Below are 112,907 nucleotides of genomic sequence, written 5' to 3'. Positions count from 1 at the left end.
CACCGCCACGTCATTGGCCGACTTGACCACGATCGCCCGGATCGCCGAATCGACATCGATGCCCTCGCCGCGCTTGAAGCGCAATTTGGTCGGCGGCTGCCGGGCGGCATTGTCGGAGACCGGGATCTGCGTTTCCTTCGAGACGCGGCCGGACTCCAGCGCCTCGAACAGCAGGTACAGCGTCATCATCTTGGTCAGCGACGCCGGATAGCGTTGCGCCCTCGAACTGACTTCGAACAGCGTCTTGCCACTGCCGGCATCGATTACGATGGCGGCATATTTCTCCTGCGGCGCCGGCACCGCCAGCACGCTGTCGGGCGGTGCGGTGGTGCTGCAGCCGGCCACGAAGACGAGCAGCAGGAGGGCTGCGAGAAATTTTTGGACGAGGGAGCGGAAATGGAAGTTTGGCAAGGCAAGTCCGGCGTTGCTGAGAGGGCCGGAACCTAGCCTAACCCATTGTGTTCGTCCATTTGGTTAACGGCGGAGCTGCCGATGACGCTGCCAATCTCCCCCGCAAGGGGGGAGATCAGATGTCGCTTCGGCTTCGCCAATCATCGGCGCTGAAACGGCAACCTCGACATCCGCCCACCCGCCCGAAATCGCCTGCTTCCTGTCCTGTTTTGCCTGCGGGGTCGCGGTGCTGCTATAGAGGCGGCAATTGCTTGGGGGATTTGACAATGACCGGTGACATCGGCGCGGCTGCGCCATCTCTTATCAGGGCTTCGCTCAGCCGCACCGGCAAATGGGCCGGCAGCGTCGCTTTCATCGGCGGCGCGGCTTCCGACATCCTCAATCCGCTGGCGCCGTTCGCCGCCTATATCGCGCTGGTCGCTTCGGTTGCCGCCGCCATCATCGCCATTGCCATCGTTCTGCGGCTGGTGCTGGCCGCCAAAGCGCTGCCGGCGCTGATCTTTGCCACCAGCGCTGCCGCCGTCGCCGGCGGCGTCTATGGCCTGCAGCAGCAGACCAATTCGCAGAACGGTGTGATCGCCGGCCTGGTGCCGGCCATCGCCCAGTTGCAGCAGCAGATGGGCATCGTCTCGGCCAGGGTGGCCAGGATCGAGCAAACGGTAACCGAGACGAAGCTGGCGGTCGACCAGGTCAAGCAATCGACCGACGCGGTGGCGAAGAAGACCGAGGAAATTGCGTCGACCCAGCAGCAGCAGGCTGAGCAGGGCGCGCAGACGCAAAAGTCGGTAGAGGCGGTCAAGCAGACGACCGAAACGCTCGCTGCCGGCCAGCAGAAACAGGCCGAGCAGGCGGATAAGCTTCAGGCGACCACCGAGCAGATCGCCGCCTCGATCGACACCATCGCCAAGGGCTTTGCCGCATTGGCCGCGCAGGGCGGGACGATCGCCGAGCCGAAGCGGCCGGACGAATTCTATCACAATGCCCGCGTCTACGAGCTTTCCGGCGACATGCTGAATGCGCGGCGCTCCTATCTCGCTTTCGCCGGTTTCGACGTCGACGCCGTCGATCCCTACACACGCTTCGCCACCCTGCTGCGCGTGCAGGACGGCAAGGCCGGCGCCCGCGAAGTGTTCGGCGCCCTGGCCGACAAGGCCAAGGCGCTGTCGATCAAGCTGGTCCATATCCTGCAGTTCGATGATGCCCAACGTCTCGACAAGCTCAACGCCTTCATCGCGGCCAATCCGGATTTCGCACCGGCCTATTACCTGCTCGCGCAGGAGTTTTCCGAGGATCGCCTCGGCGTCCAGTCGCTGTCCGACAAGCGCAGCGAGGCCGAGGCGCTGACCAAGTTCGTCTCCTATGAAAAGGAAGGCGGGCTGCTCAAATATTTCGTCGACCAGACGCAGCTCGCCGACTGGCTCGATCGCAGCCGTACCCGCCTGACGGCGCTTGGCGACGTGCTCGACCCGCAGCGCTTTGCCCCGACGCTGACGCCGATGCGCTCCAATGCCGGCTGGACGATCTCCATCTCGCTGCCCGAGGCTGCGACCGGCATTTCCTGGCGCATGGGTGTGTCAGGTCCGTTCACCGACACCGGATTGATGGCGATGAACGACCAGCGCACCGGCAAGCCGATGCCCAATCCGAGCTTCGAATTGCCCGAAAGCACCACGGCCACCACCATCGGGGTCAAGTATCTCGATCTCAGGGGCCGCGAGACCGGGCCGTTCAACATAAGTTTCGATCCGGACGCAGCGCTGCAACAGGGCAACAAACAGATCCTCGACCAGTTCTGGACGTCGTGGATCGCCTTCGACGCCAGCGGCAATCATGGCCTGGTCTATTTCTCCCAGATGCTGTCATTCCGCTGCGGCATCAAGGAGGTGCGCTACAGCCTGAACGGCACGGCGCTCGACAAGGAGATCAAGCTGCCGCCTTGCGACAAGAAGGACCCCTACGCCATTCCTTATGACTACCAGCCTTACTTCAAGGTCGCCGACAACGTGACATCGATGGCGGTGCAGGTCACCTACACCGACGGCACCAAGTCGCCGGTGCGCGAGTATAAGCGGCAGTAGGCGCCCACCCTCCCCCATGTGGGGAGGGTCGATCCGCGTAGCGGATCGGGGTGGGGGTCCTCGTAGGGCGCTACCCCCACCCGGTCGATCGATCTCCGCTTCGCTCCGAGCGCTCGCCGACCCTCCCCACAAGGGGGAGGGTAAAAATCGCCCTGATGCAAAATGCCGGTCGCTGTGCTTGCGCATCCCTCGCGGAGCGGGTTTGTTCGCTGCCATCAGAATCAGCAGGTGCGCGGATGGATACGGTCACGATCAAGGCAAAGGGCATTTCGGTCACGCTCGATCTCACTGTCGGCCATATCGCCGACATGACGGTCGACAGCGATGGCCGCCAGCTGAAGCCGCTGCACCGCGCGCCCTGGATCGATGCCGGCGAGACGCTGCCGCCGGATCTGCCTCAAGGCACGGTGCGGCTGTCTGGCGATTTCCTATGCGCACCGTTTTCGGCCAGCGACATCGAGGCCGCACCGCTGCATGGCTGGCCGGCCAACAGCCCCTGGGATGTCACCGCCAGCGAAGCGACATCCGACGGCTGGCGGGCCGTCTTCCGGTTGCGCCGCACGGTGATGGGCGCGACGGTCGACAAGATCTTCACGCTCCGCAACAGTCATCCCTTTCTCTATCAGGAGCATGTCTTTTCCGGCGGTTCCGGCGCGGTCTCCGCCGCCCACCATCCGATGGCGGCGATGCGCGATGGCGGCCGGCTGGCCTTTTCGCCGAAGCGCTTTGCCGGGACACTGGACGCACCGCTGGAGCCCGATCCGGCCCGCGGCCGCTTCAAGCTTTCCTATCCCGCCCGCTCGACCGATCTGACGCGCTTTCCAGCCACTGGCGGCGGCACGCTCGATCTCACCGACTACCGCATGGAGGATGAGCGCGAGGATTTCATCACCCTGGTCGAAGCCGATCATGACGGTCCGGGCTGGACGGCGCTGGCGCGCCGGGCCGAACTGGATCTGGTGCTGGTGCTGAAGAACCCGGCGGAGCTTCCGGTCACCATGCTGTGGTTCAGCAATGGCGGCCGCGACTACGCGCCGTGGAGCAGCCGCCATCGCGGCGTGCTCGGCATCGAGGACGGCCGCGCCGCCATCGGCCATGCCGCATCGATCGACGACAATTGGCTGAAGCGCGAAGGGGTCGCGACCGCTTTTACCCTCGGCGGCGAAGTCTCCTTCCGCCATGTCATCGGCGCGCTGCCGCAGGCAAACGGCGAGCCGCCGCGCGCTATCGGGACAGCCTCAGGTCACATGCGTCTCACCGGAGCCGATGGTTCGACCCGCGATGTCAGGTTCGACAGCGATTTCCTGCGGATCGGCCAGCCCGGCTGATTTTCGAACGCTGGCCCTGCCCCTCACCTGCCTGCCGGCATCCTCGACACACGGCACATGGAGCTTGTCCGCCGCACCGCCGCGCCAACCAATCTGCTTGGCGCTGCGGCGGACGCATAGGGGGAGAAGTGTTACCCATCTATCGGCTGGACACCGGCAGGGCGACGAGGGGCGGCGCTGACGTGACGGATGTCGTGAGATTGCCCAAATCGCGGTTTGAAATTTCCTCGAACTGCCGACAAGATGCAAAGCATAACTGGAAGCGCCCAATGTCCGAAATCGCCCATCTCGCCGCCACCATCTTCAAGCGCGCCGGCAAGGCGAAACGCTTCATCGTCGCCATTGCCGGCCCGCCCGGCGCCGGCAAGTCGACGCTCTCGGCCGGGCTGCATGATCTGCTGCCGGAGGGCGCGGCTGAAGTCGTGCCGATGGACGGCTTCCACTATGACGACATCGTGCTCGACCAGCGCGGCCTGCGGCCAAGAAAGGGCGCGCCGGAGACTTTCGACTTCGCCGGCTTCGAGACGCTGTTGAAGCGCATCCGTTCGGGCGAGCCAGACATCGCCATTCCGGTGTTCGACCGCAGCATGGAATTGTCGCGCGCCGCCGCCTCCATCGTTGCCGCCGAGACCAAGTTCATCCTGGTCGAAGGCAATTACCTCCTGCTCGACGAGGAGCCGTGGTCGCGGCTGGCGCCGCTGTTCGACTTCACCATCTTTGTCGATGTGCCGCGTGCCGAACTCGAGCGCCGCCTTCTGGTGCGCTGGCACGAGCATGGCCGCTCCGACGAAGACGCCCGCGCCTGGATCGCTTCCAACGACATGCCCAACATCGATCGCGTGCTCGGCCGTCGCAGGTCCGCCGACCTGGTTGTTGGCGATCCCGCATAGTTCGCTGGACTTCGGAACGGGAACCTTAAGACTTTCAGGTCGTTATCCCTCATCGGCAATCGTGCCGCCGTGAGGGAACCGTCAGATGGCAACCAAGGCAAAAACACCCGCCAAGAGCAAGACCGCTCAACCCAAAGCCAGGCAGGCAAAGGCCACGCAGGCCAAGGCAGGCGCCGGCCCGGCGATCGCCGAGCGGTCCAAGGACGCAAAGCCGGCTTTCGGCAAAGCGGCGCCAAAGAAGGTAGAACCGGTCGCGACGGCGAAGGTGGCGGCGAAAACAGCCAAACCCAAGAAGCCGGCAAGCCGCGGCTCGATGGCCGGCGGGGCCATGCGCACGGTCAAGGCGACCGCCAATGTCGCCGCTGGTGCGGTGGCGGCGACAGCCAGGGGCGCCGCGTCGCTCGCTGCGTCCGTCATCGGCAAGGGCGGCTCGAAAAGCAAGGCCAAGGCGAAATAGACCTGGTTGCTTCGGCCGGCCGAGGTCAATTCCTGGCGGGAATGGTCAGGCCGCGCTGCACCGCGGGCCGCGCCAGCCCGCGCTCCAGCCATGCCGCGACGGTGGGGAAGTCGTCGAAGCCGACGAGTTCTCGCGCCTCGTAGAAGCCGATCAGATTGCGCACCCAGCCCAGCATCGAAATGTCGGCGATCGTATAGTCGTCGTCCATGATCCAGGTTCGACCCTTCAGCCGCGTCTCCAGCACCCCGATCAGCCGCCGCGATTCATTGCGGTAGCGATCCAGCGGCCGCTTGTCGGCGATCTCGCGCCCGGCGAATTTATTGAAAAACCCGACCTGTCCGAAAATCGGTCCGATCGCCGCCATCTGGAAGAACACCCATTGGATGGTCTCGTAGCGCCGCGCCGGATCGGCCGGGATCAGCTTGCCGGTCTTGTCGGTGAGGTAGAGCAGGATGGCGCCGGATTCGAAGAGGCCGAGCGGCTTGCCGCCCGGCCCGTCGGGGTCGATGATCGCAGGTATCTTGCCGTTCGGGTTCAGTGACAGGAATTCCGGCGTCCAGCTCTGGTCCTTGCCGATATCCACCAGATGCGCCTCGTAGGGCAGGCCGAGTTCTTCCAGCGCGATCGAGACTTTCACCCCATTCGGCGTCGTCGCGGAATAGAGCTGCAGGCGGTCGGGGTGGCTGGCCGGCCAGCGCTTGGTGATCGGAAAGGCGGACAGGTCGGTCATCGAAAGCTCCGGTCGGGAATTTGGCGCGGTATCGCGCCGTCTGGCGTGTGGCGAAGGATTATCCTCGGCGTCTTTGCCGATCAACCGGCCGACGGTGCACACACCGTCTTCGCAGTCATGCAGGGCCAGTCGCTCAGGGGCCAGTCGCTTGCCGTCAGACCGCCTTGAACGCCACCACGGCATTGGTGCCGCCAAAGGCAAAACCGTTGCTGATCGCCGCGCGCACCTTGCGCTCGCGCGCCACATTCGGCGTGATGTCGAGATCGCAGTCGGGGTCGGCCTGCCGGAAATTGGCCGTCGGCGGCACGATGCCTTCGCGGATCGCCATCACGCAGGCGATCATTTCCAGGCCGCCCGAGGCGCCGAGGCAATGGGCATGCATCGACTTGGTCGACGACACCGACAGCTTATAGGCATGGTCGCCGAAGACGCGCTTGATTGCCGCCGTCTCGATCTGGTCGTTGGCCTTGGTGCCGGTGCCGTGGGCGTTGAGATAGTCGACGTCCTCGGGATTGAGCCCGGCGTCCGCCAGGCAGGCGCGCATCGCCGCCGTCGGTCCCTCGACAGTCGGCGCGACGATATCGGAAGCGTCGGCGGAAAGGCCGGCTCCGGCAAATTCGGCCAGAATGGTCGCGCCGCGCGCCATGGCGTGTTCATACGTTTCCAGCACCGCCATTCCAGCACCTTCGCCGAGCGACAGGCCTTGGCGATCGGCCGAGAACGGCCGGCAGGTATCGGGCGCCAGCACCCGCAGGGCCTCCCAGCCCTTCAGGATGCCCCAAAGCAGCGGCGCGTCGGTGCCGCCGGCGACCATGACATCGGCGCGGCCGAGCCGGATCTGGTCGACCGCCGAGGCAAAGGCGTGATTGGACGAGGAGCAGGCCGAAGTGACGCCGAACACCGGCCCGCGCAGGCCGAGATTCATGCTGACATGGCCGGATGCCGCACTCGGCATCACTTTCGGCACGGTGAAGATGCCGGCCCGGTTCTTGCCGTCGACCAGGATGGCGCGATAGTTCTCCTCGATCGCCTCCCAGCCGCAGACGCCGACGCCGACAACCGCGCCCATCCGGTAGGTGGTTGCTTCAGTCGATGTCAGGCCGGCATGCTGCATGGCTTCGCGCGCGGCAATCGTCGCCAAAAGGCTGAAGCGGTCCATCGACACGGTCTGCTTGTGGCTGATGCCATGGTCGGGCAGCGTCTTGATTTCGCAGCCGACCTTGACCTTCAAATCATGCAAACCGGGATTGCTGATTTGACCGATGGCCGATCGGCCGGCCCGCATTTCGTTCCAGATTGCAGGCGCATTGGCGCCGAGCCCGCATATGCCGCCGATGCCGGTAATGACGACGCGCTTTTGCATTCAGCTCAGGCTTTTTTCGCAATCAGCGCGCGGACAGCCTCAACCATATCGCCGACATTCTTGAGATTGCTCCAGGCATCGACCGTGTTCATCTCGATCTCGATGCCGTACTGCTCCTCGAGATCGAAGATGATCTCGGTCAGTTCCAGGGAATGGATGCCAAGCGCGGTCAATTCCGTATTGGTGGTGATCTCTTCGCCACCGGGCTCCGCATGTGCCCTGATCTTGGCGATGATTTCCGTTGCCAGCTCGTCAGCCATTCGATTCCTTCCCCAATTTTATAACGTCGCGGTGCCGATTGGTTGGCGCCCCTGTTGCCTGGACTGAAATCGCCGTCGCCTTCAAAAACCCGCCAGGCGCAGCATGACCGTTCCAAAGAGGCTCCCTCTATAGAAACGGAAACGCTGTCAAGCAACAAGCTATATCAACAAGCACCATATCGACAAAGCGCCGGGAGTGCTTAACGTTAGCGCCGTGGATACGTTGCAGCATGTCTTGATCCCAGCTCTTCCGGCCCAGCGCGCGGCCGGGGCGGCCCGGCTTGCGTGCGGCGTCAGGGATGGACGCACCCGGCTTTTGCGCCTCTATCAGGACGGCTCGGCCAAAATCCGCATGCCGGCCGTTGCGGCCGATCCGCTCGAAGCCGTGCTCATCAACACCGCCGGCGGTCTGACCGGCGGCGATCGGCTCGGCTGGGAAATCGATGTCGGGCCAGGTGCCTCCGCCTCGATAACCACCCAGGCCTGCGAAAAGATCTATCGTGCCGCTAGCGACCGCGCCGAAGTTCGGGTGAAGCTCAGCGTCGGCGCGGGCGGGCGTATCGCCTGGCTGCCCCAGGAAACCATCGTCTTCGACCGCTCGGCCTTTGCCCGCACGCTCGAGGTCGAGCTTGCCGCAGGCGCCGAGGCATTGCTGCTTGAAGCCACCATATTCGGCCGCCTCGCCATGGGCGAAGAGGCCGCGCACGGCCATTTCCACGACCGTTGGCGTGTCCGCCAGGATGGTGCGCTCGTTCATGCCGAGGATTTCCGCATCGGGCCGGCTATCGCGGCGGCACTTGGCCGCCCGGCGGTCGCCGGCGGCGCCATTGCCGCTGCGACGCTGCTGATGGTCTCGCCGCAGGCCGAAGCCTTGCTCGATCCGGCCCGCGACATCGTCGGCGCCGACGGCGATGCCAGCGCCTGGAGCGTCAAAAAATCTGGCAAGCTTCTTGCGAGGCTGTTTGCCGAGGACGGCTATCAGCTGCGCAAGCGGCTGGTTCCGCTCGTCGAACTGCTCAACGGGCGGGCGGGTCTGCCCAAATTATGGTCACTCTGAGCCAAATACAGGCCAAATCCAGGAAAGCGCATGAACCTGACGCCGCGTGAAAAGGACAAGCTGCTCATCGCCATGGCGGCGATCGTGGCGCGCAAGCGGCTGGAACGCGGCGTCAAGCTCAATCACCCCGAAGCGATCGCGCTGATCACCGATTTCGTCGTCGAGGGCGCCCGCGACGGCCGCCCGGTCGCCGAACTGATGGAGGCCGGCGCCCATGTCATCACCCGCGCGCAGGTGATGGAAGGCATCGCCGAGATGATCCACGACGTGCAGGTCGAGGCGACCTTTCCCGACGGCACCAAGCTGGTGACCGTTCACGAACCGATCAGGTGAGGAGAAAACGATGCTGGAGCTGCGACCGAATTGCGAATGCTGCGACAAGGACCTGCCGCCGGAAGCGGCGGACGCGCTGATCTGCACCTTTGAATGCACCTTCTGCGCTGACTGCGCTGAACATGTGCTGGGCGGCGTCTGCCCGAACTGCGGCGGCAATTTTTCCGCACGCCCGATCCGCCCAGTGGAGAAACTGGTGAAATATCCGGCCTCGACCCAACGCGTGCTCAAGGCCGAGGGCTGCGGCCCGCGCAAGGCTGCGTGATTGTTTTCGTGACTTCGAAGGGAAGACCGATGATCTCTGCTTCAACCAAACGCACCACGCTTGCAGCGATCCTGCTGCTGGCGGCGGCGATGCCCGCCTATGCCCATGTCGGCATCGGCACGACCTCGTCCTTCGCGGCGGGCTTCGCGCATCCGCTGTCCGGCCTCGACCATATGACCGTCATGGTAGCCGTCGGCCTGTGGGCGGCGCTCAAGGGCGGCAAGGCAATCTGGGCCTGGCCGCTGGCCTTTGTCGGCGTCATGCTGGTCGGCGGCGCGCTCGGCATGCTCCACGTGCCGGTGCCTTTCGTCGAACCGGGCATCCTTGCCTCCGTCGTCGCGCTTGGCTTGCTGGTGGCGTTGGCGGTCGATCTGCCGGTCTCGGCCGGAGTCGCCATCATCGGCCTGTTCGCGCTGTTCCATGGCCATGCCCACGGCACCGAAGTGCCGGAAAATGCCGGTGGACTTGACTATATGGCCGGCTTTGCCGTTGCCACCGCACTTCTCCATGCCATGGGCATCGCTGCCGGCCTTGGCCTCGGCATGCGCTTTCGCGGGCTTGCCCGCGCCGCTGGCGCCGCTTGTGCTGCAGTCGCCGTCGGCCTGGTCTTCGGCGTTTTGTGAGGCTAACGATGATTCCCGGCGAAATCATCACGGCAAGCGGCGACATCGAGCTCAACAAGGGGCTGCCGACGGTGACGCTGAAGGTGGCCAACAGCGGCGACCGGCCGATCCAGGTCGGCAGCCACTACCATTTCTTCGAGACCAATGAGGGGTTGAAATTCGATCGCGACAAAGCGCGCGGCAGGCGTCTGGACATTGCCGCCGGCACCGCGATGCGCTTCGAACCGGGACAAGAGCGGGACGTCACGCTGGTGCCGTTCGGAGGAAAACGCGAGGTCTACGGTTTTCAGCAGAAGATCATGGGCAGGCTGTGAGATCGACGGGGTCGGGCGCCCTGAGGTCAGTTCGACGGCCTGGCCGCCGCGTAGATGACGATTCTTGCCGAGCCGTCGAATTCCACCGCAAGGACGTCTTCCGTAAGCACGCGCCGCGAATCGATGGCGTTGAACAGCAAGGCGTTGGCGTCGATCTCCTTGCGCAGTTCCGCAATGTCATCCTGATGCTGTTCGACCTTGCTCTCGACCGCCGGCGGCGGGCCGCCTTCGCTGCGCGCCGCGTCGGTGAGGAAGACGATATCCACAGTATCGAGCTTGGACGTCTTGCGCACGGCGCCGATGTTCTCACGCGTCCGCTCGATCGCGGTGATGATCTTGTTGGTCTGTGGTTCCGTCCGCGCCTCCTCCTGCCGGACATCGGAGCCGACGATCCTGTTGACGGTGTCGGCCCGGTTGACGGCGTCAGCGCTTTCAAGACCTTGCGCGGCTTGCGGGCCGAAAGCTGCGAGAAATGTGCAGGCAGCAAGGCTCTGGAGCCATCTGGTGTCGGCAAAGACAGGCATTGCTCGCTCCTGGTGGACTTTTCTGTGCAACGCCGTTCGGCGCCAAAGGAACGAAACGCCTCCTGTCGGGCGAAGGTTCCCTGTGGGCTGGCGGGCCGGGTGCCGGCCCGCCAAGCGCTTCTTTCAGCTTGCCTTCTTGGTGACAAGGGTCAGCGCGCCATCGGTGGTCATGCTGGCGGCGACCACCTGTGCCGAGGTGAGCCCCTTGGCTTCGAGCGCCGACTTGATCTGCGGCGTCGCGTCGATCGAAGAGCGCAGTTTCTGCAGCCCGGCATCGCCACGCTGGGCGATCACCTGATTGACCTGCGTCTGGGTGGCCTTGGGCAATTCGCTGATATCGACGATGTTGACCTTCTGGATCGCCGGCGCCGCCGGCTGAGCGCTGGGCGCCGCCGGCTTCGGTTGCGGCGTGGGCTGCTGCTGGGCGCCGGCTACGGTTGCGGAGGCCAGCGTGGCGGCGGCTGCAAGAACGATGATTTTGCGCATGTATTTTCCTTTCATCGATTTGGCCAAGGGTTTGGCAAACGGGCGGTTTGGGGTGGCACGGCCACCTCAACGGCCAAATGGGATCAGAAGGTGTCGCCGAGCGGGTCATTGCATGACCATTGGATGGCGACGATGTGGAGTTCGGCTGCGGCCGGACTCTCGTTTGGGGAGCATTGACTGATGGCTAGAATTACCCGCGCCGCCTACGCGCAGATGTATGGCCCGACGGTCGGCGACAGAGTGCGCCTGGCCGATACCGAGCTGTTTATCGAGGTCGAAAAGGACCTCACCGTCCATGGCGAGGAGGTGAAATTCGGCGGCGGCAAGGTCATCCGCGACGGCATGGGCCAGAGCCAGGTGTCGCGCGCCGGCGGCGCGGTCGACACGGTCATCACCAACGCGCTGGTGGTCGATGCCACTGCCGGCATCTTCAAGGCCGACATCGGTCTCAGGGACGGCCGCATCGCGGCGATCGGCAAGGCCGGCAATCCCGACACGCAGGACGGTGTCACCATCATCATCGGCCCCGGTACCGAGATCATCGCCGGCGAGGGCAAGATCCTGACCGCCGGCGGCTTCGACGCGCACATCCACTTCATCTGCCCGCAGCAGATCGACGAAGCGCTGATGTCGGGCATCACCACCATGCTCGGCGGCGGCACCGGCCCGGCGCATGGCACGCTGGCCACCACCTGCACGCCGGGACCCTGGCACATGGCGCGCATGATCCAGTCCTTCGACGCTTTCCCGATGAACATCGGCCTGTCCGGCAAGGGCAATGCCTCGCTGCCGGCGGCGCTCGAGGAAATGGTGCTGGGCGGCGCCTGCTCGCTGAAGCTGCACGAGGACTGGGGCACGACGCCGGCGGCCATCGACTGCTGCCTGTCGGTTGCCGACGATTACGACGTGCAGGTGATGATCCACACCGACACGCTGAACGAATCCGGCTTCGTCGAGAACACCGTCGCCGCCATCAAGGGCCGCACCATCCACGCCTTCCACACCGAGGGTGCCGGCGGCGGCCATGCGCCTGACATCATCAAGGTTTGCGGCCTGCCCAACGTCATCCCGTCCTCGACCAACCCGACCCGGCCCTACACCGTCAACACGCTGGCCGAGCATCTCGACATGCTGATGGTCTGCCATCATCTGTCGCCGTCGATCCCCGAAGACATCGCCTTTGCCGAAAGCCGCATCCGCAAGGAGACCATCGCGGCGGAAGACATTCTGCATGACATCGGCGCCTTCTCGATCATCTCGTCGGACTCGCAGGCAATGGGCCGCGTCGGCGAGGTGGCGATCCGCACCTGGCAGACCGCCGACAAGATGAAGCGCCAGCGCGGGTCATTGCCGCAGGAGACCGGCAACAACGACAATTTCCGCGTCCGCCGCTACATCGCCAAATACACCATCAACCCGGCCATCGCGCATGGGCTGTCCAGGGACATCGGGTCGATCGCGGTCGGCAAGCGCGCCGATCTGGTGCTGTGGAACCCAGCCTTCTTCGGCGTCAAACCGGACATGGTGCTGATCGGCGGCATGATAGCCGCAGCCCCGATGGGCGACCCCAACGCCTCTATCCCGACCCCCCAGCCCATGCACTACCGCCCGATGTTCGGCGCCTATGGCAAGGCCAGGACCAACTCGTCGGTGACCTTCGTTTCGAAGGCGGCGCTGGAGTCCGGCCTGCATGGCAGGCTCGGCGTCGACAAGCAGTTCGTCGCGGTCGAAAATACCCGCGGCGGCATCGGCAAGCACTCGATGATCCTCAACGACGCCACGCCGCATATCGAGGTCGATCCCGAAACCTATGAGGTTCGCGCCGATGGCGAACTCTTGACTTGCGAGCCGGCAACCGTGCTGCCGATGGCGCAGCGGTATTTCCTGTTTTGAGGCGAGGGGCGATTTGATCGACCCGGCAAATTCCATTGCGAGCCGGTCGGTGCCGCCGCAATATGCGGCTCAAAGAAACCGCGTAGCAGGTCATGGCCACCGAAATAGCCTCCGCCCACGACATCTTCCCGCATATCCGCATCGTCATGGGCATGGTGATCGGGCTTGGCGTCGCCCGCCTGCTGTCGGGGGTGGCGCGCATCGTCCAGCATCCCGGCCAGTACAAGCTCTATCCCGTGCACCTCGGCTGGGTCGCGTCCATGCTGTTGCTTCTGGTGCATTTCTGGTGGTGGGAGTTCGGCCTCTACACGATAGAGGTCTGGACCTTCGGCAAATATTTGTTCCTGATCTTCTATGCCATCACGCTGTTCCTGCTGTGTGCGCTGCTGTTTCCGGATTCGATGCTCGACTACACCAGCTATGAGGATTTCTTCTATTCGCGCCGCGGCTGGTTCTTCGGCCTGCTGGCGACGACCTATCTGCTCGATGTCGTCGACACGCTGCTGAAAGGGCCGGAGCATTTCGCCCGCTACGGCAATGAATATTTGTTCCGAACGCCGGTTTTCGTGGCGCTGTGCATCGCCGCCATACTGGTGCGCGACCGCCGCTTCCACATCGCCTTCGTCGTCGGCACGCTGATCTACCAAATTTCGTTCATCCTGCGGCTCTTCGACACCATCGTCTGAGCAGGGGCTATGGTTTAGGGTCGCGGGGAAAGAAGGTTCAACCATGTGCAAGGCCATCGGATCGCGTGGATCCCGCGTCAGCCGCGTTCTGTGGATGCTTGAGGAACTCGGGCAGCCCTATGAGTTCGTCGAAGTCAAATTGCGCTCGCCGGAAGCCTATGCGCTCAACCCGTCGGGCAAGGTGCCGATCCTGATCGACGGCGAGCTGACGGTGACGGATTCGGCGGCAATCTGCGTCTATCTCGCCGACAAGCACGCCGACAAAGGCATGGGCGCCGGTCCCGGTGTCGCCGGCCGCGCCGAGATGGATTCCTGGATGCATTTCGCCCAGTCGGAGTTCGAGGCGCCGCTGTGGAACAAGCTGCGCCACCGCTTCCTGCTGCCCAAGGAAGTGCGGGTCGATGTCGGTCCTGCCGCCGCCTACGATTTCGCCTCCGAGACCAAGGCGCTGGACGGCCGGCTGGGCAACAGGCCTTTTGCGCTGGGCGACCGATTTTCCGCCGTCGACGTGCTGTTGGGCGACATGGGCGGCTGGGCCCGAGCCGGAAAATTCCCGATCGAGTCCGAGCGCGTCAACGCGTATTTCGACCGCGTCCTGGCGCGGCCTGCCCGGGCACGGGCGCAAGCCAATGGCGGAGCCATGCGATGAAACTCAACCTCAACACCGACTTCACCAAATTCCCGCGCGCCGTCTCGGTGCTGACGGCCGGCACTGCCGGTAGCGTGCCGCCATCCGGCCGTGCCGTGCTGCCCCATGACGAGCGCCATCTGCGCCGCCGCGCCATCGAACTTGCCGACGGCAGCAAGGTGCTGGTCGACCTGCCGGAGCCTGTCACCCTGAACCATGGCGACCGGCTGGTGCTGGAGGACGGTGGCTATATCGAAATCATCGCAGCGCCCGAAGAGGTCTACGACATCCGCGCCCGCGACGCCGTGCATCTGACCGAACTTGCCTGGCATATCGGCAACCGGCATCTGGCGGCAGCGATCGAGGCCGGCCGCATCCTGATTTTGCGCGACCACGTCATCAAGGCGATGCTGGAAGGTCTCGGCGCCACGGTGCGCGACGTTTCCGAGCCGTTCAAGCCGGTGCGCGGCGCCTATTCCGCGCAAGGTGCGCATGGCCACGATCACGGTCATGCCCATGCTCATGCCGAAGCGCATTCCCATGATGGGCATTCCCACGCACACAGCGAATCGCATTCGCACAGCCATTCCCATGACGGACATCATCACGATCATGACTGACCAGCCTTCCGGCATCGCTTTGCTGCGGCTGATGGCATGGCTGTCGCCGGCCTTTCCGGTCGGCGGCTTTGCCTACAGCCATGGTCTCGAACGCGCCGGGCAAGACGGGCTGGTTGCCGATACCGCCAGCCTCGCCTTCTGGCTGGAGACGCTAGTCGAGATGGGCTCGGGCTGGAACGACGCCGTGCTCTTCACGGAAGCCTGGCGTCGCGCCCGCGACGGCGGCGATCTCCATGAAATTGCCGATCTCGCCGAAGCGCTGGCCGGCTCGCGTGAGCGTCACACCGAAACCATGCTGCAAGGCGCCGCCTTCCTGAAAGCGGCAGCGGCGTGGGCGAATCCGGTGTTGGGCCGCCTGCCGGCCGAATGCGCCTACTGTGTCGCCGTCGGCGCCGCTGCCGGCGGCAACGGTTTCGCGCTTCAGGACGCGATGTCGGCCTTCCTGCAGGCCTTCTTCTCCAACCTCGTCCAGGCGGCGATCCGACTCGGCATCGTCGGCCAGACGGACGCTATGGCCTTGCTCGCCGGCTTCGAGCCGTTGGCGCTGTCGACGGCCGCGCGCGCCGCCGGCTCGACATTGGACGATCTCGGCGGCTGCGCCTTCATCTCCGACATCATGGCGATGAAGCACGAGACGCAGTATTCCAGGCTGTTCCGCTCATGATCGTCCTCGCCTTCGCCCTCTCGGCCGTCCTGCTGCTGATCACCGCGCTGCATGTCTATTGGGGCCTTGGCGGCATCTGGCCGGGCAGGGACGGCGTCTCCTGCGCCCACGCCGTCGTCGGCTTTCGCGGCGTCGACGAGATGCCGACGCCGTTTGCCTGTTTCGCCGTTGCCGCGTGCCTGTGCCTCGCAACCCTGTGGCCGCTGGCGCTGACCGGGGTCTTCGCCTCCCCCTTTCCAAGGGAGGGCCTTGCCGCCACAGCGCTGCTCATCGGGCTCGTCTTCCTCGGCCGCGGCATTGCCGGCTTCACGCCGTGGTGGCGCCGGCTGGCGCCCGAACAGCCTTTTGCGCGGTTCGATGTCACCTTCTATTCGCCGCTCTGCCTGTTGATCGGGCTCAGCTTCGCAATCCTCGGCATTACGGAGTTTTCGGCATGACGGATTTTTCGCTATGACTCAGGCCAATGGTCCCCTGCGCATCGGCATCGGCGGTCCCGTCGGCTCCGGCAAGACGACGCTAACCGAAAAGCTCTGCAAGGCGCTGCGCGACGATTTCTCCATCGCCGTCGTCACCAACGACATCTACACCAAGGAAGACGCCATGATGCTGGCTCGCCTGCAGGCGCTGCCTGAGGACCGCATCGTCGGCGTGGAGACCGGCGGCTGCCCGCACACCGCCATCCGTGAGGACGCCTCGATCAATTTGCAGGCGATCGCCGGACTGAACAGGAAATTCCCCGATCTCGACATCGTCTTCATCGAATCCGGCGGCGACAATCTTGCCGCCACCTTCTCGCCGGACCTTGCCGACCTGACCCTCTATGTCATCTCGGTTTGCCAGGGCGAGGAAATCCCCAGGAAGGGCGGGCCGGCGATCACCCGTTCCGATTTCCTGGTCATCAACAAGAGCGATCTGGCGCCCTATGTGAACGTCAACCTCGATGTCATGGAGAGCGACGCCGCCCGAATGCGGGGCAAGCGCCCGTTCGGCTTCACCGACCTGTCGCGCGGCAAGGGACTGCAGGAAGTCATCGACTTCATCGTCGAACATGGCGGGCTGCAGTCGGCTCGCTCGGCGGCGTAATGCATGTCGCCCAAAAGTGCGTGGCGGTTTTGGGACAACGGACAATGCGAAGACAGCCTGACCCACCAGTTTGCGGTTGCTGGCCACGGCCGAGCGCGGCATTCTCTTAAAAACGGAGGTTTTCGGATGAGCATCGCCCGCCTGCAAAAGGAAATGCTGACCAACCTGCCCTACTATGAGGAGCGCGTCGATCTGGCCGCCGCCTTCCGCTGGACGGCGCGGCTCAACATGCATGAGGCGGTGGCCAACCACTTCTCGCTGTCGGTCAACGAGGACGGCAGCAAATTCCTGATGAACCCCAACCAGGTGCATTTCTCGCGCATCAAGGCGAGCGACCTTTTGCTGATCGACGCCAACGATCCCGAGACGCTGACCGGTCCCAACGCCCCTGACCCTACCGCCTGGGGCCTGCACGGCGCCATTCACCGCAACGTACCGCATGCGCGCTGCGCCATGCATGTGCATTCCATTCATGCCACTGTGCTTGCATCGCTGGCCGACTCGACTCTGCCGCCGATCGACCAGAACTCGGCCATGTTCTTCAACCGCCACGTCGTCGATGCCCACTATGGCGGGCTGGCCTTCGAGGAGGAAGGCGAGCGCTGCTCGCAACTGCTCACCGACCCGAAAGTCAAAGTGATGGTGATGGGCAATCACGGCGTCATGGTCATCGGCGACACCGTTGCCGACGCCTTCAACCGCATGTTCTATTTCGAGCGTGCCGCCGAGACCTACATCAAGGCGCTGTGGACCGGCCGTCCGCTGCGCACGCTCTCCGACGCCATTGCCGAAAAGACCGCCAGCGAAATGGACGACTATCCCGGCCAGGCGGAGCGCCATCTCGCCGAGCTGAAGGCGATCCTCGACGAGGAGGAGCCGGTGTACCGCAGCTAAGCGACCATCCGTGCTTCTCCCGTTTACGCTACGCACTCACCTTCCGTGATTTGTTATGACTTATCGGCGTAAGGCTTGATTGCCAGGTGGTTCCCCCAATCCGTCGCTGCTTCGCAGCGCCACCTTTCCCCCTCCGGAGGGAAAGGAAGGGAGCCTTTCTGGACGAGCGTTTGACGGCAAAAAGCTTGGCGCCTTTCCTCTACCCCGTCGATCGGGGGAGAGGTGGCTCGGCGAAGCCGAGACGGAGTGGGGTCGACCAGCGCAACATTAGACAATGCATGGCCAAGCTGAAGGGAGGATGAGGGGCAGCGCCGACGTTCATAGGCTCACTCAGAGTCCCAACTGAGCCCGCAACTCTTCCGCACTGTTGATCACGACAGCGCCCTTCGGTCCTGCCATCGGCGCTTCCGGCCAGAAGATCGTCCGCATCCCCGCGGCCAGGCCTGATGTGGCGCCGGTAACGCTGTCGTCGACGGCCACCGCGTCTGAAGGATCGACGCCGGCCAGCCACGCGGCGCGCAGGAACGGCTCGGGATGCGGCTTGCCCTCGCGCACGTCGTTGCGGCTGATCGTGCGCATGCCGGGATAGATCAGGCCGACGGCGCTCAGATTTGCATCGACGATCACCCGGTCGGAATTGGACACCACCGCCTGCTGCACCCCGAGCGCGCGCAATTCGTTAAACACTTCGATCGCGCCGGGGCGCGGCTTCAGCGTCTCTGCCATCGGCATGTAGTGATCGTATTTGCGCACGATCCAGTCGTCGAAGGGCAGGCTGAGGCCGAACTCGCTGCGCAGCATCTCGTAGACCGGTGCGGCGGCGACGCCCAGCACCCGCTCATGCAGGTCGGCCGGCGGCGTGATACCGACGCTGCGCAGCGCCGCCACCAAGGCCGCCTCATGCAGCGGCTCGCTGTCGACCAGCGTGCCGTCCATATCCCAGAAAACCGCTTTCGGCGTCATGCGAGGCTCCTTTTGCCGATCCCCTTAAAGCGTTTGTATAAGGAGATAAACCGCCGAGCCCGTTCGCCGGCGATTTTCGCTGGGTTGATTGCCGCGCGGCAGTCGGATCGGAAGCAGCAAGCAATTGCCCTGCCAATAGACAATTGCGCGCCGACACATTCCCTGCAAGACTATGACGCTTCGCCCGAGGGCAGGCAAAGGGGCAGGGCTGGAGGCACATTTTGAATTCGCGGCAAGACGGCGGCAGCAGCAGGCTGGACGAGGCAGCGCGCGCCGGCTGGCTTTATTATGTTGCCGGCAACACCCAGGACCAGATCGCCGCCACGCTCGGCATTTCCCGGCAGACGGCGCAGCGGCTGGTGTCGCTGGCGGTGTCGGAGGGGCTGATCAAGGTGCGGGTCGACCACCCGATCGCCAATTGCCTCGACCTTGCCGCAAGGCTGAAGTCGCGCTTCGCGCTCGACCTGGTCGAAGTGGTGCCGAGCGATCCGACCTCATCCTCGACCACGATCGGCATTGCCGAGGCGGCCGCGGCCGAGATCGAGCGGCGGCTGCGGTCACCGACGCCCATCGTCTTGGCCATCGGCACCGGCCGCACGCTGAAGGCGGCGATCGAGCAATTGCCGCCGATGGAATGCTCGCAGCACAAGGTTGTGTCCTTGACCGGCAACATCTCGCCCGACGGTTCGGCCGCCTTCTACAACGTCATCTTCACCATGGCCGACCGGGTCAAGGCGCGCTCGTTCCCGATGCCGCTGCCGGTCATCGCCTCGTCGCCGGAAGAGCGCGAGATGCTGCTTGCCCAGCCGATGATCCAACCGACGCTGGCGCTGGCCGCGGAAGCCGACGTCACCTTTGTCGGCATCGGCGATCTCGGCCCGAAGGCGCCGCTCTACGAGGACGGTTTTATCTCGGAAAGCGAGCTGAAGGCTTTGCAAAAGGCGGGCGGCGTCGCCGAGATCGTCGGCTGGGTGTTCGACCGGGAAGGCCGCATGATCGAGGGCATCACCAACGACCGGGTATCGTCGGCAGCTTTGCCGTCACGCGAAAAGTCGCTGGTCATTGCGCTCGCCATGGGCGAGCGCAAATTGCCGGGCATCCTGGCCGCGGTGAACCGCCGGCTGGTCAATGGCCTCATCACCGACGAGCGGACCGCCACGGCCTTGCTCGACGGTTCCTGACACCGATTAAGCGGCCCATCGATAAAATCCAACACGTTATTTGCAGCGCCCGGACGGGTCGTTGCCGTCGAGGAAGCCCATGTCGCGCTGCAAATGCGGCGACAGCTCCCGGACGTCGATGTAGCCGCGCCGACGGTGCACAAGCAGGGAAAATTCATGTGCCAGCAGGGAAAACCAGCTCTGCGCCGGGGTGGAATGGAGTTTTTGCTGTACCGTGGTCATGATCTTCAGCCTCCGCTATGCTTGAACTTGATTGATCGTTGACACCAGATATCGGCCTGATTGGCTCTTGCCGCCAATCAAACGTCGATCACGACCCATAAGGAGGGCTTATGCCCGATCTCAAGGCACCACAGCTCGCCCAGTTGCCGCCGCTGCAGGCCATCAGGGTGTTCGAAGCCGTCGCGCGGCATCTCTCCTTCACCAAGGCCGCGCAGGAACTCGGCATGACGCAGGCCGCCGCCAGCTATCAGATCAAGCTTCTGGAAGAGCGCATCGGTTCGCCGCTGTTCCTGCGCCAGCCGCGCCAGATTGTGCTGACGGAACCCGGCCAACGCCTGGCGCCCGCCGTCAGCGAGGCGTTCAGCCTGCTCTCAAGCGCCTATTCCGCCGCGCGTGGGGGCGCCGATGGTGTGCTGTGCGTCTCGACGCTGCTGACCTTTGCCTCGAACTGGCTGGCGCAGCACCTCGGCTCCTTCCAGGTCGCGCATCCGTCGCTGGCGGTGCGCGTCGATACCTCGAACAGGGTGATCGATTTTGCCCGCGAGGACATGGACATCGCTATCCGCTCCGGCAGCGGCAAGTGGCCTGGAGTGGAGACCCATCTTTTGTTCAAGGCCGATTTCACCCCGGTGCTGAGCCCGGCACTCGCTGCCACCATAGGTGGCGTCCACGAACCCGCCGACCTGTTCAAGCTGCCCATTCTCGATCCCGGCGACATCTGGTGGCGGGAATGGTTCGCCCTTGCCGGCGTCCCGGCGGACGAACTTGCCAGGCGCACCGGCACCAGCATGGGCGCGCAGGCCTATGAGGCGAACGCGGCCATCGCCGGCCATGGTGTGGCGATCCTGACCACCGCATTGTTCAAGACCGAGCTCGCCGCCGGCCGCCTGATCCAGCCCTTCGACCTGGTCGGCGACGACGGCCACGCCTATTGGCTGGTCTACCCGACGGCGCGTCGCAACGTGCCGAAGATAAAAGCCTTCCGGGACTGGATCCTGGCCGAGATCGCCTGCGCCTGAGGGCGAGCGACTCGCGGATTGATTTCCGAGATGCAAAGCGAGCCATGGATCCGCGACGAATGCTCGCTTTCGCGGACAAACAGCTGCGATCGGGCCACCCGGTTAACCAAGCTTGACAAAAACGCTGTCGATATCACTCGCCCGGCATAGGCTTGTGCTTGTGACGACCCAATTGAGCAGGATCAATCGTCTGCAGATTGAAACAGGGTCGATCAGCCGGCTGATGAAAGTCTATCGCGTCGAAGAAATCGAAAACAACACCGTGCGCACGACGCAGGTGATCGAAGCATTTACGCCGTTTCAAGCTGCCGTGAAGGCAATCGGCCGGGAAGTTAGGCTGCGCAAGGACGAGCCCAGCTGGATCCAGGTGACGGAAGTGCTGACCAGAGCCAAGCAAACACGCGACGGCAGGGTTTTCGAATATTCCGTGGGAAGCTACCCGTCCCACGGCTGATGGACTCGGCCCTATCGCTCCCCTGGCGCGACGATTGGGTTGCGATGGGTCGGCATCAACGCGCTCTCACATCCCGTGCAAACAGCTTCCCAAATCCGTTCAATATCCTCTACGCGCGCAACGCCGCGCTCCGCCTTGCGTGCTGCGCTGCAGCATCGAATCTGGCTTGACATAATTTATGCCAAGTGAGTAATTGCCCATTACCAAGGCAAATGCTCATCTTGGTTCATGGGAGGAATTTGATGAAACTGCGCACGCTCACCTTGGGCTTGTTGTCGGCCAGCGCTTTCGCTTTTGCCGCACACGCCGAATCCATCACCATCGCCACAGTCAACAATGGCGACATGGTCCGCATGCAAAAGCTGACGGACGACTTCACCAAGGCGAACCCCGACATCCAGCTGAACTGGGTCACGCTCGAAGAGAACGTGCTGCGCGAGCGCGTCACCACCGACATCGCAACCAAGGGCGGCCAGTATGACGTGATGACGATCGGCACCTACGAGGTTCCGATCTGGGCCAAGCAGAGCTGGCTGTTGCCGCTCGACAAGCTCGGCGACGACTATGACGCCAAGGACATCATCCCGGCCATCGCCGGCGGCCTCTCGGTCGACGGCAAGCTCTATGCCGCGCCCTTCTACGGCGAAAGCTCCTTCGTCATGTACCGCAAGGACTTGATCGAGAAGGCCGGGCTGAAGATGCCCGACGCCCCGACCTGGGACTTCATCAAGCAGGCCGCCGACAAGATGACCGACCGCGCCAATGGCGTGAACGGCGTTTGCCTGCGCGGCAAGGCCGGCTGGGGCGAGAACATGGCCTTCCTCACCGCCATGTCGAACTCCTTCGGCGCCCGCTGGTTCGACGAGAACTGGAAGCCGCAATTCGACCAGCCGGAATGGAAGAACACATTGCAGTTCTATGTCGACCTGATGAAGGCCGACGGTCCCGAGGGCGCCTCGTCCAACGGCTTCAACGAAAACCTGGCGCTGTTCCAGCAGGGCAAGTGCGGCATGTGGATCGACGCCACCGTCGCCGCCTCCTTCGTCTCCGACCCGAAGAACTCGACCGTCGCGGACAAGGTCGGCTACGCACTGGCCCCCGACAATGGTCTGGGCAAGCGCGGCAACTGGCTGTGGGCCTGGTCGCTGGCCATCCCGGCCGGCACGCAGAAGGGAGACGCCGCACAGAAGTTCGTCTCCTGGGCGACCAGCAAGCACTACGCAGAACTGGTTGCTTCGAAGGAAGGCTGGGCCAACGTTCCTCCGGGCACGCGCTCCTCGCTCTACGCCAATGCCGAGTATCAGAAGGCGGCTCCGTTCGCCAAGATGACGCTGGACTCGATCAATGCCGCCGACCCGACGCATCCGACCGTCAAGCCGGTGCCCTATGTCGGTGTGCAGTTCGTCGCCATTCCTGAGTTCCAGGGCCTCGGCACAACCGTTGGCCAGCTGTTCTCGGCGGCGCTCGCCGGCCAGACCAGCGTAGACGACGCGCTCAAGCAGGCGCAGGACGCCGCCACCGCGACCATGACCGAAGGCGGTTATATCAAGTAAGGCTCCTCCCGGTGCCGAATGCCGGCCGCCTCCTTGGCCGGCAACGGCCGCCCGAATCCCAGTTCGGGCGGCCCCTTTCACACACCTGAAAATTTGGCTGACCTTGAAGGGTGACCGTCATGGCTACTCAGCAGACCCGTTCGCTTGCCCGCTTTATGTTGGCGCCATCCGTGGTGCTGCTGTTCGTCTGGATGATCGTGCCGCTGGCACTCACGATCTGGTTCTCCTTCCAGCAGTACAATCCGCTCAATCCGATCCGCGACGGGTTTGTCTGGTTCTCGAATTACTCGCTGTTCTATTCCAACCCGGCATTCCTGCAGTCGATCCTCAACACGCTGGTCCTGGTGGGCAGCGTGCTGCTGATCACCGTCATCGGCGGCATCATGCTGGCGCTGTTGATCGATCAGCCGATGTGGGGACAGGGGATCGTCCGCATCCTCGTCATCTCTCCGTTCTTCGTCATGCCGCCGGTGGCTGCACTTGTCTGGAAGAACATGATCATGCACCCGCAATACGGCGTCTTTGCCGACATTGCGCGCTTCTTCGGGGCTCAACCGATCGACTGGTTCGGGCAGCATCCGATGCTTGCCATCATCATCATCGTCGCCTGGCAATGGCTGCCCTTCGCAACGCTGATCCTGCTGACCGCATTGCAGTCGCTCGACGGCGAGCAGAAGGAAGCCGCCGAGATGGACGGCGCCGGCTTCGTCAGCCGCTTCATCTATCTGACGCTGCCGCACATGTCGCGCGCCATCACCGTCGTCATCCTGATCCAGACCATCTTCCTGCTGTCGGTCTATGCCGAAATCCTGGTCAACACCAATGGCGGACCCGGCTATGCCTCCACCAACCTGCCCTTCCTCGTCTACCAGAAGGCATTGCTGGAGTTCAAAATCGGCCAGGCATCGGCCGGCGGTGTCATCGCCGTCATTCTCGCCAACATCGTCGCCTTCTTCGCCATGCGCGCGGTCGGCAAGAACCTGGACAAGTAAGGGAGGATACGATGGCACGTGCAGTCACCACCCAACACAAGGTCATTGCGACAGGCGCCGCCTGGATCGTCGCGCTGCTGATCTTCTTCCCGATCCTCTACACGATCATCACCTCGTTCAAGTCGGAGCAGGAGGCCATCCAGGGCTTCGCGCTGATCCCGTCGGGGACGTTCGAGAGCTATACCGAGGTCCAGGCGCAGAGCGGCTACTTCAAGTTCTTCTTCAACTCGGTGCTGCTCTCGGTCGGCTCGACCATCCTGGCCCTGATAGTCGCGGTTCCGGCCGCCTGGTCGATGGCCTTCTCGCCGGGCAAGTGGACCAAGGACATCCTGATGTGGATGCTCTCGACCAAGATGATGCCGGCGGTTGCCGTGCTGTTCCCGATCTACCTCATCTTCCGCGATGCCGGACTGCTCGACAGCCGCATCGGCCTGATGATCATGCTGATGCTGATCAACCTGCCGATCGTGATCTGGATGCTCTACACCTACTTCCGCGAAATCCCCGGCGAGATCCTGGAAGCGGCACGCATGGACGGCGCCACCCTGTGGGGCGAGATCGTCTATGTGCTGACCCCCATGGCCGTGCCGGGCATCGCCTCGACCATGCTGCTCAACATCATCCTGGCGTGGAACGAAGCGTTCTGGACCATCCGCCTGACCACCACCGAGGCGGCGCCGCTGACGGCCTTCATCAGTTCGTTCTCAAGCCCGCAAGGCCTGTTCTGGGCCAAGCTTTCGGCGGCATCGACGCTGGCCATCGCGCCCATCCTGATCATGGGCTGGTTCAGCCAGAAGCAGCTGGTGCGCGGGCTTACCTTCGGTGCGGTAAAATAACGGACGTTGCCTGAAGCAATCCGGCCAAATAACCCCTCGGGGAGGAAACCATGGGAAACATCACGCTCAAGAACGTCTCCAAGCATTTCGGATCGACGGTCATCATTCCAGGCCTCGACCTGGTCATCGAGAATGGCGAGTTCGTCGTCTTCGTCGGGCCGTCGGGTTGCGGCAAGTCCACGTTGCTGCGCCTCATCGCCGGGCTCGAGGACACCAGCGGGGGCACCATAAACATCGATGGCCGTGACGTCACCGGCGAGGCGCCGGCCAAGCGCAAGCTGGCCATGGTATTCCAGTCCTATGCGCTCTATCCGCATATGACGGTGGCCAAGAACATCGGCTTCCCGCTGAAGATGGCGGGCGAGGATGTGGCGACGATCGACAAGAAGGTGAAGGACGCAGCCCGGGTCCTCAACCTCACCAACTATCTCGAACGCCGGCCTGGCCAGCTCTCCGGCGGCCAGCGGCAACGCGTCGCCATCGGCCGCGCCATCGTGCGCCAGCCCTCGGCCTTCCTGTTCGACGAGCCGCTGTCCAACCTCGATGCCGCACTGCGCGGCACCATGCGGCTCGAAATCAGCGAGCTCCACCATCAGCTCAAGACGACGATGGTCTACGTCACCCACGACCAGATCGAAGCCATGACCATGGCCGACAAGATCGTCGTGCTCAACGCCGGCAACATCGAACAGGTCGGCTCGCCGATGGAACTCTACAAGTCGCCGAAGAACCTATTCGTGGCGGGCTTCATCGGTTCGCCGAAAATGAACCTGATCGAAGGTGCGCCGGCGGCCAAATACAACGCCAAGACCATCGGCATTCGTCCTGAGCATATGGGGATATCGACCACAGCGGGTGACTGGAAAGCCCTTGTCGGCGTCGCCGAGCATCTGGGCTCCGACACCTTCCTGCATGTCCAGGCCGACGGCGTCGGTCCGCTGACGGTACGCGCCGATGGCGAACTGGCCGTACGCCACGGCGACACCATCTATTTGACGCCGGACAAGGTCCGCATGCATCGCTTCGGCCCCGACGGAAAGGCGCTGACGCAGTGAGACTGAAAGGCAAATCGGCGCTGATCACCGGATCCGCGCGCGGCATCGGCAGGGCTTTTGCCGAAGCCTATACGCGCGAGGGTGCCACGGTGGCCATTGCCGACATCAATCTGGCGGCTGCCGAAAAGACGGCCGCCGAGATTGGCGCCAACGCCTATCCGGTCAGGCTCGACGTCAGCGACCTTGCTTCGATCCAGGCGGCGGTCAAGGCGGTCGAAACAAAGACCGGCGGCCTCGACATACTGATCAACAATGCTGCCTTGTTCGACCTGGCGCCGATCGTCGAGATCACCGAAGCGAGCTATGACAAATTGTTCTCCGTCAACGTCGCCGGCACCTTATTCATGCTGCAGGCAGCGGCGCGTTCGATGATCGCAAGGGGCAAGGGCGGCAAGATCATCAACATCGCCAGCCAGGCAGGACGGCGCGGCGAGCCGCTGGTCGCCGTCTATTGCGCCACCAAGGCCGCGGTGATTTCGCTGACCCAGTCCGCCGGGCTCGACCTGATCAAGCACCGCATCAACGTCAATGGCATCGCGCCCGGCGTCGTCGACAGCGATATGTGGGATGAGGTCGATGCGCTGTTTGCCAAATATGAGAACCGGCCGAAGGGCGAGAAGAAGCGGCTGGTCGGCGAGGGCGTGCCCTATGGCCGCATGGGCAAGCCGGAGGACCTGACCGGCATGGCGGTCTTCCTGGCCAGCGACGACGCCGAATACATCGTCGCCCAGACCTACAATGTCGATGGCGGCCAATGGATGAGTTGATGGGCCGGGATCACGAAGGCCGCAGCCCGGCCAAAAGGGTAGAAAAATGACCGTGAAACTCTCCTCCTCGATCCTCTCGGAACTCCCCGCCAAGGTCGCCGGTCCCAGATATGATCGCTCCAGGCTCAAACCCGGTATCGTCCATTTCGGCGTCGGCAATTTCCATCGCTCGCATCAGGCGGTCTACCTCGACGATCTCTTCAATGCAGGCATCGGCCATGACTGGGCGCTGGTCGGCGCCGGGGTCTTCGAGGGCGAAAAAATCGGCCGTTCCAAGCTGCAGGAGCAGGACTGGCTGACCACCGTGGTCGAGCAGGATTCAGACCATATGAGCGCCCGCGTCACCGGCGTTATGATCGACTTCCTGACGCCCGGCGATGCCGATGCCATCATCGACCAGCTCGCCGATCCGGCGATCAAGATCGTCTCGCTGACCATCACGGAAGGCGGTTATTTCATCGATCCGGCCTCCGGCAAGTTCAACCCGACCCACCCCGACATCGTCGCCGACGCACAGGCAGGCACGACGCCGAAGACGGTGTTCGGCCTCATCCTTGCGGGCCTGATGCGCCGCCGGGCCGACGGCATCGTGCCGTTCACCGTCATGTCCTGCGACAACATCCCTCATAATGGCCATGTCACCTCGGATGGCGTCATTGGGCTGGCCCGGCTGATCGACGAGGATCTGGCGAACTGGGTCAGCGACAATGTCGCCTTTCCCAACGGCATGGTCGACCGCATCACCCCCGCCACCTCCGACCGCGAGCGCGGTATTCTCGCCTCGGAGTTCGGCCTCGAGGACAACTGGCCGGTGTTCTGCGAGCCGTTCAAGCAATGGGTGCTGGAAGACCGTTTCACCGACGGCCGCCCGCCGCTGGAAAAGGTCGGTGTGCAATTCGTGATGGATGTCGCGCCCTATGAGCTGATGAAGATCCGCATCCTCAATGGCGGTCATGCCACGATCGCTTATCCCGCAGGGTTGATGGACATCCATTTCGTCCATGAGGCGATGCAGGAGCCGCTGGTGCGCGGCTTCCTCGCCAAGCTCGAGCATGACGAGATCATCCCGACGGTGCCGCCGGTGCCGGACACCGTGCTGGAGGATTATTACCAGCTCATCGAGCACCGCTTTTCCAACCCGAAGATCGGCGACACCATCCGTCGGCTTTGCCTCGACGGTTCCAACCGGCAGCCGAAATTCATCATCCCGACCATTGCCGACCGGCTGAAGGCCGGCAAAGGCGTCGCGGGTCTGGCGCTCGAGTCCGCGCTGTGGTGCCGCTACTGTTTCGGCACCACAGACAGCGGCGCGGTCATCGAGGCCAACGACCCGAGTTGGGACCGGCTGCAGGCAAGCGCGAAGGCGGCGAAGGATAAGCCCGGTGCCTGGCTTGCGATGGAGGATATCTATGGCGGTGTCGGCCGCTCGGCGCCGTTCGCCGAGGCCTTTGCCCATGCGCTCAACGTCTTGTGGGCGAATGGCACGCGCGCGACGCTGACGCGCTATATCTCCGGCAAGCTCTGACGCCAGCCGCAATGACGCCCGAACTGGTCATCTTCGACTGTGACGGCGTGCTGGTCGACAGCGAGGCGCTGTCGGTTTCGGCTCTGCTCGGCATGATCTCTGCCGCCGGGGGCTCGGTCAGCGAGGATGCCGCCTACGAGCATTTCCTCGGCAAGAGCATGAAGAGCGTGCGCGAGATACTTCTTCGCGATTTCACCATCGACATCACCGACGTGCATCTTACCGACATGCGCGTCGAACTGATGCGCAAATTCCGCGAGGAGCTGAAGCCGATTCCCGGCATCAGCGACATCCTGCCGAGGCTGGGCGTGCCCTGCTGCGTCGCGTCCTCCGGCACGCTCGACCGGATACGCTACGCGCTCGACGTCACCGGTCTGCTCGGCCTGCTCGAGCCGCATCTGTTCAGCGCCGCCATGGTCGCGCGCGGCAAGCCGGCGCCGGATCTTTTTCTCCATGCCGCCGCCGCCATGGGCGCGCATCCCGGTAATTGCATCGTAATCGAGGACAGCCCTGCCGGCATCGCGGCGGCGCGTGCGGCCGGCATGCGCGTCTTTGCTTTCACCGGCGGTTCGCACGCCGGCAACCCGGCCTTGAAAGCGCGGCTTGCGTCGAGTGAACCGGACTTTATATTCGCGGACATGCTGCAATTGCCCGATCTGATTGCAGGCTAGAGCATGATGCCGAAAAGTGTGAATCGGTTTTCGGAACGACATCATGCTCTACTTCTTTGATTTAGAGACGGCTGAAATCATCCGGCTCTAGGGAGCGAGAGTAAAAGCATCTTGACGAAAAGCTTCGTTTGCGCGGTCGATGTCGGCACCGGGAGCGCCCGCGCGGGCATTCTCGATACGTCAGGCACCTTGCTCGGCCGCGCCGAGCATCCGATCGTCATGAACCAGCCGAAGGCCGATCACGCCGAGCACAATTCGCAGGATATCTGGTCGGCGGTCTGCATCGCGGTGCGTGCCGCGCGCGAAAAGGCCGGTGTGTCAGCCGACGATATTGTCGGCATGTCGTTCGACGCCACCTGCTCGCTGGTGGTGCTGGACAGGAATGCCGGCCAGCTCAGCGTCTCGGTGACGGGCGAACGGCGCTGGGACACCATCGTCTGGCTCGACCATCGCGCCATCGCCGAGGCAGATGAATGCACCGATAGCGGCCACGCCGTACTCGACTATATCGGTGGCGTCATGTCGCCGGAAATGGCGACGCCGAAGCTGATGTGGCTGAAGCGCAATCTGCCGGGAACTTGGCATGAAGCCGGCTACCTATTCGACCTCACCGATTTCCTGACCTGGAAGGCGACCGGGTCGCTGGCGCGCTCGCAATGCACGCTGACCGCCAAATGGACCTATCTGGCGCATGAGGAAACCGGCTGGCGCCGTGACTTCTTCGACAGGGTCGGGCTTGGCGATCTGTTCGAACACGGCAGCCTGCCGGAGAAGGCAAGTGCTGTCGGCGCAGACATCGGCACGCTCACCCCTGAAGCGGCGGCGGAGTTGGGCTTGAGCGAAAACTGTCGGGTCGGCGCCGGCGTCATCGATGCCTATGCCGGCGCGCTTGGCGTGCTCGGCGGCTTTGCTGGCGACGAGCAGAATATCGGCCGCCATCTGGCATTGATCGCCGGCACCTCGTCCTGCGTCATGGCCATGTCGCCCGATCCGCAGCCTTTCGCCGGCGTCTGGGGTCCATACTATGGCGCCGCACTGCCAAAGCTCTGGCTGTCGGAAGGCGGCCAGTCGGCTACCGGGGCTTTGCTCGACCACATCATCCGCTGGCATGGCGCCGGCGGCGAGCCGGATGCGGCCATGCATGCCAAGATCGCCAGGCGCGTCGCTGAACTGCGCAGCACCGAAGGCGACAAGCTGGCGGCGAGGTTGCATGTGCTGCCGGATTTCCACGGCAACCGCTCGCCGCTTGCCGACCCGCATGCCGTCGGCGTGGTCAGCGGGCTGACGCTGGATTCCTCCTTCGACAGTCTGTGCAAGCTGTATTGGCGCACCGCCGTCGGCATCGCGCTCGGCGTGCGCCATGTGCTGGAGGCGCTGAACGAGAACGGCTATCTCATCGACACGCTGCATGTCACCGGCGGCCACACCAAGAACCCGTTGCTGATGGAGCTTTATGCCGACGCGACCGGCTGCGCGGTGATCGAGCCGCTGGCCGACGAAGCCGTTCTGCTCGGCACCGGCATGGTCGCCGCCACCGCGGCCGGTCTGTTCCCGGACCTGAATGCCGCTTGCGTCGCCATGCAGCAAGGCGGCAGGGCGCGCACCTCGAACCCGGCCGCGTCAGGCCGCTTCGACCGCGACTACAGGATCTTCCTCGAAATGCACCGCCAGCGGCAGGCGCTCGACGCGGTCGGCTAGAGCAATTCCAGGAAAAGCGTGAAACGGTTTTCCGTCCGGAATTGCGTACAGATTTAGGCTTCTCGCCGGCGCAAGGATGCGCCGGTCGCCGCGTCGAACAGATGCACGCTCTCCTCCTCGAATGTGCAGCGCACAGGCGCGCGCAACGCCGGGCATTCGCGGGCCGATACCAACGCACCGACCTCCTTGCCGCCGCAGGCGAACGTCACCAGCGCGTCATTGCCGTGGAACTCGATGAGGTCGGCGGTGCCTTGCAGAAGATTGATGCTCTGAGCGCCGGCGGTCTTCAGGTCCGGCGGTCGGATTCCAAGCACGGCGCGCCGGACGCCGCGTAGATCGAAGCCCGAGCCTTCTATGGAGAAGCTCGAGCCGCCGCCTGTCAGCGTCCAGCGTTCGTCCTTCCGCCCGACGGCCACGTCGATGAAATTCATGTTCGGCGTACCGATGAAGCCGGCGACGAACAGATTGCCCGGCTGGCGATAGATCTCCGCAGGCGAGCCGATCTGTTCGATAACGCCATCCCTGAGCAGCACTATCCGGTCGGCCAGCGTCATCGCTTCGAGCTGGTCGTGGGTGACATAGACGGTAGTGGTCTTCAGCAACTGGTGCAGGCGGGCGATTTCGACCCGCATGTGGTTGCGCAGCTTGGCATCGAGATTGGACAGCGGCTCGTCGAACAGGAACACTTTCGGCGTCTTGATCATGGCGCGCGCAATCGCCACGCGCTGCTGCTGGCCGCCGGAAAGTTCGGTCGGCTTGCGGGCGAGGTAAGGTTCGAGGCCGAGCGTCGTTGCCACCGCCTCGACCCGCTTCCGGATCTCGGCCGGGGGCACTTTCTGTCGCTTGAGCCCAAAGGCGATGTTGTCGAAGATCGTCATATGCGGGTAGAGCGCATAGTTCTGGAAAACCATGGCAATGCCGCGCTCGCCGGGCTCGAGATCGTTGACCACTTTGCCGCCGATCGACACTTCCCCGCCGCTGATATCCTCCAGTCCGGCCAGCATCCTGAGCAAGGTCGACTTGCCGCAGCCGGACGGGCCGAGGAATACGACGAATTCGTGCTCCTCGATCGAGAGATTGAGGTCGCGGATGACGGTGGTGGCGCCGTAAGCCTTGTCGACATGGGAGCAAACGATCGCGGACATGGTCAGCCCTTCTCGCCGGTAAGAAGGATTTGCAGCTTGACGTCTTGCGGCTTGCCTTGCGCCGCCCGCTCGAAGGCCTCGATGCTGTCCGAGAAATCATAAGTGCCGGTGATCAGCGGCTTGAGGTCGACCTTCCCCGAGGCGATCAGCTGCAGCGCGCGGTCGAAGATGTTGGCGTAACGGAACACCGTCTCGATGCGCACTTCCTTGGAGATCGCCGCCGGAACGTTGAGAGTGACCGGTTCGACCGGCAGTCCGACCAGCACCACCGCGCCGCCCGGCCGCACGACATCGAACAGGTCGGCGAATGCCTTCGGGCTGCCGCTCGCCTCGAACACGATATCCGCGCCCCAATTGTCGGTCGCGGCGGAGACTGCGTCGACCAGCGATTGGTCGCCGATATTGACCGGCACGATGCCGGGATATTGCGCGGCAATCTTGAGCTTGGGTGCGGAAAAATCGGAGATCAGCACCTTCGAGCAGCCGCCGGCCAGCGCCGCCAGCGCGATCATGATGCCGATCGGGCCGCAGCCGACGACGACGGCGACGTCGCCCGGCACGATGCGGGCGCGGCTCGCCGCCTGCATGCCGATGGCAAAGGGTTCGACCATCGCGCCTTCGGCGAAGGTGACATTGTCCGGCAGTCTGTAGGTGAAGGCGGCCGGGTGCACGGCATAGGGCGCCAGCACGCCATGCACAGGCGGCGTCGCCCAGAAGGAGACGTCAGGGTCGACATTGTAGATGCCGAGCCTGGTCGCGCGCGACGACAGGTTCGGCACGCCCGGCTCCATGCAGACGCGGTCGCCGACCTTCAGCGTGCCGACATTGGCGCCGATCTCGACGATCGTTCCCGCGGCTTCGTGGCCGAGCACCATCGGGGCCCGCACGACATAGCTGCCGATGGCGCCATGGGTGTAATAGTGCACGTCGCTGCCGCAGACGCCGACCGTGTGGATGGCGATCTTGACATCGCCCGGTCCGACGTCGAGCGGCAGCGCGATCTCGCGCAGCGACAGTTCGCCTTTTTTCTCAAGCACCAGTGCCCGCATAGGTAAGTCCTCGCATCAAGTCTTTTTTTGCCGGAAAACGGAATTCAGGAAGCCGCTGAGCACGCCGAGGAACAGCAGCGGCGGTAGCGACAACAGCACGACCGAGGCGTTGAGGATTCCCCACGGCACGTTCATGCCTTGCTGTGAAAGTTCGGAAGCGACGATCGGCAATGTCTTGGCGTTGGAACTGGACAGCATCAGCGCGATCAGGAATTCGTTCCACACCAGCACGAAGCTGAAGGCGACGGCGCCGATCAGCGAGCGCGCCGCTACCGGCAGCGCAATGCGCCAGAACACCGAGTAAGCGCCGTAGCCGTCGACGAAAGCGGCTTCCTCGATTTCCTTCGGCACGGCCTGGAAGGCGGGAATGGCGAGCCACATGATCACCGAGATGGTGAGCAGCGAATAGGTGACGATCAGCGCCGGCAAGGTGTCGTAGAGCCCGATCTGCAGCCAGATCACCATCAGCGGAATGGCGACTGCCACCGGGGGCAGGAAGCGCAGCGACAACACGAAGAACTGGATGTCGCCAGCGAAGCGATTGGGATAGCGCGCCACCGCATAGGCTGCCGGAAGGCCGAGCATGACGCCGATCAGCACGGCGACGCCGCAGGAAATGACCGAGTTATAGAGACCGGTCATTACGCTGTCGCGGCCGATGATGTAGCTGATATTGTCGAAGGTCGGGGTAAACACCAGGCGCGGCACGCGGGTGATGATGTCGACATTGTTCTTCAGCGAATTGACCGCCGTCCAGGCGAGCGGAAACACCGCCATGAAGCCGGCGAAGGCCAGGATGATCTTCCCGATAAGGCGGCCCGGTCTCATGCGATACGGCCTCATGCCTGCACCCGCTTCCACAGCATGGTGAAGGTGATGACAGTCGCGATCATCATCAGCACCGCCATGGCCGAGGCATAGGACACCTTGCCGGATTCGATGAAGCCTTGCGAGAAGGCGTACATGTCGAGCGTCTCGGTCGCCACGCCCGGCCCGCCGCGCGTCATCACATAAATCAGGTCGAAGGAGCGCAGCGATTCGATCATCTTGACGAACATCAGGCTGATCAGCGGCGCCTTCAGCATAGGCAAGGTCACATAGGCATGGATCTGCCAGCGTTTGGCGTGGTCGAGCCGCGCCGCTTCGATCGGCTGCGGCGGCAAGGTCTCCAGAAGCTTCAGCACGATGACCGCGAAGAACAGTCCCCACTGCCAGACATCGACCGAGGCGACGGCAAACAGGGCCGTCGACGGCTTCGACAGCGGGTCGAAGATCAGCCCGCCGGTGATCAGCCTGTAGGGATAGGTGGCGATGCCGTAGAGCGGATGATAGGCAAACTTCCACACGAAGGCCGCCGAGACACGCGGCAACAGCACCGGGATGATGAACAGCAGGCAGTAGATGTTGCGCAGCCGCGGCGACGCTACTTCGAACATCAGCACGCCGAGCCCGATCGCCACCATCATCGTCGCCACCACGGTGACGATTTCCCACTTCACCGAAACCCAGACCGCGTTGAGGAAACGCCGGTCGGCGAACAGGTCGATGAAGTTCGACAGCCAGACCCAGGAATAGTCCGACGAGCTCAGCTCGCGGTTCTGCAGCGCAATGACGATGGCGTACAGCGTCGGCACCATCGACAGCACCAGAAGAATGGCGAGCGTCGGAACCAGAAACGTCACGGGCAGGGAAGAGCGTCGGCGCATTGCCTATCCTCGGGCTGTGCCCTTTTGGAGAGACCCGCGGCGCACAGGTCCCGGCATCCGGTCGAATGCCGTGGACCGCGCGCCGCGGGCGGGAGGATTACTTCTTCTTCACCAGCTCGTTGGCGTAGGCCTCGAGTTCGTCGAGGCCGCCCTTGACGTCGGTGCGCGTGCCGGTGACCAGCTCTTCCAGGATGATGCCCCAGCGGTCGCCGAGATCCGGCCAGCGCGGATCCTGCCAGAAGTTCACCGCCGTCACCTTGCCGGTATCGGCAAGCGCCTGGCCGAGATCGGCGCCATAGATGTCGGCGAACTCCTTGCTGGACAGCACGCTGGTGCGGTTGAGCTCGCCGAATTGGTGCGCGTCGAGCCGGCGCTTCTCGTTCTCTTTCGACGTCGCCCAGGCGATGAACAGGCCGGCGCATTGCTTCGCGGCGTCATCGGCATTGGCCTTGGCGGCGATGGCGAGGCCGTGGCCGTAGCCGCCGCCGGTCAGTGGCGAGGGCGGCGGCAGGAAGCCGATCTTGCCGACCACTTGCGAGGTCTTCGGGTCGACCGCCATGCCCGACAGTGGCGTCGATTCGACCAAGATGGCAACCTGGCCCGACAGGAAGGCGCCGGTCGATTCATCCCAGCTGCCGGTCTGCGTGCCGGGCGCTGAATCCTTGAACAGTTTAAGATACGTCTCGGTCGCTTTGACCGCGGCCTCGGAGTTGAAAGCCGGCTTGTCACCGTCGAACCATTTTCCGCCATAGGCCTTGAAGAACGGCATCCAGCGCCAGACATTGGCGCCCGAGCCACGCGCGCCGCGCAGCGCGATGCCGTACATGCCCTTGTCGGGATCGGTCAGCTTCGGCACGTCGGCGATCAACTCGTCCAGCGTCTTCGGCGGCTGGATGCCGGCGGCTTCCAGAATGTCCTTGCGGTAGACCATCAGGTCGCCGCCGCCGGTCAGCGGCGCGAACCACACCTTGCCGTCATAGGTGGCGACCTTCTGCCGGCCCGGGTCGAAATCGGCGTAGTCGTAGTCAGCCGGGTAATAGTCGGTGAGCGGCACGATCCATTTCGACGAGGCGAACAGCGCGACATTGGCTTCGTCGACATAGTAGACGTTGTAGTTGCCGACCGTGGACGCATCGGCGCGCGACTTTGCCCGGCGGTCGTTCTCGTTGAGATAGTCGATCTGGAAGCTGGCGCCGGCCAGTTTCTGGAACTCGTCCTTGGACGCTTCCAGCAGCGTCAGCCCGTCACGCGGTTGCGCCAGCACCTTGACCGGCGCCGAGCAGACCGGCGCCGCCAGCGCCATGGTCGAGAGGGTCGTGGTAAGCATGAAAGCTGCGCTTATGCTCGCAGCGAGCCGAATTGGTTTCATTGATTTACTCCTCCAGGAACAGTCGCAGGAAGCGGAAGTCTTCGGTTGCGCGATCCTCGCCATCGCCCGAGCGACAAGCCACCCATCGCCAAAATGAGGAGTTGCTAAAGGCCGCGCTAGAAGCCCCGTTGCAGCAGACCTGTACTTTTATGCATTGTGCGCTGCAAAATCCGGCCCGCCTGCACAGCCTCTGTCACATGAGTACCGACGGAGTGAGGAAGGCCGGTTTTCAGGCGCGCATCGTCATCCGCTGCTTCGACAGCTTGCGGTAAGATGACGGCGTCATCCGGTGCTTGCGCAGGAAGGCGCGGTTGAAGTTGGCGATGTTCATGTAGCCGACCTGGAAGCAGATGTCGGTGATCGGAATATCGGTGTCCGCCAGCAGCTTGCAGGCTTGCCAGAGCCGGAGCTTGGCGATGTGGTCGCTGAAACTGTTGCCGGTGTTTTTCTGGAAGAAGCGCGAAAACGTGCTTTCGCTCATCCCCGCCAGCTCCGCCGCCTCCGGCAGCTTCAGGTCCTCGGCGAAGTGCTGGAAGAGATAGGTCAGCGTGCGCTGGATGATGTCCAGCGAGGTTGCGTCGAGCGCGGGTGAGAAATCCGGCGAGGACAAAAGCTCGTATTCGTCGGTCCTGGCCAGCAGATCGACCAGTTCGAGGAAGAGGCAAAACCGGGCGAGCCCGTGCACGGTGCCCATCCTTTCCATCAGCGCAGCGCCGTCGAGCGCGGCGCGGCCATGGAAGACGATGCCGCGCAGCGATCGCTCCAGGAACGGTTCTAGTTCGCGCAGCTCCGGCAGCAGTCCCGCCGAGCCGCGCAGCCGCTGCGGATCGAATTGCAGCACGATGTCGCGTCCTTCGATCAGCTCGCCGGGTTGCACCGATGTCACCCAGTCATGCGGCAGCCCGCCGCCGACGATGCTCAGGTAGCCCGGCCCGAATTCGCCGATGTGATCGCCGACCAGCGCGACCCCGGAAGACTTCCTCAGGAGATGGATCTCGTATTCCGGATGAAAATTCCAGACATTGCGCTCCCAGGGATAGTCGTCGAGCCGCCACAGGAAACTGTCGCTCGCCTCGGTGACGATGTGCTCGAAAGCCGGCACCGTGCGAGGGATCGCGGCCGTGTTCTTTCTGCGCCTGAATGCCATCGTCTGCTCTCCGGGGCGTATGAGGAAGCGACTGGTTTCGGGTAATCCGTAGCAGTCTGTTGCCCGCAAGTGAACGATGTCTGCCTCAGCGATTTCAACGCCGGCTCTCGATGATCTCGATGAAGCGGGCGAACAGCCCGGCCTGGGATTTGATGCCGAGTTTGCGATGGATGTTGCGGCGATGAACCTTCACCGTTCCCGGCACGATGCGCATGGCTCTCGCGATCGACTCGGTGGAATGCCCCTGCAGCACCAGATCGACGACATGCTTTTCGCGCGGGGTCAGCGACAGGCTTTCCCAAATGTGGGCGCGGTCGAACTCGTTGACGGCGGCGATCGTCTCGCCCTGCTCCGCTTCGTCCTGCTCCTCGGCCGCAAGTGCGGGCCAGCGCAACCGGGCGAAGTTGATGACCGCCGGCGCCATGTCGCGCAGCAGCCTGGCATCGGCGGTGCCGAAGGGACCCGAGGCGTGCAATCGCATCAGCGACAGCACCAGGGCATCCTTGCCGGGCAGCGGCACGAAGAAGCCGACCTCCTCGGCCAGCCTTGTCTGGCTATAGTAGGTGCGAAAATACTCGCTGGCATAGAAGCGGTCGGGCGCCAGTTCGCGCATGCGCCAGAACCCCTCCTTGCGCTCCACCGCCGCGTGATGAAATGGGTCGAGCAGATAAGGTCCTTCCTGATAGAGCGTGACGAAGACATGGCTCTCGGCCGGCGAGAAGGTTTCGAACAGCAGCGGCGGTCGCGAGGCGCCGCGGTAACCGAAGATCACGCAGTGGTCGAAGCCGACATGCTGGCTCAACCAGCCGACCATTGCCTTGCCGAATAGGTCGCCGCTCGTCTCCCGTGTCGCCGCGACAAGGGCTGCGAGCCGGCTGTATTCGTCGCTGCGGGACGCACTCAATCTATACCCCCTCAAACGAGAAAATAGATCAGATATACCACCAGCGAGGTATATACTAGACGCCATTGGCTCTGGTAGCGTCCTGGAATAGCCCTGTTGCTGGAGCCAGCACTTTGACCGCAGTGCCCGACATCGAGTTTCGCGGCGTCACCAAGCGCTATGGCGCCGTGACCGCTGTCAGCGGCATCGATCTGGCTGTGCCGCCCTCCGCCTTTGTCGCCCTTCTCGGACCGTCCGGCTGCGGCAAGACCACATGCCTGCGCATGATCGGCGGCTTCGAGCAGCCGAGCGAAGGCCAGGTGTTCATCCGCGGCCAAGACATGGCCGGCACACCGCCCTATCGCCGCCCGGTCAACATGGTGTTCCAGCAATATGCGCTGTTTCCGCACCTCGATGTCGAAGCCAATGTATCCTACGGGCTGCGCCAGGCACGGCCACGCCTGTCGTCGCAGGAAATCGGCCGTCGCGCCGGCGAGGCGCTCGAAATGGTGCGGCTCGCCGGCTATGGCGGCCGCAAGATCCACGAACTGTCCGGCGGCCAGCAGCAGCGCGTCGCGCTGGCGCGCGCACTGGTCAACAAGCCGGCCGTGCTGTTGCTCGACGAGCCGCTGGCGGCGCTCGACAAGAAACTGCGCACCGATATGCAGATCGAGTTGCAGAACCTGCAGCGCGAGATCGGCATCACCTTCGTGCTGGTCACCCACGACCAGGAGGAAGCGCTGTCGATGAGCGACTTCGTCTGCGTCATGAATGGCGGCCGCATCGTACAGCTCGGCCAGCCGAGCGAGATCTATGACGAGCCGGCCGACCTGTTCGTCGCCGACTTCGTCGGCAAGACCAATCTGTTGAGCGGCAAGGTTGCCGGGCATACAGGCGATCTTGTCAATGTGGCGCTGGCGGACGGAACCGTTATTGCCGCGCGCAAACGAACCGCCTTGCAGCAGGGCGAGACCGTTTCTATCAGCCTGCGTCCTGAATCGCTAAGCCTCGGCGCCACCAAAGGCAGCCCTTTCAAGGGCATCGTGCGCAACCGGATCTTCTTGGGCTCGACGGCGGAATACGCCATCGAGGTGCAGGGCATCGGAACGCTGCTGGCCAAGGCCGACCATGTGATCGGCCATGGCAATCTCTTCAAGCCGGGCGAACCCGTCGCCATCGGCTTTGCCTCTGGGACGCCGCTGGCGTTTCCGGAGAACAAGAACAACGGGACCAACCAGAGGGTAGCAAAAAATGTCGAAATCATATCGTGACGGACTGCCGATTAGCCCCGAGAACTTCGTCGACCAGCTGATGCGCCTGAAGCGCGGCTCGATCGGCCGCCGCGATTTCCTCGGCCTCACCGGCCTGGGCATCGCAACCGCGGTGATGGCGCGCGAGCTCGGCATCATGCCGACGCCGGCCTTCGCCGCCGAAAACCTCGGCGACCGCATGTCGATCGCCACCTGGCCGAACTATCACGACCCGCAGACCTTCGAGAATTTCAAGAAGGACACCGGCGTCGCCGTCGAGGTCAACGTGTTCGGCTCCAATGAGGAGATGCTGGCCAAGCTGCAGGCCGGCGCCTCGGGCTGGAGCCTGTTCGTGCCGACCAACTACACGATCTCGACCTACAAGAAACTCGGCATCATCGATCCGCTCGACATGGCCAAGCTGCCGAATTTCGACAGCTCCCAGGAGGACCCGCGCTTCACCTCGGAAGGCACGATCGACGGCACGACCTACGCGGTGCCGAAGAACTGGGGCACCACGGGCTTTGCCGTCAACACCAAGAAGCTGGCCAAGCCGATGACGAGCTGGAAGGAGTTCTGGGACGTCGCCATGGCTGAGGGCGATGGCCGCACCATGGTCCACGACTACCAGCTGACCACAATCGGCAACGCGCTGAAATATCACGGCTATTCCTTCAACTCGCTGAAGCAGGACGAACTCGCCAAGGCCGAGGAGCTGCTGCTCAAGGTCAAGCCGCATCTGTTCGCGGTCTCGTCCGACTACCAGCCGGGCATGCGGGCGGGCGACGCCTGGATGACCATGTGCTGGACGAATGACGGCGCACAGCTGCATCGCGATATCCCGGAGATCGCCTATGTGCTGGGCAAGGAGGGCGGCGAAATCTGGACCGATTTCTACGCCATCCCGAAGGACGCGCCGAACAAGCCGGCCGGCTATGCCTTGCTCAACTATCTGATGACCCCTGAGGTCGCGGTGAAGGAGCATCTGGCCAACGGCGCGCCGTCGACCGACGCACGCGTCAACAAGCTGCTGCCCAAGGAAGTGCTGGACAATCCGATCCTCTATCCGGCGGCCGACCTGTTGACACCGCTGGAATTCGGTGCGGCGGCGACGTTGACCGATCCCGGCCGCGCCGAGCTGATGGCGCGCTTCAAGTCGGCTTGAGGCCGGCCTGACGCAAACGGAAACCGGTGGGCCTATGTCCGCCGGCATCGGGGCGGTTTCCATGCACGGCAACAGATTTCGGTATAACATCCTGACAGCGCTGCTGCTCGCTCCGGCTACAGCGTGGCTGGTGGTGTTTCTGGTGTTGCCGTTCGTCGCCATTGCCGTGTTCAGCGTCGGCGAGCGGGCGCCGGAGGGCGGCTACCAGGCCGCCTTCACGCTGGCGCAATATGCCAACCTCCCGGCGCGGGCGACTGCCTTCTGGAACACGATGATGCTGGCGCCGGTGGGCGCGCTTGCCTGCCTGCTCGTCGCCTACCCCGTCGCCTACTACCTTGCCCTGAAGGCGCCGCAACGCTGGCGGCTGATCCTGCTTGCGCTCGTCGTCATTCCGTTCTGGACCAGCCTTTTGATGCGCACCTACGCCTGGATGTACATTCTGGGCGGACGCGGCATTCCCGCACTGCTGGCCTTTGTCGGCATCGAGGATGTCAGGTTGATCAACACGCCGGGCGCCGTGCTGCTCGGCATCGTCTATGGCTATTTGCCCCTCATGATCCTGCCGATCTATGTCAGTCTCGAGCGGCTCGACCGAAGGCTGCTGGAAGCCTCCGCCGATCTCGGCGCGACCCCGCTCTCAACCTTTCTGGGGGTGACGCTGAAGCTGTCGCTGCCGGGCGTCATGACCGGCTTCTCACTGGTCATGATCCTGCTGCTTGGCGAATACCTGATCCCGACCCTGCTTGGCGGCGGCAAGGTGTTCTTCATCGGCAACGCGCTGGTCGACCTGTTCCTGCAGTCGCGCAACTGGCCGTTCGGATCGGCCATCGCCATCACGCTGGTGGCGGTTTCGGTGGTGGTGCTGATCGCGGCAAACCGCATTTCGACACGGGTGTCGGGCGCCCGCAGGGTGGATCTGATCTGATGCGCGCCTTCGTCACAGCCGTCTTCGCCTTCCTCTATCTGCCGATTGCGTTGGTCGTGCTGTTTTCCTTCAACGCCGGCCGCCATGCCAGCGAGTTCACCGGCTTTTCGGTGCAGTGGTACGGCACGGCGCTGTCGAACCCGTTCCTGGTCGAGGCATTGAAGAACAGCCTGTTCATCGCCACCACCAGCGCGCTTCTGGCGGCGGTGTGCGGCACGGCAGCCGCACTCGGCCTGGCGCGGGTCGGGCCCAGAACCCGCGCCGTCTTCGACGCGCTGATGGGTGCCGCGATCGTCGTTCCCGGCGTCGTCATCGGCATCTCGACGCTCGTCGCGCTGGTCCAGTTGTTTGGCGTGCTCAACCCGTTCCTCGCCTCGATCTGGCCAAACGACCAGCCGCCACGCCTGTCGCTCGGCTATGGATCGATCATCGCCGCGCATGGCCTGTTTTCGATGGCGCTGGTAACGATGATTGTCGGCACGCGTCTCGCCAGCCTCGACCGCAACCTGGTCGAGGCCTCGAGCGATCTCTACGCCACGCCGCTGACGACGTTCCGCTCGATCGTGCTGCCGCAGATCATGCCGGCGGTGATCGCCGGCTTCCTGCTCGCCTTCACCTTCTCCTTCGACGATTTCATCGTCGCCTTCTTCGTCGCCGGCGCGCAGACGACGCTGCCGATCTATGTCTTCGCCTCGATCCGGCGCGGCGTGACGCCGGAAATCAACGCCATCGCCACCATCGTGCTCGTCGCCTCGGTTCTTCTGGTGGTGCTTGCCCAATGGCAGCTGCGCCAGCGCCAGCCGTCAAACTGAACAAGCCATCCAGCTGAAAGACAAATTCATGCTCCTCAAAGACCGCATCGCCGTGGTGACGGGCGCCGGTTCCGGCATCGGCCGCGCCGGCGCCATGATCATGGCCAGGGAAGGCGCGCTGGTGGTCATCGCCGACCGGGATAAGACCAGCGGCGAGGCGACAGCGGCGAGTATCCGCGCGGCTGGCGGGCAGGCCGAGGCCATTGTCACCGACGTCTCTGACGACGCGGCGGTAGGGCAGCTCATCACAGGCACTCTCGGCAAGTATGGCCGCATCGACATTCTGCACAATCACGCCGGCATCCAGGTCGGCGGCACGCTGACCGAGGTCGAGGTCGATGGTATGGATGCGTCCTGGCGCATCAATGTACGGGCGCAGTTTCTGGCCGCGCGGCTGGTCATGCCGGCAATGGTCGCGCAAGGCGGCGGCGTCATCCTCAACACGGCTTCGAATTCGGGCGTCTTCTACGACCGCGAGATGATCGCCTATGCCACGTCCAAACATGCCGTGGTGGCGATGACCAGGCAGATGTCGCTCGACTATGCCCGGCACAATGTGCGCGTCAACGCGCTCTGCCCCGGCTGGGTCGACACCCCCTTCAACGAACCGTTCATCGCCCAGATGGGCGGACGCGAGGCGATCGAAACCTATGTCCGCACCAGGATTCCGATGGGCCGCTGGGCGAGCGCCGAAGAGATCGCAGAAGCGATCCTGTTCCTCGTCTCCGACCGCTCATCCTTCATGACCGGCCAGGCACTGGTGATCGACGGCGGCGAAAGCATCGGCTGATCTAGAGCAATTCCAGGAAAAGTGTGTAACGGTTTTCCGTCCGGAATTGCGTAAAACAGATAAGGGCAGCCGGATAGGAGGGTTCCCGCTTCTGGCTCAATCGCCGGCTGCCCGTCGTCCCTTGCCTTCATGCCGCATTTCGTCCAATAGAACGACGCAAACGCTGCGAAACCGAAGGTTTTGCCGTTTGGAAGTGCGGCTTCCGGCCTCGTTGCCGACGCGCCGCAATCGGAAAGAGCAGGACAATGTCTGCGATCGAAGCCGGCGCTCGTGCGCCGGAAAATCTTTGGCGTCAGGAAATCAGGGCGACGCTGGCGCTGGCCTGGCCGATGGTGCTGACCAATCTCGGCCAGACCGCGATGACCGCCACCGACGTCATGATGATGGGGCGTCTGGGCGCGGACACGCTGGCCAGCGGCGCGCTTGGCGCCAATCTCTATTTCATGCCGCTGATCTTCGGCCTCGGCCTGATGCTGGCGACCTCGCCGATGATCGCCACCGAGCTTGGCCGCCGGCGCTATTCGGTGCGCGATTTGCGCCGTACCGTGCGCCAGGGCCTGTGGCTGGCGATCCTGATCTCGATCCCGATCTGGATCGTGCTGTGGCATGGCGAGGCCATTCTGCTGGCCATGGGCCAGGAGCCGGCGCTCGCCCACCAGGCCGGCATCTATCTGCGCTGGCTGGAATGGGCGGTGCTGCCGTTCTACGGCTATATCGTGCTGCGCTCGTTCATCTCGGCGCTGGAGCGGCCAGGCTGGGCGTTGGTCATCGTTTTCGTCGCCGTCGCCTGCAACGCCTTTTTCAACTGGGTGTTCATGTTCGGCAATCTCGGCGTCACCTCGATGGGCATTGCCGGTTCGGGGCTGGCGACCACGCTGTCGAGCACGCTGATGTTCTGCGGCCTGGCAGCCGTAGTGATGCTGGAGAAGAAGTTCCGCCGCTACCGCCTGTTTGGTCGCTTCTGGCGCTCCGACTGGCCGCGTTTCAAGGGTCTGCTGCGGCTCGGCATGCCGATCGCCGGCATCCTCGCCTTCGAGGTGACGATCTTCAACGCGGCAGCCCTGCTGATGGGCCTGATCGATGCGGATTCGCTGGCCGCGCACGCTATGGCCATCCAGATCGCCTCGATCTCCTTCATGGTGCCGCTCGGCCTCAACCAGGCTGTGACGGTGCGCGTCGGCCTGGCCCACGGCGCCGGCAATCCGGCCGGCGTTTCGCGCGCCGGCTGGACCGCCTTCGTCATCGGCGTCTCGTCCATGGCGCTGATGGCGCTGGTGATGGTGCTGTGGCCGCATCTGTTGATCAGCGCCTTCATCGACATGACCGATCCGGCCAATGCCAAGGTGATCGCGCTGGCCGTGTCGTTCTTGGCCTTTGCCGCGCTGTTCCAGATCTTTGACGGCGCGCAGGCCGTTGCCGCCGGCATGCTGCGCGGCCTGCACGACACCAAGGTGCCGATGATTTACGCGGCGATCGGCTATTGGGGCATCGGCCTGCCGCTCGGCGTGCTGCTCGCCTTCCATTTCGGCTTGCACGGCGTCGGCATCTGGATCGGCCTGGCGTCGGGGCTGGCCGTGGTGGCGGTGCTGCTCCTCGCGCGCTGGCTGCGGCGGGATAGGATCGCGCCGCCGCTCGTCTTCAGCCATTAAAAGCAAAACGGCCGCCGGGTTCGGCGGCCGTTCTCGTTTGGCGTGGCTGCGCTCAGCTCCCGTCCGACGACATCGCGCCGAGCAGTCTGCGTATATCGCCGAACCTGGCGATCGAGCCGAACACCAGTGCCGCCACCGCGACGAAGAACACCGACACCGAAGCCATGGTCGGTGTGTAGCCGTAGCGCAGCGCGTTGAAGATCTTGATGGGCAGCGTCTCGGTGGTGAAGCCGATCGTCATGTAGGCGACGATGTATTCGTTGAGCGACAAGACGAAGGCGAAGGCGTAGCCCGAGACGAGGTAGGGCAGGATCAACGGCAGCACCACGGTTTTCAGCACTGTGCGGTCATCGGCGCCCATGGTCGCCGCGGCCTCGACCAGCGAGCGGTCGATCGAGGCAAAGCCGAGCGACAGCGTCACCAGCGGCAGCGTCACGAAGAAGATGGCGTGGCTGATTATGGCGGTGAAGAACTGGCCGAACTGCCCGACCGTCGCCCAGAAGGAGAGGAAGCCGAGCGCGGTGATGACCGGCGGCAGGATGAAGGGGGCAAGCCCCAGCACCTGGAAGATGTTCGCCCATGGCGCGATGCGCCGCCACAGGAACCAAGCCAGGGGCAGCGCGACCGCCACGGCAATGGCCGCCGAGCAGACGGCCAGCGTCACCGAATGGATCAGCGCCAGCCGCCATTCCGGATCGGTGAAGATCTGAGCGTACCAGGCGAGCGAGAAACCGACCGGCGGGAAGGAGAGCTCCTGCCGCGAATTCACCGACACGCCGGCGACGACGATCAGCGGCGCCGCCAGGAACAGCGCGACGATGGTGAAATAGACACGGCGCAGCAAGGTCGCGGTCATAGGGCGTTCTCCCTTCGTCCGACGAGCAGCGTCAGTCCGACCAGCGCCAGCGAGATCAGCACCAGGAACACCGCCATTGCGGCCGCGAACGGCATGTTGGACTGGTAGATCGCCTGGTCGGTGATCAGCACCGACAGCGTCCAGTGTTGCGGGCGTCCCAGAATCTGCGGTAGCAGATAGGAGCCGAGCGCAAAGACGAAGACCATGATCAGCGTCGCCACGATGGTGTTGCGCAGCGCCGGCGCGACGACGTTGAAGAAGGCCCGGATAGGCGAGGCGCCGAGCGTGCGTGCCGCTTCGAGCAATGTCGGGTCGAGGCGGACCAGAGCGGGATAGAGGACCAGGATGGTGTAGGGCAGCGCCTGGTAGACCATGCCGGTCAGCACCGCGCCGAAGGCCGGCAGCAGCGCCACCGGCTTTTCCATCAGCCCGATCGCCACGAACAGATTGGTGATGCCGGCGGTGCGCGAAAACAGCGTCGACCAGGCAAAGCCGATGATGACCTCAGACAGCGACAGCACCGACAGCAGGCCAACCAGCCACAGCGTCTGCACGCGGCGCGGCCGACGGGTCAAAAGGTAGGTGAAGGGGAAGGCGATGGCGACGCAGCAGACGGCGACCAGCACCGCCAGCATCAGCGAAAAGCCGAGCACGCCGCCGAAGAACACCGACAGGAAGCGGGCGTAATTGTCGAACACGAAGTCCGGCGTGTAGAAACCGGACGGGTTGCGCTTGAAGAAGCTCACCGCGATCATCGTCGAGAACGGCACGACGAAGAAGACGATCAGCATCAGCGCCGGAAAGAACAGCGGCGTGTAGTCGGCTAGCGACTTCGGAGCCTCGCGTCTCATGCGCCGAGCACCACGCAGCTGCCGGGCGGCAGCGTTACGCCGACCTGGGCGCCGACCGGCACGTCATGCCGCTCGCGCGGCGTCGTCACCGCAATGATGCTGGTGCCGCCGACATCGACGAAGGTCTCGATGGTGCCGCCGAGATCGCGAACGAAACTCACCTCGCCGGTGATGGCCGAGCCGCCGGGGCTGCCGAGATGCACATCCTCGGGGCGGACCGATACAGACGCTTTAGTCTGACCCGCCGGCATGGCAAGACCTGGAATGGCTGTGCCCAGAATGGTGGTGCGCCCGGTGCTGTCGATCTCGGCCGGCAGCAGATTGGTGATGCCGATGAAGTCGGCGACGAAGGCGTCGGCCGGCTTGCGGTAGATCTCGATCGGCGGCGCCGCCTGCAGGATCCTGCCGTGGCCCATGACGACGACGAGGTCGGCCATGGTCATGGCTTCGCGCTGGTCGTGGGTGACGACGATGGTGGTGATGCCCAACCGCTGCTGCAACTGGCGCAGTTCCACCTGCATGGCCTCGCGCAGTTTGGCGTCGAGCGCCGACAGCGGCTCGTCGAGCAGGAACAGTTTCGGCGACAGCGCCAAGGCCCGTGCAATTGCCACGCGCTGGCGCTGACCGCCCGACAGGTTGGCCACCGGGCGGTCGGCAAAGCCGGTCAGATGGATGAGGCCTAGCAACTCGTCGACGCGCTTCTTCTGCTCCTCCTTCGAGGCGCCGCGAATGCGCAGCGCATAGGCGATGTTGTCGCCAACAGAGAGATGCGGAAACAGCGCCAGCGACTGGAACACCATGCCGAGATTGCGCTTGTGCGTCGGCAAAGGCGTGATGTCCTCGCCGTCGAGCACGATGGCGCCGCTGGTCGGCTCCTCCAGTCCGGCAATCATGCGCAGCAGCGTGGTCTTGCCGCAGCCCGATGGGCCGAGCAGACACACGAACGTGCCATGCGGCACGTTGAGCTGGACATTGTCGACGGCGGCGAAGTTGCCGAATTTTTTGGTGACGGCGTTGATATCTAGTCCGGACATGCTCATCCCTCTCAGGCTGTGCGCTGGAGCAATTCCAGGAAATGGCCGCCGGAGGAAATCCGGCGGCCGATCAGTTTTCAAGCGGAACGGGCGGCTCAGCCGACGATCAGCTCGGTCCACTTCTGGTTGATCCAGTCGGCCTTCGACGTATAGAGGTCATAGCGCGGGATGATCGGATCGATATCCGACGACACCGCGGCGAACTCTTCCGGCTTGAGGTCGAGCACCTCTTTCTTCAGCGTCGGCGTGGTGCCGACCTTGCGCGACATCAGACCCTGCATCGACGGCTGGCTCATATAGTCGATGAATGCATGCGCCTCGTCGACCTTGGTCGAGGCGCGCGACAGCACCCAATTGCCGGAGTCCTGGATGCCGCCTTCCTTCGGGAAGGTCGAGCGGACATGGAAGCCGTCGGCGACCGCGAGGCCGGTGACGTCGTGATAATACTGGCCCATCGGGATCTCGCCCGACTTCAGCGCCTGCTCGAACTGCGCCTCGTCGCGATACCACAGCCGGACATTCGGCTTGAGCTCGGCGAGCTTTTCGAACGCCTTGTTCAGTCCGTCCTCGGTGTCGAGCGCATTGGTGCCGCCCATGAAGGTCTTGGCTGTCACTTCGAGCAGGAACGAGTTCGAGGCAAGTGCCAGAAGGCCAAGCTTGTCCTCATTGGCCTTGTCCCACAGCGTCTCCCATGAGGTCGGCGCATCTTTGTAGACATCGGTGTTGGAGACCAGCGTGATCCACCAGGCGACGGCGCCGATGCCGGCAACGCGACCATCCGGATATTTGTTGACGAAGCGCGGCAACAAATCGTTGTAGTGCTTGAACTTCGACGTATCGAGCGGCGTCCACAATTCGGTCGACTGGCCCTTTAGCGTCGAGGTCTGCGACATCATCGAAAGGTCGGCCGGCGCCTGGCCGGCCTTGGACGCTTGTTCGAGCTGCACCAGCCAGGCTTCGCCGGTCGGCTCGGCGACCGATTCCACTGCAATGCCGGTGGCCTTGGTAAAATCTGGGAAGACGTGCTCGTCAAAGGATTTCTTGAAATAGCCGCCATAGACGCCGACCTTCAGCGACTTGTCCTGCGCGCGCAGGATCGACGGCATGGCGAGCACGCCGGCTGTAGCGAGGCCCGCACCAAGCACGCCGCGCCGTGTCAGAGATTTTCCGATCAGTCTGTTCATCTGGTTTCTCCTCAGTTGATGCCGTTCCCGGCAGGTTCCCTTCACGCACTGTCGCCCCCTGGCGTCAGTGGGCCGCCGCTCGTTGTTCGAGCGTACGGGCGTATTGCGTCAGTGGAAAGCACATGACGAAGAAGATCAGCGCCACCAGCCCGTAGACCTTGAACGGTTCGAAGGTGGCGTTGTTGATGGCGTTGGAGGTTCTGACCAGCTCCTCGAAGCCGATGATCGAGGTCAGCGCCGTCGATTTGATCAACTGCACCAGGAAGCCGACGATCGGCGCCCTTGTGATCGAGAACGCCTGCGGCAGGATGATCAGCCTGAGCTCCTGCAGGCGGTGCAGGCCGAGGCTGGCGCCGGCATCCCACTGTCCCAGCGGCAGCGCATCGACGCCGCTGCGCCAGATCTCGGCCAGATAGGCGCTGGCGAAGAAGGTCAGGCCGAGCACCGCTGCCGTCCATGGCTCGATGCGCAGGCCGAGCATCGGCAGGCCGAAGAACATCAGGAACAGCTGCATCAACAGCGGCGTTCCCTGGAACAGGGCGATGTAGCCGGAAGCGACCCGCTGGCTCCATTTATTCTCTGCGATCCTGAAGAACAGCACGATCAGCCCGACCAGCGCCCCGCCGACAAAGGCGGCCAGCGACAACAGCACCGTCCAGCGGGCGGCGAGCAGCAGATTGCGAACGATGTCCCAGAAGGTGAATTCGATCATGTGACACCTGCCCCCAATACGCGGCGCCCGCCTGTGACCAGCAGCCGGCGCAAGGCCATGGACAGGACGAGGTAGACCAGGGTCACGACGAAATAGGTTTCGAAGGACCGGAAGGTGCGGGCTTGCAGCATGTCGGCCTCATAGGTCAGCTCGCGCACGGCGATCTGCGACACCACGGCCGATTCCAGCATCATGATGACGATCTGGCTGGTCAGCGCCGGGTAGATCACCTTGAGCGCCTGCGGCAGCACGATCTTGATGAAGACCTGGCGCGGTCTCAAGCCCAGTGCAAGCGCTGCTTCCGTCTGTCCGCCGGGCACGGCATCGAGACCGGCGCCGACGATTTCAATGGTGTAGGCCGCCATGTTGAGCGTCATTGCCAGCATGGCGGCCAGGATCGGGTCGAGCCTTATGCCGAGGCTGGGCAGGCCGAAGAAGATGAAGAACAGCTGCACCAGGAACGGCGTGTTGCGCATCACCTCGACATAGACCGCGATGGCGCGCTTCACGAATACCGGGCCGTTGCGCCGGCCGGCAGCGCCCAGGATGCTGAGCAGCGTGCCCACGAGCGTGGTCACGACGATCAACAGGATCGTCGTGGCCGCGCCGCGCGCGATGTCGCCCACAGCACCTGGGAGCCAGGCAAAGGCCACGAGAACTCAATCCTTGAGGTTGTCGGGATTGAGCGGCGTCTTCAGCCAGGCCTTCGAGCTCCCGTCGAGCTTGCCGTCGGCCAGCATCTTGGCAACCGCATCATTGACCGCCGTCTTCAGCCGGTCCTCTTTCTTGTTGAGGCCGATATGCGAAGGCGAGGTCAAAAGCTGGAACTTCTGCTCCGGCTTCAGCGCGTCCTGCTTGGCCAGCACCTGCGCGCCGACATCATTGCCGACCACCATCAGCTGGGTCTGGCCGGAGATGAAGGCCTGGATGACGGAATTGTAGTTGTCGAAGCGCTTGATGTCGGCCGATGACGGCGCCGCTTCGGTCAACGACGTATCCTCGAGCGTGCCGCGATTGACGGCGATCGACTTGTCGGCGAGATCTTCCTTGCCTTTGATCGAAAGCGCTGCCGGACCGATGACGGCGATGTAGTAGGGCGCATAGGCGGCGGCGAAATCGATCACCTCCTCGCGCTCCTTGGAATAGCCGACGCTCATCAGGATATCGACGCGCTTGTCGGTGAGATACGGGATGCGGTTCTGGCCGGTGACGCTGACCAGATTGAGCTTCACCTTGAGTGAATCGGCGATCGCCTGCGCGACGTCGACGTCATAGCCCTTGATGCTCATATCGGCGCTGGCCGAGGAGAAGGGCGGAAAGTCGGAGAAGATGCCGACATTGATGGCGCCGGCCTTGGTGATGTCGTCGACGGCGTCGGCATTGGCCGGGGAGGCGAAGCCGAGGCCGGCGAGCATCAGCGCGGCGGCGATGGTTGATTTCATTTGGATTGTCATTGGTATTCCCCTTCTGGAAGCTTGTTTGTTTTGGAAACGGCCGCCGGCTCCAGCGCGGCGGCCGCCTTTGCATGTGAAATCCGTCAGGCCCCCTTGCCGGTGATCGCCGGGCTGAACACCATCAGGCTCAGGATCTCGAACAGGACCTGGGCGCCGACATGGGCGGTGTTGGTGGTCGCGTCATATTGCGGCGCCACCTCGACGACGTCGCCGCCGACGATGTTGAGGCCTTTCAAGCCGCGCAGCAGTTCGAGCACTTCGCGCGTCGTCAGGCCGCCTATTTCCGGCGTGCCGGTGCCTGGCGCGAAGGCCGGATCGACACTGTCGACGTCGAAGGAAATGTAGGTCGGGCCGTCGCCGACGATTTTGCGCGCCTTCTCGATGATGGCGGGGATGCCGAGACCCGTCACCTCTTCGGCATGCACGACCGTCATGCCGGATTCATAGGTGAACTCCCACAGATACTCCGCCGAGCCGCGGATGCCGATCTGGATGGTGCGGGTGGGGTCGAGCACGCCGTCCAGCACCGCGTTGCGGAACGGTCCGCCATGATGGAACTTGGTCATGTCGAACAGCCCGCTTGTGTCGCAATGGGCGTCGATATGGATCATGCCGACCGGCGCCTTCTTGCCGACCGCCTTCAGGATCGGATGGCTGATCGAGTGGTCGCCCCCGACCGAAAGCGGCAGCACGCCGGCATCGACGATCTGGTTGGTGCGGCGCTCGATATCCTCGTGGCTGATCTCCAGCCGGTAACGGCTGCGGAACGGCGTATCGCCGATGTCGGCGACGCGAAGCTCATGCGTCGGCGCGCATTCCAGCACATGATTGTAAGGGCCGATGCGCTCGATGGCGCGCAGCGCCCTGGGTCCAAAGCGCGAGCCGGGCCGGTTGGTGACGCCGAGATCCATCGGCACGCCGATGATCGCCACCTGCAAATCGCCGAAATCCGGATTGTCGGCAGCGATTTCACGGTAGGGCGCGGCGAGGAAGGTGGGGATGCCGGCATAGGGCGCCAGCCTTGTGCCGCTCTTGGAGAAGATCTTGTCGGCGACCTTGCGGAACTTCGGGTCGAACATCTCGCCGCCATGGCTCTCGCCATACTTGCGGCGCAAGGCTTCCAGCTTGCCTCTGTCATAACCCATGTCGGTCTCCTCCTGCGGGCTGATGCATGCGGCCGTGGCGACATCTGCGAACTGACCATCATCCGGCCGGGTCGCTGTCCCGCTGGCTGCCTGTAGATTTCACGTCATTGATGCTGTTGACCTGCCAAAGTGTCCGGCAGCCGCATTGAAAAATCAATTGATATTGTTACGGTGCTGATTGTGAGAAAATCTCACAGAGTATCCGGTTGCTCATGGCCAAGCGTCTGCCCCCCTTGAATCCCTTGCGCGCCTTCGAGGCGACGGCGCGGCATGCCTCGCTGACCAAGGCGGCGAGTGAGCTCAACGTCACCCACGGCGCAATCAGCCACCAGATCAAGGCGCTCGAGCAATCACTCGGCGTAAAACTGTTCGAACGCACCGGACAGCGGGTAAAGCTCACCCCGCACGGCGCCGAATTGCTGCCGGCGGTCTCGACCGCCTTCGACGGCATCGCCGCCGCCACCCAGCGCATGACCAGGCCAGCCAGCGCCGGTACGCTGTCGGTCTCCTGCGTGCCGGCGCTGCTGCTTCTGTGGATGACGCCGCGGCTCGGCAGCTTCATGGCGCAATATCCTGATATCAGGTTGACGCTGATCCCGTCCAACGACCCCAAGGACATCCGCGCCCCACAGGTCGATGTCTGCGTGCTCTATGGCGACGGCAGCTGGACCGATTGCTGGATGCGCAAATGGTCGGGCCTCGAACTGTTCCCGGTGGTCAGCCCGACGCTGATCAACAACCGGCCGCTCCGCATCTGCCGGGATCTTGCTGGCCATGTCATCCTGCATGGCGATGATGGCCGCGAATGGCACACCTGGCTGGCCGCCGCCGATGGGCTCGACCTCGAACGTGGCCGCCGCCACCATCTCGGCGACGCCCGTACGGCGATCGAAGCCGCGGTGCACGGACATGGCGTGGCTCTCGGCGATTCCGTCACCGCCAGCATGCTGCTCGCCAGGGGCCTGCTGGTGGCGCCGTTCAGCCTGTCGGTGCCGGCGGTCGATGATTTCTACGTCGTCTGCCGCAACGAGATGCGTTCGGCGCCTATCGTGCAATTGTTCGTCGACTGGCTGTTTGCCGAAAAGGAACAGGCCGACAGCCGGGCCGACGCGCCGGTGGCCGGCCGCATCGGCAGCCGCAGGAAGCGTCCGGCGCTGCGGGTGGTGGGCGCCAAGAGTTGAGGCTGGACCTGAGCGGCTGCTTTTTGTCGGGCCAGCCCGGAAAGCGGGAGGCGCTTTCAAAAATTCAATGCTAATAAGCTCTTGCCCGGCAATTCCAGGAAAACTGTGCGGCGGTTTCCCGTCCGGAATTGCGTAAGAAAGACGTGAGCAGCGAAGGCGACGGCAGGACATGGCAAGAACCGATATAGCGCGGCGCGTCTACAACCACACCTGGAAGCTGGACCCGATCGTCCGCAGCCTGCTCGACACCGATTTCTACAAGCTTCTGATGCTGCAGATGATCTGGGGCATGTACCCCAAGGTCGACGCCACCTTTTCGCTGATCAACCGCACCACCTCGGTGCGCCTGGCCGACGACATCGACGAAGGCGAATTGCGCGACCAGCTCGACCATGCCCGCACGCTGCGCTTCTCCAAGAAGGAGATGATCTGGCTTGGCGGTAACAATTTCTATGGCCGCAAGCAGATCTTCGAGCCGGAATTCCTCGCCTGGCTGGAAGGTTTTCGGCTGCCCGACTACGAGCTGTCCAAGCGCGACGGTCAGTACGAGCTCTCCTTCAGCGGTCCCTGGATGTACACCACCCTGTGGGAAATCCCGGCGCTGGCGATCATCAATGAGCTTCGTTCCCGCGCCGCCATGCGCGCCTTCGGTCCCTTCGCGCTTGACGTGCTCTATGCACGCGCCAAGGGGAAGATGTGGGCCAAGACCGAACGCTTGAAGGCGCTGCCCGGCATCCGCATCTCCGATTTCGGCACCCGCCGCCGCCATTCCTTCCTGTGGCAGCGCTGGTGCGTCGAGGCGCTCAAGGAAGGCATTGGCGAAGCCTTCACCGGCACCTCGAACGTGCTGCTGGCCATGGACAACGACCTCGAAGCGCTCGGCACCAACGCGCATGAATTGCCGATGGTTTTTGCCGCCCTTGCCAAGTCGGAAAAGGAATTGAAGGAATCGCCCTACAAGGTGCTGCAGGACTGGCAGCGCTATTACGGCGGCAACCTGCTGATCGTGCTGCCCGACGCTTTCGGCACCGCATCCTTCCTGCGCGACGCCCCGGACTGGGTCGCCGACTGGACCGGCTTCCGCCCCGACAGCGCGCCGCCGATCGAAGGCGGCGAAAAAATCATCGACTGGTGGCGCGAGAAGGGCAAGGACCCCAGGCAGAAGCTGCTGATCTTCTCCGACGGTCTCGAGGTCGAAACCATCGAGGAGACCTACAGGCACTTCAAGGGCAAGGTGCGCATGTCCTTCGGCTGGGGCACCAACCTCACCAACGATTTCGAAGGCTGCGCGCCGACCGAAACCAACAGCCTGGATGCGATATCGCTGGTCTGCAAGGTGACGGAGGCCAATGGCCGGCCGGCGGTGAAGCTGTCGGACAATCCGGCGAAAGCGACGGGCGACAAGAAGGAGATCGAGCGCTATCTCCGGATTTTTGGGGCGAAGGACCGCGTGGAGCAGCTGGTCAAGGTTTGAGGGTCGGCGGGTGCCTTGCTGGACGAAATGGAAATCGCGATAGCGTGAGTTGCCGCCCACCCCCCTCTGTCCTGCCGGACATCTCCCCCGCAAGGGGGGAGATTGGCAGCATCGAGTACCGCGCCTCTTTCTTTACCCTTGAAAGTTGGCGAAAGCCCCGGCGACATCCAATCTCCCCCCTTGCGGGGGAGATGGCCGGCAGGCCAGAGGGGGGTGTGAAGGATCGCGTCAGGCTGACATATGTCGCCTGCTCCCCCACCCTCACACTCCTCCCCACCCCTGCCTTCGCCCACGCCTCCGACCGCGGCCACGTCCTCCTCCTCCCGACCGGCTACTACATCGCCGGCGGCGCGCTTGCCGTCGCGGTAAGCTTCCTCGTCCTCGCCCTGCTGCCACCCGCAACCCTCGACCGCTTCTGGCGCCGCCGCCTGCCGCTCTTCCCATTCGCCGACACCCCTCGCACAATCATCAGCCTCATCTCCTTTGCCGGTTTCGCAACGCTCATCGCCGCCGGCCTGTTCGGCAGCCGCGATCCGCTCTCCAATCCGCTGCCCCTGACCATCTGGACGCTGCTCTGGGTCGGCCTTGCCATCGCGCAAGGCCTGTTCGGCGATGTCTGGTCGTGGCCGAATCCATGGTATGGCCCGTGGCGGATCGTAAGCCGCCTGTTCAAGCTTCGTGGCGGTGAGGGACAGAAATTGCGTTTGCCTTCATGGCTCGGCTGCTGGCCAGCCGTTATCCTGTTCTTCGCCTTTGCCTGGTTCGAGCTGATCGACCCGGCGCCCGACGACCCGGCGCGGCTGGCCTATGCCGCCGGCCTCTACTGGTTGCTTACCTTCATCGCCATGCTCGCCTTCGGCTACCGCGATTGGAGCCGGCGCGGCGAATTCCTGACGGTGTTCTTCGCCATGGTGGCGCGCTTCGCCATCGTCGAGCGCAATGAACACGGGCGGCTCGCTCTCTGCTGGCCGGGCTCAAAACTGCTCGGCGCGGCACCCCTGCCGGCAAGCGGCATCGCTTTCCTGCTGCTCAGCCTGTCATCGGTGTCCTTCGACGGCCTGTCGAAAACCTTCTTCTGGCTCGGCCTGTCCGGCATCAACCCGCTGGAATATCCCGGCCGCACCGCGCTCATCGGCATTAGCAGCTTCGGCCTCGTGCTGACCTTCGTTCTGCTGGCGGCGGCATTCCTGCTGGCCGTCATCCTCGGCCAGCGCCTCGCCGGCAGCCGACATTCCCTCCGCGAGGCCGCCAGGCTGCTGGTGTGGTCGATCGTGCCGATCGCGCTCGCCTATCATGTCGCGCACTATCTGACGGCGCTGCTGGTCGACGGCCAGTATGCGATCGCCGCTCTGTCCGACCCGTTCGCGCTGGGATGGAACCTGTTCGGCGCCGCCGACATGCAGATCGAGGCCGGCATCGTCGCCGGGGCCCACTCCGCCTGGTGGCTGTGGAACCTGCAGGCCGGCATCATCATCGCCGGCCATATGCTGGCGGTGCTCGTTGCCCATGGACTGGCCTGGCGACTGCACCAGGTGCCATCGCGCGCCGCCCTCAGCCAGTTGCCGCTCACCATGCTGATGATTGCCTACACGATCTTCGGCCTGTGGTTGCTTGCCACGCCGACGGCCGGATGAGACAAGCTGATCAACATGCCTTTGCGGAAAGCCCGCTTGCAAGCTCTGTGCTTTGGTGATTTAGTTTGTACACATGCAATTTCTGCCCCTCCTGCAAGGGAGTGGCCTTGCCTCGTTACAGACAGTCAAAACTCAAAAACAGGGGAACTGCCGTGACTGACAAGAATGGGTTTTTCGATCTCTCCAAATCCACCCTTAGCCGCCGCACCGCGCTGAAAGGTCTCGCCGCCGGCGCCGGGCTGACGCTCGCGCCCGGCTTCGTCCGCTACAGCCAGGCGCAGAGTTCGGCGCCAATCAAGATCGGCTTCCAGTCGCACCGCACCGGCATCGGCGCCGCCTATGGCCGCTGGTACGAAAAGACCAGTGCCGCCGCGGTCAAGGCGATCAACGATGCCGGCGGCATCAACGGCCGGCCGGTCGAACTGGTGATCGAGGATGACGGCACCGATCCCGGCCGTGGCGCCGAAGTGGTCGGCAAGTTCGCCACCCAGCACAAGACCGACATCGTCTTCGGCACGCTGTTCTCGCATGTCGTGATCGGCTCGGCGCCGGCCGCCGGCGAAAACAAGATCCCTTATTTCGTCGTCAGCGAAGGCCACCATGTCGCTTCGACCAAGCTCAACCGCTACGTCTTCCAGCCCGGCATCACCGATGTGAAGAGCCAGATCCAGTCGATGGCGCCATGGATCGCGGCCAATGCCGGCAAGAAGGTGACGCAGATCTTCCCGGATTTCGCCTTCGGCTACGACCATCGCGACTACCTGCCGCCGGCGCTGAAGGCGCAAGGCGCCGAGGTCATCGCCCAGATCGCCATCCCGCCGACAGAGTCGTCTTTTACGAAATACTTCCCGCAGATACCGGCCGAGACCGAAGTCATCTACCACGTGATGGTCGGCCCGGCCGTGCTCACCTTCGTCAAGGAACTCGGCGAGTTCTACGGCTCCAACCGGCCGCAGCTGTTCGGCTTCATCGATTCGCTCGAAGCCACCGACATCAACAGCCCCGGCCTCGAATTCCTGGACGGCAGCCATTTCTGGGAAGGCTCGCCGCGCTATGCCCAGGCCAATGACTCGGCCGCGCAGAAAGCCTACCGCGCCGCCGTTGGCATCGACGAAAATGGCGCTGCCGTCGGCGACCCCAAGGACGTCTCCACCGCCGCCCACATGTTCGGCTGCTGGGAGACGCTCTATGTCGTCAAGAAGGCGATGGAAGACGCCGGCTACAAGGGCCTGGAAGACCGCGCCAAGCTGGTCGAGGCGACCGAGGCGCTGACCGAATTCGCCGAAGGGCCGGAGCATCCGCAGGGGCCGAAGACCTTCAACGGCAAGATCCACCAGTGTTTTGGCATCCAGAACATCTCCAAGGTCGAAGGTGGCAAGCTGAATGTCGTCCACAAGACCAAGATCGAGGACGGGCTTTACGAGGCCGAAGGGGATTATACGACGCAGGCGCTGTGAGGCGCCTTACCCTCCCCCTTGTGGGGAGGGTCGGCACGCAAGCTTCGCACTTTTGCGAAGCTTGCGAGACGGGGTGGGGGTCGCGACGGCCCGTGCCCAACCCCCACCCGACCGCTGCGCGGTCACCCTCCCCACAAGGGGAGGGTAAGGGCGCCCTGAATGCATTTCGGACCCCATCTCCTCCTCGCCGCCCTCGAAGGCCTTGTCACCTCAGCCGTGCTGGCGCTGACGGCGCTTGGGCTGTCGCTGGTGTTCGGCGTCATGCGCGTCGTCAACGTCGCCCATGGCGAGTTCTTCATGCTGGGCGCGGTGCTGGCCTGGGCGATCTCGACGGCGATACCCGGCCATCCCACGCTCGGCTTCCTGGCGGCGCTGGTGATTGCGCCGCTGATTGTCGGCGCCATTGCGCTGGTAGCCGAGCGGCTTGTGCTGCGGCGGCTCAATTACAATCCGGAAGCCACCATCGTCGCCACGATCGGCATGCTCTACATCATCCAGCAGCTGGCGTTGAGCTTCTATGGCCCGGAAGCCCGCCCGGTGGAGCCGCCCTTCAGCTACCGCATCCTTTTGCCCTGGTTCGGCTATTCCGGCTACAAGCTGTCGATCATTGCCGCTTCGGCCCTTCTGCTCATCGCCACCTGGCTGGTGCTGACGCGCACCAAGATCGGCCTCATCATGCGCGCCACCCAATATGACAGCGAGACGGCGCAGGCCTTCGGCATTCCGGTCGCCCGCGTCTATGCCGGCGTCTTCGCGCTCGGCGCCATGCTGGCGGCCATCGCCGCCGTGCTGATCGTGCCGATCAGTCAGGCGCACTACCTGATGGGGCAGGACCCGCTGCTGTTGTCCTTCATCGTCGTCATCATCGGCGGCCTCGGCTCGCTGCGCGGCACCGTCGTTGCCGCCGTGCTGATCGGCCTGTCCGATGGCATCATCTCGGTGTTCTTCTCGCCGACTTTGGCCAAGATCATAGCCACGCTGCTGGTGGCCATGGTGCTGGTGTTCAGGCCGCAAGGCCTGTTCGGGCAGGCGCCGCGATGAGCGAAGCTTCGCCGGCAAAAGCGTATGCATTGCATATCGGCGCCATCGCGCTGCTGTTCGCCCTGAGCTTCGTCCTGCCGGATTATCATCACGGCCTGCTCGCCCGCATCATGGTGCTGGCGGTGTTCGCCATGGGCTACAACATGCTGTTCGGCTATGTCGGCCTGCTCAGCCTCGGCCACGCCATGTTCTTCGCCGCCGGGCTCTATGGCGCTGGTCTCGCCGTCATCCATCTCGGCTGGAGCGTGCCTTTGGCTTTCCTCGCCGGTATCGCCTGCGGCGCGCTGCTGGCACTTGTGATCGGCCTGCTGGCGCTGCGCACCACCGGCGTCGCCTTCATGATCGTCACCATGATGTTCGCGCAGGTGTTTTACCTCACCATCCTCTATTTCGCCGCCTGGACCGGCGGCGACCAGGGTCTGGTGGTGCCGCAGCCGGCGCGGGTTCTGGCCTTCGGCTCGACATCGCTCGACCTCACCAACCCGACCGTGCGCTACATGAGCGCGCTGGCGCTGTTCTCGGTCGTGCTGCTGATCACCCTCGCCATCGTCCGCTCCCGCTATGGCCGCGTGCTGGTCGCGGTGCGCGAGAACGAGGAGCGCACGAAAATGCTGGGCTACGACACCTTCTCCAACAAGCTGATCGCCGTCGTCGTCTCCGGCACCATCTGCGCCGCCTCGGGTGCGGCCTATGCGCTGCTGTTCGGCTATGTCGGCTCGAGCTTTGCCTCGGTGCAGTATTCCATCCTGCCGCTGCTCTGGGTGCTGCTCGGCGGCGCCGCCACGACGCTGGGCGCGCTGCTCGGCACGGTGTTCATGTACTATGTCATCGACACCGCCAGCGGCTACACCTCCGCCTATCTCCTGATCGTCGGTATTGCGCTCATCCTGCTGGTGCTGTTTTTCCCCAAAGGCATTCTGGGCACCATCCGCCAGCGCTGGCTCGGGTGGCTGCCATGATGCCGTTGCTGACCACCAAAGGCCTGGCGCGCAGTTTCGGCGGCCTGCGCGCCGTCGACGGTGTCGATTTTCAGCTGATGCCGGGCGAGATCCGCGCCGTCATCGGTCCCAATGGCGCTGGCAAAACCACCTTCGTCAGCCTGGTCAGCGGCCGCATTCAGCCATCGTCCGGCATGATCGTCTTCGACGGCGCCGACATCACCAGCCAGCCGGCCTATCTCAGGGTGCGCCGGGGCATCGCCTACACCTTCCAGATCACCAGCGTCTTCGCCAACCTCTCTGCCTACGATAATGTCGCGCTGCCGGTGCAGCGCACGCTGACCGATGCCCGCTCGAAAGGTGCGGTGCGCACCGGCGTCATGGCCGCGCTGGAACGCACCGGACTGGCCGGCCGCGCCCATATGCCGGCCGGCCAGCTTTCCTACGGCCATCAGCGCCTGCTGGAAGTGGCAATGGGCCTGGCGCTGAAGCCGCGGCTTTTGATCCTCGACGAGCCGACGCAAGGGCTGGCCGACAGCGAGATCGACAATTTCATCGAACTGGTGCGCGAGATCGCCAAGAGCGCCACCGTGCTTTTGATCGAGCACAACATGCCTGTCGTCATGCAGCTGGCCGACCGCATCACGGTCTTCAACGCCGGCAGGATCCTGGCCGAAGGCACGCCCGAACAGGTTCGCGCCAACACACAGGTGCAGGAAGCCTATCTGGGGACGGCGCCATGAGCGAAGCCCCCAAGACTGAAGCCCACGAGACTGAAGCGCTGACTATCTCCAGGCTCGACTGCTTCTATGGCGAGGTTCAGGTGCTCTATGGGCTCGACCTAGTGCTCAACAAGGGCGAGGTGCTGTGCCTGTTCGGTCGCAACGGCGCCGGCAAGACGACGACGCTGAAAGCGATCATGGGGCTGGTTCGGTCGAGCGCCGGTTCGATCCGGCTCGCCGGCAAGGAGTTGACCGGCCTGGCGGCGCATGAGGTGCCCAAGGCCGGCGTCGCCTATGTGCCCCAGGGCAGGCGGCTGTTCGCCGAGATGACGGTGGCGGAAAACATCGAGATCGGCCTGATGGCGCGCGGCAAGGGAAGAGCGACGCGCGAGAGCGTGCTCGACCTCTTCCCGCTGCTGCGCCAGCGGCTGCGGCAGCGCTCCGGCACTTTGTCCGGTGGCGAACAGCAGATGCTGGCCATGGCCCGCGCGCTTTGTCTGGAGCCGCAGGTGCTGTTGCTAGACGAGCCGACCGAAGGGCTGATGCCGTCGATGATCGCCAAGATCCGCGAGACGGTGGTGAAGCTGCGTGAGCTAGGTGTCTCCACCATTCTGGTCGAACAGCGCGTCGACGCCGTGCTGTCGGTCGCCGACCGCGTCTGCTTCATCGAAAACGGCCGCAACCGCGAGACCGTCGATGTCGAGCAATTGCGCGCCGACCCATCGGCAGTCAGGCGCTATGTCGGCGTCGGCTGATCAGCCGAAAAACAGGAACCCGGCGATCAAAAAGATCGGGATCAGCACCAGCCCTGACCATGCCATGTAGCCGAAGAAGCCCGGCATCTTCACACCGCGGTGTCGGGCGATGGCGTAGACCATGAAGTTGGGTGCATTGCCGATATAGGTGTTGGCCCCCATGAACACCGCGCCGGCCGAGATCGCGGCCAGCGTCGAGGCCGCCTCCGTCATCAGGTGCCGCGCGTCGCCGCCTGCGAGTTCGAAGAACACCAGATAGGTCGGCGCATTGTCGAGGAAGGACGACAGCCCGCCGGTCAGCCAGAAATAGGCGAGATCATTGGGCTGCCCGGTGGGTGACGTCACCAGCGCGACCAGCGGCGCCAGCGCGCCGTCATGGCCGGCGCGAAGGATGGCAATGACCGGCACGATGCAGATGAAGATGCCAGCAAACAGTTTCGCCACCTCCGCGATCGGGCCCCAGGTGAAGCCGTTGGCCTCGCGATGGCTCTTGAGTGACACGACAAGCGACAGTCCGGCGAGCCCCAGGATAATGGCGTCGCGCGCCAGGTTCTGCAGTTCGAGGCTCACGCCCAGCACTGAAAAGCTCACGCCCGGCTTCCACGCTGCCGACAGCAGGATCGCGGCAATGACGCCGGCCAGCAGCGGCAGATTGGCCAGGCCGCGAAGGCGCACCTTCGTATCCGGCGTCGGATCCTTGATCTTCGGCGCGCCGCCTTCACGGCGATGCAGCATGATGTCGATGGCCAGGAAGACAAGCAGCACCAGGCCGCCGGTAAACAGCGTCTCGCGCCAGAGGTTCGCCGACGTCCAGAAGAAGTCGACGCCGCGCAGGAAGCCGACGAACAATGGCGGGTCGCCCAAGGGCGTCAACGAGCCGCCGATGTTGGACACCAGGAAGATGAAGAAGATGACGACATGGGCGTTGAACTGCCGGTTGTCGTTGGCGCGCAGCATCGGCCGGATCAGGATCATCGAGGCGCCGGTGGTGCCGATCACCGAGGCCAGCATCGCCCCGACGAGCAGCAGCCCGGCATTGACCAGCGGCGTGCCATGGATGTTGCCGGCGACAAGGATGCCGCCCGAAATGGTGTAGAGCGCGAACAGCAGGATAATGAAGGACATGTATTCGGTGAGCAGCGTGTGCAGCACGGCTTCACCGGCTACCGGAACGCCGAATGCAACCATCAGCGGGATGACCGCCAGCGCTGCCCAGCCGGCGGCGATCTTGCCGTAATGATGCTCCCAGACATAGTGGAACAGCAGCGGTCCGGTGGCGATCGAGAGCAGCAGGCCGGCGAAAGGCAGCGCCCACCACAGCGACATGGCAGCATCGGGCAGGCCGCGGGCCTCGGCCGCGAAGGCCATTTGCGGAGACACAGCGGAAGCGAGTACACCTGCCGCGAAAGCCTTCCCCAACTGTGTGCAGCCCCCTCGATGCGTCACGATCCAGTCACTCCGAGATCGGGTCTTCGAGCTTCACCCCGGCATCGCGCATCCTCTTCAGCATCGCCTCGACCGAACCGTTTAGATCGATGCCGCGGCACGCGTCGAGCCGCACCGTCGTCTTGAAGCCTTGCTTGACCGCGTCGAGGGCCGAAAAGGCAACGCAGAAGTCGGTCGCCAGGCCAACCAGGGTCACACTGTCGATGCTGCGCTCCTTGAGGTAGCCGGCGAGCCCCGTCGGCGTCTTGTGGTCGTTCTCGAAGAAGGCGGAGTAGCTGTCGATATCAGGGCGAAATCCCTTGCGGATCACCAGCTCGGCCTTGGTCCAGGCGAGCCCCGAGTGAAAATCCGAGCCGAGGCTGCCCTGGATGCAATGGTCCGGCCACAGCGTCTGCGGCCCATAGGGCATCTCGATCGCGCTAAAGGGCTGCGCCCCCGGATGGCTGGAGGCAAAGCTCGAATGTCCGGCCGGGTGCCAGTCCTGCGTCAGCACGACATGCTCGGCATGCCGAATCAGATCGTTGACCAGCGGCACGATTTCGTCGCCGCCGGCAACCGCCAGTGCGCCGCCGGGGCAGAAGTCGTTTTGCAGGTCGATGACAACAAGCGCTTCGTCGGCCATGGCGCCTCTCCTCTTCTACGTCTCGAACGGGGGATCGAGTGAAATACGCCGCTGATGCGACCGGATGCTGAAACTTGACCGGATGGCCGCCTGCGTCAACCTCTGCAAGCGTAAGAAATGCTTGGCGGCCGGGTTCCCTTAAACTCCGGCTTTGACAATTTCCGCCAGCTTGATATCATTTGCATACGAATGAATTTGGCCTGATCAGACACTGGCGGGTTCGGGAAGTCCCCACCTTTGAAGGCCCCAATGGGAAGGCCGATTTTTTTGGAAGGCAAAGCGTGATCCGTTACGCGAAACCCACCACGCTCGACGAGGCGCTCGCTCTGCTGGGCGAGGGCGCCTGGCGCGTGCTTGCCGGCGGCACCGATTTCTATCCAGCGCAGGGCGCCAAACCGTTCCGCGACAATGTTCTCGATATTAACGGCCTGCACTCGCTGCGCGGCATTGCCGAGACCGAAACCCATTGGGTTTTGGGCGCCCGCACCACCTGGACCGACCTTGTCCGCCATCCATTGCCGGCGGCTTTCGATGCGCTGAAGCAGGCCGCGCGCGAAGTGGGCTCCCTGCAGATCCAGAATGTCGCCTCGATCGCCGGCAATCTCTGCAATGCTTCGCCTGCCGCCGATGGCGTTCCGGGACTGCTGGTGCTGGACGCCGAGGTCGAGCTGCGCTCTGCAGCCGGGACGCGTCATCTGCCGCTGCAGGAGTTCATTCTCGGCAACCGCCGCACCGCGCTGCTACCGGGCGAGCTGGTTACCGCCATCCGGGTGCCGAAGCCCAGGGCCACCGGCACGTCGGCCTTCGTCAAGCTCGGTGCGCGGCGCTACCTCGTCATCTCCATCGCCATGGTGGCGGCGCGCCTCGTTGCCGAGGATGGCATGGTCATGGAAGCCGCTGTCGCGGTCGGGTCCTGCTCGGCCGTGGCCAAGCGGCTCGCCGCTGTCGAAGCCGTGCTGGTGGGCAAGCCTGTCGGCCCGGCACTCGCCGATGCGCTCCTGTCCGCGCCGATGGCCGAGCTCTCGCCGATTGCCGACGTGCGCGGCAGCGCCGAATACCGGCTCGACGCAGCGCGCGAGCTTGTCGCCCGCGCCGTGCTGAGGGCTTGCGGACTGACGAACGACAACAGCATGGTGGCGGCATGAGCCACTCCGAGATGATTGAAGCCCTGCCCGACCTCGTGCCGGGCGTCGGCCTCGATCGCGCCGAGATCGCCTTCGCCGTCAATGGCGCCGCCGTCTCGGTCAATGTGCCGCCGCTGCGCCGTCTGTCGCAGGTTTTGCGCGACGAATTGCAGCTGACGGGCACCAAGGTTGGCTGCGATGCCGGCGATTGCGGCGCCTGCACGGTGCTGGTCGACGGCGACGCCGTCTGCGCCTGCCTGATGCCGGCGGCCTCCGCAGCCGGGACGTCCGTAACGACCGTCGAAGGCCTCGCCAATGGCCGGCTCTCGGCTCTGCAGGCGTCCTTCCTGGCACATGGCGCCGCGCAATGCGGCATCTGCACGCCGGCGCTGCTGGTCGCGGCAACGGCGCTGGTGGATGGCACGCCGAATCCGACCGAGACCGAGGTGCAGGATGCGCTGGGTGGCATCCTGTGCCGTTGCACCGGGTACAGAAAGATCATTGCGGCAGTGATGGATGCGGGACGGTTCGAGACGTCGACCGACGGCGCTGCCCCTCATCCGCCTGCCGGCACCTTCACCCCGTATAGTGACGGGGAGAAGGGAAGTGCTCCAGCGCCGACGCTCCCCTCTCCCCGTTCTTCACGGGAAGAGGGTAAGGGTGAGGGGCAGCGCCAACGTCATTCGTTGGAATTCAACTTTGAACGTAGAATGCCAACCACAGGGAATGCTGTAGGCGCCTCCCCGGTCCGGCTCGACGGCGTGCCAAAAGTCACCGGCGCTGAAAAATTCGGCGCCGATGCCTTTCCCGCCGATGCGCTGGCCGTGCTGGTGGTCCGCTCGCCGCATTATCATGCCGGCTTCGCCTTCGGCGACCTGGAGGGCTGGGTGAAGTCGCATCCCGGCATCGCCGGCGTCTTCACCGCCGCCGACATTCCGGGAAAAAACTGTTTCGGCGTCATCGGTCCGTTTGCCGACCAGCCGGCGCTGGCCGAAGGCTTTGCGCGGCTGCGCGGCGAGGCAGTGGCGCTGGTCGCCGGCGAGCGCGAGGCCATGCTCGATCTCGACCTCCAGGATTTCCCGGTCCGCTGGACCGAGCTGCCGCATTTTCTGCAGCCCGGCGACGCGCAGGCAGAAGGGGCGGCGCTCATCCACGCGAACCGCCCGGCCAATTTGTTGACCAAGGGCTTTGTCGAGCGCGGCGACCCCGAGGCGGCGCTTGGCGAGGCTGCCTTCACAGTGTCCGGTGCCATCGACACCTCCTATGTCGAGCACGCCTATATCGAGCCGGAAGCCGGCCATGCCTACATGGACGGCGACACGCTGGTCGTCGTCGCCTGCACCCAGGCCCCCTACATGGATCGCGACGAAACGGCGAAGGTGCTCGGTCTTGCCGTCGACAAGGTGCGCATCGTGCCGACCGCGACCGGCGGCGGCTTCGGCTCGAAACTGGACGTTTCACTGCAGCCGCTCATCGGCCTTGTGGCACTGAAAACCGGCCGGCCGGCGGCGCTTGCCTACACCCGCACCGAATCGATGATGTCGACCACCAAGCGCCACCCCGCCGAGATGAAGGCGACGATCGGCACTGACGCCGAGGGCCATGTCACCGGCATGATCTTTTCCGGCGATTTCAACACCGGCGCCTATGCCAGCTGGGGCCCGACCGTCGCCAACCGCGTGCCGGTGCATGCCTCCGGTCCCTATGCGACGCCGAATTACCGCGCCGAAGGCCGCGCCATCCACACCCACGGGCCGATTTCCGGCGCCTTCCGCGGCTTCGGCGTGCCGCAGGCGACGATCATGCAGGAGACGCTCTATGATGAGCTCGCCGGCAAGCTGGGCATGGACCGGCTCGATTTTCGGCTGAAGAACTGCCTTCGGAACGGATCCGAAACGGTTACCGGACAGCGACTGGAGTCGGGCGTCGGCATATTCGAGTGCCTCGACTCCTTGCGGCCGCATTGGGCTCGCGCGAAGGCCGACGCAGATACATTCAACAATGCCAATACGAGCAAAAAGCGCGGCGTCGGCATCGCGTCCTGCTGGTATGGCTGCGGCAACACCTCGCTGCCCAATCCGTCGACCATCCGGGTCGGTATCTCGCCAGAGGGGGAGGTCATCCTGCATCAGGGCGCCGTCGATATCGGCCAGGGCTCCAACACCGTCATTGCCCAGATCTGCGCCGACGCACTTGACCTGCCGCTGGAAAAATTCAAGCTGAGAAGCGCCGACACCGCGATCAGCCCGGACGCCGGCAAAACATCGGCCTCGCGCCAGACTTTTGTCACCGGCAAGGCGGCCGAAAAAGCCGGCCGCGCCTTGCGCGAAAAGATCCTGCGCTTTGCCAATGTCTCGGAGAACGCGGCCCTGCAATTGGACGGTCCGGTGATCGTCATTCGTGAGGGCGAAGCCACTCGGCGTATCGATCTCGCCGCGCTCGATGTCGATGCGGACAGTTTCGTCTTTCGCGCTGAGGAGACCTACGATCCGCCGACGCTGCCGCTCGATGCCAAGGGCCAGGGCAAGCCTTACGCCGTCTACGGCTATGGCGCGCAGATCGCCGAACTCGAGGTCGACCTCAAGCTCGGCACGGTGAAGCTCTTGAAAATCACCGCCGCGCACGATGTCGGCAAGGCTATCAACCCGCTGCTGGTCGAAGGCCAGATCGAAGGCGGCATCGCGCAAGGCATCGGCATGGCGCTGATGGAGGAATACATCCCCGGCCGCACCGAGAATTTGCACGACTATCTCATCCCGACCATCGGCGATGTGCCTGAGATCGAGCACATATTGATCGAGGTTCCCGATCCGGAGGGACCGTTCGGCGCCAAGGGCCTGGGCGAGCATGTGCTGATCCCGACCGCACCCGCCATCCTCAACGCCATACGCCACGCCACCGGCGTTCTCATCACCAAGGTTCCGGCGACGCCGACGCGCATCCGCGCCGCCATCCGCGAAAAAGATGGCATCGACGACAAGGAGGCACGCCGATGAGCGAGCTTGCCGAACGCTTCGAAACCCACGATCCCGGCGAAAAGCTGGTGGCGGAAAAGATCCGCTGCGATGCCTGTCCGGTCATGTGCTACATCGCCGATGGCCGCACCGGGGCCTGCGACCGCTACGGCAATGTCGGTGGCCGCATCGTGCGTATGGACCCGCTGACCATCCTCGACCATGCGGCAGAGAGCGGCGCCGCGGTCGTGCCTTTCACTGCCGAGGGCGAGCAATGGGACGGCGAACTGGTCAACACCGGCCGCCGCTTCGTCACTGCAATCGGCGCCGGCACCACCTATCCCGACTACAAGCCGGCTCCCTTCATCGTCAGCCAGGAGGTCGAGGGGGTCGATCTGGTGACCGTGGTCACCGAAGGCATTTTTTCGTACTGCGGCGTCAAGGTGAAGATCGATACCGACCGCCATCTCGGTCCCGAAACGGCAATCGTGCGCGCGCAAGGCGAGCCGATCGGCCACGTCACGACAGGCGAATACGGCTCGCAGATGCTGTCGCTCGGCGGAGTGCATCATTTGACCGGTGGCTCCAAGGCCGAAGGCCGGGCAACCTGTGACGCGATGCTCAGTCTGTGCAATCGCAAGCCGGTCGAACTGACCATCGATGGCGGCGCCACCATCACCGTCGAAGCCGGCAAACCACCCGTCATCGACGGCAAGCAGGAACACCGCATGCGGGTCGGCTGCGGCTCGGCCACCATCGGCATGTTCGCCACGCAATGGCGCGGCCTTGTCGACGAGGTGGTGGTGGTCGACGACCATATCACCGGCGTCGTCTCCGAGCATCAGGCCGGCAAGGTGCTGGGCTGGCAGGATACCGGCATCAAGATCATCGGCCGCCGTTCGACGCCGGGCCGCTATTTCAAGGTTTCCGAGCCCGGCCTCGGCTGGGGCGGCACCTCGATTTCCGACCCGCTGTCGATCCTCGGCGAATGGAACGCCAAGAAGGGCGCCCGGCCCGGCCTGTCGCTGCTGATGGTGTCGACCACCGGCGAGCAGTTCGCCTATTACGAGCTCGACGACGAGTTGAAGCCGGTGGAAAAACCGTTCCCCGAGCGGCTGCAGAAATCGGTCGGCCTGATCGAGGACAATTGCGAGCCGGCGCTCTGCACCGTGCTGTTCATCGGCGGCGCCGGCGGTTCGCTGCGCGCCGGCGTCACCGAAAACCCGGTCAATCTCACCCGCTCGGTGCAGGGCTTGAAGACCTATGTTACCGTTGGCGGCGCGCCGGTCTATGTCTGGCCGGGGGGCGGCATCACGCTGATGGTCGACGTCATGCGCGTGCCGGAAGGCGCCTTCGGCTATGTGCCGACGCCGGCGCTGGTGGCGCCGATCGAATTCACGCTACGCCGCGACGACTATGTCCGGCTGGGCGGCTACGAGGCCGAGATACGCAGCGTCGAGGATATCGTTGCCAAAGGCGGCGAATATCTCAACCCGCGCCGCGGCTCAGGCGCCGAGGCCCACAATCCATGGCCGCCGCTGGCGCAGTTGCGCCGCGCCGGCTCGAACGGGGCCTCTTGATGCAAGGCCCGCAAGTCCACTGGCTGCAGGACGGCAAGCGGCTGCACCTCAACCACGGGCCGATCGACCTGATCGTCGAGGCCTTTGGTGAGGCGGCTGAGTGTCGTGCCGCCTACGATCAGGCGATCGAGCGCTTCCAGACGATCCTGATCGAATTGGTCGAGGAGCTTCCCGAATTGCGGCTGCCGGCATTTTTCCTGGCGCCGCGCACCTTCGCCGGCCCGACCGCGCGGCGCATGGAAGCAGCCGTCATGCCGTTGGCGGAATGCTTCATCACGCCGATGGCCGCCGTCGCGGGATCGGTAGCCGACGAAATGCTCTCGGCATTGCTTGCCGGTCGCAAGCTCGACCGGGCCTATGTCAACAATGGCGGCGACAGCGCCCTCCATATCGGCAAGGGCCAGTCGATGAACCTGGCGATCGCCGGCACCGGCAACGGCATGGCCGACCGCCTCACCATTCGCTCGGCGGACGGCGTGCGCGGCGTCGCCACCAGCGGCTGGCGCGGCCGTTCGTTCTCGCTTGGCATTGCCGACGCCGTCACCGTGCTGGCCCGCACCGGCGCCGAGGCCGATGCGGCGGCGACGCTCATTGCCAACGCCGTCGACCTGCCCGGCAATCCCGCCATCAAGCGCATTCCCGCGCACGACTTGGCGCCCGACAGCGATCTCGGCGCGCGGCTGGTGACACAAGCCGTCGGCATGCTCGCGCGTGGCGATGTGGAGCGGGCGCTGGACAATGGCCTTGCCGTCGCCGAAGATTTTCGCCGGCGCGGCCTGATTGCCGCATCGGCGCTGTTTCTAGGCGGGGAAGCGCGCATCAGTGGTTCCATGGCGCTTGCCGCGCCCAACAAAAATCCAGGGAAGGAAGTTGCCCATGCCTGAGTTTCCGATCCGCAAGATTGCGGTTCTGACCGAAGACATTTTTCACGATGGCGGCCCGGCCGCAGCTGTGCCGCGCCGCCGCGCGGCGGCCGTGGCGCTGGTGAAGAACCCGTTCGCCGGCCGCTACGTCGAAGAATTGCAGAGCGCTATGGACGATCTGAAGCCGCTTGGCCTGCTGCTCACCGACAAGCTCATTGCCGCATTGGGCGGCGACATCAAGCAGATCGACGCCTACGGCAAGGGCACCATTGTCGGTTCGTCAGGGGAGCTGGAGCACGGCGCGCTCTGGCATGTGCCGGGCGGTTATGCCATGCGCGAGCGGCTGGGCGACGCCAAGGCCATCGTGCCGTCGGCAACCAAGGTCGGGGCGTTCGGCTCGCGGCTCGACGTGCCGCTCGGCCACACCAACGCTGCCTATGTCCGCAGCCATTTCGACGCCATGGAGGTCGGCCTCAGCGACGGGCCGCGTGCCGACGAAATCCTGTTTTGCCTCGCCATGAGCTGCGGCCCGCGCGTGCACGACCGCATGGGCGGCCTGGCTGCAGGCGACATCAAGGCCTGGGATGGCCTGCGATGAGCGGCGGTGACAATCTTCTCAAGCTGGTCGAGGCCGAAGAGCCCGACGAACATGATTACCGCCTGCAGGAGCAGGTCGGCTTCATCCTGCGCAAGGCGCATCAGCGCCATGTCTCGATCTTTGCCGCCCAGATCAGCGACCTGACGCCGCCGCAATTTGCTGCACTTGCCAAGCTGCACGATGTCGGCGAGACCTCGCAGAACCAGTTGGGCACGCTGATCGCCATGGACGCGGCGACGGTCAAGGGCGTCATCGACCGGCTGAAAGCGCGAGGCCTGGTAGACCTGACCAAGCACGAGGTCGACAAGAGGCGGCTGCTGGTCAACCTCACGCCAGAGGGACGCGAGGCGATCGAACGGCTGATCCCGTTGGCCCGCGCCATCACCCAGGAGACACTGGCGCCGCTGACGGCCAAGGAAGCGGCCACGTTTATGCGGCTGCTAGCGAAGTTAGCCTGATTTAGGCCCGCAGCCGAGCGCCTTCAGGATCGAAGAATGGCATCGGCGCCACCACCGCGCGGGTCGGCTTGCCGTCAATGTCGATGCTGAGTTCGGTCCCAATGGCGGTGAACGGCAGCCGCAAATGCGCCGTCGCCAGAACTTTGCCTAAGGAATAGCCGTGATCGCTGTAGGTGACGACGCCGGCATCCTCGCCGTCGGCGAAAACCCTGGCATCCGTCGCGGCCGGCTTGTCACCGTCGAGAATCAGCCCGGTCCAGCGTTCGTCGAGCCCCTTGTCGCGAATTGTGAGCAATGCCTCGCGGCCGATGAACTCGCTCTTGTCGAACTTGATCCAGCGATCGAGCCCGACATGGAAGGGCGTACGGCTCTCGTCCATGTCGATGCCATGCGCCGGATAGGCCTTTTCCAGCCCGAGCGTGAACATGGCCAGCACGCCGTATGGCTTCAGGCCGAAATCGCTACCGGTCCGCATCAGCGCGTCCCAGACGGAAGTGGCCTCGTCCGCCGGCACGAACAGTTCGAAGCCGAGCTCGCCGGTCACCCCGGTGCGTGAGATCAGGACTTTGGTCTCGCCGACGCGCCCTGAAGTGAACGCCCAGCGTTTCAACTCATCGAGATCGGCATCCGACACTATCGCTTTCAGCAGCTCGCGTGAGCGCGGCCCCTGTATCGTCGGAAAGGCGACGGCCGCCGTAATGTCGGTGACATAGGCCTTTCGCGCTTCAGCATGATGTTGCAGCCAGGGCAGCATCTTCAGCCGGTTGACCGAGCCGGTCACCAGCATGAAATGCTCAGGCGCCAGCCGGAACACGGTGAGGTCGTCCATGATGCCGCCATCGTCGCGGCAGACGGTGGAATAGCGCACCTGGCCAGGCTTCATCGCGGCGGCATCGTTGACGATGATGTGGTTGACCAGCGCCTCGGCTTCCGCCCCCTTGATGTCCATCTTGCCCATGGTGCTGAGATCCTGCACGCCGACATTCTTGCGCGTGTTCAGGTGCTCGTCGGCAATGCCGGAGTAAGTTTTGGCCGAGACGAAATCGCCGCCGACCCTGCCCATCGTCGCGCCCAGGCCGACAATGCTGTTGTAGAAAGGGGAGCGCCGCTCAACCAAGGAACTTCTCCGTCATCTCATGAAAACGGCAGCGCCTGATGGCGCTGCCGAGGTAGGAGCGGTGAATGGGTTAACTTCCGTACACGTCGAACGAGAAGTATTTGTCGTTGATTTCCTTGTACTTGCCGTTGGCACGCAGGGCGTCGATGGCGGCATTGAACTTGTCGGCCAGTTCCTTGTTGCCCTTTTGCAGGGCGATGCCGACGCCGGGTCCATGAATGGCCGGATCGGCGGTCAGCGTGCCGAGCAATTTGCAGCAGGCGCCATCGGGCTTCTTCAGCCATTCGGTCAGGATGATCGAGCCGTCCATCATCGCGTCGAGCCGGCCATTGGCCATGTCGGTGCGGGCGTCGTCGCCGGTCGGATAGGCTTTCACGGTCGAGCCGGAGTATTTCTGCTCGGCGAAATTCTGGTGGATGGTTGCGCTCTGCACGCCCAGCACCTTGCCCTTCAGATCGTCCGGCGATGTGCCGGCGATGGTCGAATCCTTCGGCACGGCGATGGCCGGCGGCGTCTGGTAATATTTGTGGGTGAACTCGACCTTCTCGGCCCGTTCCGGCGTGATGGTGATGTTGATGATGGCGTCGAACTTGCCGGCCTGCAGCGCCGGAATGGAACCATCGAAATCCTGTACGGAGAATTCGCACTCGGCCTTCATCTCGGCACACAGCGCCTTGCCGAGGTCGATGTCGAAGCCGCCCAGCGTGCCGTCCGAATTGGCATAGTTGAAGGGCGGATAGGCGCCCTCGGTCCCGATCCTGAGTTTCTCGGCGGAGGCAGCACCGGTCCCAAGCAGCAGGGCGGCGGAAGCGGCAAGCACGAAACGACCGAAAAGACGCATGTTCCTGATCTCCGTTGACTAAGCAATTCCAGGGAAGGTGTTGGCGGTTTCCCGTCCGGAATTGCGCGAAAACAAGGATAGAAGTCTATGGTCTTTTGCAGGCCCCACGGAGACGGAAACGACATGCTCTGCGGCGATCACGGCGCGGCAAGCCGTCCTTCCCCAGGAATCTTACTGTGATCTAAATTACAGACCGATCATGGACATGGGCGCATGCTCAGCTGGAAGTAGACGGTCGTGGGAGGGACCTGGGGATGGACCAGCAGGAATTCGTGCAGGAAGCCGCGCAACGCCGCATCGACGACGACATCGCCAAACGCATCAGGGTTCACCAAGCCAACATCGAGCGGCTCGAAACCGCAAGGGAAAGCGCCGGCAATCTCGAGGCGGCCGTCGCCAACCGGCCGCTGGTGATGCTGGCGCAGGGCGATTCCTGGTTCGACTATCCGCTCACCGGCAACGGCTTTCCGTTCGTCGACACCGACGTGATCGCGCAGCTGCGCCGCATCGGCTCGATGCCGCCGACCATCCTCAACCTTGCCCATCATGGCGATGCGGCGACCGACGAGATGTCGCTGCCCAAGCAGCAGCGCATGATCGCCGCCCTGCGCAACAAGGCCAACTGGCTGGACGGCAAGCCCGATGCCATCCTGTTCTCTGCCGGTGGCAACGACATTGCCGGCGACCAGTTCTGCATCTTCCTCGACTTCAATGACGGCCACGCCCCCGGGCTGAACAAGAACCGCTTCACCAAGGCGCTCGGCATGGTCGAGGCCTGCTATCTCGATTTGTTCGCGCTGCGCGACCGCGTCGCGCCAGGCGTGCCGATCTTTGGCCATTGCTATGATTTTCCGATCCCGAACGGAGCGCATCCGTCCTGTGTCGGCCCGTGGCTGAAACCGTCGCTCGATTTCTGCAACTGGACGGTCGCCAAGGGCACGGTCATCGTTCACGACGCGCTGGCGGCGTTCCGCGATGTGGTGAAGCGCCTGGCCGACGATCCCAACAACAATTTCCATCTGGTCGACACGCAGGGAACGTTGAAGGTGGCCGACTGGGCCAACGAACTGCATCCCGATCCCGCCGGCTTCAAGAAGATCGCGCAAAAATTCGCCGATGCGCTGAAGGCTAAGCTGCAGACCTGACGCGGCTCGGGCCTGTCGGCTGTCAGGTTCCGAACAGCTCTTTGGCTTGTTCAACGGTGTAGTAACCAAGCCTGATGTCTTCGGCGACCAGTTTCGGGTCGCGCTCACGCGGATCACCATAGCCGCCGCCCCCGGGCGTGCCGACCCTCACGCGGTCGCCGGCCTTGAGCGCGATGTCCTGTTCCTTGGACAGATGCGGCGGCACATGTGCCTCGCCGTCGCGGAACACGGTCACCGTGTTCACCGCGCCGTCCTTGCCGCCGAGCGCGCCTTGCGGGCCGAAACGGCCATGGTCCATGACGAAGGACGCGCGCGCCTCTCCTCGCAATATCTCGACCTCATAGGCGAGGCCAAAACCGCCGCGCTGCTTGCCGGCGCCGCCGGAGCCTTCGCGCAAGGCATAGTGGCGGTAGAGAACCGGAAAGGCCTGCTCCATGATCTCGACCGGCGGCGATTTCGAAATGCCGATGGTCGAGCAGCCATTGGTCAGGCCGTCATGGCCGGAATTGCCGCCATAGCCGCCGCCGGAGATCTGATACATCACATAGTCGCGGCCGCGCGCCGGATCGTTGCCGCCCAGCGCGAAATTGCCGCTGGAGCCAGCGGGCGCGGCCGTCACCTTTTCCGGCAGCGCCTGCACCATCGCCGCGAACACCGCCTCGGCGATGCGCTGCGAGACTTCAGCCGCACAGCCGGAGACGGGACGCGGGTATTTGGCGTCGAGGAACGTGCCTTCCGGCCGCTTGACGATCAGGGGCTCGAAAGCGCCGGCGCTGATCGGCACATCAGGGAAAATATGGCGCATGGCGAGATAGACCGACGACAATGTCGTCGCCAGCACGCTGTTCATCGGCCCCGCGCATGGTTTTGACGAGCCGGTAAAATCGAAGGTCAGCGTGTCGCCCTGCTTCTCGACGGCGAGCGCGATGGTCAGCGGTTCGTTGACCACGCCGTCCGAGTCGACAAAGGCCTTCGAACTGTATGTGCCGTCGGGAATGGCGGAGATGTCGGCGCGCATCTGCTCGGCGGCGCGGCGACGCAGTTCGGCGATCGCCCCGACGACGGTTTCGTCCCCGTAACGATCGAGGATTCCATTGAGCCGGTCCTGACCGATCAGCAGTGCCGCGGCTTGCGCCCTTATATCGCCGATGCGCTGGTCGGCGACGCGGATGTTGGAGCAGATGATGGCGTAGATTTCGGTGTCGAGCACGCCCTTCTTGAACAGCTTGACCGGCGGCAGCCGCAGGCCTTCCTGCTCGACGGCTGTGGCGGAGGCGGAGAAGCCGCCCGGCACCGAGCCACCGATATCGGGCCAGTGGCCGGTATTCGATAGCCAGCAAAATATCTTGCCGTCGCGGTAGACTGGCATGGCGAAGCGCACGTCCATGAGATGCGTGCCGCCGAGATAGGGATCGTTGACGATATAGATGTCGCCCGGCTCAGGCGGCAGGCAACGGCCGTCGGCGATCATCTCGATCACCGTTTTGGTCGAATACTGCATGACGCCGACGAACACCGGCAGGCCCTGGCTGCCTTGTGCGATCAGCGAGCCGTCGACGGCCGAGTAGATGCCGTCGGAGCGGTCATTGGCTTCGGCGATGACAGGCGAGAAGGCCGCGCGGGAGAAAGTGAGATCCATCTCGTCGCAGACCTGCTGGAGGGCAGCCTGCAGGACCGAAAGCGTGATGGCGTCGAGCTTTTGCATCTCAGGCCTCGCCGATATCGATGATGATGTTGCCGTCGGCGTCCGATCTTGCGCGGTCGCCGGGTTCGAGCACGGTGGTGGCGTCCATCTGTTCGAGGATCGCCGGCCCTTCGATGACGGCATCGGGCGGCAGCTTTTCGCGTGCGTATATCGGCGTATCGTGCCAGCGTCCTGCGTACCAGACAGGCCTTGTTTCGCGCAGCGCCTCGTCTAGCGTCTTTGTACGTCCGGCCGGGTCGATCAGCCGTGACAGGTCGATCGCCGGCCGCACGCCCGTCACCGACGTGTTGAGGTTGACCAGATTGGCGCGGATCTCCGGCAGCTCGACCTTGAAGCGGGCGAAATAGGCTTTTTCGAACAGCGCCTGCAACTCCTGCCTTGTCACCGATGAAGACGGCAACGGCACGTTGATGATGTGGGTCTGGCCGACGAACTGCATGTCGGCGGAATGGGTGACGCGGATCGTTTCCGGCTTCACCGCTTCCTTGCCGATCAGTTCCTCGCCTTCCCAGCGGTGACGTTCCAGCACCTCGCGAAGCCTGGCTTCATCGAGCCCGGCGACCGGCTGGTTGATGGTGTTGACGAAGTCATGACGCAGATCGGCGACGACGCAGCCGAGCGCGTTGGTGATGCCCGGACGGGCCGGCACCAGCACACGGGGCAGGCCGAGTTCGCGCGCCAGGGCGGAGGCATGCAACGGCCCGGCGCCGCCGAAGGCGAACAGCGCGAAATCACGCGGATCATGGCCGCGCGACACCGAGACCATGCGGATGGCGCCGGCCATCTTCATGTTGCCCAGGCGCAGCACCGCGCCCGCCGCTTCGACGCCGGAGAGGCCGGTGGCCTTGCCTATTCTGTCTTCGAAAATGCCGGTGACCCGCTCGACGGTGACCGGATTTTCGACCCCCAGCAGCTTTTTCGGCGCCAGCCGGCCCAGCACCAGATTGGCGTCGGTGATGGTCGGCTCGGCTCCACCACGACCGTAGCAGATCGGGCCGGGATTGGCGCCGGCACTTTCCGGGCCGATCTGGATCAGCCCGGCGGCATCGACCCGGGCGATGGAGCCGCCGCCGGCACCGACCGTATGCACCGCCACCATCGGCACGTGGATCGGCATCGCATATTCGATCTCGATCTCGTTGGAGACCGCCGGCTCGGCGTTGCGGATCAGCGCCACATCGGTCGAGGTGCCGCCCATGTCGTAGGTGACGAGGTTTTCAAAGCCGGCGCGCTTGCCCGTATAGGCGGCGGCGATGACGCCGGAGGCCGGGCCGGACATCACGGTCTTGGCCGACTCGCGCGTGACGAAACGGGCCGAGATCATGCCGCCATTGCCGTTCATGATCAGGAAGTCGCGGGCATAGCCCTTGTCAGCCAATTCCTTGCGCAGCCGCTCGACATAACGCTCGAGGATCGGCTGCACCGAGGCGTTGACCGCGGCGGTCACCCCGCGCTCGAATTCGCGGGCTTCCGACAGCAGCGCATGGCCAGTCGTGATGTAGCCGTTCGGCCAAAGCTCGGCGGCGATTTCGGCCCCGCGCCGCTCATGTCCAGGATTGGCGTAGGAATGCAGGAAATGGATGACGAGGGACTCGCAGCCGGCCGCGATCAGCGTCTTCACGGCGTCGCGCATCTCGGCCTCGTCGAGCGGCGTGCGCACCGCGCCCGACGCCTCGACGCGCTCCGAAACTTCCAGCCTGAGATCACGCGGGATGATCGGAACGAAGCTTCCGGTCATGCCATAGGGCTGCGGCCGTGTGCGGCGGCCAAGCTCGATCACGTCGCGAAAACCGCGCGTGGTGATCATGCCGGTTTTCGCCAGCCTGCGTTCCAGCACCGCATTGGTGGTGGTGGTCGTGCCATGCACGATGAGGTCGATGCCGTCTATGGCAAAGCCTGTGGCGCCCAGCGCTGAAACCACGCCGAACGCCTGATTGTCGACCGTCGTCGGCGTCTTGGCGATATGCACCTTTCCGCCATCTTTGCCGTCGATCAAAATGAGGTCGGTGAAGGTTCCGCCGACATCGATGCCGGCAACGACGTCGCCTGCGGAATCCGGCTGCTTCACCGAAAAATTCTCTTTCATTGTCGAAACCCGAAATGCCAGGACTATGAATATGCCGCAGTTTGGAATGCTGTTTTAGTGTGGTATCTTGACACAAATATCGTTTGTATACTAATAAATTTGGGACACAAGAGCTTACTGCTTTGGAGTGTGTGAACGGCACGCCGGGACCTGAAGGGTCTGGGCGCGCAGGAAACGGTTTGGCGCCCGCGTAGTGGCTTGGGCAAGACAGAGTTGGATTGATGAACACCACATCCGCACTCAACACCGCCGGCGCCCGTCCGCTGCAGTTCCCGATTCCGGCCAATGTCTATGCCGAAACCGTCGTCTCGGTGAAGCATTACACCGACCGCCTGTTCTCGTTCCGCATCACCCGCCCGCAGTCGTTGCGCTTCCGCTCCGGCGAGTTCGTCATGATCGGTCTGCCCAATGCCGAAAAGCCGGTGTACCGCGCCTATTCGGTCGCCAGCCCGGCCTGGGACGAGGAGCTGGAATTCTTCTCGATCAAGGTGCCGGATGGTCCGCTGACCTCCGAACTGCAGAAGATCCAGGTCGGCGACACCGTCATCATGCGCCAAAAGTCGACCGGCACGCTGGTTGTCGACGCGCTGACCCCGGCAAAGCGCCTGTTCATGATCTCGACCGGCACCGGCATTGCGCCCTTCGCCAGCCTTCTGCGCGACCCCGATACCTACGAAAAATTCGATCAGGTCATCCTGACCCACACCTGCCGCGACAATGCCGAACTGACCTATGGCCAGGAACTGGTGGCCGCGCTCGAGAACGATCCCCTGATCGGCGAACTGACCGGCGGCCGCGTCACCCTCTACAATTCGACGACCCGCGAAGAATCGGCGTGCATGGGCCGCATCACGGCGCTGATCGGCTCGGGCAAGTTCTACGCCGACCTCGGCATCGAGAAGCTCAATCCGGAGACGGACCGCATCATGATCTGCGGCTCGATGCATATGCTGAAGGACGTCAAGGAAATGGCCGAAAGCCTCGGCTTCCATGAGGGCTCGCTCAGCCATCCCTCGACCTTCGTCGTCGAGCGCGCTTTCGTCGGCTGACATCAGCAGGCGCCTCGGCGCCTGCTTCTCGATTGGAATTTTGACCATGCGGTCAAAATTCAGCTGCTTTCGCCGCCTTTTTCCGCTATGACCGCTTGAAGGACTCGTGAAGCGATGCTTCACGGGCTATCTTCGGTGTGCGTCGCCTAAAGCCGCCGTGCGGTCCGGGAGCAACGACACGCACCACGACGTAAAATCGTCGAGCGAAAGGGCAGGAGATGAGCAGCACAATCCGCGAAGCCGATCTCGGCGGGTCCAAGGTCACGCCGCTGCCGGCGCGTGCCGCAGCCAACACGCCCGTTCCGCAATCGCATGGCATCGCCCGCAACACCGGCATGCGGCTCGATCTCGGCTTCATGGAATCGGTGCGCTCGGTCAATCGCTCGGCGCTGGAGCGCCGCGTCGCCAGCCTGACCAAGCGTCGTTCGATCAAGGCCGACAACCAGGCGGCATGGCTGCTGCGCGCCGTCTCCTGCATGGATTTGACGACGCTGAATTCCAACGACACCGAAGAGCGCGTCCGCCGCCTGTGCGCCAAGGCGATCAACCCGTTCCGCCGCGACATCGTCGAGGGGCTTGGCATCGAGGGCGAAAAAATCCGCCCGGCGGCGGTCTGCGTCTATCATCCCTTCGTCGCGACGGCTGTTGATGCCGTGCGCGGCACCGGCATCCATGTCGCCGCCGTCTCCACCGCTTTCCCGCACGGCCTTGCGCCGCTGTCGACCCGCCTGCAGGAGATCGAGGCTTCGGTGCGCGACGGCGCCGACGAGATCGATGTCGTCATCCCGCGCGGCTTGGTCTTCGGCGCCAAATGGCAGGAGCTCTACAACGAGATCGTCTCGATGCGCGAAGCCTGCGGTGATGCGCATCTCAAGGTTATCCTCGGCACCGGCGACCTCGCCACGCTGCGAAATGTCATGCTGGCCTCGATGGTGGCGATGATGGCGGGCGCCGATTTCATCAAGACCTCGACCGGCAAGGAAAGCGTCAACGCCACGCTGCCCGTCGGCCTCGCCATGGTGCGCGCCATCCGAGCCTATTTCGAGGAGACCGGCTTTCTCATCGGCTTCAAGCCGGCCGGCGGCATCTCTACAGCCAAGGCTTCGCTCGACTGGCTGGTGCTGATGAAGGAGGAGCTCGGCCGGCCATGGCTGGAGCCAGACCTGTTCCGCTTCGGCGCCTCGAGCCTGCTGACCGATATCGAGCGCCAGCTCGAGCATCATCTGACCGGGCATTATTCGGCCAACCACCGCCATGCGATGGCGTGAGGCGGAGAAGGCCTTGAACGTCGAGTTCCTTCGCGCCTCCCTCTGTCCTGCCGGACATCTCCCCCACTTGGGGGGAGTTTGGCTAACGTCGGCGATTTCGCCAATTGTCGACGTTTCAGAGCCGACAGGCGCGAAGGCTAATCTCCCTCCTTGTGGGGGAGATGTCCGGCAGGACAGAGGGGGGCGCCACAGAGCGCCTGCCAGGACGATTATCTGGAGCGCGTCATGAACATTCTCGAACGCTATCACGCCATGGAATACGGCCCGGCGCCGGAAGCCCGCACCGAGGCCGATGCCTGGCTTGCCGGACGCGATTTCGGCAAGGCGCTGTTCATCGACGGCGGCTGGAAGGCAGGAGGCGGCGGCAAGACCTTCGAGACCAGCGAACCCTCATCCGGCAAGCTGCTGGCCAAGATCTCCGATGCCGGCGCCGCCGATATCGACGCAGCCGTCGCCGCAGCCACCAAGGCCTTACCGAAATGGTCGGCATCCTCGGGCTACCAGCGCGCAAAAGTGCTCTATGCCATCGGCCGCGCCATGCAGCGCCATCAGCGGCTGTTCGCGGTGTTGGAATCCATCGACAACGGCAAGCCGATCCGCGAAAGCCGCGACATCGACGTGCCGCTGGCCATCCGCCATTTCATCCATCATGCCGGATGGGCGCAGGCGCTGGACAAGGATTTCCCCGGCCACAAGGGTGTCGGTGTCGTCGGCCAGATCATTCCGTGGAATTTCCCGCTGCTGATGCTGGCCTGGAAGATCGCGCCGGCCCTCGCCGCCGGCTGCACAGTGGTGCTGAAGCCGGCCGAATTCACCCCGCTCACGGCCATCCTGTTCGCCGAGATCTGCGAGCGGGCCGGCGTGCCGAAGGGCGTCGTCAACGTCGTCCAGGGCGGGCCGGAAGCGGGCGTCGCCATCGTCAACCATCCCGGCATCCAGAAGATCGCCTTCACCGGCTCTTCGGAGGTCGGCAAGATCATCAGGAAAGCCACGGCCGGATCGGGCAAGAAACTGTCTCTGGAGCTCGGCGGCAAGTCGGCCTTCATCGTCTTCGAGGACGCCGATCTCGACAGCGCCGTCGAAGGACTGGTCGACGGCATCTGGTTCAACCAGGGCCAGGTCTGCTGCGCCGGGTCACGGCTTCTGGTGCAGGAAGGCATTGCCGATGCCTTGATCGCCAAGGTCAAGGTCAGGATGAGCCGGCTTCGCGTCGGCAGCCCGCTCGACAAGAACACCGATATCGGCCCCCTAGTCGACGCCACACAGCTCGACCGCGTCAAGGGCCTGGTCGCAGAAGGCGCCAGACAGGGCGCCGTCTGCTGGCAGCCCGATGCGGTGCTGCCGTCTTCCGGCTACTACCATCTGCCGACGCTCGCCACGGGTGTTTCGCCGGCAAATATATTGGCGCAGGAAGAGGTGTTCGGCCCGGTTCTGGCCACCATGACCTTCCGCAACACTGAGGAAGCGATCGAGCTTGCCAACAACACGCGCTATGGGCTGGCCGCCTCGGTGTGGAGCGAAAACATCAACCTCGCGCTGCATGTCGCGCCGCAGCTGAAGGCCGGCGTCGTCTGGGTCAACGGCACCAACATGTTCGACGCCGCCTGCGGCTTCGGCGGCTATCGCGAAAGCGGCTTTGGCCGCGAAGGCGGCCGGGAGGGCATGTTCGAATATCTCTCTGCAAAGCTGCCGCTCGGCCCGGTGATCAAGCCGGCGACGTCATCGGCGCAACCGGTCGAGCAATCTGACGGCGGCGCCATCGACCGCACGGCAAAGCTTTTCATCGGCGGCAAGCAGGTTCGGCCTGACGGCAACTACTCGCTCGCCGTCGCCACCGCCAAGGGCAAGCTAGCTGGCGAAGTCGGTCTCGGCAGCCGCAAGGACATCCGCGACGCCGTTGCCGCCGCCCGCGCCTGCAAGGCCTGGCCGGAAGCGACCGCCTACAACCGTTCCCAGGTGCTCTACTACCTCGCCGAAAATCTGTCCGGCCGCACCGGCGAGTTCGCCGCCCGCCTCACCGAACTGACCGGCGCCAACGCCAAGGCCGCGCGGGAGGAAGTAGAACAGTCCATCGAGCGGCTCTTCCTCTATGCCGGCCTTGCCGACAAATTCGAGGGCAGGGTGCATCAGCCGCCGGCCCGCGCCGTCACGCTGGCGCTGCACGAGCCGGTCGGCGTCGTCGGCATCGTCGCCCAGGACAGCGCGCCGCTGCTCGGGTTCATCTCGCTGATGGCGCCTGCGCTTGCCATGGGCAACACCGTGGTCGCCGTGCCGTCGGAAAAATACCCGCTGCTCGCCACCGATCTCTACCAGGTGATCGAATATTCCGACGTTCCGGCCGGCGCCATCAACATCGTCACCGGCCGCACGGCGGAGCTTGCCGGCGTGCTGGCCAAGCATGACGATGTCGACGGGCTCTGGCTGTTTGCCGATGCCGACACCTGCGCCAAGGCGGAGGCCGATTCCATCGGCAATCTCAAGCGCGTCTGGACCGGCAACGGCCGCAGCCTCGACTGGGCGTCCGACGAGGCCGCCGGCGATGCCCTGCTGCGCCGCGCCGTCGAAGTGAAGAACGTCTGGGTGCCATACGGCGACTAATGCCGCCTGAAACGCGCTGTGCTTGAGCGAACCATGGCAACGTGACTCGTTGCCCGGTTGTCATACATGTTGTTGCATCAGAGCAAGCGATGTGCATTACATCGGCCGTCGCGAAGGTGATCGCGTTCGGGCTTGACGCCCGAACGTGTGTTCTTTAACCAGAAAAAACATTTGTTATTTTGGACTGATGGATTGTGCAGGCCGCATAGTCGCGCCTGTCTGGCACAGGACGCCCCGGTCAGCCGGCATTAAATCGGGCCGAGAAGTGGCCAAAGAGGGCGAGGAGAAACGCATGGCGGATCTGGCAGGCAAGGTCGTTGTCGTCACGGCGGCGGCGCAAGGCATCGGCAGGGCGAGCGCATTGGCCTTCGCCAAGGCAGGCGCCGTCGTGCACGCCACCGACATCAACGAGGCGCTGCTGGCCGAACTCGCCAAGACCTCCGGCATCAAGACCCGCAAGCTCGACGTCCTCAACGATGATGCCGTCACGTCGGGCTTCGCCGAAATCGGCCGCGTCGACGTGCTGTTCAACTGCGCCGGCTTCGTTCATTCCGGGTCCATCCTCGAGATGAAGGATGCCGATCTCGACTTCGCCTTCAACCTCAATGTCCGCGCCATGATCCGCACCATTCGGGCGGTACTGCCCGGCATGCTGGAGCGCGGCGATGGCTCGATCATCAACATGTCGTCCGTCGCCGGCGCCGGCAAGGGCGTGCCCAACCGCTTCGCCTATGGCGTCTCCAAGGCGGCCGTGATCGGTCTCACCAAGGCGGTTGCCGCGGACTATGTCGCCAAGGGCATTCGCTGCAACGCCATCTGCCCCGGCACCGTCGAGAGCCCGTCGCTGCAGGACCGCATGCATGCGCAGGGCGATTACGACGCGGCCCGCGCAGCCTTCATTGCCCGCCAGCCGATGGGCCGTCTCGGCACGCCCGAGGAAATCGCCGATCTTGCGGTTTATCTGGCCGGTGCCACGTACACCTCAGGGCAGGCCTATAATATCGACGGCGGCTGGTCGATCTGAGCAATAGCCTTGATCCGCAGGTCCAGGCTCGAACAGTTCTAAAGTCCGGCTTGCCCCAGGTCGGGTCCGATAGCCAGAGTCCGCCCAGTCATCGCTTGGCGGAGCGAGTTTTGAAAACGGCCTTGGGCCACAATTTGGAGAGCAAGATGAAACTGCTGCGCTATGGCGAGATAGGGAGCGAACGCCCCGGCCTGCTCGATGCGGATGGAACGATCCGCGATCTTTCGGGTCATGTCACCGACATTGCCGGCAAGGCGCTCGATCCGGCGTCGCTCGAGACATTGTCGAAGCTCGATCCGAACTCGCTGCCGGCGGTTTCCGGCAAGCCGCGCCTCGGCGCCTGCGTCGCAGGCACGGGCAAGTTCATCTGCATCGGCCTGAATTATTCCGACCATGCCGCCGAAACCGGCGCCACCGTGCCGCCGGAGCCGATCATCTTCATGAAGGCGAGCTCGGCCATTGTCGGCCCCGACGATGATGTGCTGATCCCGCGCGGTTCGGAAAAGACCGACTGGGAGGTTGAACTCGCCGTAGTCATCGGCAGAAAAGCCAAATACGTCAGCGAAGCCGAGGCGCTGGATTATGTCGCCGGCTATGCCGTTGCCCATGACGTGTCCGAGCGCGCCTTCCAGGCCGAGCGCCAGGGCCAGTGGACCAAGGGCAAGAGCTGCGACACGTTCGGTCCGACCGGGCCGTGGCTTGTCACCAAGGACGAGGTTGCCGATCCGCAGAACCTCAAAATGTGGCTGACGGTCAACGGCAAGACGATGCAGAACGGCTCGACCAGGACCATGGTCTACGGCGTCGCCTATCTCGTTTCCTATCTCAGCCAGTTCATGTCGCTGCATCCTGGCGACATCATCTCCACCGGCACCCCGCCCGGCGTTGGGCTGGGCATGAAGCCGCCCGTGTTCCTGAAGCCCGGCGATGTGGTGGAACTGGGCATCGAGGGGCTAGGCCAGCAGAAGCAGACCTTCAAGGCGGATGCCTAGCCGCCTCTTCCCTTAGAGCGTCTCACCGTTTGCCGGCGAAACGGTCTATCTCTTTGTTTGCCGGGCGGCTGGCGCCTCTTGTCAGCGCCAGCCCAGAGCCGGCGCGACGTGCTTCAGGATCGCCTCGATGACGTGGGCGTTGTACTCGACGCCGAGCTGGTTGGGGACGGTCAGAAGCAGCGTGTCGGCCTCGGCGATCGCTTCATCCTCTTTCAGCTGCTTGACCAGCACATCGGGCTCGGCGGCATAGGAGCGGCCGAAGACGGCAAGCTTCTCAGGCTCGATATAGCCGAAATGATCTTCGCTGCTGCCGCCGCCGAAATAGGCGCGGTCGCGGTCGTTCACCAGCGCAAAGATGCTGCGGCTGACCGACACGCGCGGCTCGCGTGTGTGGCCGGCCGCCTTCCACGCCGCGCGATAGGCGCGGATCTGTTCGGCCTGCTGGATGTGGAGCGGCTGGCCGCCCTCATCGAACTTCAGCGTCGAACTTTGCAGGTTCATGCCGAGCTTGCCCGCCCATTCGGCGGTGGCGTTGGTAGCGGCGCCCCACCAGATCCGATCGCGCAGGCCGGCCGAGAACGGCTCGAGCCGCAGCATTCCCGGAGGATTGGGGAACATCGGCCGCGGATTGGGTTGCGCGAAACCTTCGCCGCGCAGCACGTCCAGAAACACCTCGGCATGGTTGCGCGCCATGTCGGCATCGCTTTTGCCGTCCTGCGGCACGTAGCCGAAGTAGCGCCAGCCGTCGATCACCTGCTCCGGCGAACCGCGGCTGATGCCAAGCTGCAGCCGGCCACCGGCGATCAGGTCGGCAGCACCCGCATCCTCGGCCATATACAGCGGATTCTCATAGCGCATGTCGATGACGGCGGTGCCGATCTCGATGCGGCTGGTGCGGGCGCCGACCGCGGCCAGAAGCGGAAACGGCGAAGCGAGCTGGCGGGCAAAATGATGGACGCGGAAATAGGCGCCGTCCGCGCCCAGCTCCTCGGCGGCGACGGCCATGTCGATCGACTGCAGCAGCGCGTCGGACGCCGAGCGCGTCTGCGATTGCGACGAGGGCGACCAATGGCCGAAGGAAAGAAAGCCGATCTTTTTCATGCGCGCATCCTGTTCTTTGATTCCAGTTGCCTACTTCGTCGCCCACGCGATCGGGTTCAATCGACACTCACACAACGCAGTGTCAATGCCGCCGGCCCTTGACGGTTTCGCGACGATACCCATCGGTGCGCAAAGGACCAAGGCCATGGTCCCCGGCGATGCCTTGCGCGACCGCGTCAGCATCTGCCGCGGCGCTTTTGGGGCCAAATGAACCAACCAAAGGCGATGTACCGCAAACTCCATTCGCTTCAGAGCCCGGTTTTGAAATCTTCACGCTCATTTAATTCTACAAAATCGGTAGGCTTAATGCGGATAGTGCGTTTGCGAGAAGGAGCCTCGGATGTCAAAAAAGCTGGTGGTGGGGTTGTCCGGCAACCTGACCCGTCCGTCCAAGACGAAGGCATTCGTCAGCCACATCGCCGGTGAGGTGGCGAGCCGGGCCGGCTCGGCTTTGAGCGTTTTCGACATCGAGGATCTCGGCCCGTCCTTTGCGCCTGCAAGACAGCTTGGCGATCTCGATCCGGCGGCGCGCGGTATTATCGAGCAGCTGCTCGGCGCCGACGTGCTGGTGGTCGGCTCCCCGACCTTCAAGGGCAGCTACACCGGGCTGTTCAAGCACTTCTTCGACCTGCTCGACCCGTCGTCGCTGCGCGGCAAGCCGATCATCCTGGCGGCAACAGGCGGCGGCGAGCGTCATTCGCTTGTCGTCGAACACCAGTTGCGGCCGTTGTTCGGCTTCTTCGAGGCGCAGACCCTGCCGACCGCGATCTACGCCTCGGACAAGGACTTTGCAGATGGCGTGCTGGTGTCAGAGGCAGTCAAGGCGCGAGCCCGGCAGGCGGTCGCCGAGGCATGCCGGGTGGCCGGCGTGCCCTACAGCGTCGTCCTTGCCGCCTGAAACCACGATCCGCGACGCAATATTCCATCCCGCATAGACCAGAAGGACGCCTGCAATGACTCGAGCCAGCAAGTCCGATAGCAGGCCGCGGCAGATCAAGCTCGGCGCTTTCCTGCCCGGCGGCGGGCAGCATATCGCCGCCTGGCGTCATCCCGATGCGCCGGCCGACGGCGCCACCAATTTCGAGTTCCACAAGAAGCTGGCGCTGACCGCCGAGCGCGGCCTGTTCGACGCCTATTTCCTGGCCGACAACCTGACCGTCGGCCTCGGCGCCCGCGAGGGCGGCAACGCCAAGATCGCCGGCTTCGAGCCGGTGACGCTGTTTGCGGCGCTGGCGCCGCTGACGACGCATCTCGGCTTCATCGCAACGGCGTCCACCACTTATGAGGAGCCTTACACGCTGGCGCGCAAATTCGCTTCGCTCGACCTGTTGTCGAACGGCCGCGCCGGCTGGAACGTGGTGACCTCGGCCGGCGACGAAACGGCACGCAATTTCAACCGCGACGTCCAGCCCAGCCATGCCGAGCGCTATGCCAGGGCGCATGAGCATGTCGAGACGGTCAAGGCGCTGTGGGACAGCTGGGAGGATGACGCCTTCATCCGCGACAAGCAGTCGGGCCGTTTCTACGACAAGGACAGATTGCACGACATCGACCACAAGGGCGAGCATTTCAGCGTCAAGGGTCCGCTCAACGTGCCGCGCCCGGTGCAAGGACATCCGGTTGTCGTACAAGCGGGGCAGTCGGAAGACGGCCGTGGGCTTGCCGCGCACTCGGCCGAGGTCATCTTCACGGCCCATCAGAAGCTCGAGACGGCGCAGGAATTCTACCGCGACATCAAGGCGCGCGTGGCTGAAGTCGGCCGCGATCCCGACCAGGTGCTGATCATGCCGGGCGTCGCGCCCTTCGTCGGCCGCACCGAGGACGAGGCCCGTGCCAAATACCAACAGCTTAACGACCTTATCCTGCCCGAGGACGGTGTCGCCCTGCTCAACGGGCTGGCCGGCCAGACGCTCGACATCAGGGGCTATCCGCTCGACGGCCCGTTGCCGCCGAGCAAGGAAACCGAAGGCATGAAAAGCCGCCAGGCGCTGATCCGGCAGATTGCCGACGAGCACAATTTCAGCATCCGCCAGCTTTACCAATGGGTAGCGACGGCGCGCGGCCACTACACCATCGTCGGCAGCGTCACGCAGGTCGCCGATCAGCTGGAGGAATGGTTCACCAGCGAGGCGGCCGACGGCTTCAACATCCTGCCGCCCTGGCTGCCCGGCGCGCTCGACGATTTCGTCGACCTGGTCATTCCCGAGCTGCAGCGGCGCGGCCTGTTCCGCACGGCTTACGAAGGCCGCACGCTGCGCGAGAATCTCGGTCTCAGGCGCCCGGAAAATCCATGGACCGTCGCCCGCTCGACCGTCCTTGCCGCCGAATGACCTTGGCATCGAAGGGGTGAAGCAATGACGTTGCAGCACATCGATCGGCAAATCACGGTTCGCCGCAGTGGTGGCGAAACCGGGCTCGGCACCGACTTTCTGCGCCTCGGCGGCCGGGCTGCTGTTCGCTTCCTGAAGCGCTACGGCGTGCTTGCCGGCTTCCTGGCGCTCTGGCAGGTGGCGAGCAGCGTCGGATGGGTCAACGCGGCGGTGCTGCCGCCGATCGACATGATCGTCGAAGCGCTCTGGAAGGGGCTTGCCGGCGGCAGCCTGCTCGGCGACATCGCCATCAGCCTGCAGCGCGCCGGCATCGCCTTTGCCGCAGCCGTGGCCGTCGCCATTCCGCTCGGCCTGTTCATGGGCCAGGTGCGCCCGGTCGAAACCGCGCTCGATCCGATCCTGCAGGTGTTCCGGCAGACCTCTGCACTGGCGCTCTACCCGGTGTTCATCCTGCTCTTGGGACTTGGCGAGACCTCGAAGATCTTCGTCATCTTCTGGGCGACGCTGTTTCCGCTGCTGCTCAATACCACCAGCGGCGTCAAGGAAGTCGATCCCAAGCTGCTTGAAATGGCGCGCGTCTATGGTGCGAGCCGGCTCACCGTGTTTCGCCGCGTCGTACTGCCGGGCGCCGTGCCGTCGATCTTCGTCGGCTTGCGGCTGAGCGCCACCACGGCGCTGCTGCTGCTGATCGCGTCCGAGATGATAGGTGCCAACAAGGGCATCGGCTTCCAGGTGATGAACGCGCAGTACAATTTCCAGATCCCGCTGATGTTTGCGGCAATCGTCATCCTCGCCGGGCTTGGCCTGATCGCCAACCAGGCATTGGTCACCCTGCAGCGGCGGCTCTGTCGCTGGAGCAATCCTGTCAACTGAGCAGTCCGCCCCTGACCGTTTACCTCACAAGGACCCGATCATGAAAATCACCCGCCGTTCGCTGCTTGCCGGCGCGCCGCTTGCCGCCGGCCTCATCGCCGCCGGCCTGCCGCGCCTGGCCTTTGCGCAAGCCGCAGCCGTCAAGTTCCGCTACCTCGCCAGCCGTGGCAGCATCTCCCCGCACGAGCTGGCCGACGAGCTCGGCTACTTCAAAGGGCTCGGCGTCGAGCTGGAGAATGTCGGCTATTCCTCGGGTGGACCGGAATCGCTGTTTGCGCTGTCTTCCGGCAGCGTCGACATCGGCTCGGCCGCCACCGCAGCGGTGATCAACTCGATCTCGGGCGGCAACGACTTCGTCGCGGCGTATCCGAGCAACGGCATCAACAAGGATGTGAAGAGCGTCTTCTACGTGCTGGAAGACAGCCCGATCAAATCGATCGCCGACATTGCCGGCAAGACCATCTCTGTCAACACGCTCGGCGCTCATCTCGACTATACGGTGCGTGAGGCCCTGCACAGCGTCGGCCTGCCGCCGACCGCCGCCAACCTCATTGTCGTGCCCGGCCCGCAGCTTGAGCAGACGCTGCGCTCGCGCCAGGTCGACATTGCCGGCCTCGGCTACTGGCAGGCGACCTTTGCCGGCGCGCTGGTCGCCAATGGCGGCGTGCGCGGCGTGTTCGACGACACGCAGGTGCTCGGCGAACTCGCCGGCGGCTTCGTCGTACTCAGGCGCGACTTCATTGCCGCCAACCCGGATGCGGCGCGCAACTTCGTCGAACAGTCGGCGCGCGCCTCGGACTGGTCGCGCCAGAACCCGGACGAAGCCCGCAAGGTGCTGGCCACTATCCTCGACAAGCGCGGTGAAAACGGCGATCTCGCCCGCTACTGGACCGGCTTTGGTCTGCGCGAAGGTGCGCAGGCGACCGACCGCGACATCGACTTCTGGGTCGCCGTGCTGGAGCGCGACGGCCGTCTGGCCAAGGGCAAGCTGAAAGCCGCCGACATCCTGTACCGGCCCGGCGAAACCAAGATCAACTGAGCTCTGAAATAGCTGAGAGATGAGATGACCGGTTCCAACCGCGGCGGGGAGGTCTCGATCCGCGACCTGTCCAAATCCTTCAGCCTCGGCGGGCGCCAGCTTGCCGTGCTGCGGACGCTCAACCTCGACATTCGTTCGGGGGAATGCCTGGTCATTGTCGGCGCCAGCGGCTCCGGCAAGACCACGTTGCTGCGTATTCTGGCCGGACTGGAGGCGGCCGACAGCGGCGGTGTCGCGATCGACGGCCAGCCGGTGCATGGCGTCGGCGCCGAGCGTGCCGTGATCTTCCAGGAGCCGCGGCTGCTGCCGTGGCTGAGCGTGCTCGGCAATGTCGCGTTCGGCCTCGAAGTGCGCGGTGTTCCCAAGAGGCAGGCCGAGGAACGCGCCCGCTTCTACGTCGCCCTGGTCGGCCTTGCCGAATTCGCCGATGCTTTTCCGAGCCAGCTTTCCGGCGGCATGGCGCAGCGCGTCGGCATCGCCCGGGCGCTCACCGTGCAGCCCGAGATCCTTCTGCTCGACGAGCCGCTGGGGGCGCTGGACGCCATGACCAAGATCGGCATGCAGGAGGAACTGGCGCGCATCTGGAGCGAGGAGAACGTCACCATGGTGATGGTCACCCACGATCTGGAGGAGGCGATCTATCTTGCCGACCGGGTGCTGATCCTGCCCAAGGAGAAAGGCGGCGCGGCGCGGTTGATCGACATCGACCTGCCACGCCCGCGCGAGCGCAGCGAGAGCCGCTTCGTGCGCTATCGCGAAGAACTGCTGCGCGAATTCGGCCTGCACTGATCGGGGAAGGGGCCAGCCGTGGCTCCCCCGGAAGATTAGCTCTCGCAATTATTGCTTGGTGAACGTGCCCGTATAGGTTCGGTCGGCAAGCCCATAGGTGACGGCCAGCGTTCCGTCCGCCTGAATGACCGCGCTGACGTCCGCGCCATTGGGAAGGCGCCGCAGTTTCAACGTGTTGCCGAAAATCTTGCCTTCGCCGTCGGCCACGCCCGGTTTGTTGTCGGCGACATCGCCCCAGGCATAGGTGGCGGTGACATTGCCGCCGCGCGTAATCGTCAGCACGGCGAGCTTGCCGTCATACATCCCGTCCAGCTGTCCGCCCCATATGCCGGAAAACGCGACATACTTGGCCGGGACGCCTTCGCCGGGCGGCATAACCCGCACGGATGGATCGAGGACCGCCGCACCATCAGGAGCAGAGATCGCGGCAGGCGCCATGGGCTGAGGTGCGGGCGTTGGCGGCGGCGATGATGGTTCAGGCGCCGACTGGCAGGCGACAAGCACGAATGCCGCGAAACCGAGCGTCGGAAAAAGACTGTTTGGTGGAGCCAATCGGGATCGAACCGACGACCTCTTGAATGCCATTCAAGCGCTCTCCCAACTGAGCTATGGCCCCACTCCGGCAGTCAGCCGTCGCCGTTGCCGGCGAGAGGTCCGGCGCGGGTTTCAGGACCGCGCCGTTTAGTGCAGGCGGCTTCTAACCCCGCCTTCCCTGAAGATCAAGCCTTCGAGGGCCGCTTTTTCGTCATAGCCCGTCAACGCCGCTAAATGCATGCGTTCGAAGCGTTCCTAGACTTCGTCGTCGTCGTCGCCGACGCCGATCATGTCGGCGACGTCGTCGTCTTCTTCCTCTTCGTCGGCAAGGAAAGTATCGTCCTCATCGTCGCCTAGATCGACATCGTCCTCGTCGTCGCCCAGGTCGGGAAGCTCGTCGCCGGCCTTGACGTCTTCGTCGGCCTCTTCAAGCGAGACGACTTCAACGCCTTCTTCTTCCTCGGCGTCCACTTCCTTCTCGGCCACTTCCTCTTCCTCTTCGAGGGCGGCGATCTTGCCGTCCTCGAAATAGGAACGCGGATACGTCTTGCCCGTATAGGGCGAGACGATAGGGTCCTTGTTCAGGTCGTAGAATTTTCGGCCCGTTTCAGGGTCGACACGCTTTGTGCCAAGTTCGTTTTTTGCCACGTCAAGCCTCGTCAGTAAAAGAGTGGTCCCCTTAACCACAGTTTACCGCGCTGTCAAAGCGAAAAGCCGGCGTCACAAAACCAAGCACTGAAAGGCCTCGCGCCAAGCGACGACCATGGGGATGACCATTCGTGCCCGCCGTGATACGAGACCGCCGCAACAAATGAAAAGCGCCGGTGCGCCGGCATTCCGTCCAGGGAAATTCCATGTCTCACGCCGCCGCTGCCAAGCCGGCCACCGCCCGCAAATCATCCGCCCTTTCCGGCACCGCTCGCGTGCCGGGCGACAAGTCGATTTCGCACCGTTCCATGATGTTCGGCGGCCTTGCCTCCGGCGAAACCCGCGTCACCGGCCTGCTCGAAGGCGAGGATGTGATGCGCACGGCGGCCGCCATGAAGGCGATGGGCGCGCATATCGAGAAGCGCGGCGCCGAGTGGGTGATCCGCGGCACCGGCAATGGCGCGCTGCTGCAGCCGGAAGGCCCGCTCGATTTCGGCAATGCCGGTACCGGCTCCCGCCTCACAATGGGCCTCGTCGGCACTTACGACATGGAAACGACCTTCATCGGCGACGCATCGCTGTCGGGACGGCCGATGGGCCGCGTGCTCGAACCCTTGCGCCAGATGGGCGTGCAGGTGCTGAAGGCGACGCCGGGCGACCGCATGCCGATCACGCTGCATGGGCCGAAACACGCCGCACCCATTACCTACCGCGTGCCGATGGCCTCGGCGCAGGTGAAGTCGGCCGTGCTGCTGGCAGGCCTCAACACGCCCGGCATCACCACCGTGATCGAACCGGTGATGACGCGCGATCATACCGAAAAGATGCTTAGGGGATTTGGCGCCAATCTCTCGGTCGAGACCGACGAGCGCGGCGTGCGCCACATCTTCATCGAGGGCCAGGGCAAATTGACAGGGCAGACCATCGCCGTGCCCGGCGACCCCTCCTCGGCCGGCTTCCCGCTGGTCGCGGCACTGATCGTGCCGGGTTCGGACATCATCATCGAGAACGTGCTGATGAACCCCACCCGCACCGGCCTGCTTCTAACGTTGCAGGAAATGGGCGGCCAGATCGACATCTTGAACCCGCGCAATGCCGGCGGCGAGGATGTTGCCGATCTGCGCGTGCGCTACTCCGAGCTCAAGGGCGTCACCGTGCCGCCCGAGCGGGCGCCGTCGATGATCGACGAATATCCGGTGCTGGCGGTTGCCGCGAGCTTCGCCGAGGGCGAGACGTTGATGCAGGGGCTGGAAGAGCTGCGGGTGAAGGAATCCGACCGACTGGCAGCGGTTGCCAATGGGCTGAAGCTCAACGGCGTCGACTGCACCGAAGGCGAAGCTTCGCTCGCGGTGCGCGGAAAGCCCGGCGGCAAGGGGCTGGGCGGCCATCCCAATGGCCAGGACACGACGGTGCAGACGCATCTCGACCATCGTATCGCCATGAGCTTCCTGGTGATGGGGCTGGCAACGGAAAAGCCGGTAACCATCGACGACGCCGCAATGATCGCGACGAGCTTCCCGGAGTTCATGGGGCTGATGACGGGGCTGGGCGCGGAGATTGGGTGATTTTCCCTGTCTCAATGTGCAGTATTCGTGCATGAGAGTGCATGTCGGAATCGCGGCAATGATGGGCAGGCAGGTCAATTTCTGGTTGTCAGACAAAGATCAAACTGAGCTTCAGTCCATCGTGCTTTCAAAGGGGGTATTCGCGGTGATCAACAGCCAGTCGAAGACCCCCGCACCCTCGCTGAAAGAAAAATTTGAACGAGTGCACCCGGGCCGTAAGGTCGAGGGCTTTCATCTCGTTCCCAAGGCACTGAGGGAGGAAATTGTTTGGAAGCACAATCCATACAACGATACGTATGATCCCGATCTCAGCCGCTCATCTGTGATACAGTACAACCCATCCCGGACCGAAGGCAGTTCAATTTTTCAGGGCCGATTTTATTTCCAAGCGCGCGACTTCGACGATTTTGGGCAGTTGATAGAGAAGCATGCGGCATTCACCAAGATTGGCGACGCGCTGCTACGCCTGGTGCGGAAAAATCTAAATCATCTGCACAGTGGCTTTTACGCTGGAAATGAAGCTCTGAAGCTGAAAGATGCGGGTTTCCAGTTTCGATCCTGATAGCAGCAAATCTTCGAGGTTCGAATTGCCGTTCACCATCGCCATCGACGGCCCGGCCGGCGCCGGCAAGGGCACGCTGGCCCGCCGGCTGGCCGACCACTACCGTCTCAACCTGCTCGACACCGGCCTCACTTATCGCGCGGTCGCCCATGCGTTGATCCGGCACGCGCTGCCGCTCGACAATGTCTCGGCCGCCGAAACCGCTGCCCGCCAGGTCAATCTAGCCAAGCTCGACCGGGCGGTCTTGTCGGCGCATGCTGTCGGCGAAGCGGCTTCGAAGGTAGCGGTTTACCCTACCGTTCGGCGCATCCTGGTCGAAAAGCAGCGCGATTTCGCCAAAACGCCGCCGGGCGCGGTGCTCGACGGGCGCGACATCGGCACGGTCGTGTGCCCTGACGCCGACATAAAACTCTATGTGACGGCGAGTGCGCAGGTGCGGGCGCAGCGCCGGCTGGCGGAAATCGAGAGCATCGGCGGCACTGCCAATTTCGCCGAAATCCTTGCCGATATCATGCGCCGCGACGAGCGCGACATGGGCAGGGCCGACTCGCCGCTGAAGCCCGCCGCCGACGCGCACTTGCTTGATACCTCCGAAATGGCTATAGAGGCCGCGTTTCTGGCGGCCAAAGCGATCATCGACGACGCCTTGGCCAAGAGAGATAAAGCCTGATCCAGGGTTTTCCCGCTGCCACCGATTGCCGGAAGCGAAGAAAATACCCATATCGGGCACGAACCAGCCTGCCAGCATTCTTCATGCGCCGGAATTGCCGCTTAGGCGGCCCAGGGCTTTTGTAGCCCGGAACGCCGGCAGGCCAACGCAACGCTAACCCACGGCGCCCGTCCCGCAAGAGATGCGGGGCACTCCAGGAGAAAATATGTCAGCTGCAAATCCCACTCGCGACGATTTCGCGAGCCTGCTCGAAGAATCATTTACCGCCGGCCACTCCGGCGAAGGTCAGGTCGTCAAGGGCACGATCCTGGCGATCGAAAAAGACATGGCCATCATCGATGTCGGCCTCAAGGTCGAAGGCCGCGTGCCGCTGAAGGAATTCGGCGTCAAGGGCAAGGACTCGACGCTCAAGGTCGGCGACACGGTCGAGGTCATGGTCGAGCGCATCGAAAACGCGCTGGGCGAAGCCGTCCTGTCGCGCGACAAGGCCCGCCGCGAAGAGAGCTGGGTCAAGCTCGAAGAGAAGTTCACCAAGGGTGAGCGCGTCGAAGGCGTCATCTTCAACCAGGTCAAGGGCGGCTTCACTGTCGACCTCGACGGCGCCGTGGCCTTCCTGCCGCGCAGCCAGGTCGATATCCGCCCGATCCGCGATGTCTCTCCGCTGATGCACAACCCGCAGCCCTTCGAGATCCTCAAGATGGATCGCCGCCGCGGCAACATCGTGGTGTCGCGCCGCACCGTGCTCGAGGAAAGCCGCGCCGAACAGCGTTCGGAAATCGTGCAGAACCTCGAAGAAGGCCAGGTTGTCGAAGGCGTCGTCAAGAACATCACCGATTACGGTGCGTTCGTCGACCTCGGCGGCATCGATGGCCTGCTGCATGTCACCGACATGGCATGGCGCCGCGTCAACCACCCGACCGAGATCCTCAACATCGGTCAGACGGTCAAGGTGCAGATCATCCGCATCAACCAGGAAACCCACCGCATCTCGCTCGGCATGAAGCAGCTCGAGAGCGATCCGTGGTCCGAGATCGGCACCAAGTTCCCGATCGGCAAGAAGATCAAGGGTACCGTCACCAACATCACCGACTACGGCGCGTTCGTCGAGCTGGAGCCGGGCATCGAAGGCCTCATCCACGTTTCGGAAATGTCGTGGACCAAGAAGAACGTGCACCCCGGCAAGATCCTGTCGACGACACAGGAAGTCGACGTTGTCGTGCTCGAGGTCGATCCGGCCAAGCGCCGCATCTCGCTCGGCCTCAAGCAGACGCTGGAAAACCCGTGGCAGGCTTTTGCCGCGAGCCATCCGGTCGGCAGCCAGGTCGAGGGCGAGGTCAAGAACAAGACCGAGTTCGGCCTGTTCATCGGCCTCGAAGGCGACGTGGACGGCATGGTGCACCTTTCCGACCTCGACTGGACCCGTCCGGGCGAGCAGGTCATCGAAGAGTACAATCGCGGCGACATGGTCAAGGCGCAGGTGCTCGACGTCGACATCGACAAGGAGCGCATCTCGCTCGGCATCAAGCAGCTGGCCAAGGACACGGTCGGCGAAGCCGCGACTTCAGGCGAACTGCGCAAGAACGCTGTCGTCACCTGCGAAGTCACCGGCATCAAGGATGGCGGTCTGGAAGTGCGGCTGGTCGACAGCGGCATCGAGACCTTCATCAAGCGCAACGACCTCAGCCGGGACCGTGACGAGCAGCGCCCCGAGCGCTTCTCGGTCGGCCAGAAGCTGGACGCCCGCGTCATCGCCTTCGACAAGAAGACCCGCAAGCTGCAGGTCTCGATCAAGGCGCTGGAAATCGCCGAAGAGAAGGAAGCCGTCGCACAGTACGGCTCTACCGACTCCGGCGCTTCGCTGGGCGACATCCTTGGCGCCGCGCTGAAGAAGCAGGGCAGCTAAGCCGCTTCGCGCGCAGCGCGTAAGCCGCTTCGCGCAAGCTAGGCCTCGGCTGCGCCTCGCGCGCAGCCTGAACAAGAAAACCCGCGGGCCGCAAGGCTCGCGGGTTTTTCATGCTCGGCTGCGCGATTGGCACAAGACTAAGACCGTGCAACCCCTTCAATTCCGCACGCGCGGTTGTAGGCTCGGCCGTCGTTGCAGACGTAAACACGGAAGGCCCTTCGGGCAACAGAGAAGCATGCGGGATGAAGGTCGCCGAACTCTATCGCTATCCGGTCAAGAGCCTGCGCGGCCATGCCGTGCCGAGCGCCGACATCGAGACAATGGGCATGGAAGGCGACCGCCGCTGGATGGTCGTCGACAAGGATGGGCAGTTCCTCACCATTCGCCAGATACCTGATATGACGACGATCGACGTCGAGCATCGCGAAACGGGCATCCTGTTGAAACATGACAGGCATGGCTCGCACTTCGTCGAGGCTCCGGCTCCCAGCACCGCGCTCCGGCAAGTCAAGATCTGGAAGGATATGGCTGCCGCGCGGCCGGGCGATCCGGCCGCCGGCGCCTATCTCTCGGCTATTCTTGGCCGGCCCGTCGATCTCGTCTATTTCGACGATCCGCAAAACCGGCCGGTCGATGCGGAATTCGGCCAGCCCGGCGATTTCGTCGGCTTTGCCGACGGTTTTCCGCTGCTGATCGCCACGACAGGCTCGCTGAACCATCTGAACAGCCATCTTGCCAGGCCCATCGAGATGGCGCGGTTCCGGCCAAACATCGTCGTCGACGCAGACGGCGCATGGCTCGAAGACAGCTGGAAGACGATCCGCATCGGCGCTGTCGAGTTGCGCATCGCAAAGCCTTGCTCGCGGTGCGTCATCACGACCCGAGATCCGTTGAGCGGCGAGCAGCCGGACCCGCGCGAGCCGTTGCAGACGCTTGGCAAAATCCACCGCTCCGCCAAGGGCGGCATCATCTTCGGCCAGAATGCGATTCCCAACAACGCCGGCGCGATCGCCATCGGCGACGCAGTCGAGGTCGTGGAAGCGGGCGTCTCGAACCTGACGTAGTCGCAGGCCTTCTAATGCCGTGGAGGCGTCGGCGGTCGCCATGATTGAATGGCTAACCTCCGCTGTAGATCAGGCGAGGTCGGCAAAGGCCGCCATCGGAAGCCAAACCAAATGAGTCGCCTGCGCGGCGGAACTTCAGGCGCGGCCGTAAAGTGGCGCCAGCGTTCCGCTCATTGCCAGATTGGCCGGTGATGCCAGATAGGCGATTGCCTCGGCGGCGGCTTCGAGGCTGACCCATTTGCCGAAATCGGAATCCGGCATGTCGGCGCGGTTGGCCGGCGTATCGAGCGTCGAGGGCGCTACCGCGTTGACCAGTATGCCTTTGTGCTTCAGCTCTTCCGCCATCGCCACGGTCATCGCCGCCACTGCCGCTTTGCTGGCGGTATAGGCGACCATGCCGGCGCCTCTGCGCGGGTCGAGCCCGGCGCGTGCCGTGACATTGACGATGCGGCCCGCAGTGGCCGAGCCAAGCATGGAGCGTACTGCCGCGCGGCAGCACAGAAAGGCGGTGCGGGCGTTGGTGTCCATCATTTCGGCAAAGGATGCGGATTCGATTTTCTCGACGGGGGCCATGGCAAAGCCGCCGGCCAGATGGATGGAGGCCCACAATTCGGGAACGCTGTCATAGAAGGCATCGACCTTGGCAGGATCGGCGAGATCGACATTATGCGCCAGCCGGACGCGATCATGGGCCGCGAAGGGGAAATGCGTGGGGGCCGACGCGTGGGCATTGGGCACATGGCAGATCGCGCCGTCCGCCAGCAATTTGCCGACGACCGCGGCACCCAGCGCCCCGGTGCCACCGGTCACCACGATATGCTTGCCCTGAACTGTTTCCGTCATCCTGGACGCTCCTGTCGTTTCTTATGATTATGTCGCTTGTCGTGCCGCGCCGACGCAGAGCGTCGCGCCTTTTGCACGATCACTCAACCGACATCTCGACATGGCAGTTGTTGCGTCTTTGCATCGCTCGAAGCCGCCGACCGCCCCTTCCGACCCCCGCGCATGGACGTACGGCGCGCGGCCAGGCGTCAGTCGATGGTGATTTCGATGACGTGCGGCAGTCTGGTTGCGCGTGCGCGTTTGAGCGCATCGGCGAGACCGGCAGTACCGGCAAGCCGCTCGGCTGATATGCCGTAGGCCTCGGCCAGCTTGCAGAAATCCGGCGGCGCCGGGGACACGCCGACCGGCTCGACGCCGACATCGAGCATCGACGTTTCGATCTCGCGATAGCCTCTGTTGTTCCAGACGACGAAGATGACCGGTGCGGGTGCATCGAGCGCCGCGCCTAGCTCCGGCAAGGTGAACTGGAAGCCGCCGTCGCCGGTCAGGCAAACCACCGGCACGCCGGGCATGGCGAGCGCTGCGCCGATCGCCGCCGGCGGCCCGTAGCCGAGCGCGCCGAAACCGGTGGCGGCGTTGAACCAGCCGCCTGGCCGGTCATGGTCGTAATAGAGATTGGCGGCGTAGATCGGCTGGGTGGAATCGCCGACGATGATGGCGCCCGGCAGTGCGTCGCGGATGGTTTCCACCGCACGCACCTGCGCGGCATAGGCCGGGCTGAGCTCGGCAAAGGCCGCCTTTCTCGACGCGGCTGCGCGGCTCTCGCCGTCCTTCGCTGCGGCATGATCAGGGTGGAGCGCGCCTAGCAGTGCACCAAGCACCTCCGCGCAATCGGCCTGGATGCCGACGCTCACCGGGCGGCGGGCGAGCTGGTCGGCGCCGATATCGATGCGGATCAGATTGGCGGGCAGCACGAAGCCGCCGTCGCTGTAACCGTCATAGTCGGTCGGGCCGAATTCGGTGCCGGCGGCGATGACCAGATCGGCGTCTGCCATCAGCGCACGCACCGCCTTCAGGCTGGGGCTGGCCGGCACGCAAAGCGGATGCGCGTGCAGCAGACCGCGCGCATTGGCGGTCTGGACGACAGGTGCGCCGAGCCGCTCGGCCAGGCGCTGCAGTGGCTGTTCGGCGCGCTTGGCGCCGCCACCGGCAAGGATCAGCGGTCGGCGCGCGGCTGCGATCAGTTTGGCTGCCTCGGCAATGGCTGCGCCATCCGGCGCCGGCGGCGCCGCATTGGTGAGCGAAGCAGCGATGCCGTCGGCCGGTTTGACCATGACGTCGGTCGGGATCTCGATATGGACGGGGCCTGGCCGCGACGACGAAAACAGCGCAAAGGCCCGCGCCAGAGCGCCCGGCAATTCGCTGGCCTCGGTGACACGCTGCGAAAACAGCGCCACCTTCTCCATCATGCCGCGCTGGTCCGGCAGTTCGTGCAGGAAGCCCAGCCCCTTGCCCAGCGTCGGCATCGCGTTGACGCCCGAAATCACCAGCATCGGCACCGAATCGGCGCGCGCCTGGCCCATTGCGGTGATGGTGTTGGTCAGCCCCGGTCCGGTGATGACAAAGGCAACGCCCGCCCGGCCGCTGGCGCGGGCATAGCCGTCGGCCATGAAGCCGGCGCCCTGTTCGTGACGCGGCGTGACATGGCGTATCTTTGAACGCGCCAGCCCGCGGTAAAGCTCGACAGTGTGGACGCCAGGAATGCCGAAAACGGTGTCGACGCCATGCGCTTCGAGCAGCGTGATCAGCGCTTCGCCGATGGTGGTCATGGCTTCTCTCCCTTTTGCGGCGCGAGGCCGAGCTCGGCCTCTATGGCTTTGACGCCGATCGCCGCCAATTCGCCAGGCGAGAACATCTCTGCGGCCAGACAGCCTTCGATCCAGAGCCCGTCGATGATCGCGTTGATGGCAATGGCATGGCGGCGCAGTTCATTTGCGTTTGGCCTGCGCTGCTCGGCGCCGAGCACTTCGGCAACGACTGCTTCCACCTCGTTGCGAAAGCCAAGATAGCCTTCGCGGTGGGCGCGAGCCAGGCTCGGATCCGCGCCGGCGCGGCCGATGAAGGTTGCCCACAGCGAAAACACGCGTGCATCGATGATCGGCGCGTTGAGGTTGGCGGTAACGAAGGCCGCAAGGCGCTGGCGCGGCGAGGCGTCTTCCATGAGCAATGCCGCCTTCGCCCGCTCGGTCATGCGGCCCATCAGCGCCGCGTACGTTTCCTGCAGCAAGTCTTCCTTGCCGGGGAAATAGTGCCGGATCAGCCCGGCGGTGACACCGGCGCGCAGTGCGATGGTGCGCAGGCTGGCGCCCTCCAGCCCATGTTCGGCCACGCTGTCCAGGGTCGCGTCAATCAGATCCTGCCGCCGCCGCTCCTCGCCCTCGCGGCGGAACTTGCGGCGCTCATTCATTGCCGCAGGATGGGCCGCGTCAGGCATGTCGGCCCACCTTCGCAGGCGATGCAGAGGGCATCCGCCTCGAAGATTTGAACCGTGCAGCCGGCGGCTTCCATCGCGGCCTTGGTCTTGGGAAAGCCGGCGACGGCAATGACCTTATGCGGGCTGGTCGGCAGCACGTTCAGGCTGAGGCCGTTGGACGCGGCAAACTCTTCGGCGTCGCCTTCCACCAGCCGGATGCCGCGCGCCTTCAGCAACTGATAGAACGGCGCCGGCAAAAGCGGTGAATAGACCAGGGCCAGGTCGTCGGCCAGCGGGCTGATCACCGACATCAGATGCAGGCACGCCTCCTCGCCCTGCCACAGCGGCAGATCGAAACCGTAGACGGAAATGCCGAGCGGCGTCAGCAGATTGGAAACCTGCTGTATGCCTTCCTGGTTGGAGCGCACCCCGCGCCCGATCACCAGCGTGCTGGCATCCAGCCATACGCAATCGCCGCCTTCTACCTGGCCGGGAGCCTGGACGCGGCCGAGGATGGGAATACCCAGGCGTGTGTAGGTTTCCTCATGCAGCGATGGCTCCCGGGCGCGCAATGGCTTGCCCATGGACAGGATCAGCGCGCCGCGGTCGGTCATCAGCGACGGGTCGTGGGTGAATACGGAATCCGACAGCCCGTCGGCCTTGTCATCGATCCATTCGATTTCGGCGCCGGACGCCGCCACCAGCTCAGCGAGAGCCGCGTGCTGCGCCGCCGCTTTCGCCGGGTCGAAACCCGGGCCATAGTGCCAGGTAGCCCGGTCGGCACCGCGCATGGCATTGGCCGCCGACCGCATCAGCACGCGCCGCAACGGCGCCGCCATGGATTGTGATCCGAAAGCGCTCATCAGTGCCCTTTTCAATGCCGTGTTCAAGGTGAAAAAAATGGAAAAAATTTCATCGGAGGCTATTTATACACTTGCACAATAAGGCCGCAAGTGCCGTAATGAGCGGGATTGACGGGCTCGCGCTGTTGGGTCCATGCTGAAGTCTGGAGTGGGCATTACAGCGTATGTTGATTAGCCGGATAGACGTTCGACGATCTGCCGTGGACCCTGTGGCAGAGGTTCCCCGGTGAGCGCGGCGGGAACCGCCGCAGTCCAATCCGGCAAGGCGCAGGACGGCGCCGCCGAAGCCATCCATGTCGAGAACCTGCACAAGAAATTTGGCCAGCTGCATGTGCTGAAAGGCGTTTCGCTGTCGGCGCGCGACGGCGAAGTGATCGCCATTATCGGCGGCTCGGGTTCCGGCAAGTCGACGCTGCTGCGCTGCATCAACTGCCTGGAAAACCCGACCAGCGGCATCATCCGCGTCAATGGCGAGGAGATCAAACTCAAGGCCGACAGCCACGGCCACACCGTGCCCGCCGACCGCCGGCAGATCGAACGCATCCGCGCCAAGCTCGGCATGGTGTTCCAGAACTTCAACCTGTGGAGCCACATGACGCTGATCGAGAACGTCATCGAGGTTCCGGTGCATGTTCTGGGCGTAAGGCGCGACGTGGCGATCAGGGAAGCCGAAAAGCTTTTGGCGCGCGTCGGCCTCGCCGAAAAGCGCGACGTCTATCCGGCCTATCTCTCCGGCGGTCAGCAGCAGCGCGCGGCGATCGCCCGCGCCCTGGCCATCAACCCGCGCGTCATGCTGTTCGACGAGCCGACCTCGGCGCTCGACCCGGAGCTGGTTGGCGAGGTGCTGAAGGTGATCGGCGACCTGGCGCGCGAGGGCCGCACCATGGTGCTGGTCACGCATGAAATGAAATTCGCCCGCGAGGTCGCGACCCATGTCGTCTACCTCTGCAACGGGCTGGTCGAGGAAGAGGGGCCGCCGGAGCAGATATTCGGCGCACCGAAATCCGAAAGGCTGAAGCAGTTCATCCGCAACATCGGCTAGGACAAGCCGGGACGGAAGAAAACCGGGAACCAACAACAAACTGGGAGTCGTGACATGAAGACTGTTCTGAAAACATTCGCCGCAGCGCTGCTGCTCGGCGTCGCCGCCATGGGCGTGGCCAAGGCCGATCCGGTCAAGATCGGCGTCGCCGCCGAGCCCTATCCGCCCTTCACCTCGCCGGACGCTTCCGGCAAATGGGTTGGCTGGGAAATCGAGTTCATCGACGCCGTCTGCGCCGAGGAGAAGCTCGACTGCGTCATCACGCCTGTCGCCTGGGACGGCATCATCCCGGCGCTGACGACCAAGAAGATCGACGTCATCGCCAGTTCGATGTCGATCACTGCCGAACGCGAGAAGACCATCGACTTCTCGGATAAGTACTACAACACGCCGACCGCCATCATCGGGCCGAAGGACCAGAAATTCGGCGCCACGCCGGACGATCTCAAGGGCAAAGTGCTCGGCGTGCAGGTGTCGACCACCCATTCGGCCTATGCCAAGAAGCATTTCGGGCCCACGGCCGCCGAGATCAAGGAATACCAGACGCAGGACGAAGCCAACAACGATCTGGCCGCAGGCCGCCTCGACGCCGTCCAGGCGGATTCGATCGCGCTCGACGCATTCCTGAAGTCGGACCAGGGCAAGGCCTGCTGCGATCTGAAGGGCATGGTGGCTCCGGACGATGAAGTGCTCGGACCGGGCGTGGGCGCCGGCGTGCGCAAGGAAGACACCGACCTTAAGGCCAAGATCAACGCCGGCATCAAGGCGATCCGCTCGAACGGCAAATATGACGAGATATCGAAGAAATACTTCGATTTCGACATTTACGGTGGTGGCGGCGCGCAGTCGAACTGACGATCCTCGCATGAGCTAGGGGGCATGGCGTCAGCGCCATGCCTCCCTGCCCCCGCCGGCGCTGCCGTCGGCGGTGGTTGAAGCCAGCAATCCGGGGGCGACGCTGATCGACGCACTTCTTTCGGCCTCGGCGGCCGGCATCATAGAGCTCCTTTCGCCCAATCCGCCGGGCTGGGGCGGCACGCTCTTGCTTGGACTGCTCCATTCGATCGAGATCGCGCTCGGCGCCACGGTCCTCGGTCTCCTGATCGGCACCGGTGGCGCCTTTGGCAAGCTTTACGGCGGTCCGGTCGTGCGCGACCTGCTGGCGGTTTACACCACCATCGTGCGCGCCGTGCCCGAACTGGTGCTGATCCTGCTGCTCTATTATGCCGGGACGGACCTGATCAACCAGGCGCTGACGGCAATGGGCTACCAGCGCGTCGACATCAGCGGCCTTGCCGCGGGCATCGCCGTGCTCGGCTTTGTCCAGGGTGCCTATTCGACCGAAGTGATCCGCGGCGCCATCCTAGCCATACCGCAGGGCCAGATCGAAGCCGCCCGCGCCTATGGCATGTCACCCGGGCTCATGCTGCGGCGCATCACCTTGCCGGCGATGCTGCCCTTCGCCATACCCGGGCTCGCCAATCTGTGGCTGATCGCCACCAAGGATACGGCCCTTCTGGCGGTCGTCGGCTTTTACGAGCTGGCGCTGGCGACGCGGCAGGCTGCGGGGGTCACCAAAGCCTATTTCACCTTCTTTTTCGCCGCGGGCGTGCTCTATCTCATCTTGTCGCTGGTCTCCAACCTGCTCATCGGCCGCGTCGAGGCCTGGTCGCGGCGCGGTATGCCGTCGCTCAAGGATGCGCGCTGATGGCCGGAGAAGCGATCATCATCAACGCTGCCGCGCGCACGTCGCTGTGGCTGCAGCCGCATCGCATCGTGCTGATCCTGATCGCGATCGGGCTGGTGCTGAGCGCCGCCTTCTTCATGCGCTGGGACTGGCTGCCGCAATATTATGAAATGGGGCTTCTCGGCATCTGGCGGTCGCTGTGGATCCTGGCCGTCACCTGCTTTCTCGGCTTCCTGCTCGCCGTGCCGCTCGGGCTGGCGCAGGCCGCCGGCCCGTTCTGGCTTTCCGCCCCCGCCAGGACATTCTGCACCGTCATCAGGGGCACGCCGCTGCTGATCCAGCTCTGGCTGCTCTATTACGGGCTCGGCTCGCTGTTTCCGCAATATCCGTGGATCCGCGAGTCCTGGATGTGGCCGTATCTCAGGCAAGCCTGGCCCTATGGCGTGCTGGCGTTGACCTTGTCCTTCGCCGGTTACGAGGGTGAAGTGATGCGCGGCGCCTTTGCCGGCGTGCCCAAGGGGCAGCTCGAGGCAGCCCGCGCCTTCGGCATGAGCCGCTGGAAGATTTTCCGCCGCATCTGGCTGCCGCAGGCCATCTACCGGGCGCTGCCGACGCTGACCGGCGAAACCGTGCTGCAGCTGAAGTCGACGCCGCTGGTGGCGACGATCAGCGTCATCGACATCTTCGCCGTCTCGTCCAAGGTCCGGCAGGACACCTACCTCACCTACGAACCCTTGCTGCTTTTGGCGCTGATCTACATGATCATCACCGGCATACTGGTGTTTGCATTCAGCAAGATCGAGGCGCGGATTCCGAACAAGGTGGGCTAGTGAGTAGGCAGTAGTGAGTAGTCAACATATGACCGGGAAACCGCTTGCTTTCGCTACTCCCTACTGACTACTCCCTACTCACTCACCACCAATCGGGTCCGCACCATGCAACTCTCTCTCGACCAGGCAACAGGGCTGTGCCGGATGGCGGCACTCGGCGCCGGCGCCAATGAGGAGGCGGCGCGGTCGCTCACGGCCTCGATCATTGCCGCCGAGGCGGAAGGGCTTTCGACCGTCGGGCTGACCCATTTCATCGATTACCTCGAAGCGCTGGAAGCCGGCCGCATCGACGGCAATGCCGATCCCGTGATCACCAGGCCGGCGCTCGCCGTCTATAAATCCGATGCGCGTGGCGGCCTCGCCCATACCGGCTTCGACCGCACCATCGATGACCTTGCCAAGGCGGCAAAGCTGTTCGGCGTCGCCATCTTCTCGCAGAAGAACGCTTATACCTGCGGCGCACTAGGCTATTTCACCGGGCGTCTGGCGCAATTGGGATTGGTCTCCTTCGCCGCCACCAACGGGCCGGCGGTGCTGGCAGGCTCGGGCTCGGTCAAGCCGGTCTATTGCACCAACCCGATGTCGTTTGCGGCACCCGCCGCCGATGGCGCGCCGCTGGTCATCGACCAGTCGTCGAGCGCCACCGCGTTCGTCAACATCCGCAAGGCGGCCGAGGACGGCAAGAAGATCCCCGAAGGCTGGGCGCTGGACGCCAGCGGCAACCCGACCACCGATCCGGCCGCGGCCATGAAGGGCGCCATGCTGGCCTTCGGCGGCCAGCGCGGCGCCAACATCGCGCTGATGGTCGAAGTCCTGGCTGCCGGCCTGTCGGGCGCCAACTGGTCGCTCGACGCGCCCTGGTTCTCCGGCGGACCGGACAGCCCGGGAACCGGCCTGTTCGTGCTCGCCGTCGAGCCCAAGCTGCTTGACCCGGATTTCGAGCAACGCATGAAGGACCAGCTCGACCGGCTGCGCCGGCGCTTTGGCGTGCACGTGCCGGGCCGGGCGCGGGCCGAAGCGGCCGAGAAGGCGCAGGCGCGCGGCATCAATGCCCCCAAAGCCGTGGTGCAGCGCATTTCCGAGTTCGCCGAGCGCTATTCGGGCTGAAGCGGTCCTGCGACAACGCGACCTGGCTGAACCTTTCTACCGATCGCAACGACCAATAGCTGCCGGGTCGGGTTTGCCCGGTCGGTGTCTTCTGTCGGATACGTCCAGGGCCCGGGCGGGCGTATGCCGTCTCAGGTTACCCGCCCCGTTGCGCTCTGTCTCGACCGTTGCGTCACGCGGAAAACGCCGCTTCGGCGGGGTTTTCTGCGTTCGTGCTCTGTGTGCTAAAACTTGATGGCGGAAGTTAACTTTTGTTAACTTGACTTGCCGGGAACCATCGGGCGTTTGCAAGGGATCGTCACAACAACAGGAGCTACGATGTCCGCAACCACCGACGCTTCCCGCGGCAAACTTATCGTTCCGGTGTTTGGCCGCCTGTATTCGTCGCTGCATGATGGCGCCGAAACCCTTCTGCGCGTCGTCGCCGGCGGGTTTCTCACCATTCACGGCTCGCAGAAGATCACCAACCCTTTCGGCGCCGCCGAGATGGTCGAAGGCCTCGGCTTCTATCCCGGCGCGTTCTGGTCGCTGCTTTTGTCCTGCACCGAATTCTTCGGCGGCATTCTGATCGCCATCGGCCTGTTGACTCGGCCCGCCGCCTTTGCCGGCATGATCGTGCTGCTGGTCACCGTCTGGTTCCACTGGATCACTGTCGGCCAGGGCTTTTCCGGCGCTGAAAAGTCGCTTCTATGGGCGGCGATCCTGCTGTTCTTCGTTATCCGCGGCGGCAACCGCCAGTCGGTCGACGCGCGCCTCGGCAAGGCGTTCTGAAGGGTCCATAAGAGGGTGGCAGCGACGACGCGTCACCCTTTGCCTTTGGCCCAAAACGGACTATGAAACGGCTTCAGCCAAGCTTTCGAGCGCCGGAGCCAGCCATGACCGAAATCCTGCAGATCCCCAAGCTCGTGGTCGTCTTCGGCGGCTCCGGCTTCGTCGGCCGCCACATCGTGCGGGCGCTGGCCAAGCGCGGCTACCGCATCAGGGTGGGGGTGCGCCGGCCCGATCTCGCGGGACATCTGCAGCCGCTCGGCAATGTCGGCCAGATCCAGCCGGTGCAGGCCAATGTGCGCGTGCGCTGGTCCGTCGACCGCGCCGTGCAGGGCGCCGACCATGTCATCAATCTGGTCGCCATCCCGCATGAAAGCGGCCGGCAGAAATTCAACACCGTGCACGAATTCGGCGCCCGCGCCGTCGCCGAAGCCGCGCGCTCGGTCGGCGCAGGACTGACCCATATTTCGGCGCTTGGCGCCGACCTCAACGCCGAGTCCGACTATGCCCGCACCAAGGCGCTCGGCGAAAAGGCCGTCCTGGAGACGATCCCGGACGCCGTCATCTTCCGACCGTCGATCAATTTCGGACCCGAGGACAGTTTCTTCAACCGCTTCGCCGACATGGCGCGCTATTCGCCGGTGCTGCCGCTGATCGGCGGCGGCCAGACCAAGTTCCAGCCGGTCTATGTCGGCGATGTCGCCGAAGCGGTGGCGCGTTCGGTCGAGGGCAAGATCAAGGGCGGCCAGATCTATGAACTCGGCGGGCCGCAAGTGCTCACCTTCAAGCAGTGCATGGAAGAGCTGCTCACCGTCATCGAGCGCAAGCGGCTCCTGGTGCCGGTGCCGTGGTGGATGGCCAATCTGCAGGCCTCGATCCTCGGCCTGCTGCCCAACCCGTTGCTGACCAAGGACCAGGTGCTGCTGCTGCGCCAGCCCAACATTGTGTCGGAGGAGGCCAACAAGGCCAACCGGAACCTTGCCGGCCTCGACATCCAGCCGCAGTCTATCGGCACAATCCTGCCCAGCTATCTCTGGCGCTTCCGCGCCGCAGGCCAGTTCCAGCGCAAGCCCGCCGGCATCGCGTAACAAGGCGTTGCGCCGTTAAACGCGCCGCGTCACCTGCATCGGCAGGCCGCCTTGCGGCTGTGTCGTCAGTTTCTGCACCGGCCACGGCTTGGTCTCGGCCGTCACGTCGAAGCGGAAGCGCGACAGCATGATGGCCAGCGCAATGATCGCCTCCTGCATGGCGAAGCTGGCGCCGATGCAGATGCGCGGACCGGCGCCGAACGGCAGATACTGGAAGCGGTCGATCTTCTCGCGGTTTCCCGGATGGAAGCGTTCGGGCATGAAGGCGTCGGGCATGTCCCACAGTTTTCTGTGGCGGTGTACGACCCAAGGCATCACCAGTACGGCCGCGCGCTTGGGGAGCACCAGATCGTTCCAGGTCTCCGTCTCGATCGGCTCGCGGTTGATGGACGGCGCCGGCGGATAAAGCCGCAGCGCCTCCTCGAAGGCGGCGCGGGTGAACGGCATTGCGTCGAGCCATTTCGTCGGGTCGGGTTCGCGCGCCAGCACGGCATCGATCTCGCGCTCGACCTTTTCGCGCTCCCACGGCGCTTCGGCGAGGCAGTAGATCGTCCAGCCCAGCGCCCGCGCGGTGGTCTCGTGGCCGGCGCCGATGAAGGTGATGATGTTGTCCTCGACTTCCGCCCGCGTCAGCCCGTCGGGGCCTTCGGCGCGCAGCAGAAGCGTCAGGAAATCCTGCGGCGCGGTGTCGGGGTCGCGCTTCAGCCGCTCCTCGCGCATCTTGACTGTATCGGTGACGATCTTGCGGAAATACGCCATGGTCTTGCGGCCGCGGATGCGGGTCAGCCGCGGCAGCCATTCGGGCGCGCGCAACAGGTCGAGCGGATCGACACGGCCCATGGTTTCGAACAGGCGGTCGATTTCCTGCGCGAAACTGCCGGGCTCGCCCGCAATCTCGCCCGAAAACAGCGTTTCGGCCAGGATATCGTAGGTGAGCAGCGTCATGTCATGGGCGACATCGGTCATGCCGCCTTCGTCATAGCGGGCGACGAACTGCATCGTGCGGCGCAGCATCGGCTCGGCGAAGCCGAAGATATGCCGCGGCGTGAACACCGGCGCCATCGCCTTGCGCGAGCGCTTCCACACCTCGCCTTCGGCGGTCAACAGCCCGTCGCGCAAGATCGGTCGCAGGATCATCTGGCGCACCGTCGCCATCTTGTAGTTCTTGGCGTTGTCGATCAGCACGTGGCGGATAAGGCCGGGATCGTTGGCGACGATCAGATGCCCGCCGACGCCATTCGCCGAAATCCAGGGCTCGTTGTAGGTGTGCTCGCCCCACAGTTCGAGCGGATTGCGGTAGACGATCCGCATCATCTCCAGCGTCGAAGGCGGCGTCGTGCGCGGCCTGGGCGCCGGCGGCACGAAGGGGACGGGCTGCGTGTCCATGAGGTGCTCCGCTGATAGCTCAGATGTAGTGGCTGGCAATCCGGGCGTCCATGTGACCGAACGGCAAACTGAAACGCTGCAGCGCCCGGTGTGCCCGACAGACGGTGTGTTCATCGGATCGTGACCGCCGGTGAAACGGTTGCGGCTTGTCCGGTTGGACACTCTGCCATAGGTGACAGTTACCAACAGCTACTGCCAATCGCCCAGGAGAGTCCGCTTGAAGCACAAGCTGAACATCATAATCGGCAGCACGCGGCCGGGCCGCGCCGGGCCGGTCTTCGCCCACTGGCTGGAGGATTTTGCCCGCGAGCACGGCAAATTCGAACCGGTGCTGACCGACATTGACACGTTCCATCTGCCGGTTTTGGACGAGCCGCATCACCCCAGGCTTGGCAATTACCAGAACGACCACACCAAAGCCTGGTCGAAGGTCATTGATGCCGCCGACGCCTTCGTGTTCGTGGCGCCGGAGTACAATTATTTCGTGGCGCCTGCGATCGTCAACGCCATCGACTACCTTGCGCGCGAATGGAAATACAAGCCAGCCGCCATCTTCAGCTATGGCGGCGTTTCCGGAGGCCTGCGCGCCGCGCAGGCGCTGAAGCCGCTGCTGACCGCGGTGGGCGTCATGCCCATCTCGGAAGGCGTCGCGCTGCCGATGTATCAGAAACTGCTGGAGAGCGACGGCTCCTTCCAGGCCAGCGAGCAGGTACAGGGCGGCACCAAGACCATGCTGGACGAGCTCTCGCGCTGGAGCGAGGCGCTGAAGCCGATGCGGGCTGCGTAACGCAGCCGGCCCCGGCTTGCTCATGCCATAAAGAGGTGGAATGGTCGGCAGGTGACTGAGCCGGGGGCGGTTCGATTTGCGCCTGTTGTTTGCCTTGCTGTTGATGCTTGCGACCACCGCCACAGCGGTGGCGGAGCGGCGCGTGGCGTTGGTCATTGCCGAGGACGACTACCGGCTGGTGCGGCCGCTGGCCAATCCTGTCAATGACGGCGAGGTGATGGAAGTGGCGCTGAAGAAGCTCGGCTTCGAAGTCGTGCTTGAGACCAATCGTGATCTCAGGCGCATGCGCCGGGCTCTCGACGATTTTCGCGAGGACGCCAAGGGCGCCGACGTGGCGCTGGTGTATTTCTCCGGCCATGGCGTCGAAATCTCCGGCGACAACCGGCTGCTGCCGGTCGACGCCGATGCCTCCTCGCTCGACCAGCTGGAAAAGACCAGCCTGCCGCTGGAGGAGGTGCGCGACGCCGTGACAGCCACCGCCAAGGTCGGGCTGATCGTGCTCGACGCCTGCCGCAGCGATCCGTTTGCGGGCGGCAGCGGCGACGGACGCGGCGCGACATCGCTGATCAAGGATCTGGTGGACAAGATCAAGCCGGGTCTCGGGCGCATCGGCAAGGCGGAAAATATCCTGTTCGCCTTTTCGGCGGCGCCCGGCGAGACGGCGGCTGATGGAAGCGGCGCGAATTCGCCCTTCACGGCGGCGCTGACCAAATATCTCGGCACCGACGGGCTCGAAATCCGCTCGGTGCTGACGCTGGTGCAGCAGGAGGTCTACGACCTTTCGCGCGGGAAACAGCTGCCCTACGTCGAGAGCGGGCTGCCGAAGCTGTTCTTCGCCTCGGCGGCCAAGGAACAATTGCCGGAGCGCGAGCGGCTGCTGCTTGCCATGGCCGATGTGACGCCGGAAATGCGCGGCGCGGTCGAGCGTGTCGCCAGCGATGCCGACATGCCGCTGGCGCCGCTCTATGGCGCGCTGATCAGTTCCGACACCAGCCATCTCTCCGGCGAAAGCCTGGACGCCAAGCTGCGCGAGGCCGCCGACGCCTTCGTCAAGGTGCGCGGCGAGATGAAGACGCTGGCCGCCGACGACCCGCAGGTGACCGAACTGCGCCGCCTGGCCGAGGAACAGTTGGCGCTCGGCGCTTTCGATGGTGCACGCGTGATCCTCGCCAAGGCCGCCGACGTCGACAATGTCTCGCGCCAGGCGTTGAAGGCCAATTTCGTCAGCCGCACCCTGTCCGAAGCCGCGACGCGATTTCTCTCGGGCGGCGCGGCGCGTGCCACCCTGGACTATGCAACCGCCATCAAGGACTATGAAACGGTGCTGGCGCTCTATGGCGAAGCCGGGCAGACCTCGCTCAGCCTGGAACAGGCCGACCGCCAAAGCCGCACGCTGGAAGAGCTCGGCATCCTCTACACAACGGTCGGCAACACCGACGCCGCCGGCCGCGCCTTTGCGGCGCTGGTCGCCAATCTTGAGCAGCGAGCGCGCCAGGAAACCGATCCGAGCGTCAAGCGCGACCTCGCCATCGGCCATATCAAGTTCGCCAACATCAAGATGGCGCAAGGCGATCTGCCGGCCTCCCTGCAAAACTATGAGGCGGCCAGGGACATGTTGCAGGGCCTGACCACAGACGTGCCGGACAAGAAGGACTGGCTCGGCGATCTCGCCATGGCCAATGACAAGATCGGCAATGTGCTGGCCACGCAAGGCGACCTGGGTGCGGCAGCCCAGGCCTACCACCAAAGCCTGTCCATCAAGCAGCAATTGGCCGATGCCGAGCCGAACAGCGTCTATCTGCTGCGCGACCTGACCATTACCTACGACGAAATCGGCGGTCTTGCCCGTACCGCCGGCCAGCTGGATGGCGCCCAGACTGCATTCGAAGAGAGCCTGAGAATTCGGCTGGCGCTGGCGCAGAACAACCCCGACGACCCCAGGCATCAGCGCGCCGTCTCCGTCAGCTACACAAGGATCGGCGACGTCCTGCGCGAGCGTGGCGACGCTGCGGGCGCGCTCGACGCCTACAACAAGAGCCAAATAATCGCCGAAGCGCTGGTGCGCCGCGACTCAAACGACACCGATTTGAAGCGCGACCTGTCGGTCGGTTACGCCAAGATCGGCAATGCTTACGGCGACCAGAAGGACTGGCCACTCGCGTTGGAGGCCTACCAGCAGGCGCTGGCCACGGCGCGAGACCTTGCCGCCAGCGACCCAGGCAACACCGATTGGCAGCGCGACCTGTCGGTCTGTCTGGAAAAAATTGCCGGCGTGTTTGATGCCCAGGGCGATATCGCCGGTGCTTTGCAGAACTACCAGGACAGTCTCGTCATTGCCGACCGGTTGGCAAATCTCGACCCGGGCAATTCCGACTGGCAGCGCGACCTGTCGATCACGTTCGAGGAAATAGGCCTGCTGGAGACCAAGCAGCGCCACTATGAGGGCTCGAAGAAGGCCTTCGAAGCCAGCCTGGCCATCCGCCAGCGGTTGGCCCTGTCCGATCCGGACAATGCGATCTGGCAATTCGATCTGGTACAGGCCTACATCAACTATGCCTATGTGGCGAAGAATCCGAAGGCTGTGTTGTCGCAGGCGCTAGACCTGACGCTGGAGCTTGACCGCACAGGCAAACTGGCGCCGAGGGACAAACCCACGATCAAATATCTGCGCCGTCTTCTGGCCAAATTGAAAGC

111 protein-coding genes and 1 tRNA gene (2 of these 112 running past the window's edge) are annotated in these 112,907 nt (G+C 64.0%); 74 read left to right on the top strand and 38 right to left on the bottom strand.

The features are described 5' to 3' along the window. Positions 1-411 carry the 5' end (the start) of a D-alanyl-D-alanine carboxypeptidase family protein gene (locus NKH22_RS06460; RefSeq protein ID WP_023695864.1) on the bottom strand. Its footprint begins 564 nt before the window's first position, so 411 of the gene's 975 nt are visible here — the first part of the coding sequence; its start codon is at positions 409-411; its stop codon lies beyond the left edge, outside the window. Positions 412-677: 266 nt separating this feature from the next. Here NKH22_RS06460 and NKH22_RS06455 point away from each other — a divergent pair, with 266 nt between their 5' ends. From NKH22_RS06455 to NKH22_RS06440, 4 genes are all read left to right on the top strand, one after another. Next, positions 678-2,489, top strand: a complete 1,812-nt coding sequence (locus tag NKH22_RS06455; RefSeq protein WP_352909188.1) for a methyl-accepting chemotaxis protein — start codon at positions 678-680, stop codon at positions 2,487-2,489. Between the two features lie 236 nt (positions 2,490-2,725). Further along, the gene (locus NKH22_RS06450) at positions 2,726-3,817 is read left to right on the top strand and encodes a hypothetical protein (RefSeq protein WP_023695866.1); all 1,092 of its coding nucleotides are present in this window, start codon (positions 2,726-2,728) and stop codon (positions 3,815-3,817) included. Between the two features lie 269 nt (positions 3,818-4,086). Continuing rightward, on the top strand, positions 4,087-4,707 hold the full coding sequence (locus NKH22_RS06445) for a nucleoside triphosphate hydrolase (RefSeq protein ID WP_023689152.1): 621 nt from the start codon (positions 4,087-4,089) through the stop codon (positions 4,705-4,707). An 85-nt stretch (positions 4,708-4,792) separates the two neighbouring features. Further along, positions 4,793-5,164, top strand: a complete 372-nt coding sequence (locus NKH22_RS06440) for a hypothetical protein (RefSeq protein WP_023671223.1) — start codon at positions 4,793-4,795, stop codon at positions 5,162-5,164. Between the two features lie 25 nt (positions 5,165-5,189). Here NKH22_RS06440 and NKH22_RS06435 read toward each other — a convergent pair whose 3' ends face one another. The 3 genes from NKH22_RS06435 to NKH22_RS06425 all read right to left on the bottom strand — a co-directional run bounded on the left by NKH22_RS06435 (position 5,190) and on the right by NKH22_RS06425 (position 7,517). Further along, positions 5,190-5,894, bottom strand: a complete 705-nt coding sequence (locus NKH22_RS06435) for a glutathione S-transferase family protein (protein WP_352520616.1) — start codon at positions 5,892-5,894, stop codon at positions 5,190-5,192. A 154-nt stretch (positions 5,895-6,048) separates the two neighbouring features. Further along, positions 6,049-7,257: a beta-ketoacyl-[acyl-carrier-protein] synthase family protein gene (locus NKH22_RS06430; RefSeq protein WP_023671225.1), complete on the bottom strand. Its 1,209-nt coding sequence runs from the start codon at positions 7,255-7,257 to the stop codon at positions 6,049-6,051. A gap of 5 nt (positions 7,258-7,262) precedes the next feature. Further along, complete coding sequence (locus tag NKH22_RS06425) at positions 7,263-7,517, bottom strand: acyl carrier protein (protein ID WP_023671226.1); 255 nt, start codon at positions 7,515-7,517, stop codon at positions 7,263-7,265. Between the two features lie 235 nt (positions 7,518-7,752). Here NKH22_RS06425 and NKH22_RS06420 point away from each other — a divergent pair, with 235 nt between their 5' ends. The 5 genes from NKH22_RS06420 to NKH22_RS06400 are packed head-to-tail and all read left to right on the top strand — an operon-like array spanning position 7,753 to position 10,109. Then, entirely contained in the window at positions 7,753-8,574 is an 822-nt protein-coding gene (locus tag NKH22_RS06420) for an urease accessory protein UreD (RefSeq protein ID WP_081726189.1), read from the top strand. Between the two features lie 30 nt (positions 8,575-8,604). Further along, positions 8,605-8,907 (top strand): urease subunit gamma, encoded by a 303-nt coding sequence (locus NKH22_RS06415; RefSeq protein ID WP_023671228.1) that lies wholly within the window; start codon positions 8,605-8,607, stop codon positions 8,905-8,907. A 10-nt stretch (positions 8,908-8,917) separates the two neighbouring features. Continuing rightward, entirely contained in the window at positions 8,918-9,172 is a 255-nt protein-coding gene (locus NKH22_RS06410) for a DUF1272 domain-containing protein (RefSeq protein ID WP_023671229.1), read from the top strand. Positions 9,173-9,201: 29 nt separating this feature from the next. Further along, a complete protein-coding gene (locus NKH22_RS06405; RefSeq protein ID WP_023689154.1) occupies positions 9,202-9,795 on the top strand; it encodes a HupE/UreJ family protein in 594 nt (197 codons plus the stop codon). Between the two features lie 8 nt (positions 9,796-9,803). Next, complete coding sequence (locus NKH22_RS06400; RefSeq protein ID WP_023729012.1) at positions 9,804-10,109, top strand: urease subunit beta; 306 nt, start codon at positions 9,804-9,806, stop codon at positions 10,107-10,109. Between the two features lie 26 nt (positions 10,110-10,135). Here the strand turns inward: NKH22_RS06400 and NKH22_RS06395 are convergent, their stop codons facing one another. Both NKH22_RS06395 and NKH22_RS06390 read right to left on the bottom strand, forming a co-directional pair. Further along, entirely contained in the window at positions 10,136-10,633 is a 498-nt protein-coding gene (locus NKH22_RS06395; protein ID WP_023689155.1) for a hypothetical protein, read from the bottom strand. Positions 10,634-10,756: 123 nt separating this feature from the next. Beyond that, positions 10,757-11,119: a hypothetical protein gene (locus NKH22_RS06390; protein WP_023671233.1), complete on the bottom strand. Its 363-nt coding sequence runs from the start codon at positions 11,117-11,119 to the stop codon at positions 10,757-10,759. Between the two features lie 180 nt (positions 11,120-11,299). Here NKH22_RS06390 and ureC point away from each other — a divergent pair, with 180 nt between their 5' ends. The 8 genes from ureC to NKH22_RS06350 all read left to right on the top strand — a co-directional run bounded on the left by ureC (position 11,300) and on the right by NKH22_RS06350 (position 17,587). Then, positions 11,300-13,012, top strand: a complete 1,713-nt coding sequence (gene ureC / locus NKH22_RS06385; RefSeq protein ID WP_031195771.1) for an urease subunit alpha — start codon at positions 11,300-11,302, stop codon at positions 13,010-13,012. A gap of 92 nt (positions 13,013-13,104) precedes the next feature. Next, the gene (locus NKH22_RS06380; protein WP_023695869.1) at positions 13,105-13,698 is read left to right on the top strand and encodes a hypothetical protein; all 594 of its coding nucleotides are present in this window, start codon (positions 13,105-13,107) and stop codon (positions 13,696-13,698) included. Positions 13,699-13,741: 43 nt separating this feature from the next. Continuing rightward, entirely contained in the window at positions 13,742-14,347 is a 606-nt protein-coding gene (locus NKH22_RS06375) for a glutathione S-transferase family protein (RefSeq protein ID WP_023822032.1), read from the top strand. Next, positions 14,344-14,946, top strand: a complete 603-nt coding sequence (locus NKH22_RS06370) for an urease accessory protein UreE (protein WP_023671237.1) — start codon at positions 14,344-14,346, stop codon at positions 14,944-14,946. The genes NKH22_RS06375 and NKH22_RS06370 overlap by 4 nt, the downstream gene beginning before the upstream one ends. Further along, on the top strand, positions 14,939-15,610 hold the full coding sequence (locus tag NKH22_RS06365) for an urease accessory protein UreF (RefSeq protein WP_023750393.1): 672 nt from the start codon (positions 14,939-14,941) through the stop codon (positions 15,608-15,610). The genes NKH22_RS06370 and NKH22_RS06365 overlap by 8 nt, the downstream gene beginning before the upstream one ends. After that, positions 15,607-16,047, top strand: coding sequence for a DUF3995 domain-containing protein (locus tag NKH22_RS06360; protein ID WP_023822033.1), 441 nt, complete (start codon positions 15,607-15,609; stop codon positions 16,045-16,047). The genes NKH22_RS06365 and NKH22_RS06360 overlap by 4 nt, the downstream gene beginning before the upstream one ends. A 13-nt stretch (positions 16,048-16,060) precedes the next feature. Further along, positions 16,061-16,693 carry an urease accessory protein UreG gene (gene ureG / locus NKH22_RS06355; RefSeq protein ID WP_023671240.1) on the top strand — a complete coding sequence of 211 codons (633 nt, stop codon included), beginning with the start codon at positions 16,061-16,063 and terminating at the stop codon, positions 16,691-16,693. 126 nt (positions 16,694-16,819) lie between these two features. Next, positions 16,820-17,587, top strand: a complete 768-nt coding sequence (locus NKH22_RS06350) for a class II aldolase and adducin N-terminal domain-containing protein (protein WP_023822034.1) — start codon at positions 16,820-16,822, stop codon at positions 17,585-17,587. A gap of 330 nt (positions 17,588-17,917) precedes the next feature. On the opposite strand, the gene NKH22_RS06345 is transcribed toward NKH22_RS06350, so the two are convergent. Next, the gene (locus NKH22_RS06345) at positions 17,918-18,550 is read right to left on the bottom strand and encodes an HAD family hydrolase (RefSeq protein ID WP_023822035.1); all 633 of its coding nucleotides are present in this window, start codon (positions 18,548-18,550) and stop codon (positions 17,918-17,920) included. 221 nt (positions 18,551-18,771) lie between these two features. On the opposite strand from NKH22_RS06345, the gene NKH22_RS06340 reads away from it, so the two are divergent. After that, entirely contained in the window at positions 18,772-19,731 is a 960-nt protein-coding gene (locus tag NKH22_RS06340) for a sugar-binding transcriptional regulator (RefSeq protein WP_023671243.1), read from the top strand. A gap of 36 nt (positions 19,732-19,767) precedes the next feature. On the opposite strand, the gene NKH22_RS06335 is transcribed toward NKH22_RS06340, so the two are convergent. Next, on the bottom strand, positions 19,768-19,953 hold the full coding sequence (locus tag NKH22_RS06335) for a hypothetical protein (protein ID WP_023745868.1): 186 nt from the start codon (positions 19,951-19,953) through the stop codon (positions 19,768-19,770). A 110-nt stretch (positions 19,954-20,063) separates the two neighbouring features. Here NKH22_RS06335 and NKH22_RS06330 point away from each other — a divergent pair, with 110 nt between their 5' ends. The 10 genes from NKH22_RS06330 (at position 20,064) to NKH22_RS06285 (ending at position 30,523) form a co-directional block, all read left to right on the top strand. Beyond that, positions 20,064-20,972 carry a LysR substrate-binding domain-containing protein gene (locus tag NKH22_RS06330; protein ID WP_023671245.1) on the top strand — a complete coding sequence of 303 codons (909 nt, stop codon included), beginning with the start codon at positions 20,064-20,066 and terminating at the stop codon, positions 20,970-20,972. A 112-nt stretch (positions 20,973-21,084) separates the two neighbouring features. Then, the gene (locus tag NKH22_RS06325; protein WP_155923262.1) at positions 21,085-21,426 is read left to right on the top strand and encodes a hypothetical protein; all 342 of its coding nucleotides are present in this window, start codon (positions 21,085-21,087) and stop codon (positions 21,424-21,426) included. 242 nt (positions 21,427-21,668) lie between these two features. Next, on the top strand, positions 21,669-22,979 hold the full coding sequence (locus NKH22_RS06320) for an ABC transporter substrate-binding protein (RefSeq protein WP_023714527.1): 1,311 nt from the start codon (positions 21,669-21,671) through the stop codon (positions 22,977-22,979). Between the two features lie 119 nt (positions 22,980-23,098). Next, positions 23,099-23,971: a carbohydrate ABC transporter permease gene (locus NKH22_RS06315; RefSeq protein WP_352909183.1), complete on the top strand. Its 873-nt coding sequence runs from the start codon at positions 23,099-23,101 to the stop codon at positions 23,969-23,971. Positions 23,972-23,982: 11 nt separating this feature from the next. Beyond that, positions 23,983-24,807 carry a carbohydrate ABC transporter permease gene (locus tag NKH22_RS06310; protein ID WP_023671250.1) on the top strand — a complete coding sequence of 275 codons (825 nt, stop codon included), beginning with the start codon at positions 23,983-23,985 and terminating at the stop codon, positions 24,805-24,807. 50 nt (positions 24,808-24,857) lie between these two features. Next, positions 24,858-25,862, top strand: coding sequence for an ABC transporter ATP-binding protein (locus tag NKH22_RS06305; RefSeq protein WP_023689168.1), 1,005 nt, complete (start codon positions 24,858-24,860; stop codon positions 25,860-25,862). Then, positions 25,859-26,629 carry an L-iditol 2-dehydrogenase gene (locus tag NKH22_RS06300; protein WP_023729778.1) on the top strand — a complete coding sequence of 257 codons (771 nt, stop codon included), beginning with the start codon at positions 25,859-25,861 and terminating at the stop codon, positions 26,627-26,629. The genes NKH22_RS06305 and NKH22_RS06300 overlap by 4 nt, the downstream gene beginning before the upstream one ends. Before the next feature lie 46 nt (positions 26,630-26,675). Continuing rightward, complete coding sequence (locus NKH22_RS06295; protein ID WP_352909181.1) at positions 26,676-28,154, top strand: mannitol dehydrogenase family protein; 1,479 nt, start codon at positions 26,676-26,678, stop codon at positions 28,152-28,154. 11 nt (positions 28,155-28,165) lie between these two features. Continuing rightward, positions 28,166-28,825 (top strand): HAD family hydrolase, encoded by a 660-nt coding sequence (locus tag NKH22_RS06290; protein ID WP_023689170.1) that lies wholly within the window; start codon positions 28,166-28,168, stop codon positions 28,823-28,825. Positions 28,826-28,936: 111 nt separating this feature from the next. Beyond that, positions 28,937-30,523, top strand: a complete 1,587-nt coding sequence (locus tag NKH22_RS06285) for an FGGY-family carbohydrate kinase (RefSeq protein WP_352909179.1) — start codon at positions 28,937-28,939, stop codon at positions 30,521-30,523. Between the two features lie 53 nt (positions 30,524-30,576). On the opposite strand, the gene NKH22_RS06280 is transcribed toward NKH22_RS06285, so the two are convergent. The 7 genes from NKH22_RS06280 to NKH22_RS06250 all read right to left on the bottom strand — a co-directional run bounded on the left by NKH22_RS06280 (position 30,577) and on the right by NKH22_RS06250 (position 37,843). Next, positions 30,577-31,668, bottom strand: a complete 1,092-nt coding sequence (locus NKH22_RS06280) for an ABC transporter ATP-binding protein (RefSeq protein WP_352909177.1) — start codon at positions 31,666-31,668, stop codon at positions 30,577-30,579. A gap of 2 nt (positions 31,669-31,670) precedes the next feature. Beyond that, the gene (locus NKH22_RS06275) at positions 31,671-32,717 is read right to left on the bottom strand and encodes an NAD(P)-dependent alcohol dehydrogenase (protein WP_352515098.1); all 1,047 of its coding nucleotides are present in this window, start codon (positions 32,715-32,717) and stop codon (positions 31,671-31,673) included. 15 nt (positions 32,718-32,732) lie between these two features. Then, positions 32,733-33,545 (bottom strand): carbohydrate ABC transporter permease, encoded by an 813-nt coding sequence (locus NKH22_RS06270; protein WP_023671259.1) that lies wholly within the window; start codon positions 33,543-33,545, stop codon positions 32,733-32,735. A gap of 11 nt (positions 33,546-33,556) precedes the next feature. Further along, complete coding sequence (locus tag NKH22_RS06265) at positions 33,557-34,423, bottom strand: carbohydrate ABC transporter permease (protein ID WP_023683583.1); 867 nt, start codon at positions 34,421-34,423, stop codon at positions 33,557-33,559. Between the two features lie 97 nt (positions 34,424-34,520). Next, a complete protein-coding gene (locus NKH22_RS06260; RefSeq protein WP_023693095.1) occupies positions 34,521-35,792 on the bottom strand; it encodes an ABC transporter substrate-binding protein in 1,272 nt (423 codons plus the stop codon). 229 nt (positions 35,793-36,021) lie between these two features. Then, entirely contained in the window at positions 36,022-36,939 is a 918-nt protein-coding gene (locus NKH22_RS06255) for an AraC family transcriptional regulator (protein WP_023752497.1), read from the bottom strand. 94 nt (positions 36,940-37,033) lie between these two features. Beyond that, entirely contained in the window at positions 37,034-37,843 is an 810-nt protein-coding gene (locus NKH22_RS06250; protein WP_023693096.1) for a helix-turn-helix transcriptional regulator, read from the bottom strand. Positions 37,844-37,956: 113 nt separating this feature from the next. On the opposite strand from NKH22_RS06250, the gene NKH22_RS06245 reads away from it, so the two are divergent. The 6 genes from NKH22_RS06245 (at position 37,957) to NKH22_RS06220 (ending at position 44,413) form a co-directional block, all read left to right on the top strand. Then, complete coding sequence (locus tag NKH22_RS06245; RefSeq protein ID WP_023693097.1) at positions 37,957-39,093, top strand: ABC transporter ATP-binding protein; 1,137 nt, start codon at positions 37,957-37,959, stop codon at positions 39,091-39,093. Then, positions 39,074-40,237, top strand: coding sequence for an ABC transporter substrate-binding protein (locus tag NKH22_RS06240; protein ID WP_023693098.1), 1,164 nt, complete (start codon positions 39,074-39,076; stop codon positions 40,235-40,237). Before NKH22_RS06245 ends, NKH22_RS06240 begins: the two co-directional genes overlap by 20 nt. 34 nt (positions 40,238-40,271) lie before the next feature. Then, entirely contained in the window at positions 40,272-41,162 is an 891-nt protein-coding gene (locus tag NKH22_RS06235) for an ABC transporter permease (protein WP_196813865.1), read from the top strand. Continuing rightward, positions 41,162-41,974 (top strand): ABC transporter permease, encoded by an 813-nt coding sequence (locus NKH22_RS06230; protein WP_352909174.1) that lies wholly within the window; start codon positions 41,162-41,164, stop codon positions 41,972-41,974. Before NKH22_RS06235 ends, NKH22_RS06230 begins: the two co-directional genes overlap by 1 nt. Positions 41,975-42,002: 28 nt before the next feature. Continuing rightward, positions 42,003-42,764, top strand: coding sequence for an SDR family NAD(P)-dependent oxidoreductase (locus NKH22_RS06225; protein ID WP_023736909.1), 762 nt, complete (start codon positions 42,003-42,005; stop codon positions 42,762-42,764). 245 nt (positions 42,765-43,009) lie between these two features. Beyond that, on the top strand, positions 43,010-44,413 hold the full coding sequence (locus tag NKH22_RS06220) for an MATE family efflux transporter (RefSeq protein ID WP_352909172.1): 1,404 nt from the start codon (positions 43,010-43,012) through the stop codon (positions 44,411-44,413). Between the two features lie 52 nt (positions 44,414-44,465). Here the strand turns inward: NKH22_RS06220 and NKH22_RS06215 are convergent, their stop codons facing one another. The 8 genes from NKH22_RS06215 to speB form a co-directional block, all read right to left on the bottom strand. Continuing rightward, positions 44,466-45,269 carry an ABC transporter permease gene (locus tag NKH22_RS06215; RefSeq protein ID WP_023729764.1) on the bottom strand — a complete coding sequence of 268 codons (804 nt, stop codon included), beginning with the start codon at positions 45,267-45,269 and terminating at the stop codon, positions 44,466-44,468. Next, positions 45,266-46,120 carry an ABC transporter permease gene (locus NKH22_RS06210; protein ID WP_352909170.1) on the bottom strand — a complete coding sequence of 285 codons (855 nt, stop codon included), beginning with the start codon at positions 46,118-46,120 and terminating at the stop codon, positions 45,266-45,268. Before NKH22_RS06210 ends, NKH22_RS06215 begins: the two co-directional genes overlap by 4 nt. Then, positions 46,117-47,154, bottom strand: a complete 1,038-nt coding sequence (locus tag NKH22_RS06205; RefSeq protein WP_352909168.1) for an ABC transporter ATP-binding protein — start codon at positions 47,152-47,154, stop codon at positions 46,117-46,119. Before NKH22_RS06205 ends, NKH22_RS06210 begins: the two co-directional genes overlap by 4 nt. A gap of 95 nt (positions 47,155-47,249) precedes the next feature. Further along, the gene (locus NKH22_RS06200; protein WP_023671275.1) at positions 47,250-48,338 is read right to left on the bottom strand and encodes an ABC transporter substrate-binding protein; all 1,089 of its coding nucleotides are present in this window, start codon (positions 48,336-48,338) and stop codon (positions 47,250-47,252) included. 64 nt (positions 48,339-48,402) lie between these two features. Beyond that, a complete protein-coding gene (locus tag NKH22_RS06195) occupies positions 48,403-49,050 on the bottom strand; it encodes an amino acid ABC transporter permease (protein WP_023739697.1) in 648 nt (215 codons plus the stop codon). Further along, positions 49,047-49,703, bottom strand: a complete 657-nt coding sequence (locus NKH22_RS06190; protein ID WP_023671277.1) for an amino acid ABC transporter permease — start codon at positions 49,701-49,703, stop codon at positions 49,047-49,049. Before NKH22_RS06190 ends, NKH22_RS06195 begins: the two co-directional genes overlap by 4 nt. A 6-nt stretch (positions 49,704-49,709) precedes the next feature. Beyond that, a complete protein-coding gene (locus NKH22_RS06185) occupies positions 49,710-50,504 on the bottom strand; it encodes a transporter substrate-binding domain-containing protein (protein WP_352909167.1) in 795 nt (264 codons plus the stop codon). Between the two features lie 83 nt (positions 50,505-50,587). After that, positions 50,588-51,649 (bottom strand): agmatinase, encoded by a 1,062-nt coding sequence (speB, locus tag NKH22_RS06180; protein ID WP_352909165.1) that lies wholly within the window; start codon positions 51,647-51,649, stop codon positions 50,588-50,590. Between the two features lie 212 nt (positions 51,650-51,861). On the opposite strand from speB, the gene gcvA reads away from it, so the two are divergent. From gcvA to NKH22_RS06140, 8 genes are all read left to right on the top strand, one after another. After that, positions 51,862-52,830, top strand: coding sequence for a transcriptional regulator GcvA (gene gcvA, locus NKH22_RS06175; protein ID WP_023671280.1), 969 nt, complete (start codon positions 51,862-51,864; stop codon positions 52,828-52,830). Between the two features lie 169 nt (positions 52,831-52,999). Beyond that, positions 53,000-54,304 carry a nicotinate phosphoribosyltransferase gene (pncB, locus tag NKH22_RS06170; protein WP_023683568.1) on the top strand — a complete coding sequence of 435 codons (1,305 nt, stop codon included), beginning with the start codon at positions 53,000-53,002 and terminating at the stop codon, positions 54,302-54,304. 191 nt (positions 54,305-54,495) lie between these two features. Further along, a complete protein-coding gene (locus NKH22_RS06165; protein WP_023700438.1) occupies positions 54,496-55,938 on the top strand; it encodes a hypothetical protein in 1,443 nt (480 codons plus the stop codon). A gap of 152 nt (positions 55,939-56,090) precedes the next feature. Continuing rightward, entirely contained in the window at positions 56,091-57,395 is a 1,305-nt protein-coding gene (locus NKH22_RS06160) for an ABC transporter substrate-binding protein (protein WP_023683566.1), read from the top strand. A gap of 159 nt (positions 57,396-57,554) precedes the next feature. Continuing rightward, on the top strand, positions 57,555-58,436 hold the full coding sequence (locus tag NKH22_RS06155; RefSeq protein WP_023683565.1) for a branched-chain amino acid ABC transporter permease: 882 nt from the start codon (positions 57,555-57,557) through the stop codon (positions 58,434-58,436). Then, a complete protein-coding gene (locus tag NKH22_RS06150) occupies positions 58,433-59,395 on the top strand; it encodes a branched-chain amino acid ABC transporter permease (protein ID WP_023683564.1) in 963 nt (320 codons plus the stop codon). Before NKH22_RS06155 ends, NKH22_RS06150 begins: the two co-directional genes overlap by 4 nt. Further along, positions 59,392-60,117: an ABC transporter ATP-binding protein gene (locus NKH22_RS06145; RefSeq protein ID WP_023683563.1), complete on the top strand. Its 726-nt coding sequence runs from the start codon at positions 59,392-59,394 to the stop codon at positions 60,115-60,117. The genes NKH22_RS06150 and NKH22_RS06145 overlap by 4 nt, the downstream gene beginning before the upstream one ends. Next, positions 60,114-60,851 carry an ABC transporter ATP-binding protein gene (locus NKH22_RS06140; RefSeq protein WP_023683562.1) on the top strand — a complete coding sequence of 246 codons (738 nt, stop codon included), beginning with the start codon at positions 60,114-60,116 and terminating at the stop codon, positions 60,849-60,851. The genes NKH22_RS06145 and NKH22_RS06140 overlap by 4 nt, the downstream gene beginning before the upstream one ends. Here the strand turns inward: NKH22_RS06140 and NKH22_RS06135 are convergent, their stop codons facing one another. Then, entirely contained in the window at positions 60,852-62,219 is a 1,368-nt protein-coding gene (locus NKH22_RS06135) for a sodium:proton antiporter (protein ID WP_050588706.1), read from the bottom strand. Between the two features lie 85 nt (positions 62,220-62,304). After that, positions 62,305-62,919, bottom strand: coding sequence for a bifunctional nicotinamidase/pyrazinamidase (gene pncA / locus NKH22_RS06130; protein ID WP_023683560.1), 615 nt, complete (start codon positions 62,917-62,919; stop codon positions 62,305-62,307). 281 nt (positions 62,920-63,200) lie between these two features. On the opposite strand from pncA, the gene NKH22_RS06125 reads away from it, so the two are divergent. Genes NKH22_RS06125 through NKH22_RS06100 form a run of 6 tightly spaced genes read left to right on the top strand, consistent with a single transcriptional unit; the run spans position 63,201 to position 70,496 of the window. Beyond that, complete coding sequence (locus tag NKH22_RS06125) at positions 63,201-64,064, top strand: FAD binding domain-containing protein (RefSeq protein WP_023683559.1); 864 nt, start codon at positions 63,201-63,203, stop codon at positions 64,062-64,064. 11 nt (positions 64,065-64,075) lie between these two features. Then, a complete protein-coding gene (locus NKH22_RS06120; protein WP_352909163.1) occupies positions 64,076-67,039 on the top strand; it encodes a molybdopterin-dependent oxidoreductase in 2,964 nt (987 codons plus the stop codon). Further along, entirely contained in the window at positions 67,036-68,577 is a 1,542-nt protein-coding gene (locus NKH22_RS06115) for a 6-hydroxynicotinate reductase (RefSeq protein WP_352909161.1), read from the top strand. The genes NKH22_RS06120 and NKH22_RS06115 overlap by 4 nt, the downstream gene beginning before the upstream one ends. Next, positions 68,577-69,461, top strand: a complete 885-nt coding sequence (locus tag NKH22_RS06110) for a UPF0280 family protein (protein ID WP_352655546.1) — start codon at positions 68,577-68,579, stop codon at positions 69,459-69,461. The genes NKH22_RS06115 and NKH22_RS06110 overlap by 1 nt, the downstream gene beginning before the upstream one ends. Further along, complete coding sequence (locus tag NKH22_RS06105) at positions 69,454-70,038, top strand: amino acid synthesis family protein (protein ID WP_352909159.1); 585 nt, start codon at positions 69,454-69,456, stop codon at positions 70,036-70,038. The genes NKH22_RS06110 and NKH22_RS06105 overlap by 8 nt, the downstream gene beginning before the upstream one ends. After that, on the top strand, positions 70,035-70,496 hold the full coding sequence (locus NKH22_RS06100; protein ID WP_023671294.1) for a MarR family winged helix-turn-helix transcriptional regulator: 462 nt from the start codon (positions 70,035-70,037) through the stop codon (positions 70,494-70,496). The genes NKH22_RS06105 and NKH22_RS06100 overlap by 4 nt, the downstream gene beginning before the upstream one ends. A gap of 1 nt (position 70,497) precedes the next feature. Here the strand turns inward: NKH22_RS06100 and NKH22_RS06095 are convergent, their stop codons facing one another. Together NKH22_RS06095 and NKH22_RS06090 are read right to left on the bottom strand one after the other, a co-directional pair. Continuing rightward, a complete protein-coding gene (locus tag NKH22_RS06095; protein ID WP_352909158.1) occupies positions 70,498-71,613 on the bottom strand; it encodes an aminomethyl transferase family protein in 1,116 nt (371 codons plus the stop codon). A 70-nt stretch (positions 71,614-71,683) separates the two neighbouring features. Continuing rightward, positions 71,684-72,454 carry an ABC transporter substrate-binding protein gene (locus NKH22_RS06090; protein ID WP_023755444.1) on the bottom strand — a complete coding sequence of 257 codons (771 nt, stop codon included), beginning with the start codon at positions 72,452-72,454 and terminating at the stop codon, positions 71,684-71,686. Positions 72,455-72,708: 254 nt separating this feature from the next. Here NKH22_RS06090 and NKH22_RS06085 point away from each other — a divergent pair, with 254 nt between their 5' ends. After that, the gene (locus tag NKH22_RS06085; RefSeq protein ID WP_023689203.1) at positions 72,709-73,599 is read left to right on the top strand and encodes an SGNH/GDSL hydrolase family protein; all 891 of its coding nucleotides are present in this window, start codon (positions 72,709-72,711) and stop codon (positions 73,597-73,599) included. A gap of 22 nt (positions 73,600-73,621) precedes the next feature. Here NKH22_RS06085 and NKH22_RS06080 read toward each other — a convergent pair whose 3' ends face one another. Together NKH22_RS06080 and NKH22_RS06075 are read right to left on the bottom strand one after the other, a co-directional pair. Next, positions 73,622-75,304, bottom strand: a complete 1,683-nt coding sequence (locus tag NKH22_RS06080) for a hydantoinase B/oxoprolinase family protein (protein ID WP_352909156.1) — start codon at positions 75,302-75,304, stop codon at positions 73,622-73,624. A gap of 1 nt (position 75,305) precedes the next feature. Further along, entirely contained in the window at positions 75,306-77,390 is a 2,085-nt protein-coding gene (locus tag NKH22_RS06075; RefSeq protein ID WP_352909154.1) for a hydantoinase/oxoprolinase family protein, read from the bottom strand. A gap of 221 nt (positions 77,391-77,611) precedes the next feature. Here NKH22_RS06075 and NKH22_RS06070 point away from each other — a divergent pair, with 221 nt between their 5' ends. From NKH22_RS06070 to NKH22_RS06050, 5 genes are all read left to right on the top strand, one after another. Further along, entirely contained in the window at positions 77,612-78,439 is an 828-nt protein-coding gene (locus NKH22_RS06070) for a ferredoxin--NADP reductase (RefSeq protein ID WP_023823935.1), read from the top strand. A 218-nt stretch (positions 78,440-78,657) separates the two neighbouring features. After that, positions 78,658-79,707 (top strand): deoxyribose-phosphate aldolase, encoded by a 1,050-nt coding sequence (gene deoC / locus NKH22_RS06065; RefSeq protein WP_023689207.1) that lies wholly within the window; start codon positions 78,658-78,660, stop codon positions 79,705-79,707. Between the two features lie 225 nt (positions 79,708-79,932). Then, on the top strand, positions 79,933-82,305 hold the full coding sequence (locus tag NKH22_RS06060) for an aldehyde dehydrogenase family protein (protein WP_352909151.1): 2,373 nt from the start codon (positions 79,933-79,935) through the stop codon (positions 82,303-82,305). Between the two features lie 292 nt (positions 82,306-82,597). Then, on the top strand, positions 82,598-83,329 hold the full coding sequence (locus NKH22_RS06055) for an SDR family oxidoreductase (protein ID WP_023689209.1): 732 nt from the start codon (positions 82,598-82,600) through the stop codon (positions 83,327-83,329). Between the two features lie 146 nt (positions 83,330-83,475). Next, complete coding sequence (locus NKH22_RS06050) at positions 83,476-84,321, top strand: fumarylacetoacetate hydrolase family protein (RefSeq protein WP_023689210.1); 846 nt, start codon at positions 83,476-83,478, stop codon at positions 84,319-84,321. An 81-nt stretch (positions 84,322-84,402) separates the two neighbouring features. On the opposite strand, the gene NKH22_RS06045 is transcribed toward NKH22_RS06050, so the two are convergent. After that, positions 84,403-85,422 (bottom strand): LLM class flavin-dependent oxidoreductase, encoded by a 1,020-nt coding sequence (locus NKH22_RS06045; protein WP_023819742.1) that lies wholly within the window; start codon positions 85,420-85,422, stop codon positions 84,403-84,405. Between the two features lie 340 nt (positions 85,423-85,762). Here NKH22_RS06045 and msuE point away from each other — a divergent pair, with 340 nt between their 5' ends. From msuE to NKH22_RS06020, 5 genes are read left to right on the top strand one after another with little or no spacing between them, the layout of a single operon-like run. Then, the gene (msuE, locus tag NKH22_RS06040) at positions 85,763-86,320 is read left to right on the top strand and encodes an FMN reductase (protein ID WP_023683545.1); all 558 of its coding nucleotides are present in this window, start codon (positions 85,763-85,765) and stop codon (positions 86,318-86,320) included. A gap of 55 nt (positions 86,321-86,375) precedes the next feature. After that, positions 86,376-87,752: an LLM class flavin-dependent oxidoreductase gene (locus NKH22_RS06035; RefSeq protein ID WP_023700424.1), complete on the top strand. Its 1,377-nt coding sequence runs from the start codon at positions 86,376-86,378 to the stop codon at positions 87,750-87,752. 24 nt (positions 87,753-87,776) lie between these two features. Further along, complete coding sequence (locus NKH22_RS06030) at positions 87,777-88,625, top strand: ABC transporter permease (protein WP_023683543.1); 849 nt, start codon at positions 87,777-87,779, stop codon at positions 88,623-88,625. 40 nt (positions 88,626-88,665) lie between these two features. After that, positions 88,666-89,664 (top strand): ABC transporter substrate-binding protein, encoded by a 999-nt coding sequence (locus NKH22_RS06025; RefSeq protein ID WP_023671310.1) that lies wholly within the window; start codon positions 88,666-88,668, stop codon positions 89,662-89,664. Between the two features lie 24 nt (positions 89,665-89,688). Beyond that, positions 89,689-90,453, top strand: a complete 765-nt coding sequence (locus tag NKH22_RS06020; protein ID WP_023683542.1) for an ABC transporter ATP-binding protein — start codon at positions 89,689-89,691, stop codon at positions 90,451-90,453. Positions 90,454-90,501: 48 nt separating this feature from the next. On the opposite strand, the gene NKH22_RS06015 is transcribed toward NKH22_RS06020, so the two are convergent. From NKH22_RS06015 to NKH22_RS06005, 3 genes are all read right to left on the bottom strand, one after another. After that, positions 90,502-90,891, bottom strand: a complete 390-nt coding sequence (locus NKH22_RS06015) for a hypothetical protein (protein WP_023683541.1) — start codon at positions 90,889-90,891, stop codon at positions 90,502-90,504. Positions 90,892-90,993: 102 nt separating this feature from the next. Then, positions 90,994-91,069: transfer RNA gene (locus NKH22_RS06010), tRNA-Ala, on the bottom strand. A 173-nt stretch (positions 91,070-91,242) separates the two neighbouring features. Beyond that, positions 91,243-91,635 (bottom strand): TIGR02300 family protein, encoded by a 393-nt coding sequence (locus tag NKH22_RS06005; protein ID WP_023683538.1) that lies wholly within the window; start codon positions 91,633-91,635, stop codon positions 91,243-91,245. A 206-nt stretch (positions 91,636-91,841) separates the two neighbouring features. Between NKH22_RS06005 and aroA the strand changes: the two genes are divergently transcribed. From aroA to NKH22_RS05980, 5 genes are all read left to right on the top strand, one after another. Further along, a complete protein-coding gene (gene aroA / locus NKH22_RS06000) occupies positions 91,842-93,200 on the top strand; it encodes a 3-phosphoshikimate 1-carboxyvinyltransferase (protein WP_023822061.1) in 1,359 nt (452 codons plus the stop codon). Between the two features lie 58 nt (positions 93,201-93,258). Next, a complete protein-coding gene (locus NKH22_RS05995; RefSeq protein WP_023703672.1) occupies positions 93,259-93,762 on the top strand; it encodes a hypothetical protein in 504 nt (167 codons plus the stop codon). After that, positions 93,737-94,432, top strand: coding sequence for a (d)CMP kinase (gene cmk, locus NKH22_RS05990; RefSeq protein ID WP_050589165.1), 696 nt, complete (start codon positions 93,737-93,739; stop codon positions 94,430-94,432). Before NKH22_RS05995 ends, cmk begins: the two co-directional genes overlap by 26 nt. A gap of 205 nt (positions 94,433-94,637) precedes the next feature. Further along, positions 94,638-96,335, top strand: a complete 1,698-nt coding sequence (rpsA, locus tag NKH22_RS05985) for a 30S ribosomal protein S1 (protein ID WP_023703671.1) — start codon at positions 94,638-94,640, stop codon at positions 96,333-96,335. Between the two features lie 242 nt (positions 96,336-96,577). Continuing rightward, positions 96,578-97,399, top strand: coding sequence for an MOSC domain-containing protein (locus NKH22_RS05980; RefSeq protein WP_023822063.1), 822 nt, complete (start codon positions 96,578-96,580; stop codon positions 97,397-97,399). A 135-nt stretch (positions 97,400-97,534) separates the two neighbouring features. On the opposite strand, the gene NKH22_RS05975 is transcribed toward NKH22_RS05980, so the two are convergent. The 4 genes from NKH22_RS05975 to NKH22_RS05960 all read right to left on the bottom strand — a co-directional run bounded on the left by NKH22_RS05975 (position 97,535) and on the right by NKH22_RS05960 (position 101,518). Then, the gene (locus NKH22_RS05975) at positions 97,535-98,242 is read right to left on the bottom strand and encodes an SDR family NAD(P)-dependent oxidoreductase (RefSeq protein ID WP_023822064.1); all 708 of its coding nucleotides are present in this window, start codon (positions 98,240-98,242) and stop codon (positions 97,535-97,537) included. 188 nt (positions 98,243-98,430) lie between these two features. Further along, the gene (locus tag NKH22_RS05970; protein WP_023693136.1) at positions 98,431-100,011 is read right to left on the bottom strand and encodes a 5-guanidino-2-oxopentanoate decarboxylase; all 1,581 of its coding nucleotides are present in this window, start codon (positions 100,009-100,011) and stop codon (positions 98,431-98,433) included. Further along, the gene (locus NKH22_RS05965; RefSeq protein ID WP_023693137.1) at positions 100,008-100,676 is read right to left on the bottom strand and encodes a TetR family transcriptional regulator C-terminal domain-containing protein; all 669 of its coding nucleotides are present in this window, start codon (positions 100,674-100,676) and stop codon (positions 100,008-100,010) included. Before NKH22_RS05965 ends, NKH22_RS05970 begins: the two co-directional genes overlap by 4 nt. After that, positions 100,646-101,518: a dimethylarginine dimethylaminohydrolase family protein gene (locus NKH22_RS05960; protein WP_023693138.1), complete on the bottom strand. Its 873-nt coding sequence runs from the start codon at positions 101,516-101,518 to the stop codon at positions 100,646-100,648. The genes NKH22_RS05965 and NKH22_RS05960 overlap by 31 nt, the downstream gene beginning before the upstream one ends. On the opposite strand from NKH22_RS05960, the gene NKH22_RS05955 reads away from it, so the two are divergent. From NKH22_RS05955 to NKH22_RS05920, 8 genes are all read left to right on the top strand, one after another. Continuing rightward, positions 101,445-101,600 carry a hypothetical protein gene (locus tag NKH22_RS05955; RefSeq protein WP_196813600.1) on the top strand — a complete coding sequence of 52 codons (156 nt, stop codon included), beginning with the start codon at positions 101,445-101,447 and terminating at the stop codon, positions 101,598-101,600. The genes NKH22_RS05960 and NKH22_RS05955 overlap by 74 nt on opposite strands. 144 nt (positions 101,601-101,744) lie before the next feature. Then, positions 101,745-102,560, top strand: coding sequence for an ABC transporter ATP-binding protein (locus NKH22_RS05950; protein ID WP_023693139.1), 816 nt, complete (start codon positions 101,745-101,747; stop codon positions 102,558-102,560). A gap of 54 nt (positions 102,561-102,614) precedes the next feature. After that, entirely contained in the window at positions 102,615-103,415 is an 801-nt protein-coding gene (locus tag NKH22_RS05945; protein ID WP_023671323.1) for a transporter substrate-binding domain-containing protein, read from the top strand. Positions 103,416-103,554: 139 nt separating this feature from the next. Continuing rightward, entirely contained in the window at positions 103,555-104,268 is a 714-nt protein-coding gene (locus NKH22_RS05940) for an ABC transporter permease (protein ID WP_196814080.1), read from the top strand. Then, complete coding sequence (locus NKH22_RS05935; protein WP_023693141.1) at positions 104,268-105,077, top strand: ABC transporter permease; 810 nt, start codon at positions 104,268-104,270, stop codon at positions 105,075-105,077. The genes NKH22_RS05940 and NKH22_RS05935 overlap by 1 nt, the downstream gene beginning before the upstream one ends. A gap of 105 nt (positions 105,078-105,182) precedes the next feature. After that, on the top strand, positions 105,183-106,184 hold the full coding sequence (locus NKH22_RS05930) for an Ldh family oxidoreductase (RefSeq protein ID WP_023693142.1): 1,002 nt from the start codon (positions 105,183-105,185) through the stop codon (positions 106,182-106,184). Between the two features lie 318 nt (positions 106,185-106,502). Continuing rightward, positions 106,503-106,955: a DoxX family protein gene (locus NKH22_RS05925; protein WP_023700422.1), complete on the top strand. Its 453-nt coding sequence runs from the start codon at positions 106,503-106,505 to the stop codon at positions 106,953-106,955. 104 nt (positions 106,956-107,059) lie between these two features. Next, positions 107,060-108,040: a complex I NDUFA9 subunit family protein gene (locus NKH22_RS05920; protein WP_023732640.1), complete on the top strand. Its 981-nt coding sequence runs from the start codon at positions 107,060-107,062 to the stop codon at positions 108,038-108,040. Between the two features lie 15 nt (positions 108,041-108,055). Here the strand turns inward: NKH22_RS05920 and NKH22_RS05915 are convergent, their stop codons facing one another. After that, positions 108,056-109,426 carry a cytochrome P450 gene (locus NKH22_RS05915; RefSeq protein ID WP_352909146.1) on the bottom strand — a complete coding sequence of 457 codons (1,371 nt, stop codon included), beginning with the start codon at positions 109,424-109,426 and terminating at the stop codon, positions 108,056-108,058. A gap of 217 nt (positions 109,427-109,643) precedes the next feature. On the opposite strand from NKH22_RS05915, the gene NKH22_RS05910 reads away from it, so the two are divergent. Further along, positions 109,644-110,213, top strand: a complete 570-nt coding sequence (locus tag NKH22_RS05910) for an NADPH-dependent FMN reductase (protein WP_023829357.1) — start codon at positions 109,644-109,646, stop codon at positions 110,211-110,213. Positions 110,214-110,289: 76 nt separating this feature from the next. Then, positions 110,290-112,907: the 5' portion of a caspase family protein gene (locus NKH22_RS05905; protein ID WP_352909145.1), read on the top strand. Its footprint extends 13 nt past the window's final position; only the first 2,618 of its 2,631 coding nucleotides appear in the window; the start codon lies at positions 110,290-110,292; its stop codon lies beyond the right edge, outside the window.

This window comes from Mesorhizobium sp. M1252, from assembly GCF_040318265.1.
In the GTDB taxonomy this organism is placed as follows: domain Bacteria; phylum Pseudomonadota; class Alphaproteobacteria; order Rhizobiales; family Rhizobiaceae; genus Mesorhizobium.
Note: the sequence above shows the minus strand (reverse complement) of the source record. Positions and strands in the feature narration are given on the sequence as shown.

Coding starts and splice junctions, on each gene's coding strand:
- NKH22_RS06455 (WP_352909188.1), top strand. CDS start 678: ATGACCGGTGACATCGGCGCGGCTGCGCCATCTCTTATCAGGGCTTCG.
- NKH22_RS06450 (WP_023695866.1), top strand. CDS start 2,726: ATGGATACGGTCACGATCAAGGCAAAGGGCATTTCGGTCACGCTCGAT.
- NKH22_RS06445 (WP_023689152.1), top strand. CDS start 4,087: ATGTCCGAAATCGCCCATCTCGCCGCCACCATCTTCAAGCGCGCCGGC.
- NKH22_RS06440 (WP_023671223.1), top strand. CDS start 4,793: ATGGCAACCAAGGCAAAAACACCCGCCAAGAGCAAGACCGCTCAACCC.
- NKH22_RS06435 (WP_352520616.1), bottom strand. CDS start 5,894: ATGACCGACCTGTCCGCCTTTCCGATCACCAAGCGCTGGCCGGCCAGC.
- NKH22_RS06430 (WP_023671225.1), bottom strand. CDS start 7,257: ATGCAAAAGCGCGTCGTCATTACCGGCATCGGCGGCATATGCGGGCTC.
- NKH22_RS06425 (WP_023671226.1), bottom strand. CDS start 7,517: ATGGCTGACGAGCTGGCAACGGAAATCATCGCCAAGATCAGGGCACAT.
- NKH22_RS06415 (WP_023671228.1), top strand. CDS start 8,605: ATGAACCTGACGCCGCGTGAAAAGGACAAGCTGCTCATCGCCATGGCG.
- NKH22_RS06410 (WP_023671229.1), top strand. CDS start 8,918: ATGCTGGAGCTGCGACCGAATTGCGAATGCTGCGACAAGGACCTGCCG.
- NKH22_RS06405 (WP_023689154.1), top strand. CDS start 9,202: ATGATCTCTGCTTCAACCAAACGCACCACGCTTGCAGCGATCCTGCTG.
- NKH22_RS06400 (WP_023729012.1), top strand. CDS start 9,804: ATGATTCCCGGCGAAATCATCACGGCAAGCGGCGACATCGAGCTCAAC.
- NKH22_RS06395 (WP_023689155.1), bottom strand. CDS start 10,633: ATGCCTGTCTTTGCCGACACCAGATGGCTCCAGAGCCTTGCTGCCTGC.
- NKH22_RS06390 (WP_023671233.1), bottom strand. CDS start 11,119: ATGCGCAAAATCATCGTTCTTGCAGCCGCCGCCACGCTGGCCTCCGCA.
- ureC (WP_031195771.1), top strand. CDS start 11,300: ATGGCTAGAATTACCCGCGCCGCCTACGCGCAGATGTATGGCCCGACG.
- NKH22_RS06380 (WP_023695869.1), top strand. CDS start 13,105: ATGGCCACCGAAATAGCCTCCGCCCACGACATCTTCCCGCATATCCGC.
- NKH22_RS06375 (WP_023822032.1), top strand. CDS start 13,742: ATGTGCAAGGCCATCGGATCGCGTGGATCCCGCGTCAGCCGCGTTCTG.
- NKH22_RS06370 (WP_023671237.1), top strand. CDS start 14,344: ATGAAACTCAACCTCAACACCGACTTCACCAAATTCCCGCGCGCCGTC.
- NKH22_RS06365 (WP_023750393.1), top strand. CDS start 14,939: ATGACTGACCAGCCTTCCGGCATCGCTTTGCTGCGGCTGATGGCATGG.
- NKH22_RS06360 (WP_023822033.1), top strand. CDS start 15,607: ATGATCGTCCTCGCCTTCGCCCTCTCGGCCGTCCTGCTGCTGATCACC.
- ureG (WP_023671240.1), top strand. CDS start 16,061: ATGACTCAGGCCAATGGTCCCCTGCGCATCGGCATCGGCGGTCCCGTC.
- NKH22_RS06350 (WP_023822034.1), top strand. CDS start 16,820: ATGAGCATCGCCCGCCTGCAAAAGGAAATGCTGACCAACCTGCCCTAC.
- NKH22_RS06345 (WP_023822035.1), bottom strand. CDS start 18,550: ATGACGCCGAAAGCGGTTTTCTGGGATATGGACGGCACGCTGGTCGAC.
- NKH22_RS06335 (WP_023745868.1), bottom strand. CDS start 19,953: ATGACCACGGTACAGCAAAAACTCCATTCCACCCCGGCGCAGAGCTGG.
- NKH22_RS06330 (WP_023671245.1), top strand. CDS start 20,064: ATGCCCGATCTCAAGGCACCACAGCTCGCCCAGTTGCCGCCGCTGCAG.
- NKH22_RS06320 (WP_023714527.1), top strand. CDS start 21,669: ATGAAACTGCGCACGCTCACCTTGGGCTTGTTGTCGGCCAGCGCTTTC.
- NKH22_RS06315 (WP_352909183.1), top strand. CDS start 23,099: ATGGCTACTCAGCAGACCCGTTCGCTTGCCCGCTTTATGTTGGCGCCA.
- NKH22_RS06310 (WP_023671250.1), top strand. CDS start 23,983: ATGGCACGTGCAGTCACCACCCAACACAAGGTCATTGCGACAGGCGCC.
- NKH22_RS06305 (WP_023689168.1), top strand. CDS start 24,858: ATGGGAAACATCACGCTCAAGAACGTCTCCAAGCATTTCGGATCGACG.
- NKH22_RS06295 (WP_352909181.1), top strand. CDS start 26,676: ATGACCGTGAAACTCTCCTCCTCGATCCTCTCGGAACTCCCCGCCAAG.
- NKH22_RS06290 (WP_023689170.1), top strand. CDS start 28,166: ATGACGCCCGAACTGGTCATCTTCGACTGTGACGGCGTGCTGGTCGAC.
- NKH22_RS06280 (WP_352909177.1), bottom strand. CDS start 31,668: ATGTCCGCGATCGTTTGCTCCCATGTCGACAAGGCTTACGGCGCCACC.
- NKH22_RS06275 (WP_352515098.1), bottom strand. CDS start 32,717: ATGCGGGCACTGGTGCTTGAGAAAAAAGGCGAACTGTCGCTGCGCGAG.
- NKH22_RS06270 (WP_023671259.1), bottom strand. CDS start 33,545: ATGAGACCGGGCCGCCTTATCGGGAAGATCATCCTGGCCTTCGCCGGC.
- NKH22_RS06265 (WP_023683583.1), bottom strand. CDS start 34,423: ATGCGCCGACGCTCTTCCCTGCCCGTGACGTTTCTGGTTCCGACGCTC.
- NKH22_RS06260 (WP_023693095.1), bottom strand. CDS start 35,792: ATGAAACCAATTCGGCTCGCTGCGAGCATAAGCGCAGCTTTCATGCTT.
- NKH22_RS06255 (WP_023752497.1), bottom strand. CDS start 36,939: ATGGCATTCAGGCGCAGAAAGAACACGGCCGCGATCCCTCGCACGGTG.
- NKH22_RS06240 (WP_023693098.1), top strand. CDS start 39,074: ATGTCGAAATCATATCGTGACGGACTGCCGATTAGCCCCGAGAACTTC.
- NKH22_RS06235 (WP_196813865.1), top strand. CDS start 40,272: ATGTCCGCCGGCATCGGGGCGGTTTCCATGCACGGCAACAGATTTCGG.
- NKH22_RS06230 (WP_352909174.1), top strand. CDS start 41,162: ATGCGCGCCTTCGTCACAGCCGTCTTCGCCTTCCTCTATCTGCCGATT.
- NKH22_RS06225 (WP_023736909.1), top strand. CDS start 42,003: ATGCTCCTCAAAGACCGCATCGCCGTGGTGACGGGCGCCGGTTCCGGC.
- NKH22_RS06220 (WP_352909172.1), top strand. CDS start 43,010: ATGTCTGCGATCGAAGCCGGCGCTCGTGCGCCGGAAAATCTTTGGCGT.
- NKH22_RS06215 (WP_023729764.1), bottom strand. CDS start 45,269: ATGACCGCGACCTTGCTGCGCCGTGTCTATTTCACCATCGTCGCGCTG.
- NKH22_RS06210 (WP_352909170.1), bottom strand. CDS start 46,120: ATGAGACGCGAGGCTCCGAAGTCGCTAGCCGACTACACGCCGCTGTTC.
- NKH22_RS06205 (WP_352909168.1), bottom strand. CDS start 47,154: ATGTCCGGACTAGATATCAACGCCGTCACCAAAAAATTCGGCAACTTC.
- NKH22_RS06200 (WP_023671275.1), bottom strand. CDS start 48,338: ATGAACAGACTGATCGGAAAATCTCTGACACGGCGCGGCGTGCTTGGT.
- NKH22_RS06195 (WP_023739697.1), bottom strand. CDS start 49,050: ATGATCGAATTCACCTTCTGGGACATCGTTCGCAATCTGCTGCTCGCC.
- NKH22_RS06185 (WP_352909167.1), bottom strand. CDS start 50,504: ATGACAATCCAAATGAAATCAACCATCGCCGCCGCGCTGATGCTCGCC.
- speB (WP_352909165.1), bottom strand. CDS start 51,649: ATGGGTTATGACAGAGGCAAGCTGGAAGCCTTGCGCCGCAAGTATGGC.
- gcvA (WP_023671280.1), top strand. CDS start 51,862: ATGGCCAAGCGTCTGCCCCCCTTGAATCCCTTGCGCGCCTTCGAGGCG.
- pncB (WP_023683568.1), top strand. CDS start 53,000: ATGGCAAGAACCGATATAGCGCGGCGCGTCTACAACCACACCTGGAAG.
- NKH22_RS06165 (WP_023700438.1), top strand. CDS start 54,496: ATGGCCGGCAGGCCAGAGGGGGGTGTGAAGGATCGCGTCAGGCTGACA.
- NKH22_RS06155 (WP_023683565.1), top strand. CDS start 57,555: ATGCATTTCGGACCCCATCTCCTCCTCGCCGCCCTCGAAGGCCTTGTC.
- NKH22_RS06150 (WP_023683564.1), top strand. CDS start 58,433: ATGAGCGAAGCTTCGCCGGCAAAAGCGTATGCATTGCATATCGGCGCC.
- NKH22_RS06145 (WP_023683563.1), top strand. CDS start 59,392: ATGATGCCGTTGCTGACCACCAAAGGCCTGGCGCGCAGTTTCGGCGGC.
- NKH22_RS06140 (WP_023683562.1), top strand. CDS start 60,114: ATGAGCGAAGCCCCCAAGACTGAAGCCCACGAGACTGAAGCGCTGACT.
- NKH22_RS06135 (WP_050588706.1), bottom strand. CDS start 62,219: ATGGCCTTCGCGGCCGAGGCCCGCGGCCTGCCCGATGCTGCCATGTCG.
- pncA (WP_023683560.1), bottom strand. CDS start 62,919: ATGGCCGACGAAGCGCTTGTTGTCATCGACCTGCAAAACGACTTCTGC.
- NKH22_RS06120 (WP_352909163.1), top strand. CDS start 64,076: ATGATTGAAGCCCTGCCCGACCTCGTGCCGGGCGTCGGCCTCGATCGC.
- NKH22_RS06115 (WP_352909161.1), top strand. CDS start 67,036: ATGAGCGAGCTTGCCGAACGCTTCGAAACCCACGATCCCGGCGAAAAG.
- NKH22_RS06110 (WP_352655546.1), top strand. CDS start 68,577: ATGCAAGGCCCGCAAGTCCACTGGCTGCAGGACGGCAAGCGGCTGCAC.
- NKH22_RS06105 (WP_352909159.1), top strand. CDS start 69,454: ATGCCTGAGTTTCCGATCCGCAAGATTGCGGTTCTGACCGAAGACATT.
- NKH22_RS06100 (WP_023671294.1), top strand. CDS start 70,035: ATGAGCGGCGGTGACAATCTTCTCAAGCTGGTCGAGGCCGAAGAGCCC.
- NKH22_RS06090 (WP_023755444.1), bottom strand. CDS start 72,454: ATGCGTCTTTTCGGTCGTTTCGTGCTTGCCGCTTCCGCCGCCCTGCTG.
- NKH22_RS06085 (WP_023689203.1), top strand. CDS start 72,709: ATGGACCAGCAGGAATTCGTGCAGGAAGCCGCGCAACGCCGCATCGAC.
- NKH22_RS06080 (WP_352909156.1), bottom strand. CDS start 75,304: ATGCAAAAGCTCGACGCCATCACGCTTTCGGTCCTGCAGGCTGCCCTC.
- NKH22_RS06075 (WP_352909154.1), bottom strand. CDS start 77,390: ATGAAAGAGAATTTTTCGGTGAAGCAGCCGGATTCCGCAGGCGACGTC.
- NKH22_RS06070 (WP_023823935.1), top strand. CDS start 77,612: ATGAACACCACATCCGCACTCAACACCGCCGGCGCCCGTCCGCTGCAG.
- deoC (WP_023689207.1), top strand. CDS start 78,658: ATGAGCAGCACAATCCGCGAAGCCGATCTCGGCGGGTCCAAGGTCACG.
- NKH22_RS06060 (WP_352909151.1), top strand. CDS start 79,933: ATGAACATTCTCGAACGCTATCACGCCATGGAATACGGCCCGGCGCCG.
- NKH22_RS06055 (WP_023689209.1), top strand. CDS start 82,598: ATGGCGGATCTGGCAGGCAAGGTCGTTGTCGTCACGGCGGCGGCGCAA.
- NKH22_RS06050 (WP_023689210.1), top strand. CDS start 83,476: ATGAAACTGCTGCGCTATGGCGAGATAGGGAGCGAACGCCCCGGCCTG.
- NKH22_RS06045 (WP_023819742.1), bottom strand. CDS start 85,422: ATGAAAAAGATCGGCTTTCTTTCCTTCGGCCATTGGTCGCCCTCGTCG.
- msuE (WP_023683545.1), top strand. CDS start 85,763: ATGTCAAAAAAGCTGGTGGTGGGGTTGTCCGGCAACCTGACCCGTCCG.
- NKH22_RS06035 (WP_023700424.1), top strand. CDS start 86,376: ATGACTCGAGCCAGCAAGTCCGATAGCAGGCCGCGGCAGATCAAGCTC.
- NKH22_RS06030 (WP_023683543.1), top strand. CDS start 87,777: ATGACGTTGCAGCACATCGATCGGCAAATCACGGTTCGCCGCAGTGGT.
- NKH22_RS06025 (WP_023671310.1), top strand. CDS start 88,666: ATGAAAATCACCCGCCGTTCGCTGCTTGCCGGCGCGCCGCTTGCCGCC.
- NKH22_RS06020 (WP_023683542.1), top strand. CDS start 89,689: ATGACCGGTTCCAACCGCGGCGGGGAGGTCTCGATCCGCGACCTGTCC.
- NKH22_RS06015 (WP_023683541.1), bottom strand. CDS start 90,891: ATGGCGCCTGCCGCGATCTCTGCTCCTGATGGTGCGGCGGTCCTCGAT.
- aroA (WP_023822061.1), top strand. CDS start 91,842: ATGTCTCACGCCGCCGCTGCCAAGCCGGCCACCGCCCGCAAATCATCC.
- NKH22_RS05995 (WP_023703672.1), top strand. CDS start 93,259: ATGATGGGCAGGCAGGTCAATTTCTGGTTGTCAGACAAAGATCAAACT.
- cmk (WP_050589165.1), top strand. CDS start 93,737: ATGCGGGTTTCCAGTTTCGATCCTGATAGCAGCAAATCTTCGAGGTTC.
- rpsA (WP_023703671.1), top strand. CDS start 94,638: ATGTCAGCTGCAAATCCCACTCGCGACGATTTCGCGAGCCTGCTCGAA.
- NKH22_RS05980 (WP_023822063.1), top strand. CDS start 96,578: ATGAAGGTCGCCGAACTCTATCGCTATCCGGTCAAGAGCCTGCGCGGC.
- NKH22_RS05975 (WP_023822064.1), bottom strand. CDS start 98,242: ATGACGGAAACAGTTCAGGGCAAGCATATCGTGGTGACCGGTGGCACC.
- NKH22_RS05970 (WP_023693136.1), bottom strand. CDS start 100,011: ATGACCACCATCGGCGAAGCGCTGATCACGCTGCTCGAAGCGCATGGC.
- NKH22_RS05965 (WP_023693137.1), bottom strand. CDS start 100,676: ATGCCTGACGCGGCCCATCCTGCGGCAATGAATGAGCGCCGCAAGTTC.
- NKH22_RS05955 (WP_196813600.1), top strand. CDS start 101,445: ATGGCATTGGCCGCCGACCGCATCAGCACGCGCCGCAACGGCGCCGCC.
- NKH22_RS05960 (WP_023693138.1), bottom strand. CDS start 101,518: ATGAGCGCTTTCGGATCACAATCCATGGCGGCGCCGTTGCGGCGCGTG.
- NKH22_RS05945 (WP_023671323.1), top strand. CDS start 102,615: ATGAAGACTGTTCTGAAAACATTCGCCGCAGCGCTGCTGCTCGGCGTC.
- NKH22_RS05935 (WP_023693141.1), top strand. CDS start 104,268: ATGGCCGGAGAAGCGATCATCATCAACGCTGCCGCGCGCACGTCGCTG.
- NKH22_RS05930 (WP_023693142.1), top strand. CDS start 105,183: ATGCAACTCTCTCTCGACCAGGCAACAGGGCTGTGCCGGATGGCGGCA.
- NKH22_RS05925 (WP_023700422.1), top strand. CDS start 106,503: ATGTCCGCAACCACCGACGCTTCCCGCGGCAAACTTATCGTTCCGGTG.
- NKH22_RS05920 (WP_023732640.1), top strand. CDS start 107,060: ATGACCGAAATCCTGCAGATCCCCAAGCTCGTGGTCGTCTTCGGCGGC.
- NKH22_RS05915 (WP_352909146.1), bottom strand. CDS start 109,426: ATGGACACGCAGCCCGTCCCCTTCGTGCCGCCGGCGCCCAGGCCGCGC.